80 protein-coding genes and 2 pseudogenes are annotated in these 95,463 nt (G+C 60.0%); 44 read left to right on the plus strand and 38 right to left on the minus strand.

Translation table 11 applies throughout. The features are described 5' to 3' along the window. Positions 1–732: crotonase/enoyl-CoA hydratase family protein (locus WCA85_RS07645; protein WP_424062568.1), on the minus strand; the 732-nt coding region annotated here is incomplete at its 3' end. 166 nt (positions 733–898) lie between these two features. Between WCA85_RS07645 and WCA85_RS07650 the strand changes: the two genes are divergently transcribed. Next, the gene (locus tag WCA85_RS07650; RefSeq protein ID WP_424062569.1) at positions 899–1,423 is read left to right on the plus strand and encodes a plasmid fertility inhibition factor family protein; all 525 of its coding nucleotides are present in this window, start codon (positions 899–901) and stop codon (positions 1,421–1,423) included. A 45-nt stretch (positions 1,424–1,468) separates the two neighbouring features. Here the strand turns inward: WCA85_RS07650 and WCA85_RS07655 are convergent, their stop codons facing one another. Further along, on the minus strand, positions 1,469–2,467 hold the full coding sequence (locus WCA85_RS07655; protein WP_424062571.1) for a 2-hydroxyacid dehydrogenase: 999 nt from the start codon (positions 2,465–2,467) through the stop codon (positions 1,469–1,471). 30 nt (positions 2,468–2,497) lie between these two features. Beyond that, positions 2,498–3,556, minus strand: coding sequence for a LysR family transcriptional regulator (locus WCA85_RS07660; protein WP_424062573.1), 1,059 nt, complete (start codon positions 3,554–3,556; stop codon positions 2,498–2,500). Between the two features lie 549 nt (positions 3,557–4,105). Between WCA85_RS07660 and aspT (WCA85_RS07665) the strand changes: the two genes are divergently transcribed. From aspT (WCA85_RS07665) to WCA85_RS07675, 3 genes are all read left to right on the plus strand, one after another. After that, positions 4,106–5,788 carry an aspartate-alanine antiporter gene (gene aspT, locus WCA85_RS07665; RefSeq protein ID WP_424062575.1) on the plus strand — a complete coding sequence of 561 codons (1,683 nt, stop codon included), beginning with the start codon at positions 4,106–4,108 and terminating at the stop codon, positions 5,786–5,788. Positions 5,789–5,943: 155 nt separating this feature from the next. After that, positions 5,944–7,626, plus strand: coding sequence for an aspartate-alanine antiporter (aspT, locus tag WCA85_RS07670; RefSeq protein WP_424062577.1), 1,683 nt, complete (start codon positions 5,944–5,946; stop codon positions 7,624–7,626). A gap of 101 nt (positions 7,627–7,727) precedes the next feature. Next, on the plus strand, positions 7,728–9,377 hold the full coding sequence (locus WCA85_RS07675) for a bifunctional aspartate transaminase/aspartate 4-decarboxylase (RefSeq protein ID WP_424062579.1): 1,650 nt from the start codon (positions 7,728–7,730) through the stop codon (positions 9,375–9,377). Positions 9,378–9,515: 138 nt separating this feature from the next. Here the strand turns inward: WCA85_RS07675 and WCA85_RS07680 are convergent, their stop codons facing one another. Further along, positions 9,516–10,214: a hypothetical protein gene (locus WCA85_RS07680; RefSeq protein WP_424062581.1), complete on the minus strand. Its 699-nt coding sequence runs from the start codon at positions 10,212–10,214 to the stop codon at positions 9,516–9,518. A gap of 609 nt (positions 10,215–10,823) precedes the next feature. Here WCA85_RS07680 and WCA85_RS07685 point away from each other — a divergent pair. From WCA85_RS07685 to WCA85_RS07695, 3 genes are all read left to right on the plus strand, one after another. Next, positions 10,824–10,994, plus strand: a complete 171-nt coding sequence (locus WCA85_RS07685; RefSeq protein ID WP_424062583.1) for a hypothetical protein — start codon at positions 10,824–10,826, stop codon at positions 10,992–10,994. A gap of 254 nt (positions 10,995–11,248) precedes the next feature. Then, the gene (locus WCA85_RS07690; protein ID WP_424062585.1) at positions 11,249–12,475 is read left to right on the plus strand and encodes a pyridoxal-phosphate-dependent aminotransferase family protein; all 1,227 of its coding nucleotides are present in this window, start codon (positions 11,249–11,251) and stop codon (positions 12,473–12,475) included. A gap of 497 nt (positions 12,476–12,972) precedes the next feature. Further along, entirely contained in the window at positions 12,973–13,212 is a 240-nt protein-coding gene (locus WCA85_RS07695) for a DUF6900 domain-containing protein (RefSeq protein ID WP_424062587.1), read from the plus strand. Between the two features lie 91 nt (positions 13,213–13,303). Here the strand turns inward: WCA85_RS07695 and WCA85_RS07700 are convergent, their stop codons facing one another. Continuing rightward, positions 13,304–14,515 (minus strand): MFS transporter, encoded by a 1,212-nt coding sequence (locus WCA85_RS07700; protein WP_424062588.1) that lies wholly within the window; start codon positions 14,513–14,515, stop codon positions 13,304–13,306. A 392-nt stretch (positions 14,516–14,907) separates the two neighbouring features. Between WCA85_RS07700 and xdhA the strand changes: the two genes are divergently transcribed. Genes xdhA through xdhC form a run of 3 tightly spaced genes read left to right on the plus strand, consistent with a single transcriptional unit; the run spans position 14,908 to position 19,443 of the window. Next, positions 14,908–16,425, plus strand: coding sequence for a xanthine dehydrogenase small subunit (gene xdhA, locus WCA85_RS07705; protein ID WP_424062590.1), 1,518 nt, complete (start codon positions 14,908–14,910; stop codon positions 16,423–16,425). Between the two features lie 31 nt (positions 16,426–16,456). Further along, a complete protein-coding gene (gene xdhB / locus WCA85_RS07710) occupies positions 16,457–18,829 on the plus strand; it encodes a xanthine dehydrogenase molybdopterin binding subunit (RefSeq protein WP_424062591.1) in 2,373 nt (790 codons plus the stop codon). 26 nt (positions 18,830–18,855) lie between these two features. Next, positions 18,856–19,443 carry a xanthine dehydrogenase accessory protein XdhC gene (gene xdhC, locus WCA85_RS07715; protein ID WP_424062593.1) on the plus strand — a complete coding sequence of 196 codons (588 nt, stop codon included), beginning with the start codon at positions 18,856–18,858 and terminating at the stop codon, positions 19,441–19,443. Between the two features lie 64 nt (positions 19,444–19,507). Here the strand turns inward: xdhC and WCA85_RS07720 are convergent, their stop codons facing one another. From WCA85_RS07720 to WCA85_RS07730, 3 genes are all read right to left on the minus strand, one after another. Continuing rightward, on the minus strand, positions 19,508–20,497 hold the full coding sequence (locus tag WCA85_RS07720) for a LysR substrate-binding domain-containing protein (RefSeq protein ID WP_424062594.1): 990 nt from the start codon (positions 20,495–20,497) through the stop codon (positions 19,508–19,510). Positions 20,498–20,704: 207 nt separating this feature from the next. Further along, positions 20,705–21,346, minus strand: coding sequence for a 2-hydroxychromene-2-carboxylate isomerase (locus WCA85_RS07725; RefSeq protein ID WP_424062596.1), 642 nt, complete (start codon positions 21,344–21,346; stop codon positions 20,705–20,707). A gap of 192 nt (positions 21,347–21,538) precedes the next feature. After that, a complete protein-coding gene (locus tag WCA85_RS07730; protein ID WP_424062598.1) occupies positions 21,539–22,966 on the minus strand; it encodes a TAXI family TRAP transporter solute-binding subunit in 1,428 nt (475 codons plus the stop codon). Between the two features lie 567 nt (positions 22,967–23,533). Here WCA85_RS07730 and WCA85_RS07735 point away from each other — a divergent pair. Together WCA85_RS07735 and WCA85_RS07740 are read left to right on the plus strand one after the other, a co-directional pair. Continuing rightward, positions 23,534–23,884 carry a BON domain-containing protein gene (locus tag WCA85_RS07735; RefSeq protein WP_424062600.1) on the plus strand — a complete coding sequence of 117 codons (351 nt, stop codon included), beginning with the start codon at positions 23,534–23,536 and terminating at the stop codon, positions 23,882–23,884. Positions 23,885–24,226: 342 nt separating this feature from the next. Further along, a complete protein-coding gene (locus tag WCA85_RS07740; protein WP_424062601.1) occupies positions 24,227–24,481 on the plus strand; it encodes a hypothetical protein in 255 nt (84 codons plus the stop codon). 7 nt (positions 24,482–24,488) lie between these two features. Here WCA85_RS07740 and WCA85_RS07745 read toward each other — a convergent pair whose 3' ends face one another. Then, positions 24,489–25,277, minus strand: a complete 789-nt coding sequence (locus WCA85_RS07745) for a sulfite exporter TauE/SafE family protein (protein WP_424062603.1) — start codon at positions 25,275–25,277, stop codon at positions 24,489–24,491. 2,226 nt (positions 25,278–27,503) lie between these two features. On the opposite strand from WCA85_RS07745, the gene WCA85_RS07750 reads away from it, so the two are divergent. Further along, positions 27,504–28,094 (plus strand): hypothetical protein, encoded by a 591-nt coding sequence (locus tag WCA85_RS07750; protein WP_424062605.1) that lies wholly within the window; start codon positions 27,504–27,506, stop codon positions 28,092–28,094. Positions 28,095–28,132: 38 nt separating this feature from the next. Here the strand turns inward: WCA85_RS07750 and WCA85_RS07755 are convergent, their stop codons facing one another. From WCA85_RS07755 to WCA85_RS07770, 4 genes are all read right to left on the minus strand, one after another. Then, the gene (locus WCA85_RS07755) at positions 28,133–28,318 is read right to left on the minus strand and encodes a hypothetical protein (protein WP_424062606.1); all 186 of its coding nucleotides are present in this window, start codon (positions 28,316–28,318) and stop codon (positions 28,133–28,135) included. 137 nt (positions 28,319–28,455) lie between these two features. Next, positions 28,456–28,884 carry a lytic transglycosylase domain-containing protein gene (locus WCA85_RS07760; RefSeq protein ID WP_424062697.1) on the minus strand — a complete coding sequence of 143 codons (429 nt, stop codon included), beginning with the start codon at positions 28,882–28,884 and terminating at the stop codon, positions 28,456–28,458. Positions 28,885–29,014: 130 nt separating this feature from the next. Next, on the minus strand, positions 29,015–29,368 hold the full coding sequence (locus WCA85_RS07765; RefSeq protein WP_424062608.1) for a hypothetical protein: 354 nt from the start codon (positions 29,366–29,368) through the stop codon (positions 29,015–29,017). A 13-nt stretch (positions 29,369–29,381) separates the two neighbouring features. After that, positions 29,382–29,750: a hypothetical protein gene (locus WCA85_RS07770; protein WP_424062609.1), complete on the minus strand. Its 369-nt coding sequence runs from the start codon at positions 29,748–29,750 to the stop codon at positions 29,382–29,384. Positions 29,751–30,024: 274 nt separating this feature from the next. On the opposite strand from WCA85_RS07770, the gene WCA85_RS07775 reads away from it, so the two are divergent. Together WCA85_RS07775 and WCA85_RS07780 are read left to right on the plus strand one after the other, a co-directional pair. Then, entirely contained in the window at positions 30,025–32,088 is a 2,064-nt protein-coding gene (locus tag WCA85_RS07775; RefSeq protein ID WP_424062611.1) for a M3 family metallopeptidase, read from the plus strand. A 710-nt stretch (positions 32,089–32,798) separates the two neighbouring features. Further along, positions 32,799–35,027 (plus strand): NADP-dependent isocitrate dehydrogenase, encoded by a 2,229-nt coding sequence (locus WCA85_RS07780; protein WP_424062613.1) that lies wholly within the window; start codon positions 32,799–32,801, stop codon positions 35,025–35,027. 156 nt (positions 35,028–35,183) lie between these two features. On the opposite strand, the gene WCA85_RS07785 is transcribed toward WCA85_RS07780, so the two are convergent. Both WCA85_RS07785 and WCA85_RS07790 read right to left on the minus strand, forming a co-directional pair. Next, positions 35,184–35,411, minus strand: a complete 228-nt coding sequence (locus WCA85_RS07785) for a hypothetical protein (RefSeq protein WP_424062614.1) — start codon at positions 35,409–35,411, stop codon at positions 35,184–35,186. A gap of 348 nt (positions 35,412–35,759) precedes the next feature. Next, positions 35,760–36,668: a LysR substrate-binding domain-containing protein gene (locus WCA85_RS07790; RefSeq protein ID WP_424062616.1), complete on the minus strand. Its 909-nt coding sequence runs from the start codon at positions 36,666–36,668 to the stop codon at positions 35,760–35,762. Between the two features lie 101 nt (positions 36,669–36,769). On the opposite strand from WCA85_RS07790, the gene WCA85_RS07795 reads away from it, so the two are divergent. Beyond that, a complete protein-coding gene (locus WCA85_RS07795) occupies positions 36,770–37,708 on the plus strand; it encodes a DMT family transporter (RefSeq protein ID WP_424062618.1) in 939 nt (312 codons plus the stop codon). 109 nt (positions 37,709–37,817) lie between these two features. On the opposite strand, the gene WCA85_RS07800 is transcribed toward WCA85_RS07795, so the two are convergent. Then, a complete protein-coding gene (locus tag WCA85_RS07800; RefSeq protein WP_424062620.1) occupies positions 37,818–39,038 on the minus strand; it encodes a lanthionine synthetase C family protein in 1,221 nt (406 codons plus the stop codon). 246 nt (positions 39,039–39,284) lie between these two features. Here WCA85_RS07800 and WCA85_RS07805 point away from each other — a divergent pair, with 246 nt between their 5' ends. Together WCA85_RS07805 and WCA85_RS07810 are read left to right on the plus strand one after the other, a co-directional pair. Further along, positions 39,285–39,932 carry a glutathione S-transferase family protein gene (locus WCA85_RS07805; protein ID WP_424062621.1) on the plus strand — a complete coding sequence of 216 codons (648 nt, stop codon included), beginning with the start codon at positions 39,285–39,287 and terminating at the stop codon, positions 39,930–39,932. 94 nt (positions 39,933–40,026) lie between these two features. After that, positions 40,027–42,213 (plus strand): prolyl oligopeptidase family serine peptidase, encoded by a 2,187-nt coding sequence (locus WCA85_RS07810; RefSeq protein WP_424062623.1) that lies wholly within the window; start codon positions 40,027–40,029, stop codon positions 42,211–42,213. Between the two features lie 86 nt (positions 42,214–42,299). Here the strand turns inward: WCA85_RS07810 and mctP are convergent, their stop codons facing one another. The 3 genes from mctP to WCA85_RS07825 form a co-directional block, all read right to left on the minus strand. Then, a complete protein-coding gene (mctP, locus tag WCA85_RS07815; protein ID WP_424062625.1) occupies positions 42,300–43,775 on the minus strand; it encodes a monocarboxylate uptake permease MctP in 1,476 nt (491 codons plus the stop codon). Then, on the minus strand, positions 43,772–43,969 hold the full coding sequence (locus WCA85_RS07820; protein WP_424062626.1) for a DUF3311 domain-containing protein: 198 nt from the start codon (positions 43,967–43,969) through the stop codon (positions 43,772–43,774). The genes mctP and WCA85_RS07820 overlap by 4 nt, the downstream gene beginning before the upstream one ends. A gap of 200 nt (positions 43,970–44,169) precedes the next feature. Further along, positions 44,170–45,180 (minus strand): Crp/Fnr family transcriptional regulator, encoded by a 1,011-nt coding sequence (locus WCA85_RS07825; RefSeq protein ID WP_424062628.1) that lies wholly within the window; start codon positions 45,178–45,180, stop codon positions 44,170–44,172. Between the two features lie 182 nt (positions 45,181–45,362). On the opposite strand from WCA85_RS07825, the gene WCA85_RS07830 reads away from it, so the two are divergent. The 4 genes from WCA85_RS07830 (at position 45,363) to WCA85_RS07845 (ending at position 48,745) form a co-directional block, all read left to right on the plus strand. Further along, positions 45,363–45,785: a hypothetical protein gene (locus tag WCA85_RS07830; RefSeq protein ID WP_424062630.1), complete on the plus strand. Its 423-nt coding sequence runs from the start codon at positions 45,363–45,365 to the stop codon at positions 45,783–45,785. A gap of 147 nt (positions 45,786–45,932) precedes the next feature. Beyond that, positions 45,933–46,148 carry a hypothetical protein gene (locus tag WCA85_RS07835; protein ID WP_424062632.1) on the plus strand — a complete coding sequence of 72 codons (216 nt, stop codon included), beginning with the start codon at positions 45,933–45,935 and terminating at the stop codon, positions 46,146–46,148. A gap of 249 nt (positions 46,149–46,397) precedes the next feature. Further along, entirely contained in the window at positions 46,398–47,294 is an 897-nt protein-coding gene (locus WCA85_RS07840) for a glycosyltransferase family 9 protein (RefSeq protein WP_424062633.1), read from the plus strand. Beyond that, positions 47,291–48,745 carry a hypothetical protein gene (locus WCA85_RS07845; RefSeq protein WP_424062635.1) on the plus strand — a complete coding sequence of 485 codons (1,455 nt, stop codon included), beginning with the start codon at positions 47,291–47,293 and terminating at the stop codon, positions 48,743–48,745. The genes WCA85_RS07840 and WCA85_RS07845 overlap by 4 nt, the downstream gene beginning before the upstream one ends. Before the next feature lie 167 nt (positions 48,746–48,912). Here WCA85_RS07845 and WCA85_RS07850 read toward each other — a convergent pair whose 3' ends face one another. The 5 genes from WCA85_RS07850 to WCA85_RS07870 form a co-directional block, all read right to left on the minus strand. Next, a complete protein-coding gene (locus WCA85_RS07850; protein WP_424062637.1) occupies positions 48,913–49,584 on the minus strand; it encodes an FMN-dependent NADH-azoreductase in 672 nt (223 codons plus the stop codon). 29 nt (positions 49,585–49,613) lie between these two features. After that, positions 49,614–50,147: an RrF2 family transcriptional regulator gene (locus tag WCA85_RS07855; RefSeq protein ID WP_424062638.1), complete on the minus strand. Its 534-nt coding sequence runs from the start codon at positions 50,145–50,147 to the stop codon at positions 49,614–49,616. A gap of 177 nt (positions 50,148–50,324) precedes the next feature. Continuing rightward, the gene (gene catC / locus WCA85_RS07860) at positions 50,325–50,615 is read right to left on the minus strand and encodes a muconolactone Delta-isomerase (protein ID WP_424062640.1); all 291 of its coding nucleotides are present in this window, start codon (positions 50,613–50,615) and stop codon (positions 50,325–50,327) included. A 78-nt stretch (positions 50,616–50,693) separates the two neighbouring features. Continuing rightward, a complete protein-coding gene (gene catA, locus WCA85_RS07865; RefSeq protein WP_424062642.1) occupies positions 50,694–51,602 on the minus strand; it encodes a catechol 1,2-dioxygenase in 909 nt (302 codons plus the stop codon). Between the two features lie 59 nt (positions 51,603–51,661). Then, positions 51,662–52,819, minus strand: a complete 1,158-nt coding sequence (locus WCA85_RS07870; protein ID WP_424062644.1) for a muconate/chloromuconate family cycloisomerase — start codon at positions 52,817–52,819, stop codon at positions 51,662–51,664. An 88-nt stretch (positions 52,820–52,907) separates the two neighbouring features. Here WCA85_RS07870 and WCA85_RS07875 point away from each other — a divergent pair, with 88 nt between their 5' ends. After that, positions 52,908–53,801 carry a LysR family transcriptional regulator gene (locus tag WCA85_RS07875; protein ID WP_424062646.1) on the plus strand — a complete coding sequence of 298 codons (894 nt, stop codon included), beginning with the start codon at positions 52,908–52,910 and terminating at the stop codon, positions 53,799–53,801. 36 nt (positions 53,802–53,837) lie between these two features. Here WCA85_RS07875 and WCA85_RS07880 read toward each other — a convergent pair whose 3' ends face one another. Beyond that, positions 53,838–54,416 carry a TetR/AcrR family transcriptional regulator gene (locus WCA85_RS07880; protein WP_424062648.1) on the minus strand — a complete coding sequence of 193 codons (579 nt, stop codon included), beginning with the start codon at positions 54,414–54,416 and terminating at the stop codon, positions 53,838–53,840. A gap of 204 nt (positions 54,417–54,620) precedes the next feature. On the opposite strand from WCA85_RS07880, the gene WCA85_RS07885 reads away from it, so the two are divergent. The 8 genes from WCA85_RS07885 to WCA85_RS07920 all read left to right on the plus strand — a co-directional run bounded on the left by WCA85_RS07885 (position 54,621) and on the right by WCA85_RS07920 (position 62,113). Further along, positions 54,621–55,397 (plus strand): SDR family NAD(P)-dependent oxidoreductase, encoded by a 777-nt coding sequence (locus WCA85_RS07885; RefSeq protein WP_424062649.1) that lies wholly within the window; start codon positions 54,621–54,623, stop codon positions 55,395–55,397. A gap of 367 nt (positions 55,398–55,764) precedes the next feature. After that, positions 55,765–56,598: a transporter substrate-binding domain-containing protein gene (locus WCA85_RS07890; protein WP_424062651.1), complete on the plus strand. Its 834-nt coding sequence runs from the start codon at positions 55,765–55,767 to the stop codon at positions 56,596–56,598. 40 nt (positions 56,599–56,638) lie between these two features. Then, positions 56,639–57,355, plus strand: coding sequence for an amino acid ABC transporter permease (locus WCA85_RS07895; protein ID WP_424062653.1), 717 nt, complete (start codon positions 56,639–56,641; stop codon positions 57,353–57,355). Between the two features lie 22 nt (positions 57,356–57,377). After that, entirely contained in the window at positions 57,378–58,028 is a 651-nt protein-coding gene (locus tag WCA85_RS07900) for an amino acid ABC transporter permease (RefSeq protein ID WP_424062655.1), read from the plus strand. Further along, a complete protein-coding gene (locus WCA85_RS07905; protein ID WP_424062657.1) occupies positions 58,025–58,783 on the plus strand; it encodes an amino acid ABC transporter ATP-binding protein in 759 nt (252 codons plus the stop codon). The genes WCA85_RS07900 and WCA85_RS07905 overlap by 4 nt, the downstream gene beginning before the upstream one ends. 120 nt (positions 58,784–58,903) lie before the next feature. Continuing rightward, positions 58,904–59,665 (plus strand): IclR family transcriptional regulator, encoded by a 762-nt coding sequence (locus WCA85_RS07910; protein WP_424062658.1) that lies wholly within the window; start codon positions 58,904–58,906, stop codon positions 59,663–59,665. A 21-nt stretch (positions 59,666–59,686) separates the two neighbouring features. Beyond that, positions 59,687–60,031, plus strand: coding sequence for a hypothetical protein (locus WCA85_RS07915; RefSeq protein ID WP_424062660.1), 345 nt, complete (start codon positions 59,687–59,689; stop codon positions 60,029–60,031). Between the two features lie 186 nt (positions 60,032–60,217). Continuing rightward, on the plus strand, positions 60,218–62,113 hold the full coding sequence (locus WCA85_RS07920) for a methyl-accepting chemotaxis protein (RefSeq protein WP_424062662.1): 1,896 nt from the start codon (positions 60,218–60,220) through the stop codon (positions 62,111–62,113). A 77-nt stretch (positions 62,114–62,190) separates the two neighbouring features. Here the strand turns inward: WCA85_RS07920 and WCA85_RS07925 are convergent, their stop codons facing one another. Next, the gene (locus tag WCA85_RS07925) at positions 62,191–62,841 is read right to left on the minus strand and encodes a peroxiredoxin-like family protein (protein WP_424062664.1); all 651 of its coding nucleotides are present in this window, start codon (positions 62,839–62,841) and stop codon (positions 62,191–62,193) included. A 221-nt stretch (positions 62,842–63,062) separates the two neighbouring features. Between WCA85_RS07925 and WCA85_RS07930 the strand changes: the two genes are divergently transcribed. After that, complete coding sequence (locus WCA85_RS07930) at positions 63,063–63,638, plus strand: TetR/AcrR family transcriptional regulator (RefSeq protein WP_424062666.1); 576 nt, start codon at positions 63,063–63,065, stop codon at positions 63,636–63,638. A gap of 1,409 nt (positions 63,639–65,047) precedes the next feature. On the opposite strand, the gene WCA85_RS07935 is transcribed toward WCA85_RS07930, so the two are convergent. After that, a complete protein-coding gene (locus WCA85_RS07935; protein WP_424062668.1) occupies positions 65,048–65,680 on the minus strand; it encodes a class I SAM-dependent methyltransferase in 633 nt (210 codons plus the stop codon). A 439-nt stretch (positions 65,681–66,119) separates the two neighbouring features. Continuing rightward, the gene (locus tag WCA85_RS07940; protein WP_424062670.1) at positions 66,120–67,253 is read right to left on the minus strand and encodes a rhomboid family intramembrane serine protease; all 1,134 of its coding nucleotides are present in this window, start codon (positions 67,251–67,253) and stop codon (positions 66,120–66,122) included. A gap of 261 nt (positions 67,254–67,514) precedes the next feature. Between WCA85_RS07940 and WCA85_RS07945 the strand changes: the two genes are divergently transcribed. Next, on the plus strand, positions 67,515–68,960 hold the full coding sequence (locus tag WCA85_RS07945) for an IS1182 family transposase (RefSeq protein WP_424062671.1): 1,446 nt from the start codon (positions 67,515–67,517) through the stop codon (positions 68,958–68,960). A gap of 198 nt (positions 68,961–69,158) precedes the next feature. Here WCA85_RS07945 and WCA85_RS07950 read toward each other — a convergent pair whose 3' ends face one another. Next, on the minus strand, positions 69,159–69,917 hold the full coding sequence (locus tag WCA85_RS07950; RefSeq protein ID WP_424062673.1) for an arylamine N-acetyltransferase family protein: 759 nt from the start codon (positions 69,915–69,917) through the stop codon (positions 69,159–69,161). Between the two features lie 227 nt (positions 69,918–70,144). Here WCA85_RS07950 and WCA85_RS07955 point away from each other — a divergent pair, with 227 nt between their 5' ends. Both WCA85_RS07955 and WCA85_RS07960 read left to right on the plus strand, forming a co-directional pair. Continuing rightward, positions 70,145–70,354, plus strand: coding sequence for a hypothetical protein (locus tag WCA85_RS07955; protein WP_424062675.1), 210 nt, complete (start codon positions 70,145–70,147; stop codon positions 70,352–70,354). A gap of 1,213 nt (positions 70,355–71,567) precedes the next feature. After that, complete coding sequence (locus WCA85_RS07960) at positions 71,568–72,677, plus strand: lactonase family protein (RefSeq protein ID WP_424062676.1); 1,110 nt, start codon at positions 71,568–71,570, stop codon at positions 72,675–72,677. A 333-nt stretch (positions 72,678–73,010) separates the two neighbouring features. Here WCA85_RS07960 and WCA85_RS07965 read toward each other — a convergent pair. Then, a pseudogene (locus tag WCA85_RS07965) lies at positions 73,011–73,238 on the minus strand (IS6 family transposase); the annotation flags it as partial. A 1,175-nt stretch (positions 73,239–74,413) separates the two neighbouring features. On the opposite strand from WCA85_RS07965, the gene WCA85_RS07970 reads away from it, so the two are divergent. Then, complete coding sequence (locus tag WCA85_RS07970; protein ID WP_424062678.1) at positions 74,414–74,713, plus strand: hypothetical protein; 300 nt, start codon at positions 74,414–74,416, stop codon at positions 74,711–74,713. A gap of 1,164 nt (positions 74,714–75,877) precedes the next feature. Here the strand turns inward: WCA85_RS07970 and WCA85_RS07975 are convergent. From WCA85_RS07975 to WCA85_RS07990, 4 genes and pseudogenes are all read right to left on the minus strand, one after another. Further along, a complete protein-coding gene (locus tag WCA85_RS07975; RefSeq protein ID WP_424062679.1) occupies positions 75,878–77,173 on the minus strand; it encodes a hypothetical protein in 1,296 nt (431 codons plus the stop codon). A gap of 39 nt (positions 77,174–77,212) precedes the next feature. Then, positions 77,213–78,868 (minus strand): CHAT domain-containing protein, encoded by a 1,656-nt coding sequence (locus tag WCA85_RS07980; RefSeq protein WP_424062681.1) that lies wholly within the window; start codon positions 78,866–78,868, stop codon positions 77,213–77,215. Positions 78,869–78,878: 10 nt separating this feature from the next. Continuing rightward, the gene (locus tag WCA85_RS07985; protein ID WP_424062701.1) at positions 78,879–80,831 is read right to left on the minus strand and encodes a hypothetical protein; all 1,953 of its coding nucleotides are present in this window, start codon (positions 80,829–80,831) and stop codon (positions 78,879–78,881) included. 213 nt (positions 80,832–81,044) lie between these two features. After that, positions 81,045–81,620, minus strand: a pseudogene (locus tag WCA85_RS07990) (PAS domain-containing protein); the annotation flags it as partial. On the opposite strand from WCA85_RS07990, the gene WCA85_RS07995 reads away from it, so the two are divergent. The 4 genes from WCA85_RS07995 to WCA85_RS08010 all read left to right on the plus strand — a co-directional run bounded on the left by WCA85_RS07995 (position 81,517) and on the right by WCA85_RS08010 (position 86,336). Continuing rightward, complete coding sequence (locus tag WCA85_RS07995; protein ID WP_424062703.1) at positions 81,517–81,771, plus strand: hypothetical protein; 255 nt, start codon at positions 81,517–81,519, stop codon at positions 81,769–81,771. The pseudogene WCA85_RS07990 and the gene WCA85_RS07995 sit on opposite strands and share 104 nt — an antisense overlap. An 857-nt stretch (positions 81,772–82,628) precedes the next feature. Next, positions 82,629–83,447 (plus strand): peptidoglycan-binding protein, encoded by an 819-nt coding sequence (locus WCA85_RS08000; RefSeq protein WP_424062682.1) that lies wholly within the window; start codon positions 82,629–82,631, stop codon positions 83,445–83,447. 21 nt (positions 83,448–83,468) lie between these two features. Further along, the gene (locus WCA85_RS08005; protein WP_424062684.1) at positions 83,469–84,944 is read left to right on the plus strand and encodes a hypothetical protein; all 1,476 of its coding nucleotides are present in this window, start codon (positions 83,469–83,471) and stop codon (positions 84,942–84,944) included. Between the two features lie 204 nt (positions 84,945–85,148). After that, positions 85,149–86,336: a DUF2235 domain-containing protein gene (locus tag WCA85_RS08010; RefSeq protein ID WP_424062686.1), complete on the plus strand. Its 1,188-nt coding sequence runs from the start codon at positions 85,149–85,151 to the stop codon at positions 86,334–86,336. Positions 86,337–86,528: 192 nt separating this feature from the next. Here WCA85_RS08010 and WCA85_RS08015 read toward each other — a convergent pair whose 3' ends face one another. Together WCA85_RS08015 and WCA85_RS08020 are read right to left on the minus strand one after the other, a co-directional pair. Then, positions 86,529–88,196, minus strand: coding sequence for a hypothetical protein (locus tag WCA85_RS08015; protein WP_424062688.1), 1,668 nt, complete (start codon positions 88,194–88,196; stop codon positions 86,529–86,531). A 220-nt stretch (positions 88,197–88,416) separates the two neighbouring features. Further along, positions 88,417–88,935, minus strand: a complete 519-nt coding sequence (locus WCA85_RS08020; protein WP_424062690.1) for a DUF1214 domain-containing protein — start codon at positions 88,933–88,935, stop codon at positions 88,417–88,419. A 521-nt stretch (positions 88,936–89,456) separates the two neighbouring features. On the opposite strand from WCA85_RS08020, the gene groES reads away from it, so the two are divergent. Together groES and groL are read left to right on the plus strand one after the other, a co-directional pair. Then, positions 89,457–89,747 carry a co-chaperone GroES gene (groES, locus tag WCA85_RS08025; protein WP_122152238.1) on the plus strand — a complete coding sequence of 97 codons (291 nt, stop codon included), beginning with the start codon at positions 89,457–89,459 and terminating at the stop codon, positions 89,745–89,747. A gap of 51 nt (positions 89,748–89,798) precedes the next feature. After that, on the plus strand, positions 89,799–91,439 hold the full coding sequence (gene groL / locus WCA85_RS08030; RefSeq protein ID WP_424062692.1) for a chaperonin GroEL: 1,641 nt from the start codon (positions 89,799–89,801) through the stop codon (positions 91,437–91,439). Positions 91,440–91,608: 169 nt separating this feature from the next. On the opposite strand, the gene cysC is transcribed toward groL, so the two are convergent. Beyond that, on the minus strand, positions 91,609–92,217 hold the full coding sequence (cysC, locus tag WCA85_RS08035) for an adenylyl-sulfate kinase (RefSeq protein ID WP_424062699.1): 609 nt from the start codon (positions 92,215–92,217) through the stop codon (positions 91,609–91,611). A gap of 647 nt (positions 92,218–92,864) precedes the next feature. After that, entirely contained in the window at positions 92,865–93,725 is an 861-nt protein-coding gene (locus tag WCA85_RS08040) for a hydroxymethylpyrimidine/phosphomethylpyrimidine kinase (RefSeq protein ID WP_424062694.1), read from the minus strand. A 272-nt stretch (positions 93,726–93,997) separates the two neighbouring features. On the opposite strand from WCA85_RS08040, the gene WCA85_RS08045 reads away from it, so the two are divergent. Both WCA85_RS08045 and WCA85_RS08050 read left to right on the plus strand, forming a co-directional pair. Further along, the gene (locus tag WCA85_RS08045) at positions 93,998–94,168 is read left to right on the plus strand and encodes a rubredoxin (protein ID WP_008342674.1); all 171 of its coding nucleotides are present in this window, start codon (positions 93,998–94,000) and stop codon (positions 94,166–94,168) included. A gap of 84 nt (positions 94,169–94,252) precedes the next feature. After that, a partial coding sequence (locus tag WCA85_RS08050; protein ID WP_424062696.1) for a hypothetical protein occupies positions 94,253–95,463 on the plus strand: 1,211 nt, incomplete at its 3' end.

The raw sequence follows: 95,463 nt of genomic DNA on the forward strand, positions 1-95,463 counted from the left end.
GGCGAAGATCGCCTGATGTCCGCCCGCGCCCTCCCGGCGCAACGCTTCCGGGAGATCGTCGAGCGCGCTGTTTTCGAGCGCTGAGCGGCGGTCAGCCAGCAGCGCCGCTTGCGGCAAGCTGGCCAGCTCCGCGGCCAGTTGTTCGGCTGCAGCGCGCGCCGCGCCTTTCGCCACGACACGGTTTGCGAGGCCGATGGCATGCGCTTCATGCGCGTCGAGCGCACGGCCGGTCAGGATCAGATCAAGCGCGCGAGAGAGTCCGATCAGGCGTGGCAGCCGGATCGTGCCGCCGTCGATGAGGGGGATGCCGACCCGTCGACAGAACACGCCCAGCACCGCGTCTTCCTCGACCACCCGCAAATCGCACATAGCGGCCAGTTCCAGACCGCCCGCGACGGCGTATCCTGAAATCGCGGCAATCACCGGTTTGTTGAGCCACATGCGGGTTGGGCCCATCGGTCCGGGGCCGCTGCCGTCGGCGTGCAGTTCGTTGCGGCGGGTTTCGTCGGCGAGCGCGCTCAGGTCAGCGCCCGCGCAAAAGGTGCCGCCCGCGCCGAACAGCACGGCGGTGTGCCACGCGGACTCGTTTTCGAAACGCCGGAAGGCGGCGCTGAGCGCGTCGGCAGTTGGCCGGTCTACTGCGTTGCGCCGGGCTGGCCGTTCCAGCACGATGGTGGCAACCGCGCCGCTTGCTTCGATTCGGACGTGGTTGCCGAATTGTTCGGTGATCATCGTCTTTTCCATGACTGTCCTGATGCGATGTGAGGACGCGTTATGCAGTCCGGTTAATACCCGTAGTTGTCACATATTTTTCACATATGAACCGTAGCGTTAGCGCTCTTTTTAACGTGTCGGCGACTCGTGTGCCGCCTCATCCAGCCTGTCCCTGCGATTGTCCATGTCATTGCTTACGCCGAGTGCCGAGCTGTTTAGCACAGAACCCGTCTGGATCGTGCCCCTGTCCGATCATCCGTGGTACGACCATGTGCGCCTCAAGCGCGTGTTCGTCGCCGACGGGACGCGTCACGAGGTCGTGCTGGTCGACGCGCACAAGCTGATTAGCTGCGCGGCGCGAGATGACACCGACTATGTGCTGAGACCCGTCAACGAATGGCACTCAGGCAAGGTACGCGGCATACGGGAATTTCTCGATCCGGCCAACCCACGCATTCCGCAGATGCCGTATGTGACGGTGTCGACACGGCGCGGTCCGGGCTTGCTGGGGTGGCTGGGCATTGAGCGCGAGGGGGTGGTGGCGTTTCGCAACGGCCAGCATCGCGCACGCTATCTCGCGGAGGCCGGGGCGCGCTGGTTTCCGGTCGAAGTGCATGAGCGTGAAGTGACGTTGCTGCGCCAGGTGTGCGGAGCCGCTGATGATGCCCGCACCGCGATTCGCACCAAAACGGACGACGCAACGCCGTGAGCGCCACGCACAGCTGATCCGACACGCGCCAGCCGCGCGCACGCGCTAGCCTTGCGCGGAGACGACGTTGCGCGGCGTGCCGCTTGACCATGCCGCGACGTTGCCGAGCGTGGTCTGGGCGATTTCGTTCATTGCCTCGCGGGTAAAGAAGGCCTGGTGGGCGGTGACGATCACGTTCGGGAACATCAGCAGACGTGCAAGAACATCGTCTTGCAACGGGTGGTTTGAGTGATCCTCAAAGAACAGACCGCCTTCTTCCTCGTACACATCGAGCCCCAGATTGCCGAGCTGGCCGCTCTTTAACGCGCCGATCAGCGCATTGCTTTCCACAAGGCCGCCACGGCCGGTATTGATCAGCATTGCGCCACGCTTCATCTTGGCGAGCGCGCTCTCGTCGATCAGGTGATAGGTGTCGGGCACCAGCGGACAATGCAGACTCACGACGTCCGATTCCGCCAGCAGGGTGTCGAGCGGCACGTAGCGCGCGCCGAGGGCGAGCAGGTCCTCGGCCGGCGTGCCGGGGTCATACGCCAGCACTCGCATGCCAAAGCCGGCCATGATTCGCCCAAACACGCGTCCGATCGTGCCAGTGCCGACTACGCCGGCGGTCTTGCCGTGCAGATCGAAACCGAGCAGTCCGTGCAACGAAAAGTCGCCTTCACGCGTGCGTGCGGCGGCGCGCGCGAGGCGCCGGTTGAGCGCGAGGATCAGGCCCACGGCGTGTTCAGCCACCGCATACGGCGAGTAGGCGGGAACGCGCATCACCGGAATGCCCAGACGCTGCGCGGCGTGCAGATCGACGTGATTAAAGCCCGCCGAGCGCAGCGCAATCAACCGGGTACCGCCTTGATGCAGGCGTTCTAGTGCGGCGGCGTCGACGTGGTCGTTGACGAACGGACACACCGCATCGAAGCCGTCCGCAAGAACGGCGGTTTCGGCATCCAGGTGCGATTCCTGGAAATGTAGTTCGTAGTGGTGGGCCGCGTTGGCTTCGGTAAAGGTGTCGATGTCGTACTGACGGCTGCTGAACAGGATCATGCGCATGGAGAACTCCCGGGACCGCGTGCGAATAGCTTACGCGTCGCGTGGCGCATGCAGACTGTTCCTGTTTTCGCCGCCAAGCGCTTGCGGTATCGCCGCTGCCGCTGGCGCGGCGGTTGTCGCGACGGTCTGCGCGCTTGCGCTTATCTGCGTGGCGAGCTCGCCCAGCGACTGCTCGGTGTGCTTTTGCACCAGGCCGAAGCGGAAATGTTCGAGCGCATGGTCGACGAACGCCCGCGTCTTCGCCGGCAGGAACTGGCGGTTAGGGTAGATGAGCGAGACGTTGAGGTCGGGATCGTCCACCCGGTGATCCTGCATGATGCGCCGCAAGGTTCCCGCTGCCAGATCGTCGGCAACCAGCTGACGCGGCAGAATTGCGACGCCCATGCCCGCGAGCGCACCGAGTCGTACCATCGAAACACTGTTGACGGTATAGACCGGCTTCAGCTTGATCTCGCCGGTGGATTCGTCCGGACCGGTGAAGCGTGAGCCGGGATTGTGCTCTTCGCCTGGCAGTGCGATCAAAGCGTGCTGCATGAGTTGGTCCGGCGTACGCGGCTCGCCGTGCTCGGCGAGATACGCGGCGCTTGCACAGACCACCAGCGAGTCCTCGCCAAGCGAGCGCTCCACCAGTTCGGGCCCTGACGCAGTGAAGCGGTTGACGATGCCCACGTCGTAGCCCTCTTCGAGCAGATTCACATATTGTTCGGTCAGCGTCAGGCGCACATTGACCTTCGGATACAGGCGCCGGAAGCTATCCAGCAAGGGCGTGAGCGACTGCAGCACAACCGCGCCGCAGGCGACTAGCCGCAACGTTCCGCCGGGTTCCGTTTGCGTATGAGCGAGGCCATTTTCCAGACGGTCCAGTTCTTCAAGCAGTCCGCGGCATCCTTCGAGATAACGCGTGCCGGCTTCGGTCAAGGCCAGATTGCGTGTGGTGCGATTGATTAAACGGGTCTTCAGGTGGGCTTCGAGCGTTGCGATGGACCGCGTGACGAGCGCGTTGGATACGGCGAGTTGCTGGGCGGCGCGACGAAAGCTCTCAGTTTCGGCCACTCGTACGAAAACGCGCATTGCGTGGATCTGGTTCATTTAAATATGCCCTCGTAACCGTGAAGCCGCGCGGCGTTTAGCTCTGGGCGGCATGCCACCAGATCAGCAATCCTCTGGACTGAAGGAGATGCCAACTCCTTGCGAAAATAATATTGACTAATACTTCAAATTACAATATCTATTGATGGCGTATCGTGAATACAGAATGCCGAGAAAATATCGCAGGTTGTCTAATGCAGTAATGCGCTTTGAGTGCAATCTACGCAATTTCACAAGAATTAAGTCGGCGACATTGGCCAGATGACCGCGGGGGCTCCGCCTTGCGGGTTGTTCGACAACTTACGAGGAAACGGATGCAAATCTTCAGTCCTTGGCAGAATGCTGCTACGCGCCAATTCAACGCATCGGGGTCCTAATTTGGTGTTCCGTCATCGGCATGCCATAAATTCATCATGGTGTGCCTTTGATCGAAGGCCGGCAAACACCGCCTCAGCGTTCACGGCTAATGCTGCGAATAGATTTTGAAAAAAATCAAGGCGATTTTTGTCAATACTTTTACTCAATTCAATGTAAGGCGGCCGCCTGAATATGATCGCTGAATTGCTGAGATCGCAACCAGAGATCGCGTTGTTTGCGAGTCTCGCACTTGGCTATTTCATTGGCTCATTCCGGCTGGGTCCAATCCAGCTTGGCGGCGTGTGCGGCACTTTGATCGTCGCGCTGCTGCTAGGACAGACAGGGGCGCGGCTCTCGCCCGACCTGAAGAACATCGCGTTCGCGCTCTTTATCTTTGCGCTCGGCTTCACGGGCGGCCCGCAGTTCTTCGCCAATATCGGGCGTGGCTGGCGCTATGGTTTGCTGTCGATTGTGGAAATCGTCGCGGTGCTGGTACTGGTGATGATCGTGGTGGTGGTGATGCGGCTCGACGTTGGCACGGCTGCCGGATTGCTGGCGGGCGCCGCAACTGAGTCGGCGGTGATCGGCACGGCGTCGGAGGCGATCGGCAAGCTGGGTTTGGGGGACGCGGAGACGGTGCGTTTGCAGGCCAATATCGTCACCGCCTACAGCGTCAGCTATCTGTTCGGCCTGATCACCATCGTGCTATTGACGAGCCAGTTCGCGCCACTCTTGCTGCGTGTCAATCTGCGTGATGAGGCGGAGCGCGTGTGGCGCACGCTCGGCGGCGGCGGTGCGCTCGAAGAAGGCCAGCGGATGGGTGCGCCCGCGCTGGTGAGCCGGGTGTTTCGGGTAGACGCAGCGATGGGTCTGTCGATTGCGGCGCTCGAGCAGCGCTACGGCGGCAATCTGACCGTCGAACAGGTCGAGCGCGATGGCGCCGATCTGCAAATCGAGCCGCAACTGATACTTGCAGCCGGCGATATCGCGCTGGTCGCCGGGCGGCGCGAGGCGATTGTCGAGGCCGCGCCCGCCATCGGCACGGAGGTCACCGACAACCACTTCGGCTCGCTGGTCGGCGAGCGCGTAGACGTTGTCCTCACGCGCGGCGACGTACATGGCATGACGGTGGCGCAATTGCGCGAGCAGGCGGACCCGCAGCAAGGGCGCGGTGTCTATATCGCCGCGGTGACACGTCTCGAAAGCACCATTCCCGCGCTTCCCGGCACCGAGCTCAATCGCGGCGACGTCTTGACGCTCGTAGGAGCAAAAGCCGACGTGGCGCGCGGCGCGAGCCGCCTCGGCTACGTGCTGCCCCCGACGCAGAAAACCGATTTCGTCTATCTCGGCCTTGGCGTGCTGCTCGGTATGGCAATCGGGCGTCTGGGCGGCCGCGTCGGTGGCGTCTCGATTGCGTTGGGCACGGGCGGCGGCTGCCTGCTGTCTGGGCTGTTGTTCGGGTGGATTCGCTCGCGCCATCCGCTGATCGGCTCGTTGCCATCGGCGGCGGCGCAGATTCTCAAGGATTTCGGACTCGCCACCTTCATCGCGGCGGTTGGGCTGTCGGCGGGGCCGGACGCTATCAAGCTCGTACGAGAATACGGCGTGGCGCTACCCTTCGTAGGTGTTCTGATGGTGCTGGTGCCGGGACTGCTGTCACTGTGGATCGGGCGTATGTTTCTCAAGCTGGATGCCCCGATGCTGCTCGGTGCCATTGCCGGCCAACAGTGCAGTACGCCGGCGATCAGCGCGCTCGTTGGCGTTGCCGGCAATTCGACACCGGTGATCGGCTACACGATCACTTACGCGGTGTCCAACATCCTTCTGCCGCTGATGGGGCCAGTGGTCGTGGGGCTGGCCGGGAAACTCGGTTAGGCGCAGCGCAACTTGCGCAAAGAGTGGCGCGCCGGTGCGCGCAACGTAGGGTGGGTGCAGGACAAGTGCAGGCAGGTCTGCGGACGGAAGTGCCACGACGTTCGCCGGCCACGATACCGGGCAGTACGGTCACCTTTCTTCACAGCGAGGGCACGATGGACTGGCTACACAGCATCTTTCACAAGTCTCCCGAGATTGCGCTGTTTCTCTCCCTGGCGGTTGGCTATTACATCGGCCAGATCAACTTTGGCAAGTTCCAGTTGGGCGGCGTGGGCGGGTCGCTGCTCGCTGCGGTCGTGATCAGCCAGTTCGGTGTGACGATTGACAATGGCGTGAAGTCCGTGATGTTCGCGGTTTTCATTTACGCGGTCGGCTACGACTCCGGCCCAGGCTTCTTCAATTCGTTGAATCGCAAAACGCTGCGTGAAATCGCCATGGCGATCTTTCTCGCGGCATCGGCGCTTGTCACCGTGGTGATCTGCGCGAAGCTGTTTCACCTCAACAAGGGGCTTGCGGCCGGGCTGGCCGGTGGCGCGTTGACGCAGTCGGCGATCATCGGCACGGCAGGTGACGCTATTGCGCGCCTCGGTCTGCCCGTCGATCAGATGAAGTCGATGCAGTCGGATGTGGCTATCGCGTATGCAGTGACCTATGTGTTCGGCTCGCTCGGCGCGATTATTGTCTGCGTGAACATCTTGCCGAAGTTCATGGGGCAGGGCTTGCGAGAGGCGGCGGTCGAAGCGGAACGTGAGCTGACAGCCGGTACGGCGTCACCCGCGCCGGGGCAGTTTTTTGCGCTGCCCGAGTTGGTGGGGCGCGCCTACAAGATTGATGTCAGTGCCGGGAAAACGGTAAAGGCCGTCGAAAACTTGCATCAGGACTCGTTGACGATTGAGCGGATCAAGCGTGACGGCCAGATGGTGGATCCCAAGCCCGATCTGGTGTTGCAGCCTAATGACATCGTCCTCGTGGTGGGTCGTCGCGAAGCGGTGGTGGCGTTTGGTGCCAACGGAAGCGAGGTCGCCAACGTCGAAGACGTTGGCATGGTCATGCAAACGCGCCAAGGCGTTTTTGCGCGCAAGGGCATGAACCACACGACGATCGCCTCCGCGCGGGAACTCGTGGATCGCGATATGCGCCATGGTGTCTACCTTCAAGGTGCGACGCGCGCCGGCCAGCCGCTGCCGATCCTGCCGGAAACCAAGCTGGAACACGGCGATGTACTCACCTTCTACGGCTCGCCGAAAGACACCAAGCGGGCGGTCGACGCCGCGGGCTACGAGTTGCCGTATTCGATCAAGACCGACTTCATCTACATGGGTGTGGGCATCGTGCTCGGCCTGCTGATTGGGCTGATCGTGCTCAACGTCGGTGGCATTCCGCTCACACTCGGCTCGGGCGGCGGCTGTCTGCTTGCGGGTTTGGTGTTCGGCTGGATGCGCGGCAAGCATCCCATGTATGGGGTGATGCCGTCGGCGGCCTCACGGCTGTTGCAAGACTTTGGTCTCGCTGCCTTTGTTGCCGTGGTGGGGCTCAATTCCGGCTTGCAGGCGGTGGTGACGGTCAAGCAACTTGGCTTGACGATATTCCTGCTCGGCGTATTCGTCACGTTGTTCCCGTTGTTGCTGACCATGCTGTTTGGCCGCTATGTGCTGGGTTACAAGAATGCCGCCCTTCTTGCCGGCGCGTTGTCGGGCTCGCGCAGTGCGAACCCGGCCTTCGGCGGCGTGCTCGACAAAGCGGAAAGTGCGGTGCCCACGGTACCGTTCGCCATTACCTATGCCATCGCGAATGTGGCGCTGACGCTGCTAGGTCCGCTTGTTGTGGGACTGGTTTAAAGCGGGTCGAACGCCCGCAATCCTGATTCTCTTACGCCGGCGCTGCCGCACAAGCGCGCTCTGCGCCGGCGTACTTCACCCTTCTAATGGAGAGACGCATCATGGCAAAAGGCAAAAGCGCATCGGAACAGGCCAAGCTCGCGGCACTTAGCCCTTTCGAACTGAAGGACGAACTCATCAAGGCGGCAGGCGGTAGCGCGGTCGAGCGCCCGGCGAATGCTGCAATGCTCAATGCTGGGCGTGGTAATCCGAACTTTCTGGCCACTATTCCGCGGCACGGTTTCTGGCAACTGGGCCTGTTCGCGATGCGCGAGTCGGAACGCTCGTTTGCGTTCATGCCGGAAGGCGTGGGCGGCTTCCCGCGCCGCGAGGGGCTCACCGAGCGCTTTGATCTGTTTCTGCGGGAAAGCAAAGGGGTGCCAGGTATCGACTTCCTGCGCGGCGCGGTGTCGTACGTGCGCGATCAACTAGGACTGTCTGCGGGCGACTTCCTGTATGAAATGTGCGAAGGCATTCTGGCTTCGAACTACCCCGTACCGGACCGCATGCTGAAACTATCGGAAATCATCGTCGGGCAGTACCTGCGCCGCGAGATGATCGGCAAGCATCCGTTTGTCGGCGAGTTCGATATTTTCGCGGTGGAAGGTGGCACCGCGGCCATGACGTATATCTTCAACACGATGCGCGAGAATCACCTGATCAAGGCTGGCGACACGATCGCGCTTGGCATGCCGATCTTCACGCCCTACATCGAGATTCCGCGTTTGAACGACTTCCAGCTCAACGTCGTGAATCTTGAGGCTGGTGTGGAAAACAACTGGCAGTACTCGAAGAAGGAACTCGACAAGCTGCGCGATCCGAAGGTGAAGGCGTTTTTCCTCGTCAATCCGAGCAATCCGCCTTCGGTGAAAATCAACGACGAGAGCCTTGAATATATCGCTGAGATCGTCAAGGAGCGTCCCGATCTGATCCTGCTGACAGACGATGTGTACGGCACCTTCGCCGATGACTTCGTCTCGCTGTTCGCGCTCGCACCGAAGAACACGATTCTCGTGTACTCCTATTCAAAATACTTCGGTGCGACTGGCTGGCGCCTCGGCACGATTGCGACGCATCGTGACAATGTGCTCGACAAACTGCTGGGCGAGTTGCCGAAGGACGTGAAGAAAGAGCTGCATACCCGCTATGAGTCAATCACCACGGAGCCGGACAAGCTGAAATTCATCGACCGCCTCGTGGCCGACAGCCGTACCGTGGCGCTGAATCACACCGCGGGCCTGTCGACGCCGCAGCAGGTGCAGATGGTGCTGTTTTCTCTGTTCGCGCTGATGGATACACCTGATGCGTACAAGAGCGCATTGAAGCGGCTGATTCGCAAGCGCAAGCAGGCGTTGTACGAAGAGGTGGGCATTTCGTTCGATGACGACGATCCTAATCAGGTGGACTACTACACGATTCTCGACATCGAGTTTCTGGGTGAACGGATGTTCGGACGCAAGTTTGTGGAGTGGCTGTACAAGAACACCGAGCCGTCGGAACTGCTGTTCCGTCTCGCACGCGAAGCGCGCGTCGTGTTACTGCCGGGGCGTGGCTTCGGCACGGCGCATCCGTCAGGGCGCGTGTCCTTGGCGAACCTCAACGAGTCGGACTACCGGCAGATCGGTCGCGCAGTGCGCAAGCTCATCGAAGAATATGTCGATCGTTTCAATGCCGCGACGGGCGGCAAGCTCGACAAGACGGCGGTCAAGTGAGGGCTTGATCGCAGCAACGCTTGATGGCGGGCGGCGGCCAGTTCTTCCCCCTCAGGCGTTTGCGGTGCCCGCAGGAACGTGAGTCGTTCCCGGTCTTGCGGGCACACGATATTTTGTACACCGCGTGCGCGACCGTGTTCACCCGCGGTACAGTGGGAGCGGGATACTGCCGATCCGCTCGACTTCGCCGAGCCCGTTGATCACACAGGTCTGGCCGACCAGCATGTCGCGCGTCAACCCCACCTCCTGCAATTGCTGCTCGGTGAGCCAACCGCTGGCCCAGCCGATCGACGCCCAGTACTGTGCCGAGAGACGGTCTATGCCGAGTCCGCCTACGGCCGAGATCAAGCCGAACCGTTTCTTCGCCCGATAGTCGGCGGGATGGGCGGCTTTATCGTCGTTGACTTTCCATTCTTCGATAAAGCGGTTGTAGTGGCCGACCTGCAGCGCGATGAAGCCGTAGGAGCCGGCCTCTTCGAACACGGATTCGAGGAAGGCTTTACGCGCGCCATCCGAGCCCATGGCTTTACACACAGTGCCGAGGGTGTCGGCGTTCAAATGACGCGCCGACTTGTTCAGGTAGTCGGAGAGGCCAATCGCGATCCAGTGCGCGGACTTGCCAGTGTCGGCTTCGGGTGAAACCAGTTCCATCCGGATTCCGCGCGCGTCCCAGGCGAAAAATTCGCGCATCAGTTTTTCCACGTCGTCAGCGAATAACCACTCGTCCGGCGCCAGAATCGGGCCGTGTTCGTCGCACGGGTCGCCGACACAGGTGATCGCAAACTGGGGTCGTCCGACGCGATTGACATACGCTTCGAACTGGGCGCCGTTGGTCAAAACACATCGGCATATTTTTATCGTACGCGAGCCGACATTAGGCATGGCGTCAACCTCCGTTGATCTTTTTCCCTTGCTAGCGGACTTATAGTTTTTTGAATCAACGAGATAAATTAGTAATGCTTACATCGTGCCTGGTTGTTAGTGAAATCGCCTATGTTGGAGATCGGCAAGTCACCTTGACACGTATTGAATCATAGCCAAGAATGACCGAAATGGGGTCGTGCTGGAAAAATTTTCCAATGCTCGCGCGCAATGGAAGCACCTATTGTTGCGGGGATGTTAACGAAGGATGAACGCTGACGGCGTGCTGACTTTGTGCTGACAATCGGATATCGGCAAATACATCCAATGGTGCCGCGCGTCGCATGGCAGTATGAAGGGACGGGCAATTTCGTGTGCGCGTACGAGGGCGCCTGACTGGTATGTATATTTCGGTGGATAATTATGGAAACCTAAATAATCACAGGCTGGTTTCCACCTGGGCCATGGCAATCAAGGCCGATGGCAGTGTTGCGGCAATTCCGAAGGCGTAGGGGGACCGGAGCGCTCTTGAGTTGAGGGCGTGAGCTGGCAGATTCCCACGGCTGAGACAGGAGATATACAGTCATGAACACCGAACAAACTGCAAGCGAAGCGCTGACGCTCTTGCGCGTACTGCGAGCGTGGGCCCATACGGCGGATGAAGATACGGACGATGGCCGCGCTCACCCCTCTACCCATGCAACGTTCCGTTACGTAATGGCCATTACGATGAGGAACCGCTATGGCACGCAATAGAAAAGCTGCTGGGGGATAACGGTTACGCCTGACGGCATGCGTGCATGCATGGCGTCGAGGCAAGGTGGATATCGCATCGCGTTGGCAACCGTGGCCCTGCGCCACGGTTCAGTTGCGGCGCGATCACGGCACCGTCAAAAAACTTGCACAATCGCGCGGATCGGTGAATGATCGGTGCAAGCGGCCTCGCCAGCGTTACTGTGGCGAGGCCGCTTGCACCTTGCGCTTGCACCTCGACTTCCTCCGTACCGATCATGCCAACCACTACCACACCTGTGCCTCGTCCCGACGTCGAATCGCTCGACGCTATCCTTCCTGAAGAGCCGTTGCTGATGATGGGCGCCGGCCCCGTGCCAATTCCGGCCGCCGTAGCCAAGGCCAATACAGTGGTGATCAATCACCTTGGCGGCACGATGGTGAAGGTGATCGGGCAAGTGAAGACGATGGCGCGCTACGTGTTTCAGACCCGTTCGAAATGGGTGCTCGGGGTGGCGGGTCCGGGTTCGGCGGCCATGGAGATGGCGATCTCCAATCTTGCGTGGACGGGCACGCGCGTGCTCAGCATCAAGAATGGCTTTTTCAGCGAACGGATGGCCGAGATGGGCCGCCGCGTGGGTGCGCAAGTGTCCATGCTCGACGTCGCGGATCGCACGGTGGCGAGTCTCGATCAGGTGGCCGAGGCGATCCGCCGCGAGCGGCCCGAGATTGTGACCATCGTGCAGGGCGAGACTTCCAATACGGTGTGGAATCATCATCTGAAGGACATTGCGGCGCTGGCGAAGGCGGCGGGCGCGCTGGTTATCGTCGACGCGGTGTGTACGTTGAGCACGATGCCGCTCGAAATGGACGCCTGGGGCATCGACGCGGTGATTACGGGCGGGCAAAAGGGGCTGTCGTCGATCCCCGGCGTGTCGCTGATTGCCTTCTCGGATGCCGCCTGGGAGCGGGTAAAGACGCGCACGGCGCCGAACGCCCACTGGTGTCTCGATGCGTCGCTGGCGGAGAATTTCTGGCACAACGCGGGCTATCACTACACGGCGCCGGTGTCGGGCGTGCTGGCGTTGCACGAGGCGTTGCGACTGGTGTGCGCGGAGACACTGGAAAAGCGCTTCGCTCGGCACCTGAAATGCTCGATGGCGCTGCAAGAGGGAATCTCCGCTTTGGGTTTGCAACTTTATACGCCAGCGGAGTGCCGGCTGAACTCGGTGATCGGGATCGAGGTCCCGGACGGCTTGAGCCCGGCCGATATCTGCGGCCATATTTCGCGCCATCACCAGGTGGAGATATCCGGCTCATTCGGCCTGCCGATTGTACGGATCGGACAAATGGGCGAGCAGTGCCGCGAACATAATCTTTTCCGCACCCTGCATGCGCTTGGCCGCACGGTGCTTGATCTGGGCGTGGCGGTCGATTTGCCGGCCGGTGTGGCCGCCTTGGAAAAATCGCTTTCCGGTGGTGCGCGCGGCGCGGCGACGCGCTAGCCAGAAAACGGCTGTACGTTTGAGGCGCGGTGCGTCGCGCCTCAAACGTGCCTGATTCTCCGGCCGTCTGTTTCACTGTCCAACTCTCCGTCTGGTCCTGTGCCCACTCGGGCAACTCACTTGCCGCCTGCGCTTTCGGCGCATCTCATTCGCTACGGCCTTTGGTTCCCGCGGCAGCCTCTCCAACGAAGCCGTTGCCCCTCGATACGCTCCGCTGAAGCAATCGGGGCAATTCGCGTCTCGTCATGTCACCGTTCGAGTCATTTCAGCGCCTCGGAACGCTCTCTTCAAAAAGTTGCTGGATTTTGCGCGTCGGATTGACGCAGATGCCCACATTAATTTTGGAATAGAGCCTCGAACTGCGACGGCACGTCACGCATCGAGGCTGTCATTTCTTACTATTATTACAACTAGACAATGATCTAGATCAAAGGCTAATTGGGCAACAGGGATTTCTTAACGAAGTCATCACGCCCCACCTTCATTAGGGGTACGAAATGAGCAACGCCATCCACGACGAACGTCTCGCTTTACTACGAACCATTGCCGCCGAGATTCTCGGCATCGACAGACTTGAACCGATCGGCAAGCCGACTGCGGATTTCCGCATCGTCGACGTCGAACAACTCACGCGCGCGCTAGAAGCTGCTTACGACGTAGGGCTGCTGGTGGGGCATCGGGTGGCGCGCGGCGCCGATGGAGCCTCGCAGTCGCAACACGACGTCTTCTTTCCGTGAACTCTCTAACCTGCGTCCGTAACGTGACGTAGGGCGGGGGCGCGCCAAGCCGGACGCGCACGGCATGTTGTGCCCTTCGGGCTGCTGTCGTTTACGTTGCGGCCGGTGCGTTGGGCACGCGGGCGTTGCGCAGATACAGCATGGTGGACAGGACGACGGCGGCTGCGGCGGCCACAGCGGCGAACAGGAACACGGACCCGTAGCCAAACGCCCCGGCGATGTATCCGGCAAGCGGCCCGGTAATGCCGAGCGACAAATCAAGAAACACCGAATACGCCGACAACGCCGCGCCGCGGCTAGCCGGCGGCACCAAACCGACCGCTTCCACGCCGAGCGCGGGGAATACCAGCGCAAAGCCAAACCCCGTCAGCGCGGCGCCGGCCAGCGCGAAGTGGGGCTCCGGTGAGAGCCAAAGCATCAACAGGCCCGCGCATTCAAACGAAAACGACGCAATCGCCACCCGAAAGCCGCCATACGTCTTGATGGTGTTGGCAAACAGCAAGCGCGCGCCGATAAACAGCGTGCCGAAGACCGTCAGCGACAACGCGGCGTTGGGCCAATGACGCGCCGCATAGAACAGCGTAATGAAGGTGGCGATCGAGCCGAAGCCGGCAGAGCCGAGTGCGAGGCCGATGCCGTGCGGCAGTACCCGCATGAACACGCTGCGATACGACATGCGTTCGCCATGCACGACCGGTACCGGCGCGATATGCCGCGCGAGGTAGTAACCGGCGGCAGCCAGCGCGATCACGACAATCCCGAGCGCGGCAAAACCGACCGAATGGGCAATTGCCACGCCGAGCGGGGCGCCGATGGCCAGCGCACCGTAGGTGGCAATGCCGTTCCACGAGATCACGCGCGCATTGTGCGAAACGCCGACCCGACCGATGCCCCACAAAATCGCGCCGGTTCCGCACAGGCTTTCACCAAAACCGAGCACCAGACGGCCCAACACGAGCAGCGGCAGGCTAATGGCCGGCCAGCGCCCGCATAGCACTGCGACCAGTAACATCACGCCGCTCACCCCGCAGCCGATCAAGCCAATTGCCACCGTCCGCTTGGGCCCGAGCGTGTCGGCTGAGCGGCCGGCCAGCGCACGTGAAGCGAGCGTTGCCAGGTATTGCACGCTGATCGCTGCGCCGGCCACCACCGCGCTGAATCCGAGGTCGTTATGGACGTAACCTGGGAGCACCGCGAGCGGAATTCCGATGGTCAGATAGCAAATAAACGTGAAAAAAACGACCGGAATGATCTGCAGGGTCGTCGCAAATTCACTGCGCTGCGTGGCTGTGTCGGCGGACATGGGGAAAACGAGACTTGAAAACGGCGGGAAGGCGTGATTTTCCCATGGAACCGATTCCCTTGCAGGAGTTGCTTAATATTTTTTCCACCAAAGAAACGGTGCCGGATGGCATCCGGGTGCGGTTCCAGTGCGGATTTCGGCGGATTCGTGTTTTGTGAGTTTCTCTGTTCTGGCGCGAAATGGCATAGATAGCGTATTTACATCAAAAATGCAGTTATATGAACAGACTCACATAAGCCCAGTCCGCGCCCGGTGTCTCAATTTATCGTCGCAACGATATGTCCCGCATGCGATCCGGGCTATGGGTTGCAAATATTGACGGTGATAGCTTTCGTACCGTCAGTGCAGCACGGTCCCAACGGACTCAGACAGAACAACCGAGAGTAAGAGACATGAGCCAGCCGATTCGCTTCTATCACCGCAACGCGATCCGTGAAGTCACGGGCGCGCCCGTCACCCGCACCGTGCTTCAATACCTGCGCGAGGACGCGCACTGCACCGGCACCAAGGAAGGGTGCGCCGAAGGCGACTGCGGCGCGTGCACGGTAGTCGTCGGGGAGCGCGACGAAGCGGGTGGCGTCAACTTCAAGGCCGTCAACGCCTGCATCCAGTTCCTGCCCACCCTCGACGGCAAAGCGCTCTTTACGGTCGAGGACCTGCGCCAGCCGGATGGCTCGCTGCATCCCGTGCAGGAGGCGATGGTGGAGTGCCACGGCTCGCAGTGCGGTTTCTGCACGCCAGGCTTCGTGATGTCGATGTGGTCGCTGTACGAGAAGCACGGCCACGAGCACAACTGTGCGAACCGTACGGTGCCGTCGCGCGACGACATCAGCAACGCGCTGACCGGCAACCTGTGCCGCTGCACCGGCTACCGGCCGATCGTCGATGCGGCAGTGCGCATGTTCGAAGCGCCTGCCCCGAAAGCGCCGGTCGACGTCCCCGCGCTCTCCGCGAAGCTCGCCACCCTCGCGCGGGGTGACACCTTCCACTACGAACACGCCGGCCAACGATTCGACGCACCCCGTACGGTTGAAGCGCTCGCGCAAATCAAGGCCGACGAGCCGGCCACGCGGATTCTCGCGGGCAGCACCGATATCGGTCTGTGGGTTACCAAGCAGATGCGCGAGCTGGGCAACATCGTCTACCTCGGCCAGATCAGCGCCTTGCAGCGACTCGAAACCTCGAACGAATGGATCAAGATCGGCGCGGGTGTGAGCGTCGAAACCGGGTACGCGGAACTGGCGAAGCACTACCCGGAACTCACCGAGATGTGGAAACGCTTCGCGTCCCTGCCAATCCGCAATGCCGGTACGATCGGCGGCAACATTGCAAACGGCTCGCCGATCGGCGATTCGATGCCTGGCCTGATCGCGCTCGGTGCGCGGGTCACTGTGCGCGGCGGCGAGATCGAACGGGAAATGGCGCTCGAAGACCTGTACCTCGCTTATCAGAAGAAAGACATGGCCGAGCATGAGTTCGTCGTCGGCCTGAAGGTGCCGACCCGTATTGGCGTGCGTAAGAATCTGCAATTCCGCACCTACAAGCTGTCCAAGCGCTTCGATTCGGATATCTCAGCAGTCTGCGCGGCGTTCTCGTTCATTGCGGACGGCGACGTGATCCGCGAGCCGCGCATTGCGTTCGGCGGCATGGCGGCGACGTCGAAGCGCGCAAGCCACGCCGAAGCAGTGTTGCGCGACGCACAGTGGCACGAAGCGACGGCCCAGGCGGCAATGCTCGCCTTGGGCAACGACTACGCGCCGTTGAGCGACATGCGCGCCACCAGCAACTACCGTCTCGAAACGGCGAAGAACACGCTGTACCGCTTCTGGCTCGAGACGCGCCCGAACAATCCGCTGCCGAAGGCCGCGCTCGATGTGCGCGCGGTGCTTGCCGCCGGCGCGAACGCCTGACGAAGTCACACGGATACGGAGAAATACTCGAATGAATCAGCAAGCAGAACCGTTCCTGAAAGACGCTCAGGACCTCGACGATTTCACGCAGGTGCATGTTTCGCGGCCGCACGAGTCCGCGCATCTGCACGTCAGCGGCCGCGCTACCTATACCGACGACATTCCGGTGCTCGCTGGTACGCTGCACGCTGCGCTAGGTCTGTCGACGAAAGCGCACGCGAAGATCGTTTCGATGTCGCTCGACAAGGTGCGCGCGACACCTGGCGTCGTCGCGGTCTTTACCGCTGACGACATTCCCGGCGTCAACGACGTAGGCCCGATCATCCATGGCGACGATCCGATTCTCGCCAGTAGCGTTGTGCAGTATGTCGGCCAGCCGGTGTTCATCGTGGCCGCGGTCTCGCATGAAACGGCGCGGCTCGCAGCGCGTCGCGCTGAAATCGTCTACGAAGAGCTGCCCGCGATTCTCACCGCGCAGCAGGCTCGCGCGGCCAATCAGCACGTGCTGCCGCCCATGAAACTTGCGCGCGGCGACGCCGATGCAAAGATCGCACGCGCCGCGCATCACGACGCGGGCGAGATGCTGCTCGGCGGCCAGGAGCAGTTCTATCTGGAAGGCCAGATTTCGTATGCAGTGCCGAAGGACGACGACGGCATGCATGTCTATTGCTCGACCCAGCACCCGACCGAAATGCAGCATCTGGTCGCGCATGCGCTGGGCGTGGCGTCGCACAACATTCTGGTCGAATGCCGCCGCATGGGTGGTGGCTTTGGCGGCAAGGAATCGCAATCGGCACTGTTCGCCTGCTGTGCTTCGATTGCCGCATGGAAGCTGCTGTGCCCGGTCAAGCTGCGTCCTGACCGCGACGACGACATGATGGTCACCGGTAAGCGGCACGACTTCCACTACACGTATGAAGTCGGCTACGACGACCAGGGCGTGATTGATGGCGTGACGGTGGATATGACTTCGCGCTGCGGCTTTTCCGCGGACCTGTCCGGCCCGGTTATGACGCGCGCACTGTGCCACTTCGATAACGCGTACTGGCTCTCGGACGTAACGATCGATGGCTTCTGCGGCAAGACCAATACGCAATCCAATACGGCTTTCCGCGGCTTTGGTGGTCCGCAAGGCGCGTTCGCGATCGAGTACATCATGGACAACGTCGCTCGCTCGCTGGGCGAGGATTCGCTGGACGTGCGGCGGCGCAATCTCTATGGCAAGACGGAACGCAATCAGACGCCGTATGGTCAGGTGGTCGAAGACAACGTGATTCACGAACTGATTGACGAACTCGAAGCGACCAGCGAATACCGTGCGCGCCGCGAAGCGATCCGCGAATTCAATGCGAACAACGAAGTGCTGAAGAAGGGGATGGCACTCACGCCCGTGAAGTTCGGCATTGCGTTCAACGTGACGCATTTCAACCAGGCAGGCGCGCTGGTACACATCTATACCGACGGCTCGATTTTGGTGAATCACGGCGGCACGGAGATGGGGCAGGGACTCAACACCAAGGTCGCGCAGGTGGTTGCGCATGAACTCGGCGTGAGCTTCAACCGGGTGCGCGTAACGGCTACGGACACCAGCAAGGTGGCTAACACATCGGCGACCGCGGCTTCGACCGGTTCCGATCTCAACGGCAAAGCCGCGCAGGACGCAGCCCGTCAGTTGCGCGAGCGTCTGTCTGTTTTTGCCGCCGAACGCTACGGCGCGGGTACGGTCAGCGCCGCGAGCGTGCGCTTCGCCCATGACGGCGTGAAGGTCGGTGACGCGCTGGTGCCGTTCGAAGAGATCATCGCCAAGGCGTATCTGGCTCGGGTGCAACTTTGGTCGGATGGTTTCTACGCCACGCCGAAGCTCTACTGGGATCAATCGAAACTGCAGGGCCGTCCGTTCTACTACTACTCGTATGGCGCAGCGGTTGCCGAAGTCGTCATCGACACGTTGACTGGCGAAATGCGCGTGCTGCGTGCCGATGCGCTGCATGACGTGGGCGCTTCGCTGAATCCTGCCCTTGATGTCGGTCAGGTGGAGGGCGCCTTCATCCAGGGCATGGGCTGGCTCACGACCGAAGAACTGTGGTGGAACCCGGGCGGCAAGCTGATGACGCATGCACCGTCCACTTACAAGATTCCGACCGTGAACGACACGCCGCCGGATTTCCGCGTGCGGCTGTTCAAAAACAGCAACGCGGAGGACAGCATTCACCGTTCGAAAGCCACAGGAGAGCCGCCGCTGTTGTTGCCGTTCTCGGTGTTTTTCGCGATTCGTGACGCCGTGGCGAGCGTGGGTGACTACAAGGTCAACCCGCCGCTCAATGCGCCCGCGACCAGCGAGGAAATTCTCAAGGCGGTCGGTGCCGTGCGCGCCGCGACTGTCAATGCCGCGCCCCGGCACTAACCTGAAGCGCTACGGGAATGCTTGCGATGATGAACACGCCTACCTTCGTTCAGATTGGCCGCCGCAGCAGCCATGCTTTATCGCGGCCGGCGCCGATGCATGTGGTGCTGTTCGGCGCCGGACACGTCGGCCACGCACTCATTGCGCTGCTGGGCAGCCTGCCGTGCGTCGTCCAGTGGGTTGATGAGCGCGACGAGCTGTTCCCCGATGAAGTGCCGGCGAACGTGCAGATCGAGGCCACCGATACGCCCGATGCGATTGTCGACAGCGCACCGGCCGGGGCATATTTCCTCGTCATGACGCACAATCACGCGCTCGATTTTTCGCTTGCCGCGCGCATCATGCGGCGGCGTGACTTCACCTACTTCGGGATGATCGGCTCGAAGACCAAGCGCGTGAAATTCGAACGACGCCTGATCGAGCGTGGGGTGGACCTGGATCGGCTGGTCGAGATGACCTGCCCGATTGGGGTGACGGGCATCGTCGACAAGGCGCCTCCGTCAATTGCAGTGGCCGTATGCGCCGAGCTGTTGCAGGTGCGTTCGCGAGCCTCTAGCGAACCTTTGCAGGTACAGAAGACGGCCGCACAAAGCGCGCTCTACGCCAGCGTTTAGGCAGCAAGCTGGCAAGAAGCAAACGGGCGCCACCATCGCGCTGACGTGACTGATCCTCGAGTCGTCAGCGTCCCTGAATAGCCATCCCACGCGGCGCATCCGGCGCCCGCTTCGCACGTCGCGTCTTCTGGGCCACCAGCAGATCGGACACCTCTGACATCAAGGTACGCAGCCAGCCAATATCGCCTGGTCGGTCGGGTTGCGGATGCCACAACTGATAACACTTGATGCGTGGAAACGGGATCGGCACGTCGACCACCGCGAGCGGCAGCATGTTCGCGTAGTGGATGGCGAAACGGCGCGTGGTCGTGAAGATCAGATCCGATTGCAGCAACACCTGCGGCACGAGGCCGAAGTATGGGAGTGTCGTCACGATACGGCGCTGCGCGCCAGCCCGTGCAAAGCCCGTATCCACTGCACCGCTGCTCGCCCCGCTGTAGGGCGTTGGCGCGAGGTGCGGGGCCGCCAGATAGGTCTCGCGCGTCATCGGCGCCTGCGCAAGCGGATGGTCCGCGCGCATCAGACAGACCACCGTGTCGGAGAACAGATCGCTCTTCTCGAAGCGCGTATCCGGCTTCGGCCAGTTGCCGATCACGAGATCCAGCTCGCCGGCATCGAGCGCGGCGGCGTGGTCGAGCGTCGGATTCAGCGAATCGATCTCGAGGCGCGCGTGCGGCGCCGCTTCGCGAAACTGCGCGATCACGGTCGGCATGAAAAAGTCGTTCAGATAGTCTGGCGCCGCAACCCGGAACGTGCGGCGCGTGCGGCCCGGATCGAAATCGCCGTGCGGCGTGGCGACAAAATCCACTTCGCGCAGAACGCGTTGCGCAGACGCCAGCAGCGATTCGCCGTATTCGGTCGGAACCATGCCAGCCTTGCCGCGCACGAGGATGGGATCGTTGAGCGTCTCGCGCAGCTTGCGCAGCGCCGTGCTGATGGCGGGCTGAGTCTGGTTCAGGCGCTGCGCCGTCTGCGTGACGCTGCGCTCGACGAGCAGCGTCCGCAGCACGCGGACGAGCCAGATATCGAGGGAGGCGGCGGTGTCGTCGTCCATGGATCAGGTGGGCGGATCAGACTTCAAGGATACGCATTACGGAGCCGCTTGCCAGACGGCTCACGCAGCGGTGCGCGAAGACCATAACCTTAGGCCTGTTTGCGCTGCGTCGGCCATAGCAGGCGCGGTATGGCCGGGATCACAGCGGGGAGCACGCACCGCGTCAAGCCAACAATTGCCTTTCGGCGTAACGAAGCGCCGGGCGCGTCAGACCTTCAGACCCGAGGGCAACGAACTGATGCGCTTCACTTCCCGCGACTCGAGCCAGTTCGGTGTGCGTGCACAGTACAGCACCATCGGCAGTGCGTCTTCACCCCAGAACAACTGGTCATTGAGCCAGAAAGTCGGCACGCCGAACACCCCTAGCTCGATGGCGTCCTTTGTATTGCGATTCAGTTGGGCCAAGGTTTCTTCGCGCTGGATCAGTTCGGGACCGTCCGGCAGACCGACTCGTTCGCACAGCGCCGCGAAGCCCTCATCGGTTGACGGGTCACGCCCTTCGCGCCAGATGAAGCGAAAGATCTCCCGTACGCATTGGACGTCAGCCTTGGCCGCTACGGCGAGCAACAGTGGCTTGATCGAATCGAACGGATGCGCCGGCGGCATCTTGAACGGAATGCCCAATTGCTCGGCGCGAAACAGCGCGTGCCGGTACGCATAGACGCGCTTGGCGGGCACGCCGTAGGCGGGGCGCTGGCCCCAGTGCTGCTGGAGCTCGTTGAGCAGCACTGGCGTAAAGACGAACGGAAAGCCCGGCCATTTGTCATGTTGCTCGAGCAACAGGTACGTGAACGGTGAGACAAAGTCGTAAAACCACAACGGTTGCGTGGCGTCGATGCCATCGGTCATAGATGTCTCCCGGATTGCTCGGAACTGGATGGCTCGCTGCGAATCACACGCGTCCGTTACACGCGTCTGCTACGCGCGTCTGCTAAACCATCCAGTCTGATGTGATCTTACGCGGAGCGGGACTCGCGTGCTGGGTCGGATTGAATTTCAGCGCCCGCTGAAAATATGCCGCCCGTAAGCCATCTGGGACCCTCACGCCGTTTGCGGCGGCGAGGCGGACGGCTTGCCAGCATCGTCCGATTCATTCTGCGCAACATGAGAATGCGCCGCATCATACGGATGGTCGCGCCCTTGCGTGAGCCGCGTGCGAACGAAGCCAATGTGCTCGCGCAAGACGTAGAACTGGTCAGCGTAGGCGAGCGGCATCTTAAGCCCGTTGACGGATTCCTCGATCGTGTCGAGCCGCTCGATCAGCGACTGGCGCTCCTCGGCGGAGGTCTCGCTGAGTGCGCCGCGTTCGATGGCGATCAACGCGCCATACCAGCGGTAGATGCGCGATTTCACCCGCCATGCGTACAGCGACGGCACCAGCCGCAACGCCGGGATCAGGATGACCACCAGCGGCACGACTACCACTAGCAGCCGGTCGGCGAGACTCGCGATCCAGAACGGCAGCATCCGGTACAGGAAGCTCTTGCCCGATTTGTAGTAGCGCGCGGCGTCGTCGCTGATGGGGAAGTCGTGGGCAAGCGGGGCGGGGAATTCACCGGCGTGCTGCAGCAGGTTGGCCTTGCCATGCACCTCCCGCGCGGCCTCGATCAGCAGATCGGAGAGCGCTGGGTGCAGCGAGTCGCGTGCAACCAGTTCCTCGGTGGGCGCCACCATCTGGATCGGCGCCGCGGGCAGATTCTTGCCGAAGTCGAAGGCACCCATCGGTATATGGATTTGCGTCAGATAAGGAAAGCGGCGGGCGTACGCTTCAGCTTGGGTAAAGTTGTAGAACTGGACGTTCGGCGTGCGCGTCAGCTTGTACATCACCGGCGGCTGGGCAGAATCGCCGGTCAGAAATGCCGCGTCGACCTTGCCCGAGACCAGCGCCTGGGCGGCTTCATCGCCGGAGAGCGGCAGCAGTTTGGTGGTGCCGTCCGGCTCGATCCCGTTTGCCTTGAGCAGTGCGAGGGCCAGCTCGCGTGTACCGCTGCCTTCAGCCCCAATGGCGAGCCGTTGCCCCTTGAATTCGGATAGCCGCGTGACGGTCGGACCGTGATAGAACAGCGCCAGCGGCACGTACGCCACGCTTCCCAGCGACATCAGGCCGTTTATGGGCTGGCCGGGCGTGATGCCGTCCTGGACGAAGCCCACGTCGACCTTGCTATGCGGATCGGACAGCCGCTGAAGATTTTCAGCCGAGCCTTTGGAGGTCAGCACATTGAGCGTGATGCCGTTGCGCGCGAGAATCGTCTTGTATTTCTGTGCCGCATTCCAGAACGAACTGCCTTGCGGGCCCGTCGTGATGGTCAGCGTGTTCGGCGGCGCGGGCTGGATCAGGCGCACCGCGAACCAGATCGCGGCGACGCTGATCAGCAGGATCGGACCGAACGATACCGCCAGATCGCGCCACGAAATCGCCACGAAGCGGGCGACAAGGCGAGGAGGTTTGCGGCCGTTGGAAGACTTCATGGGCTGGCGTGACGGCTCTGGCCGTTCAGTGAATTGATTGAACCTGGGCGCGCCGTGACCCGGGCAGCGCCGCCCCAAGCCCACATGGCAGGCCGGCCCGGAGGCGCCTGCACAGCGGCACACGGCCTGCGTCATGCGGGGCGCGCTCGCGCCGATGGTACATGAGATTGGCGCCGCGGCGGCCTGCCGCGCCGTGCCATGGTTTAACAAACCCGTAACAATTCGTGAACGCCACGCCACGCATGGGCCCCGCATCCTGCTAAACCCTTTGCGCTTCTGGCGCGTGTAGATTAAATTGTGCATCGTTGCTGCGATTCAACGTTTGCACAACGCGACCCGGCGCGACAAAGGAGAACCGGGCGCCTTGACGAACTTCGCAGCATGCCGGACTGTGTGTCACCCAGAAGGTGATCCAGGCCGGCCCCTCTCGCCTCTCGCACTCCGTGTTAAAGCCATAACTTGGCTGTTGCCAGGCCGCGCCTCGTCGCGTCCGGCGCAACGGCCGCCAGAAGTCGTAACGAAGCCGCTTTTTCGATGCGGTCATAACCGAAGTAAAAAGGAGAAGTCATGAAATCGGTCGATTTTCTGAAGGCGCTGGGTGGTGTAGTGGCGGTAGTTGTCGCTTGCAATGTGTACGCACAGTCAAGCGATGCAATGGCATCGGGTGCAATGGCTGCACCGAGCGCCAAGACCGTCAAGAAGGCGGACCGTGCGTTGGGCCGCAAAGTGCGCAGCGCGCTTGCCAAGGCTCAGGGTATCGACGTGTCGAACATCGCTGTGCGCTCACGCGGCGGCGCAGTGGCGCTGACTGGTTCGGTGCCTGACCAAAGCCAGATCGACAAAGCGACTCAGGTTGCGCAGGGTGTTGCTGGCGTAAGCTCGGTGACGAACAAGCTGACGGTAGTAATCCCGCACTAATCGCACCAGTCAGGGCGCGGGGCGGCCCGAAGCCGGGCCGGGACTGATAGCCTTCGCAGAGTTTGAAGGTGAATCCGGCTGGGTGTGCCGCGCGCCGTCCTGGTGTCCTGATCGTGCCCGCTGTCCGGGTGCGCCGCGTTTACGTATGCCCGAAACGGGTCTTGGCCATTGGCCAAGACCCGTTTTTTATTGGCGCTGAAAGGAGGCGCAACGTGACATTGCGAAACGGCTGGCAGCAGGCCCACCGGTGGTGCGCTATGACACACACTTTTCTTTGTTTGAGGCGTAGTGTGAAGCTTGTGGAGCCGGAGCCAACCCTGAGCGAACCCGGAGTGAGCCAAAATGGACACGACCCTTCAGCACTACACCGATCTGCCGATCGGCGAACGGGCAGCGTTCGAGCTGGTATGCGCGCGGCATGGCTTTGCGCCGGCGCACTTTGAGGTCACCGAGTCGCCCGATCCGGACGATCTCGCTCACCACCGGCGCCTCGTGACGATACGCCGTGGCGGCTGGGCGCAGTCGTATCGCGCCGACGAAGCCGGCTACTGGGTGCGGCAGTTTGAAACCGACCTGAACTGCCGCTTCTTCAAATAGCCGGGATTCAGGACATCACCAGCCTCACGCCGACGAGCGTCAGCGTGGCGGCGAGGACGTTGCGCAAGAGCGCGTCCGGCGCCCGTGAAGACAGGAAACTGCCGATCGCGATGCCTGGCAGCGACCCCACCAGCAGTGACAGCAGCATCGACCAGTCGATCGATCCCAGCAGCCAATGGCCGGCCCCTGCGAGCAGGGTGAGCGGCACGGCGTGCGCGATGTCCGAGCCTACGATGCGCGTGGTGGGCAGCCGCGGATACAGCAGCAACAGCACCGTCACACCAATCGCGCCCGCACCCACCGATGTCAGCGAGACCAGCACCCCAAGCACCGCGCCCGTCAGCACCGTCAGGGCCAGCGTGCGGCCCTGCGTCAGCGCACTCTCGCGGCCCGCGCCGAGCTTCGCGAGTTGCGGCCGGAACACGAGCGCCACGGACGTGATCAGCAAGGCTGCGCCGAGTACGATCTGAATCAGCCGGCTCGCGCCAGGCGAGTCCATGCCGTAGCGATGCAGCAGGATCAAGGTCACGGTGGCAGCGGGGACGCTCCCGGCGGCGAGTCGCGTGGTCACCTGCCAGTCCACCGAACCCTTAAGGCCATGGACCAGCGTACCGGTCGCCTTGGTGGCGGCGGCGTACAGCAGATCGGTGCCGACCGCCGTCGCGGGGTGGACCTTGAACAGGAGAACGAGGATCGGCGTCATTAACGAGCCGCCGCCGACGCCGGTTAATCCGACGAGAAAGCCGACAAACAGGCCGGACACGGAATACAGCAGTTCGATATGGGGAAGTGCCATTGAGCGGACCGCTACCGGTCTGATGGGGGTTGCGAAGCGCTTCCTCGACCTTGCCGCACGTCACGTCAGACGGCGCAGACGTGGGATGAGCGGCGCGGACAGGCGCGGCAAAGGCGCTATTGTCGCAAAACTGCGGCGCTAATGTATTCGACGCGGTCGCCGGGCCGGTTTCCTGCTCAAGCTGGCGCGCGGCGGCGCCTGTCAAGCAAAACGGCGCGCAACGGACTGAATCATCCGATGCGCGCCGCTCATCCGGCCTCGGCAGCGATAGCGGAATGCTCTCGCTGCCAGCGCGGATTTAATGCTTTTTCTGCGTGGCCGACGGTGCCGGCGTCACCCGGATCGGCGTTGCGCCCGAAGGCAAGGTGGTCGGGGTCGGCTTTTTTGACTGTTTCGGTTTCTTTACTTCGCGATTGCTGCGCATCTGACCTTTTGCCATGACTGGGCTCCCCATTAGCATGTGTGCTCGTCGAAATGTTCGAGCATCAAACGAAGTGTGCGCTGTTTTGTCAGTGCTGTCGCGCAACATTTGCGTGTGCTGGATAGTATCCGATTTAGACTGATTTACAGGCTGATTATCATCGATCCGCCAACTGTCCGAAATGGCCGATTGATCTTTATTCGCAAGCAGATCATATTGTTCTTAGTCCGGTTATTCATTAACGGACGCTTCCCAATTAGAAAAACCATTATTGATAACGCCAGTCGTGCCAGACGCCCTCGTCGTCGGTGGTGAGTATCGCGCTCCACCAGGCGGACATGTCTGTTCTCGCAACGTAAATGGCGGGTCGGCCAATGCTAAGTGATTTCGCTTCCGGTCAGGATGATTCGACACAATGCCGTCATTGCGGGGTGACGGTGGCCACCCATTTGCTGTCCTGTCCTTCGTGTGGAGCAAGCCGGTCAGATCCGCTCGGCTGGTATCCGCCGATGGCTGCGTCCGCAAGCGCCCGGCTCCCCGCGCCGCAAGCGTCGGTTCAGCCGCAACTGGCGGCCCCGGCGGCCTGGAACTCGGCTGCGGGTGTCGCCGATGACGAGTTTTACGCGAGGCACAACCCGTGGCGGGAGCCGAAATCATCCCACAAGCTTTGGTTCATGGTGGCGGGAGGCTTGCTGCTGGTCGCCGGCGTGGCAGGTGCGTATCTTTTGCTCAGACCAGAGCGGGTGGTTCCGAAAGCGGCATTCGGCTCGGTCACGACGCAGCAGGCAACGCCGCCTGTTGCGATGTCCTCAAAGAGTGCGGTGATGGCGGGGACGGCCCAACCGGCGGTTTCGATGCCTCCGGGTCCACAGGCAGGTGCCACGCCAAAAGTGGTGGCTCCGCCGAAACTGGTTGAGGCTGGGCCGGCCAATCATAAGCAGGGCGAACCGAAACAGGCGGAGCTGAAGTCGGCAGAAGCTGCGCCGGGTCTATCGGGTTCTGCAGCATCGAAGCCAGAGGTGCAGAGCCTGGCTGTGCAGACCGGCCCGCACGAGAGAGCGACTGCGCCTGCGCCGCTCGTGGCCAAGCCTGCTGCGGATACGGGAGGCGCTGTGGGCGGTCCGGCTGTGTCCGTTCAAGCTGGGGCTAAGTCTTCGGCGTCCGGTCAAACTGGTGTCACGACCGGGCCTCTGGTATCCAATCAATTGAGTTCCGTAGGCAAGCCGTCAGCGTCCAATCAAGCTGGCGTCGCAAACGGGCCATTGCTTTCTAGTCAATTGAGTGTTGTGGGCAAGCCCCCAGTTTCCGGCCAAACTGGCGTCGCAACCGGGGCTTCGGTTTCCAATCAAGCGAGCATCGCAGCCAAGCCGTTGGTGTCGACTCAAGCCAGCGTCGCAGTCAAACCGTCCGTGCCCACTCAAGCTAGCGTCGCGCCCGGCTCTTCGGTATCCGTTCAAGTGAGCGCAGCAGCGAAGCCGTCCGCGTCCACTCAAGTTGGCGTCGCAAACGGGACTTCGGTATCCAATCAAGCGAGCGTCGTAGCCAAGCCCTCAGTGTCCACTCAAACTGGCGTCGCAACCGCGACCTCGGGATCCAATCAAGTGAGTGCAGCAGCCAAGCCGTCGGTGACGACACAAGCAGCCGTCGCAACGAGGCCTTTGGGCTCTAATCAAACGAATGCCGTAGCCAGGCCCTCAGTGACGACGCAGGGAGCCGCCGCAACGGGTCCTTCGGTTTCCAATCAGGCGAGCGTCACGGCCAAACCGTCAGGGTCCAACCAGGTGAGCGTCGTGACTGGACCATCGGTGTCCAATCAAGTGAGCGCGGCAACGAAGCCGTCAGCGTCCAGGCAAGCTAGCGTTTCGTCCAACCCAATCGCGATCAACAAGCCGAGCGCTTTGCCCCTGCCGACCGCGCCGAAATCGCGCGAGGCCTCAACCACTGCGTCACGCGGTTCGGCATCCTCACCGCATCCCACGGTTGTCGCCAAACGTGATGCACAGAGTAGCGCCGAGCAAACCAGTCATGACGTCAACCGGAATCTGCAACTGGCCCGTGCGATGCTGGCTAAGGACGATGTCTCCGCAGCAAGGTCACACTTGACCGCAGCCTTTGCCGCGCAGCCCAAGAACCAGGACGCACAAAGTCTGGACGCGACAATGAGCGCGCGCGAGCAGGAGCGCGATGCCGTCCTGCAAGCCGCGCGCAATTGTGAACTCAGTGGTCGATGGATTTGCGCCTGGCACAACGCGGGCACCGCGATCGTGATCGATTCGGGTAGCGTGGATGCAAAGCGGATCCTCTCACATGCCATGCAAGAGGCTGAGGACGCCAGAGCGCCCGCCCCAGCGCCTGTCGTCCAGCCGCCGCGCAAACTACTGCCGTATCACCATTAACAGCAGGCGTCAGCGTTTACAACTGGCGTCAGCGTGCCTCATGGGGTTGCAGTGCCACTGTCGTCTACCTCGTCATTCTCAGGCTTCTTCTCGGGCAATGGCTCATTCAGACCGGGTTCGACCGGAGTCGGGATGGCGTCGCCAATCGGTTTTGAGATGTCGTTCGGCGGCTCGTCGGCAGGCTTGCCGGATTCCTCGTGCGCATCACTGGATGGGCTCGTCACGGTGTTCTCCTGTCAGGCATAGAGATACCACGTGAGCAGCAACGCCCATACCTGGCCTGCAAAACTAAAGGGTGAAACGCCGTAACACCGCACCCAAACACCGCACAGCAAGCCCGTGCGTCAGCAGCCCATCTTACCTACCGCGACGCTTGCAGTTCGCCCCACGTCACCAGGATCTTTTGAATGTTGAGCGCATAGGCGTCGCGCTCTTTGGGCGACTCCGAGTGGTACGCCCCGATGGCGCGCCATGTGTTGCCGTACTTCACCATCTTCTGCTTGAGCAGCCATGCGGCCACGTAGACGTTGACGCATGGATCGGTGAGCGCGCGATGCGGCACGCCCTGGCGCGCGAGATCGTTGAAGTGCACCGAGTTGATCTGCAGCTGGCCGACGTCGATCGAGCCGTTGGCGTTACGGTTGATGGCGCCCGGATCATCCTTCGATTCAAACCAGGCGACAGCGCGCAGCACGGAAGGATTCACGCCTTGATAGGCTGCAGCCTGATTGAAGCAATCTTCCGCGCGCAATGCGCCGCAGAACAGCGAGAGCGCGAGTGCTGCATAAATCGGGGCGCTGAAAACGCGCTTGCAGCGGGATACGCCTTGCGCTGCGAACAGGTTTCGGGTCAACACGAATCATGCCTCCGTGTGTCTGCGATACCGGATGGATCGCAGCCTTGCGTTGAACAACGACGGCTTATCTGGCCGAACCGGAATCGAGCGCAAGATCAAGCTGCTTTTCGATCCCGCCCAGATAAGCACGCGATGCGTCAGATACGACGAGGTGTGCTGGCGGGGCTGTAAGCCTACGCTCCGGCGCACGTGACTTCTTTTTTCGCGCGGCTGGTCGAGGCGCGATGTCCTCGTCGTCGCCCGTAGTGGGCGGCAGCATGGCTAAGGTCGGCAGCGGCGGGTACACCTTGTTGGGCGCCGCCGATACTGACGCGACGGTGACTGCTTGCGCACCGCTAGCCGGCTGGCTTGCAGGCTGGCCTGCAAGCGCGGACGTGGCGAGCAGCAGGCCCGAGGCGAGGACGATGAGGCGATTCATACGCGCGGCTTCCTTATGGCGTTGGCCTGATCGACACGGTGTACGGCTGGTTGGCGCCTGCCGTCAGGTTGTCGAGGCTCAGCTTCACCGTGTGTTGCGTCGGCACGCCTCTCCAGATGGCCTGGTTCAGATACGTCAGGTCCTGGCCCAATGCGGTCACGAGGATCGTGGTGGGCTGCTTTTGCGACGCAGCAAGTGCGCCGGCCTTGCCCAATACGGCAGTCAGTTGCGGATCGCGGGCGCCGAGCGCATCCGGGGGAATCGTAAACGTCAGGATGTCGGTCGAGACGGGCGGCTTTTCGGGTTGAGTGGCTGCCACCGGCGGCAGTTGCGCACATCCGCTCAGGGCGAAAAGCGCCCCCCAGAACCACAGCTGTTTCATGAGACGCGCCTCCCTTAAGTGTCCTCGAGCCTATGAACGCGTTTTCGGCACCTTGAGCGGTAACTTGATAGGCATTGCGCAAACGTTTGCCAAAAAAGAAAACGTCTCTCAAGAATGGGCGTTAGACGCGCGTCCTTGGCCTGGGGGAGCCCGTCGGGAGGCGAAGTCGCTCGATAGGCTGCGCCTTGATCCCGCTCGAACGGCGCCTCTAGGTCAATTCTGCAAGTAGGGTCACACGAGGACTAGAATGTGATCCCGCGTTAAGGAAACCACCATGTCCCTCTCGCAAGAAACCAACCCTCTACTCGAGGAATGGCAGACCCCCTACGGCTTACCGCCGTTCGACCGCATTCTGCCCGAGCATTTCCCCCCAGCATTTGACGCCGCGATGCGGGAGCACACCCGTGAGATCGAAGCGATCGCCACGGCCAGCGACACCCCGACCTTCGAAAACTCAGCAGCCGCTTTCGACGCATGCGGGCGCAGCTTGCGCCGCATCGAACATCTGTTCTGGAATCTCGTCATGAGCGAGACTTCGCCCGCGCTGCAGGCGATTGAGCGCGATCTGTCGCCGCGTCTCGCGGCGCATGAAAACGCGATTTACCAGAACGAGGCGCTGCTTGGTCGCCTTCACGCGCTCTACGAGAAGCCCGCCCCTCTTTCGCTGACCACTGAGCAGACGCGGCTGCTTGAACGCCTGCAACTGGATTTCGAACGGGCCGGCGCCACGCTCGCGAAAGCAGAGAAGGCGCGGTTTGCGGTCATCGTGCAGGAACTGGCCGGGCTTTACACCCAGTTCGGCCAGAACGTGCTCGCGGACGAAGCGGCTTTTTCGCTGAGGTTGACCATGCCGGAAGACCTGGCTGGTCTGCCGACGTTTGTCCGCGCGGCGGCACTGGAGGCGGGGCGTGCGCGGGGCTTGCCCGAGGGCACTCACGTCATCACGTTGTCGCCGTCATTGGCCGATCCGTTCCTGACATTCTCCGAGCGGCGCGAACTGCGCGAACGCGTCTGGCGTGCGCGCCGCGAGCGCGGGGCTCATGCCGGTGAGTACCACAACCTGCCGGTCGCCGAGCGCATTGTCGCTTTGCGCCAGGAGCAGGCTGCGTTGCTCGGGTACACGACGTATGCGGACTTCAAGCTGGCAGATCGCATGGCGCCTACGGTCGAGGCGGTGGACGAATTGCTGCAGCGCGCGTGGCAGCCGGCAATCGAGAAAGCGCTCCACGACCGCGAACGCCTGACGGCGCTTGCCAAGGAGCTCGGCCAGCCGACGCCGATCGCGGCATGGGACTGGCGCTATCTGTCGGAGAAGGTGCGTCAGGAAAGCTTTGCCATCGACGACGCCCAGGTCAAGCCGTACTTCTCGCTCGATGCGATGCAGGCGGCGATGTTCGATTGCGCGTCGCGTCTGTTTGGCGTGCGTTTCACGGAACGTCACGGCGTGCCGCTTTATCATCCCGATGCGCGTTTGTGGGAAGTAGCGGACTCGGAAGGACGAATGATTGGCGTGTTCATCGCCGATAACTTCGCGCGCCAGACCAAACGCAGCGGCGCATGGATGAGCATCCTGCGCTCGCAGTCGGGCATCGATGGCGGCACCTTGCCCATCGTGCTGAACAACAACAACTTCGCGAAGGGCTCACCTACACTGCTCGGCTTCGAAGATATCCGTACGCTCTTTCACGAGTTCGGCCACGGACTGCATGGGTTGATGTCGAACGTGCGCTACGAGCGGCTCGCAGGCACGAACGTCCTCGCGGATTTCGTTGAACTGCCGTCGCAGTTGTTCGAGAACTGGGGCGCGGAGCGCGAGGTTCTGCTGCGTCACGCGCGGCACGTCGAGACCGGCGAGCCGATTCCCGAGGCGCTGCTCGATCGATTGCAGGCGGCAAGCCGGTTCAACCAGGCCTTCACGACGGTGCAGTATGTCGGCCCCGCGTTGATCGATATGGCCTTGCACGCGCGCACCGATCGCGAACCGGTCGATCTCGCCCGCTTCGAAGCGGAGTATGCGGAAAAGCTTGGTATTCCTGAGGATATTGGCATGCGCCACTATCTGACGCATTTCCAGCATTTGTTCTCCGGCGATTCCTACGCGGCGGGCTACTACGTCTATATGTGGGCCGAGGTGCTGGAGGCAGACGGTTATGCTGCTTTCAAGGAGGCCGGTGATCCGTTCCATCGTGATACTGCTGAGCGCCTGCTGAAGTGGATTTACAGCGTGGGCAATTCGATTGATCCGGCTACCGCGTTCAAGACGTTCCGTGGACGCGGGCCTGCGGTCGAACCCATGCTGGAAAAACGCGGCTTGCTGGAAGCCGCGGCACAGGGCTAAGTCCCCGCAGCGGGCGTTCCATGCTATGGACTCGCCCGCGTTTCGCTCACGGCGTCGCCAGGCAGGCGATGCGGACGGCGATCAGGTCGCAGTGATGCTGATGTGCCTCGGTAGGTCCCAGGTCATGACGCATGGCTCCGGTTCGCCGTTTGCGCATTGGCATGCAGGAAACCGCCTCGTTAGCCAATTGCAAGCCGGTGCGGCGAATTTTGCCGTGGCCAACTCAGTCGCGGGCTGGCTTCGCGCCGCGCAAGTTTGGCGCAGCCTGTAACAGTCTCTTCCCGGATGCGATGAAATATCTTGCAGCGGGTCGTCGCCCGATATCCGGTAAGGCGTACCATAGGCTCGTCGAAGCTAGTTCCTCGCGCAAGCCTTGCAGAATGGGCGGTCCCGGGACGCTGGCAAGGCGCGTTCGAGTCGCTCCGGCGCTATGTAATGGGGTGGAGTTACACCGCAAATACACCGGAAACAGGCCGCTTCAGGCACCGAAAAACCGCCCATTCACCGTGCCCAATCCCGCCGGAACGCCCTTTCAGCTGTCAAGGTGGCGAAGCGAGTTATGGTAAACACGCCTATACTCACGGGCGCGCCGCAAATGTCGTTTCGTGGGTCGCGCCCGGCTCCGGGGGTGGATTCTTTTAACGGTGCAACCTCGCTGGCTCAGCGCTACCCACGCTCTGTCTATCTTTTCACCTAGCAACGCCTCAGATATGTCTACATCGCCGAAGATCATCTATACCCTTACCGACGAAGCGCCAGCTCTGGCGACTTACTCGCTGCTCCCGATCGTCAAGGCTTTCACGCGCTCGTCCGACGTCGCCGTTGAAACGCGGGACATCTCGCTGGCCGGCCGGATCATCGCCGCTTTCCCGGATTATCTGACTGCGGAGCAGAAGGGGGCGGACGACCTCGGCGAACTGGGTGCACTTACCACGCGCCCGGAAGCGAACGTCATCAAGCTGCCGAACATCAGTGCCTCGGTGCCGCAACTGAAGGCCGCCGTCGCTGAACTGCGCGATCAGGGCTTCAAGCTGCCGGCATATCCGGACGAAGCCACGACCGACGAAGAGAAAGACGTCAAGGCACGCTACGACAAGATCAAGGGCAGCGCGGTGAACCCCGTGCTGCGCGAAGGCAATTCGGATCGCCGCGCACCGCTGTCAGTCAAGAACTACGCACGCAAGCATCCGCACAAGATGGGTGCATGGAGCGCGGATTCGAAATCGCACGTGTCCCATATGACTGGCGGTGATTTCTACGGTAGCGAAAAGTCGGCGCTGATCGCCGACGCCGGCAACGTGAAGATCGAACTGACGGCAGCTGACGGCACGAAGACCGTGCTCAAAGAGAAAACGGCTGTTAAGGCAGGCGAGATCATCGACGCGTCGGTGCTGAGCAAGAACGCGTTGCGCAGCTTCATCGAAGCGCAGATCGCCGACGCCAAGGCCAACAACGTGCTGTTCTCGGTGCACCTGAAAGCAACCATGATGAAGGTCTCGGACCCAATCATCTTCGGTCAGGTGGTTTCGGTGTTCTACAAGGACGTGCTGACCAGGCACGCGGATGCGCTGGCCAAGGTCGGCTTCAATCCGAACAACGGTATCGGCGACCTGTACGCACGCCTGAAGGATCTGCCGGCGGAGACGCGTGCCGCGATCGAAGCGGACATCAAGGCACAGTACGAACAACGCCCGCATCTGGCGATGGTCAACTCGGACAAGGGCATCACGAGCCTGCACGTGCCGAGCGACGTGATCGTCGACGCTTCGATGCCTGCGATGATTCGCGAGTCCGGCAAGATGTGGGGCGCTGACGGCGCGCTGCACGACGCCAAGGCAGTGATCCCGGATCGTTGCTATGCAGACGTTTATCAGGCGGTGATCGAAGACTGCAAGAAGCACGGCGCATTTGACCCGGTCACGATGGGCAGCGTGCCCAACGTCGGCCTGATGGCGCAAGCTGCGGAAGAATACGGTTCACACGACAAGACGTTCCAGATCAAGTCGAATGGCGTGGTTCGCGTCACCGACGTTGCCGGCAAGGTGCTGCTGGAGCAAGCGGTCGAAGAAGGCGACATCTTCCGTATGTGCCAGACGAAGGACGCGCCGATCCAGGACTGGGTCAAGCTCGCCGTGAACCGCGCCCGCGCCAGCAACACGCCGGCCGTGTTCTGGCTGGACGCCGCTCGCGCGCACGATGCGCAGATCATCAAGAAAGTTGAGCAGTACCTGAAGGACCACGACACCAGCGGTCTGGATATCCGCATCTTGACGCCGGTCGAAGCGACGAAGTTTTCGATCGAACGCATCCGTGCCGGCAAGGACACGATTTCGGTCACCGGCAACGTGCTGCGCGATTACCTGACCGACCTGTTCCCGATCATGGAACTGGGCACGAGCGCGAAGATGCTGTCGATCGTTCCGCTGATGGCCGGTGGCGGCATGTTCGAAACCGGCGCCGGCGGTTCGGCACCGAAGCACGTTCAGCAACTGGTCGAAGAAGGCTTCCTGCGTTGGGACTCGCTGGGTGAATTCCTGGCACTGGCCGCTTCGCTCGAACACCTGAGCAACGCGTACCACAACCCGAAGGCGCAGATTCTGGCCAGGACGCTCGATCAGGCAACCGGCAAGTTCCTCGACAACGACAAGTCGCCGGCACGTAAGGTGGGTGGTATCGACAACCGTGGCAGCCACTTCTACCTGGCGATGTACTGGGCTGAAGCACTGGCCGCGCAAACGGAAGACGCGGCATTGCAGGCCCAGTTCGCGGGCGTCGCAAAGGCGATGGCTGAGAACGAAGCGAAGATCGTTGCTGAGTTGGGCGCAGCGCAAGGCAAGCCGGTGGACATCGGCGGTTATTACCGTCCGAATGTCGAACTGACGAGCAAGGCCATGCGTCCGAGTGGCACGCTCAACAAGATCGTGGACTCAGTCGCGTAAGACTTAAGACGCAGATACACGCATCAGGAAACGCCACGGGCGGGCTGTACGGTAGTGTCACTCAGCATGACTGAGCGCGCGAACCGTCGGCCCGCCCGTGGCATATCTGCGCAGTGGTGCCGCACAACGATGTGCTTTGGGCGTGACGTCACGTATTTAAACGTGAACGATTTCCCAGTCGGCGATTTTCTCGGGAATTTCAAGCGTGGACGTGTCCGCTTCAGAGAGATGCGGGCAGCACACGCCACGGGCGAGGTCGTCAGCCGCGTGTTGCGGGCTGGCGAAAGCGCCGAGTTTCTCGTTACCGAACGACGCTTCCCAGCCGTCCTTGCCGGGCATGATGTAGAACGATCCTTCCGTCGAGCCAAAGCGAAAGCCTTCCATTTTAGTCTCCCAGTTCTCAATGAAATAACACGGTTCCATGGCTGTCCCGCATACGAGGCGCGAAACAGCGAATCTCTGATCGTTGCGGACCGGGCGCCTTTGGGCTTCCGATCCCGCCGCATTACCGCCGGCTCATGTAAAAGAGTCTACGCCGGAGAGGCGCTGGGAGAGCGCGGGTCGTGGGTTGGTTGAGATAAAAATTACGTTTAAAAATCAATTATTTATGATGCTTATTTCGTATTGTGGAACGTCGGACGGCATTGCGAAACGGCCGATTTGTGCCATGCACCACGATTTTTTGTAGTGCAAGGGTTCATTCCGCATCGTGAAATTTTGGCGAATTTGGGGCTAATCGGTCCGCTCGGCTGTGCGGGACGCCGCCGCAGTCTCAAGGAACCAGGCCTTCAGCGTGTTCGCGCCTGCCCGCAGTTCCGTCGTGCGCGGGTGCACCAGATAGTAAGCAGTGGGTAACGGCAATGCCTCCTCAAACGGTTCGATCAGTGAGCCGTTCGCCATTTCGGCTTGCGTCAGCAACGCGCTCGTGAGCACTACACCCTGCGCCCGCACGGCGGATTCGATGGCGATCAGGGACTGGTCGACATGGAGTCCAGCAATCTTGTCGATCTGCGCGCTGGTGAGTTCGCCGAACTGCGTGAGCCATGCATTCCAGTGCGGATGCAAGGTGTTATGCAGCAGCGTGGCGCGCTGCAGATCGGCGGGGCGCTTGAGCTTCAGTTGCCTCGCGTAGCCGGGGCTGCAATAGACGCGCGCCTCGTCCGCATACAACAGATGCACCGACAGCCCGGCATCGACCCCGTTGAAGTATCGAATGGCAAGGTCCACCGCATCGAGATCGAAGTCGACGAAGGCCGTCGATGTGCTCAGGTCCAGCGGAATCCCCGGATGGGCGATCAGGAAGTCTGTCATGCGCGGGGCGAACCATTTGGCGGCAAGACTAGGCGGCATCGACAGTCGCACGCCCTGGTTGCGTCCTTCACGCACGCGTCGGCTGGCCTCGACGATCTGCGCGATGGCCGGTTGAATTTGCGCGAAATAGGCGCGGCCTTCCGCCGTGGGGGTCACCTGGCGAATTTGCCGGACGAACAGGGCGGTACCCAGCCAGTCTTCCAGCTTCTGGATTTGCTGGCCAACCGCGCCAGGCGTCACGCTGAGTTCGTTGGCGGCTAGAGTAAAACTGCCAAGGCGCATTGCAGAGTCTAGCGCCAGTAGGGCCTTCAGGGGTGGGATGGCGCGCATGGAATAGTTCTGCTATCTCATCGGGGAAATTTAATCGTTTGTACCGCAACGGGGGCGCCGACACAATCGGGGCATCGCAAGGTTGTACAAGGCTCCCTGACATGAATCCCGCCTATCTCGCCTTCGCTGCGCTCGGCCTTATCTGGGGAAGCAACTTCCTGTTCATGAGGTGGGCCAGCGAGTGGATCTCGCCGGCCCAGATCGTGTTTCTGCGCGTGCTATTCGGTTTCTTGCCGATCCTTGTGTACGCCCTGGCGACGCGCGCCCTCAAGTGGCGCCATCTGCGGCACGCGCATCACTTCATCGTAATGTCGCTGCTCGCTACCGCCGTCTATTACTACGCGTTCGCGAAGGGCGCGTCGTTGCTTCTGTCGAGCGTGGCTGGCATGTTGAGCGGGGCGATTCCGTTGTTCTCATTTGTTTGCGCGTGGGTACTGCTACGAGACGAACGTCCGACGGCCCGTATGATCGGCGGCGTGCTATGCGGTTTTCTTGGAGTCGTGCTGATCGCGCATCCGTGGACCGGCTTGGGGGCAGGTGTCGACCGGCACGGCGTGCTGTACATGGTGGCGGGATCGTTGAGCGTCGGATGCTCATTTGCCTATGCACGGCGCTTTCTAACCGTGCTGAATCTGTCGCCGCTCGCGCTTACCACCTGGCAGATCGGTTTCGCTTTACTCGTCATCAGTTGCGTGACCGATTTTCACGGCATCACCAGCATCACCGCCCATACCGGGGCGCTCGCTGGCCTGGTGCTTGGATTGGGGTTGCTGGGAACCGGGCTGGCTTACATGCTCTACTACTTCATCGTGCAAAGGCTCGGTGCGCTCGCCGCTTCTAGCGTGACGTACATTCCGCCGGTGGTCGCGTTGCTGATGGGGATGCTGTTTGCAGGGGAAGCCATCGGGCCGCTGCAACTGCTCGCCATGGCGTGCATACTCAGCGGCGTCTATCTGCTGCAGAGCGGGCGGCGGGGCAAGGCAAGTACCGCGTCTGAGCGGCCGCGCAATGAGAGTTTGAGCGCGGACGCGCGCGGGTGATTCTCTGAAATCGCATTTGCAACGGACAGCAGCGGCAGAACAAATAGCACCACGCTGCGCCGCGACCAGGACGGGCACCTCGATCCCCACGTGCCGTCCCGCACGCGCCTCATGTCCTCGCGGCGTAGAACACATCCATTGCTGGAAATGAAGCCGCGCCGCGCAGGCAGTCCCACAGGAAGATCGCGAAGCCAAGGTCGCCAGTCCATAGCGAATAGCGCAGGCTTCCGTAGGTCGCTTCATCAGCCTCAGTTTGCGCGATGCCGTGCATTGCGAATGCCCGCGCGCGGTTCAACCATTTGATATCGCCGGTGCGCTGATAGAGGCACAGAAACGCATAAGCGTTACCGCCCGTACCGTGACAAAGGTTGGAGCCTTTGATCAACGGCCCCGCTGCCCATGTCGCTTCCCCGCCCGCCAGCAACAGCGGGTCGAGTTCACGGCTCGGTAACTGCGCGAGGCAAACAATAAATCCCGGCGCACCATGGCATAGCTGCATGAGCATGCGCGGCGTGCGGCCTTCGGGTGGAATCAGAAACGCTCGCCAGTTCGCCTGATCGCCTTCCACCGTCGCCGTGCTGCGGATGGTATTGACGATGCAGCGCTCCCATTCGCGCCAACGATCTGCATCGAGCAGATGCCGGCCTCGGATCAATGGCAGCGCCGTTGCGACGAAACCGTGCACTCCGTCGAGAAACGTGGACTGCGTGCCGTACATGTCCTGCGTCCAGTAGTGGCAACCGTGTTCCTCCGACCACTTCAACTCGGACCACAGTTGGTCCGCTGTCATGCGGAACAACTCAGCCCAACGCTCGTCGTGCGTGCGCTCGTGCAGGAAGGCCGCCGCGAGGAGTGTGCCGGGCGAGCCCCACATGAGTTCGCGCGTGGGGTTATCCACGTTCTGCGCGATGAGTTCTGCGAGTCGGTCAGCCAGCGGCGCGGTCGGGGCGTGGCCGTATTCGAGCATCAGCCACGGCGTCTCGCCCATCAGCCATGATGAAAAATCGGTGCTGTCGTTGGCTTCGAGCCATGCGCGATTCGCGGCGCATAACGAATCGGCGTGCTCCAGCGGATTACGTTCGAGCTTGACCGCACCCACGGCCTCAAGGTAATCGAGCGCCCACGCCACGCCGCATGCGCCGTGGTAAAGCGGTGCAAGTGGGGTGAGCGCGTCCGCGTCCTCGTCGTCGCGCGGATCGACCGGCCAGCCTCCGTGCGCGGCGCGATGGGCTTCGGTGTTGCTGACGATTCGGGCGATCGTCTGTCTGACGCGGGACTCGTCCCATTCAAGCGCTTGCAGCGCTTCGTGGCGGGTTGGGTCGAAAAGCATGCATACCTCGTGTTTAGGTGAAGCGTTGTCTCGCGTGGTTGGCTGGCAAAGTCTTTACGATTTTCTTGCATGAGCGGAGACGCTATCCGATGATCTATCCGGCGCTGTCTCTCCACGTATTCAAACGGCATCGCAAACGCATGACGTCCAACCCGCGCACGTTAGATCAGAATGCATGCGTTGTCCAAGAGCGCCGGTACAAACAACGGCCAAACCGAAGCGGTCTTTCATTGACGGAGTCGATCCATGACCTACACGCTTTACTACTCGCCGGGTGCGGCCAGCATGGCAGTCCACTGGATGTTGATCGAAGCGGGCATACCGTTCGAGGCGCGGCTGATCGATATCGACACTGGCGCCCAGCGCGATCCCACATATCTGCGCCTGAACCCGGAGGGTCGAGTCCCGACGCTGGTGATCGACGGTGTGCCGCGTCATGAATCGGCCGCATTGTTGATGTTGCTGGCTGAGCGCCACGTCGACGCGGGTCTGGCGCCAGACCTCGAATCGCCTGATCGGGCCGAGTGGTATGAACTGATGGTGTTTCTTGCCAACACCGTGTTGCCCGCCATGCGCGACTGGTTTTATGCCGATAGCGACGGCGATCCCGCAGGCGCCGAGGCGGTCCAGGCACTGGCGCGGCGGCGTATCGAAGCGGCTTGGGATCGCCTTGATGCCCACCTCGCCGACGATCGCGCATGGCTGGTCGGCGACAAGCTCAGTACGGTGGACATGCTGGCGGTGATGCTGATGCGCTGGTCGCGCAACATGCCGCGCAAGGCAATAGCATGGCCGCACCTTGGGACCTATATCAACCGCTTGCGTGCCATGCCATCGTTTGTCGAATTGAACGCGCGGGAAGGGCTGACGGACTGGAGCAATCCGGCAAGCTAGACGTAAGCGATGTCACCCTTGGTATTTTGACCCCCTAGTCGAACGGACAGGAGTGGGAGTAATCTTTCGGCGCCTCGTTACTTTGGAAGCCCGAATGAAATCAACAAAGCCTCTCCTGGCTGTAGCGTTTGCAAGCAGCTTACTTGCTGCCACCGGTAGCGTATGCGCAGCGGATAGTCCGCCGGTCGCGCCCGTGCGGCCGGTAACGGATACCTACTTCGGTACGCCCGTCGTCGACAATTACCGCTACATGGAGAATCTGAAGGACCCAGAAGTCCAGAGCTGGATGAAGGCGCAGGCCAGCTATACCCGCAACGTGCTCGACCGCATTCCCGGCCGCGCGGCCATGGCGAAGAACATCGAAGCGTTGATGGGCGACGACCTGCAGCGCAGCGAGTTCATGCGTCGCGGCGATCGCATCTTTTACGAGGTCATGGAGCCGGGCGCCACATTGCCCAAGCTCGCGTATCGCGACGGGGTTCAAGGCGAGGAGCACGTCCTCGTCGACCCGGCGAAGCTCGCCAAGGATAGTGCTCATCACTACGCGCTCGACTGGTACTCGCCGTCGTGGGATGGCCGCTATGTGGCCTATGGTGTTTCGGAAGGCGGCTCGGAAAAGAGCGTGCTGCACGTGATGGACTTGCAGACCGGCAACGATCTGGCCGAATCCATTGATCGCACGAGCGACTGTGTCGTCTCCTGGCGCAACGACAACCAGTCGTTCTTCTATCTGCGTTATCCGAAGGCCGGTCCTGATACGCCGCCCGCGCTCAGCGAATACAACGCGGTGACGTACGTGCACATGCTCGGTCAGAACACGAACGGCGATGGCGACGAGGCGGTGTTTGGGCGCGGCGTGTCGGCAAAGCTCGATGTGGCCGAAGGTCAGGGCACTTACGTCCTGCTGTCACCCGACTCGCCGTATGCGGTGGCGGTTGTGAATCACAACATGGACAACAACCCCAACATCTTCTACGTCGTGCCGCTCGACAAGATCCATGGTGCCGATACGCCCTGGAAGAAAATCGCCGACACGGCAGATGGCGTGACGGATGTGCATTTGCGTGGCGACCGACTTTATCTTCTGTCGGAGAAGAATGCGCCGCGCTTCCAGATTCTCTCCATGCCGCTCGCAAAACCAGATCTTGCGCTTGCGGATGTGGTGGTGCCTCAAGGGCCGAACGTACTCGACGCGTTTGACCTCGCGAGCGATGCGATGTACGTCGGCGAGCGTGCAGGCGCGAGTTTCCAGTTGCAACGCGTGTCGTTCGACGGCAAGGATAGCCAGACCATCACGCTGCCGTTTACCGGCACCGTCAGGGACTTGAGCACCGATCCGCGCGCGCCCGGCGTGATGTTCAACCTGCAGGGCTGGACCAAGGCGCCGCGCGAAATTGCCTACGATCCCAAGACGAGTAGCGCGAGCGATACGGGGCTGATTCCGGCCTCGAAGACCGAGTCTGACGATGTCGAAGCACACGATGAATTCGCAACCAGCTATGACGGCACGCTCATTCCGGTTTCGATCATCGCGCAGAAGGGCGTGAAGCGTGACGGCTCGCATCCGACTATCGTGTTCGGTTACGGCAGCTACGGCCTGTCCATGGATCCGGTTTACCGTCCGCAGTGGCAAGCGTGGATCAAGCATGGCGGCATCATCGCCGTGTCGCATATGCGCGGCGGTGGCGAGTATGGCGATGCGTGGCACCGTGCAGGTCAGAAGCTCACGAAGATCAACACCATGCTCGACTTCACGTCGTCGGCTCAGTACATGATCGACCAGCACTACACGCAGTCGAAGTACCTGGCTGCGAATAGCGCGAGTGCGGGCGGCATCGTGATGGGCGGCGCCATGGAGATCAACCCGGGTCTGTTCCGTGTGGTGCTGGACGACGTGGGTCTGTCCGATGCACTGCGATTCGAAACGGAACCCAATGGACCGCCGAATGTGCCCGAGATGGGCTCATCGTCGACCGAGCCGGGTTTCCATGGTCTGTACGCAATGAGCGCGTATGCACACGTCCACGATGGCACGCCGTATCCGGCGATCTTGTTCACGACGGGCGCGAACGATCCGCGCGTGGCGCCATGGCACATGCTGAAGATGACAGCGCGCATGCAGGCAGCGACGAGCAGCGGTCGTCCGGTACTACTGCGGATCGACTATGACGCGGGCCACGGGATGGGGTCCAGTATGACGCAACGGGCGAACCAGCTTGCCGATGAGTGGTCGTTCGCGCTGTGGCAGATGGGTGAGCCTGGGTTCCAGCCGAAGCACTAGGCTAGCGGGTGAATGACTGGGCGCCGCAGAAAAGGGCGCCCAGTCAAAGCGGTCTGTGAAAGACCTTAGGCGGGTTGCAAGCGGTGTTAGACGCTAGCCCGTTTAGGTGTCACCAACGACACCACAAACGTCACAACGATATTCGCCGCCAGTGCGATCAGTCCGATATACAGCGGATACGTTGATTCACCCAGATGAAGCGCGAACACCGGCTTCAGACCTTGTGAGATCGCGAGGCCAGTACCGAGCACGATGCCCACCAGCCAGCCGAGGAACAGGCCCGGCGTGTTAAGCCGGCGTGTGTACAGCGAGAACACGATAGCCGGGAAAATCTGCAGGATCCACACGCCGCCGAGCAACTGCAGATCGATCGCATACTGGGTCGGCAGGAACACGATAAACAGCAGTGCACCAAACTTCACCACCAGCGAGACGATCTTCGCCGTCGATGCTTCGGCACCCGGCGCCATGTTCGGCGACACGATCGGGCGCCACAGGTTGCGCGTAAACAGATTCGCCGCGCCAATCGACATGATCGCTGCGGGTACCAGTGCGCTGATCGCAATCGCCGCGGCAGCAAAGCCCACGAACCACGACGGGAACAGCGTGCCGAACAGTGTCGGTACGACATCCGAGGCCGACTTCACGTGAATGCCGGCGGCAATCGCCATGTAGCCCAGCAATGCAATCAAACCGAGCAGTAGCGTATAGGCCGGCAGGAAGATCGCATTCTTGCGCACGGTGCCAGCGGACGACGAAGACAGCACCGCGGTCATCGTATGCGGATACATGAACGCAGCGAGCGCCGAGCCAAGTGCAAGCGACGCATAGGCCGTGAACTGGGTCGGCTTGAGGATGATGCCGGTGGCCCCGCCCTTCGCCTTGAAGTAATGATCAGCCGCATCGAACACCTGGCCGTAGCCACCCAGCTTCGACGGAATCAGCCAGATTGCCGCGATCACGACAATGTAGATCATGATGTCCTTGACGAAGGCGATCATCGCGGGCGCGCGCAGGCCGCTGGTGTACGTGTACAGCGCGAGGATCACGAAGGCCACGATCAGCGGCATTTCGCCGTTCACACCGAGCCCCTTGATCACCACCTGCATGCCCACCAGTTGCAGCGCGATATAAGGCATGGTCGCAACGATGCCGGTCAGCGCCACCGCAGCCGGAAACCACTTGCCGCCGTACTCGCCGTGCACGTAGTCCGCCGCGGTAATGTGATTTTTGGCGTGCGCGATTTTCCACAGCTTCGGCATGACCGCGAATACGAACGGGTACACGATGATCGTGTACGGCAGCGCAAAGAAGCCGTACGCCCCTACCGAATACACGAGTGCGGGCACGGCGATCACGGTATACGCCGTATAGAAATCGCCGCCGACGAGGAACCACGAAATAACTACGCCGAACTGGCGGCCGCCGAGCCCCCACTCATGCAATTGCGTCAGGTCACCTGCCTTCCAGCGCGCGGCAAAGAAACCAACCACCGTGACCAGCAGGAAAAAGAAAATGAATACGCCCATCGCGACCGGGTTGACTGGAATCACGTCGCTCATTTGAAACCTCGATACACGACGTAGATCAGCAGTGAAGTAAGCGGCACCCACAGAAACTGGTACCAGTAAAAGAAGGGGAAGCCGGCGAACGACGGGCGCGTGTCGTTATAGAACGGCAGCCATAACAACGCGATATACGGGATGAGCAGGATGAGCCATAGCCAGGAGCGGCCGGCTGGAGAGTTTGGTTCCACAAGATCCCCTAGATTTTGTGTGTCGTTAAACGGATTACCTGGCAGGTGCCGTGTCGGCGCGGGACCTCAGACGGGCCCTCTACGGCGATGGTAGCGCGCATTATCCAGGAATTTTGGGGGGATTGCTTGTAGCAGGACAGATGCTGCGCCCGCACAATTCGCCATCGGCGTTCAACAGGGCATCGCTGTGATTGAGTCGTTCAGGGGCCGGCGAACAACCGGTCGCATTCCTGTTTGACGACCCCGTAGCATTCGCAGGCATGGCTCTCCAGCGCGGGTCGATCGAGCACCTCGATCACGCCGTGCCGGTAACGGATGACGGCATCGTGCTGCAGCTTGCTGGCCACTTCTGCAACGCCCGCTCGGCGCACGCCCAGCATGTTCGCGATCAGTTCCTGGGTCATGCGGATCTCGTTGGATTCAAGCCGGTCGAGCGTCAGCAGGAGCCAGCGGCAGAATTGCTGTGCAACCGAATGATGTCGGTTGCAGACGGCGGTCTGCGCCATCTGCGTGATCAGCGCCTGGGTGTAGCGCAGAAACAGGCGTTGTACCGCGCCACCGAGCGCGAATTCCTTGCGGACCACTTCGCCACTGAGCCGATAGGCGCCACCCGCGCTTTGCACGATGGCGCGGCTCGGCATGGTCTCGCCGCCCATGAAGAGGGCAACCCCAAGCAGTCCGTCCTTGCCGACCACCGCAATTTCCGCCGAAGCGCCGTTCTCCATAACATGCAGCATCGACACCACGGCCGTGGTGGGCAGATAGATGTGGCTCAGCCGCTCTCCAGTCTCGTAGAGCGTATGCCCCAGCGGCAATGTGACGGGGGTAAGGTGAGGCGTGAGACGCTCCCGCTCTTCCACGGGCAAAGCCGCGAGCAACTGGTTTTGCTGTATCGGATCCGGGAACGCCTCGGGTTCCGTCGGCTGATACGGCATCGCTCCCCGGGCTACGCGTTCGGCGAGCGCCAGGTGCTGTGCGATCAACTGTTCGCGGTTTTTCTCGGGCATCAGGCTGAGTACCGCGACGCGCAGGTCGGTGTGGCCCAGCACGTCGAGCAACTTGAGCTTGGTGAGTGTGCCCAGGTCGCTTTTGCCGGTTCGCCAAGCCGAGATCTGAGCGCGGGTCAGGCCAAGACTGTCCGCCAGTTGGGCATCGCTACCGAACTGGCCTTTCGCTTTTACATCGTCGAATAGGGTGGTCCAATCGTTCATCGTGTCCGATAGCTATAAAGGTGTCAAATTGATTTGACGCGACCTTGGGTGAATGAAAAATTTATAAAATCATGATATGCGTTAAATTAATTCTACATTCATAGCATAGCTGCGCATCTCGTACGATCCATGGGCAGGCCAATTCCCAGAGAAGTGGGCTCCTGCGTTTTCAAGGGCTGCCCATGAATCAATTTTCCTCCGTTCGGTTGCCCGTTGCGCTGAATTCTTACGGGTTGGAAGCGGACGCTGCCAAAGCGCTGGACACCGCGCAGTTCGATGCTCGCCAGGTCGAGTTCATCCAGGCGGTGTTCGGCTACGCGGCTTATCTAAGCCGGAACGATCGCGAGACGCCTGTTGTCGATGCGTTCCTCGCTACCTTCGTCAATCTGCTGGAAACAATGCCGGCCAATGCGCCTGGCGAGGCGTCGGCGTGCGCGCTGCGCTTGCAACGAATCATCGACGTGATTTTTCCGACCGCCGGGTCCGACACGTTTCCGCCCATCACAGGTATGGGCGACATGGACGGCGCCGGGACGATTGATGGAGCCGACGGGGTAGCCGCGTCCCGGCGCGCGATTGATGATGCGGCAGGACCCTCGTGCTAAAGGGGTGCCTTCACGGGCGAAGACTGCACGACTCAGCCCCGGATGGCTCGCGCCCGCTGTACGGTAGCGTGCAGCACCTGGCCGCACCGATCAATACACTCACTGCGAACTGGCTCATGTCCGTCAGTGCACGAGGAGGGCGAGGGCATGAGCAATTGCCAGCTGGAGAAAGAACTGGCGCATCTTGAGCGGGTCATCTCGGGCATCCGCAATTTCGAGGCTTTGCCGGCATCGTATTGGCGCCAGCGTTTGCAGGCAGCAGCGCAGGCCGAAGGGCTCACACGTTCGCAGTGCCAGCATGTACGTCGGTTGCAGGCGCAACTCGCCAGCCTCGAACGCAGGTTGGGGGAAGAGCAAGCCTGATTGGTCGATTTGCCGAGAGTCAGCGCACTCATTGCGGAACATCGAGCGTGACTTCTTTAACGATCTCTTTGACCTGATCGAGCACGCCGTTGCGCCGCCCACGTAAACGTTAGTAAACGATCCTGTAATCCGATTAATATGTTCCGGTTCTAGACTGCTCGGGGTTCAGACGGCGGCATGCCGGTTCTGGGCGGGCAAGCGTTCCCCCACCCGTGGGCGCGTTCTTCGGACGTCTCTATGCGGCCGCCTGTGCAGTCAGTCTCTCGCGTCGCGTTACTTCTTTCGCCAGCCATCGGTGATTCGCTGCTGATGATGACGATTGCGCGCAATCTTCGGCAAAACGGTGTCTGCGTCACGGTTTTCGGGCGACAGATGCAGTCTCTGCGTGCCTGGTTTCCGGATGTCAGCACCGAGGACGATCTGGACGCCGAGCATCTCACGCAGAGCCTGGCGCCTTTCGACACGGTGATCCAGATGCATTGCAACAAGCCCTTCGCTGGGCTCGAGCAACGCCATCCCCACGTGATCCTGCTCGACCACATTTGCCGGGTTCGTTCGCCGGAACCCATGGCTGACCGTCTGACGCGGTTTTGCCGTGACGAACTGGGTCTGTCGAACGTCCATAAAAGCAACGGCATGACGGCTCCCGCCAGCCTGCAGCACAGGAAGTATCCGTTGCGGGTAGCGATCCACCCCACTGCAAGCACGACGGACAAATGCTGGCTGCCATCGCGCTTCATCCGCCTTGCCGTCAAGCTGCGCGAACTCGGTTTCACGCCCGAATTCGTCGTGGCTCCGCAAGAGCGCGCTGAGTGGATACACGTCGAACGGTATGGTTTATCGCTGCCCGATCTGGGCTCGCTCGATAACGTCGCCACCTGGATCTTCGAATCCGGCTGGTTCATCGGCAACGACTCAGGCATCGGCCACCTCGCATCGAGCCTGCATATCCCTACGCTGTCGCTTTTTATGCGGCGCGGCATCGCGCACACCTGGCGGCCTGGCTGGGGGGCGGGGCAAGTGCTGATCGGCAGCACCTACCTGCCCACCGGATTTCTCAAAGAGCGCTACTGGAAGTACATGTTGTCCGTGCGGCGCGTCTCGCGCGCGTTCGAGCAACTGCGCACCAACCCTCACTTCGCATGAATTCAACGCACCAACGTACGGGATCACCAGCAACCGGCGGTTCCATCCAGGCAGGGTCTCACGCTGTATTTCTCCACACCGGTTATCGCACCGCCGGGACCTGGCTGTGGTCGTGCTTTCGCAAGCTCGACACGGTGACCGGCTACTACGAGCCGCTGCACGAAATGCTGGCCACGATCGATGCCGAGAAGCTCGCGAGCAGCACGGCCGATAGCTGGCACTCCGGCCATCCATCGCTTGATATGCCGTACTTCCAGGAGTTCGCTCATCTGCTTCAGCCGGATGGATGCGCGGGTTCGGCTGCGGGCGTCACGGGAATTGCTGCGGGTGTTCCAGGTTACGAACGCCGCTTTGCCATCGATCGTTTCGACGGGAATGTCCCCGATGGGGCCGAGCACATGGTGGAATACCTGCGTGGTCTGATTCGTGCCGCTCATCAGCAGGGCCGCGTGCCGGTGTTCAAATTTTGTCGTTCACTGGGCCGGCTTCGATGGTTTCGCGCCGCGTTTCCCGGGGCCGCGCATATCGTGGTCGAAAAGAATCCGATCTCGCAGTGGCAGTCGTGCTGGCAACTTTATGCTGCACACCGGAATCCGCATTTCGTTGCGGTCCCGCTGGCGGTGTTGGCGTTGAACCGGGACGTGCCGGTGGTGCAGCAGACCATGGAGGCATTGCGGATCGATTTGCCGCTCGCTTCGAAGGCGCCGCCAGGCTCAAGAGGATCACGAGGCTCGCCCGACGAATCGTTGCAGACCTTTGAGTCGTACATCGATTTCTACAAGGAGCATGTGCAGTCGATTGCACCGGCGCAGGCATATCGCGGCTTTCTCGCGCATTGGCTGCTGACCTTGCGGGATGCCGCGACTCAGGCCGATGCGATTTTCGATTGCGACCTGGCGGCCCGTTCACCGGCATACCTCGAAAGTGCGGAGCGTTGGCTCGAGGAACTCACGGGCCTTACGCCCTCATTGGGTAGCGTGCGCCGGGAGGTATCACCCGAGCGTGGCTGCGGGTTCGACGCGATCGAAGGACTGCGGATCCATCTCGACGCATCGCGCCTCGGGGGAGACCTGGTGAGAAACGGCAGCGTCGAGGCCGACGCGCTTTCGCTCTGGACCAGCAAGCTGGCGCAGGCCACCCAGGTGATGGCCTTTGGACCGGCCGCGAACTGGCCGCGCGCGGAGATGCGGGACGGACGCGCCACGCGCGTGGTGGATGTTGCGCTGATCGACGGTGCAGGCATCGACACGGTCCTGCACAGCGAACTGGCTGCGACTCAGGCCGCGCTGGCCGACGTGAAATGCCAGTTGGCGCGCGTGCAGAATTCCCCGCTGTGGCGGGTATGGGGGCCGTTGCGCAAGCTGTATGGCAAGAAACGCCGTCGCAGTGCACGACATGCGGTGCAGCCGCGAGCCGGCAACGAGGCCCACGAGGGCAAGTCGGCAGCGTAAACGGCTGTGCAGACTACGCCGGGTGGCGGCGCAAAGAGCCACGGCGGTGAGGTTCGCCGCCATGGCTGATTCGGTGAGGTCGAGGCTATTTTCAGTGATTCAATGACGCATCATCTGTACTGCGAATCAAATGATGCGTTGGTCTGCACGTCGCGAGTACGACTCGGTTAGAGCGCCTCCGCGGTTTCGGCTTCCGCGATTGACATCTTGGGATTCGCCCACTCAGCCGCAACTGCCTCGATTTCAGCGTGTGCCCGCTTCAGCGCCTCGATGCGGGATGCCTGGTCCGAGAACTGCAACGGTTGCGCGTCCACGAACGTGGGATGCGCGACACCAATGAATCCGAATGCGGCCTTGAGCGCGGGCGTGAGTGCATCCATTGAAGCGTAGGGGCTGCCGGGCCGCAGGTCCACACCGCGACTGGTGATGAAGAGTGCCTTTTGCCGGGCCAGCAACCCTTCGATACGGCCATCCTCCGTAAACTTGTAAGTCAGATTGGTGCGGATGATATTGTCGACAAACGCCTTGAACGCAGAGGGCATCGACCAGTTGTACATCGGCATGGCGAAGACGAACGCGTCGGCTTCCATCAGGCGCCTGCACAGTTCGTCGGAAGCGGCTAGCGTGGCCTTCATCTCCGGGGTGCGCTCGTCGGGTGCAGTGTACGTTGCAATCGCAAACGCTTCCGTGACGTGCGCGGGAGTGTCGACGGTGACGTCCAGATAGTCGAGTTCGACATCGACGCCTTCGTGACGCAGACGTTCAATGAAAAATTGGCTTAACGCGCGCGAGTTGGATCGTTCCCGCTTTGCGCTGGCGTCGACGTGCATGATTTTCATGATTTCGTTCCTGTATAGGGTTTGGGGTTTCAATTAGAGGAGCCGCTGTCACCGCGGCGGTTTGCCGAGCGATGCGCCAGCCATTTCACGACCTGATGTCCGAAAGCGGCCGGCGCCTTTTCGGCGGTGCGCGTGGCCAGATCGACGAGTGAATGTGCAGCCAGCGCTTCGTTCATGCGCTTTTCGGCGTCCAGCATCACGGCATGGATCGAGCACACGCCCCGCGTCGCCCATGCGGGCGGTTTGTCATCAAAGACGGCACAGTTCCCGCGGATCTCGCGGCAGTCAAACAGCGCTTTCTCACCGTCGATTGCATTCACGATATCGAGCACACTAATGTTGGCGGCTGGCCGGGCTAGTCTGAACCCACCGCGCACGCCTTCTGTGGCGGCGACGATACCCGCGCGGGAGAGCTTGGTGAACAGCTTGGCCACATATTCGACGGGCACGCCCTGCAATTCAGCGAGATCCTTGGCGCTCGCCTCGCGCGCACCGGCACCGGGCTCACTGAGATAGAGCAGGCAGTGCAAGCCGTATTCGACCCCAGTACTGATGTGTGCCATTCTCTTAACTCCGACTCAATGTATCGTAGTTGTGAATGTAAGCGATTTCTGGGTTGAACGCAACCGTTCCCGAGCGGAACACACTGTTCACGCGGGCAAAAAAAATCCCTTCTACGTCGAGAAGGGATGGTTTTCGCCTGACGTGCCAGCACGAGCTAGCACCCGCTGCAACAGCACTTAACTATCATCGTCCCGCACCGAAGACGAATGCCGGCACAGCGCGCGCACCGTGAGCGTCATATAGGGAAACAGCGGCAGCTGCATGAGCAGATCGTTCAGTTGGGCTGGACTTTCGACGTCGAAAATACTGATGTTCGCGTACTGTCCAGCGATGCGCCAGAGGTGCCGCCACACCCCGTCCTTCTGCAATTGTTGCGAAAGCGCCTTTTCGTCGGCTTTCAAACGCGCGGCTTTTTCGGCGTCCATATCCGGCGGTAGATTGACCGACATTTCGACGTGAAACAGCATGAATAGCTCCTGTAATAAGACGGTTCTGGAGCACCGCAAGGCGTGTGCTCCGGCGCGGACAATTAGACTTCGCCCGACTCAGGCTGCGGCCCGCGGTCGCTCAACCTCAGTGTCCTGCAGATCGTCGCGCTGTTTGAACAGCGTGAAATCGAAATCGATCAAGGTGAACTCACCGCTCACGCCATACTGCTTGCCGTCGCCCGCGCCGCCCTTCTTCAGTTCCGGCACGAGGCCGTCGCGGGTAGCGAACGCGAAGTCGTCCCACAGGTACGGATCGCCGTCGATATTGATCTGCGTGGTCAGCTTGCGATGGTCCGGCGCCGAAACGAAGAAGTGAATGTGCGCGGGCCGGTGCCCGTGACGGCCGAGCGAATCCAGCAGTTGCTGGGTTTTGCCTTGTGGCGGCACCGAGTAGCCCACCGGCACCACGCTGGTGAAGCTATAACGGCCATCTGCATCGGTGCGGATCGAGCGGCGCAGGTTGAACGCAGGTTGCGACTTGTCGAAATAAGAGTAGTTGCCCAGATGATTCGCGTGCCACACCTCGACCAGCGCATTCGCGAGGGGTTGGCCCGCTTCGTCGAGCACCCGGCCGCGCATCACCAGCGGACCGCCTGGTTCGCCATCCTGATCAAGTCGGGCATGACCTGGCGTTTCGGGCGCGCCGGCGACATATAGCGGACCTTCGATGGTGCGTGGCGTGCCGCCGCTGATGCCGGCCTGCGCTTCCGCTTCATCAATGCGCAGATCCAGGAAGTGCTCGAATCCGAGCCCTGCAGCCAGCAGACCCAACTCACCCGACTGGCCCGCTTCGGCGAGGTAGTTGAGCGCAGTCCAGAACTCGTCAGGCTGAACGTCGAGGTCTTCAATCGTATGGAACAGGTCGCGGACAATCCGGTTCACCACCGTTTTAACGCGCGCATTGCCTTCGTTGATGGCGCTGTCGTTGATTGTTTGCAGCACTTTGTCGATGTCTTGCTTATCCATCAGTTGTCTCCGTGGATTGGTGTAGTGGGGAAGCGGTGTCGTGTTTGCGCGGTTCGTCCTCAGGACGCAAGCACAGTGGCGCCGCGACGGGTGTCACGTCGCAGACGATCTACGAGATCCCAGTTCAGCGTAATGCCGAGGCCTGGTCCCTGAGGCAGATGCAAGGCGAAATTCTCGTAACGAAGTGGCTCGGTGAGAATTTCCTGGGTCAACAGCAGCGGTCCGAAGAGCTCGGTGCCCCACTGCAATGAATCGAAGGTGCTGAACAACTGTGCCGACGCGATGGTGCCGACCGCACCTTCCAGCATCGTGCCGCCATACAGTTCGACGCCTGCGGCCTGCGCGATCGAGGCCACGGCAGCTGCGCCGCTCAGGCCGCCGGATTGCGCGATCTTGATGGCGAACACGTCGGCGGCGCGGGCGCTGGCAAGCGCGAACGCATCGGTCGGACCATGCAGGGCTTCGTCGGCCATGATCGCGACGCGCGAAAGTTCGGTCAGGCGTTTCAGGCTGTGATGTTGAGTCGCTGGCACCGGTTGCTCGACGAGGCTCACGCCTGCGTCCGCAAGACGCGGACAGGCCCACACGGCCTCCGACTCGCTCCACGCCTGGTTGACGTCGACCCGCACTTCACCACGCTCGCCCACGGCCTGCCTGATGGCGATCACATGTGCGACGTCGTCGGCAACCGGACGACCGCCGATCTTCAGCTTGAACACGCGATGCCGACGCGTTTCCAGCATCTGATGGGCCTCGTCGATATCGCGTTGCGTGTCGCCGCTTGCAAGCGTCCACGCCACCTGCACCGAATCCGTCAGGCGGCCGCCAAACAGCTCGGACAAGGGCACGCCCAGACGCTGAGCCTGTGCGTCGAACAATGCCGTTTCAATTGCACATTTCGCGAAGCGGTTGCCCTGAAAATGCGAACGCAAGCGCTGCATCAAGGTGCCAGGCCGCGTGGCCGACTGGCCTTTAAGCATCGGTGCGAAGTAGGTGTCGATATTGATCTTGATACTTTCCGGACTTTCCTCGCCATAAGCGAGACCGCCAATCGTCGTGCCTTCGCCGAGTCCAACTATGCCGTCCGAGCAACGTATGCGCACCAGCACGAGCGTCTGGCAGTTCATGGTCGCCACCGACAGCCGGTGCGGACGAATTGTGGGAACATCCACCAGAATCGTTTCGACGGATTCGATCTTTACCTGTTCAGCGCTCATCGTGCATTTCTCCTTGAACCCATACTACGAACTGTGGCGGGCGCTGTCCAAGTCCGATTCCAACTACTTTCATACTCCAGGGGTATAGATGGAACTGCGCCAGTTTCGGTACTTCGTGGCGGTGGCCGAAGAGCAGAACTTCACGCGCGCGGCGGAGCGGCTGAACATGACGCAACCGCCACTGAGCCGGCAAATTCAGCAGATCGAAGAAGACGTGGGCCTGCCGCTGTTTGAACGGGGCGCGCGGCCGCTGCGCCTGACCGAAGCGGGGCGGATCTTTTACACGCATGCCAAGCGTCTGGTTGACGAAGCAGACGAGGTGGCGCAATTGACGCGGCGCCTCGCGCAACTGGCCGAGCGGATCGTGATCGGCTTCGTGCCCTCCACGCTGTACGGGGCGTTGCCTGCCGTTATTCGTGCGTTTCGTGAGGCGGCGCCTAAGGTGGAGTTGTCGCTGATCGAAATGTTCACGGTCGAGCAACTGGGCGCGCTCAAGGGCGCCCGTATTGATGTCGGCTTCGGACGTCTACGTTTTGACGACGCCCAGGTGACCCGCGAGGTGCTGACCGATGAGCCGTTGATTGCAGCGCTGCCTGAAGGCCATCCCTTGGCGTCGGACCACGCGCCCGTCGAACTGGCGGCGCTGGCACGTGAGACCTTGATCGTTTATCCGAGCACGCCGCGGCCGAGCTTTGCGGATCAACAACTGTCCGCGTTTCGCGATCAGGCGCTGGAGCCGCAAGCGATCCACGAAGTGCGGGAATTACAGACGGCGCTGGGGCTGGTCGCCGCTCAGGTGGGTGTGACCTTGGTGCCGCGCAGTGTGGAGGGTCTTCGGCCGCATGGCGTGGAGTACCGGCCGCTGTCGAAAGCGACGGCGTCGTCGCCGATCATCATGAGCCGTCGTCTGCAGGACAACGCGCCGTCCACGAACCTGCTGTGCGAGATTGCGCGCGAACTCTTTGCGCGAGACCGGACGTAGCAGCGGCGCGCGTGTGCCGCTAACGTCTGGGCCTCTTTACTGAACAGCGAGGTCCTGACTCATGACCAGCGCCAGCGACGAGGCAAGAATCGATTTCGCGAGGTCGTCGTCATCCACGGTGCGAGCCAAGGTAATAGCCCCGACGATTGTCGCGACAATCCCCAGTCCTGCCGTCTCGCCTTCGTGGCCCACAGCCTTCGCGATGCGCGATGCCAGTTGTTGCACGTACCGCGTAAGCAGCGCTCTGACTTCATCATTCGCATGCCGCGCTTCGCCGGCCAAGGCGCATAACGCGCATCCGTTGCCCGGATTTTTTGCGTGAACCTCGCTCAGAAACGGTTCAGCAATCGCCCCTAACGGTGTTTGTGCCGAGTCTTCATCGGGCGTCCTCGACGCCATGCGCTTCTCGCTTTGACCGAGCGCATGTTCCAGCGCTTCGACAATCAAGGCATCACGCGACGCGAAGTGCCCGTAGAACGCGCCATGCGTGAGCCCGGCGCTGCGCATGCAATCGGCTACGCCAAGCGCCTCAATGCCGTTCTCACGGATTTGCCGCGACGCCACTTCAAGAACGCGGCGCTTGCTCTCGGCCTTCTGTGCTTGCGAATAACCCATTTGATTCCTCGGAACGCTTGACAATCTGCATGATGACAATAATACTGAAAATGTGCATGATGATCAACATGCAGATGGTTGACATGGAAGATCCTCATGGCGATTGCCGCGCGGTCGCAATCCTGCACCGCGTAACAGGTTCTCGCGCCTTACTGGGCGCGGCTTTCGCCGCCTCATGGCGGTTTAGTGCGAAAGGAGATGGAAATGCGTTTTTCAGGCAAAACGGCCCTCGTGACGGGCGGCAACAGTGGAATTGGCTTTGCGGCGGCGCGACTATTGATCGCGGAAGGCGCCCGGGTGGCGATCACGGGACGCGATCGCGCCAAACTCGATGCGGCGGCCGCGGAACTTGGCGAAAACGCCCTGGCCATTCAAGCCGATCTGGACAATCCGGATGTGATCGAACCGTTGTTCAAGCAGATTGGCGAGGCCTTCGGCTCACTCGATATCGTGTTTGCCAACGCCGGCATCTCGGGCCCGACACCGCTCGGGGGCACCACGGCTGCAGCCTTTGAAGCGATTTTGCGTACCAATCTCACTGCCGTGTTTCTGACGGTGCAAGGGGCGTTGCCGCTGATGAAGGAGGGCGGTGCGATCGTCCTGAACGGCTCCGTGATGCGTGAACTAGGCTCGCCCGGTTCTTCCGCGTATTCCGCCACGAAGGCGGGCGTGACCGGCATGGCGAAGGTGTTTGCGTCAGAACTGGCGCCGCGCGGTATTCGCGTGAACACGGTGATTCCAGGCGGCACTCGCACGCCGATCTGGACGCGTGGGGCACGCGCGGGCGCGACCATCGAGCAGACCGAATCGGCGTTTGCGCCGCGCATTCCGTTGGGTCGTCTCGCGACGCCCGAAGAGGTGGCAGGCGCTGCGGTGTTCCTCGCCTCGGACGACGCTGCGGGCATTACGGCTGCGGAGATCGTCGTTGATGGCGGAATGACAGGCGCACCGGCCGGCGCGCCGATGTTCCGGAAGCCCTAACCCAAACCTGGTCGTGCGACTCGCTGCATGAGTCGTCCGACGTTGTAGTTGGGTGCAGAGGAGTGAAGGCGGTTGACGCCTTCACTCTTTTTTTTGACCTGTCCTAACGAGCCTACTGATCCTCACAACCCGCAAGCGCGTTCGTCGGAACCAGCCTGAACTCACCGGTGTATACCCCATTGCAATCATTTTTTTCCCGTGAAACACTGCGTTTCATCTGCTGTGTTGGACATCAGTCCGGTATATCAGATAAACGATGGCCAACGCTTTGAGCGCTTTGAACCCGTCAGCGGGCGTATTTGCGCAAGCCATCCTGATTGCCGTTTTGTCCACGCACCGACTTCTCACTCCAGACCGGGAACCCAAAATGAGATTTGTCAGAGGAAGCGCAAGATTCGCTGGTTTGTTCGCTGTTGCCGGTCTGCTCGTACTGACTGCTTGCACGAAAGTCGCGCCGCCCGAGGCGGGCGGTCTGGCCGACTCGGCGCTCAAGCAGGTCTTGCAGCGCGGTACGTTGCGGGTCGGCGATTGCCTGACTTTCGCGCCCTTTGGTTTCTACAACAAGGACGGTCAGCCCGACGGCTATGACGTTGACCTCGCAAAAGAACTTGCCAAGGAAATGGGCGTCAAGCTCGAAGTGGTGAATACGACGAGCGCCAACCGCATCCCGAACCTGCAAACCGACAAGGTCGATGTGGTGTTCTGTAACTTCACGCGCAATCTCGAGCGCGCGAAGGAAATCGCTTTCACGAGTCCGTACGTGGTGGCCAGTGAAGCACTGCTGGTGAAGAAAAGCAGCGGCGTCAAGTCCATCAATGACATGGCGGGTAAAACGATCGCAACGGTCAAAGGTTCGACCAACGGTGACGAAGTGCGCGCCCTGAACATGCAGGTGAAAATTCAGGAATTCGACAGCTCGCAGGCCGCGATTCTTGCTGTGAAGCAAGGACAGGCAGACGCGATGATCGAAGACAACAACTTCCTCGCGTATCAGGCCTCACTCGATCCGGATCTGACCGTGACCAACGAAGCGCTCGTACCGCTCGAATACAACGCGTTCGGCGTCAAGGCTGGCGATCAGGTCTGGTTGAACTACCTGAATCTGTTCCTCTTCAACATCAATGCATCGAAGATGAACGCCCAGCTTTACAAGAAGTGGTTCGGCGCCGATCCGCGCTTCCCGCTCAATCCGCAGTACTGAACCTGCGTGTGCTCAACGTCGGCTGAAAGACGGAGGAATCATGAGCTATGAATGGCTGACCCTTGCGGGCTACTGGAACGACTTCGTGCGCGCGGCGTGGCTCACGCTGCAGATCACGCTGCTGTCCTTCATTCTCGCGATGCTGCTCGGCTTGCTGACGGCACTCGCGAGCGCCTCGCGCTCCACGTTGCTGCGAGGTGTGGCGAGCGTCTATATCGAGGCGATCCGAAACACGCCGGTGCTGCTGCAGATCTTCATCGTGTTCTTTGGTCTGCCGTCGATGGGCATCACGCTCAATGCCTACGCGGCGGGTGTGATTGCATTGGGCGTGAACGTGGGTGCCTACCTTGCGGAGGTGTTTCGTGCCGGCATCCAGTCCGTCCCGCGCGGGCAACTGGAAGCGGCATCGATCCTCGGTCTTGGGCGCCGGCAGATTTTCGTCGAAGTGGTTCTGCCGCAAGCCGCACGCGCGGTCTATCCGGCCATCGTCAATAACCTGATTCAGCTATTGCTCGGTACGTCGCTCCTCTCCGCAATTGCATTGCCCGAACTGAGCGGAACCGCGACGGTCATCAATGCGCGCACGCTGCTGTATATCCAGACTTTCGCGATCACCCTGGTGGCTTATCTGGTGCTGAGCAATTTCCTGTCGTGGGTGGCGGGTCTGATTGGCGCGCGGGTGTTTCACCCACCGCTGGTGATCAAGAAGCCGACGCGCCGCACGTTGTTCCTGGCGCGCCAGGCTGACCGTACGTGAGCACTCAAGGCGGAGACTGAACATGTCAACTGAATTGCTTACGACGAGCCTCTCGATCCTGCTGCAGGGTTTGGTGGCCACGCTTCTTCTGTCCGCGGCATCGATTGTCGGCGGCACGCTTATCGGTCTGCTCGCGGCCGTGCTGCGCTCATTTGGGCCGTGGGGCACGGCGCGCATTGCGCGCCTTTATACCGAGCTGTTTCGCGGTACGCCGGTGCTGATTACGCTGATGTTCATTTATTTCGGCGTGTCGTACTTCGGTTATGCGATCGATGTGTTCGCAGCCGGTGTCGTGGGCCTGAGCGTTTATCAAGGCGCCTACATCGCCGAGGTATTCCGCTCGGGTATTGAATCCGTGCCGAAAGGACAGTGGGAAGTTTCGCAGATTCTCGGCCTTAGCAAGACCCAGGCGTTCTTTTCGGTGGTGCTGCCGCAGACCGGCAGGATCGTACTGCCGCCGCTGATTGGCCAGTATCTCTCGCTGATCAAGGACACTTCGATTGTCAGCATGATCGGCATGTCGGAGTTGATGCATGGGGGACAGGCCATCGTCGACCGGGTGGGACAACCCGTGGAGATTTATGGCCTCGTTGCCGTGCTTTATTTCATTGTGTGTTTCCCGCTCTCGCAGTGGGTGCGCCACCATGATCGTAGAAGGAGCCTGATGTCATGAGCACTGCCAACATTACCGATCCCAAGCCCGTCATCGATCTGAGCGGCGTAAGCAAATCCTTCGGCACGACCAAGGTCTTGAAGGAGATCAACCTCGAAGTCCGGCCGGGCGAGGTGCTCGTGCTGATTGGCGCATCAGGTTCAGGCAAAAGCACGGTGCTGCGTATCATGGCCGGTCTTGAAACTGCGGATTCCGGCGAGGTTTGGGTCAACGAAGTGCCGTTGCACGACGCCCGCCGCGCGAAGGAAATTCGCGGCCATGTGGGCATGGTGTTTCAACAGTTCAATCTGTTTCCACACAAGACTGCGCTCGGCAATGTGACGCTGGCACTGATCAAGGCCCGCAAGATGAGCGTGGCGGACGCGCGCAAGCGCGGCATGGAAGCGCTCGAACGCGTGGGACTCGCCGACCGCGCCGAACACTATCCGAGCCAGCTCTCCGGTGGTCAGCAGCAGCGCGTGGCGATTGCCCGCGCGTTGGCGGTGGAGCCCGGCATCATGTTCTTCGACGAAGCTACCTCGGCGCTCGATCCCGAACTGGTCGGCGAAGTGACGGAAGTGATGCGCGGTCTCGCACGTGACGGGATGACGATGGTCGTCGTCACGCATGAGATGGGTTTCGCACGTAAGACGGCCGATCGCGTCGTGTTTATGGACAAAGGCGTGATTGCCGAGCAGGGCGCACCCGAGCAGATCTTCGTGAACCCGCAGAACGAGCGCACGCGTCAGTTCCTGCACCGGGTGCTCGACCACTGAAACTGCCCTCGCACGCACGCCGTCGTAGCGGGCAGCCAGACGGCGAAGCGTCGCGTGTGATGCGCTAGACTCGCGTCACACAAAAACAGCAGCGAACCTATCGCCGACGGAGTAGAACGAATGTCCGCACCAGAATCATCGAGGGCCAGAGGTGTTGATCGGGTCATCGGCATCTTCAAACAGTTGCACATTGCGCGCCGTCCCATGACGATGCGCGAACTGATCGAAGCAACCGGCGCGCCGCGCTCGAGCATTTACGAACTGGTCACCATTCTCGCGGAAGCCGGCTGGCTTGAGACGGGCGCGGACGGTAGCGTGTTTTTTGGCCGCGAGATGCATTATTACGGCGCCGACTACGCGGAGCATAACGATCTGATCAGCCGCGCACATCAGGCCATTCTGGGTCTCGTCAGGAAGCACGACGAGACCGCGCAGCTTTGCATGCTCGAAGGCAACAAGTACACCGTATTCCTGTCGGAGAACAGTTCGCGCCCGTTCAACATCAGTTCGGATATCGGCGTGAAGGTGCCGATTCCCTGGACGGCGACGGGGCGCTTGTTGCTCGCGCATCTGCGGCCGGACGAGATCCGCGCGCTGATCCCGGATGAAGATTTCATTCTCGACAATGGCCGGCGCCTTGCATTCGATGACTTTCTGCACGATGTCGAACGCGCCGCGGAGCAAGGTTATTGCTGCACCGAAGGACTCTCGCATACGTTCCGGTATTGCATGGCCGCACCGATTCGCGACCGAAACGGCCTCCCCGTGGCGGCGCTGTGCTTCATGACGAGCCGCGACACCCATGCCGACAAGCGGGCCACGATGCTGGAAGATCTCATCAGCTCGGCCAAGTCGCTGTCGCAGCCCCATGTGCGGATGTAAGAGCCGGGAGTCTCCATCGTCATGACAGTGAACACGCTGCCAGACCCGGTTGCCGCATTAGCGGTAGGCGTCTTTCGTATCGATGTCGCCCGTGTCGGCGGCGATCCCGAAGCAGCGGCGTTGGCCGCCGAACTGCAGGCGACCAGCCCGGAGTTCCGTGAACTGTGGGCGGAAAACGAAGCGCACAGCCATTGGCTGGGAACCAAACGGCTACATCTTTCGCTGGCGGGCACGCTTACGCTTGAATATTCGGGCTTTGCGGTTGGCGGTGCGGACGGACTCAGCATGATCGTTTTGCCGCCCGCGATGCCCGCCGATTCAAACGCCATTGAAGTGCTCGTTTCGAGGAAAGCTCGGGCAGCGTGAATGTGGATTCTCGACCCGCGAGGTTTCAGTTCGCCGACGACCGTGCAATTGTGAAAATTGACTCGCCTAAAAAACCCACTCGGGTTGCCGTAATAGACGGGTGCCGGTGCGATTGCTAACCGTATTGACGGTAGACATGCCCCAGTTCAATTGCACCTTCAACACTTTACGGACAGAGCCACGCGAGTGAACCTACAATCCATTGCAGTCAAACTAAGCCTTATTTTTGGCGCAGCACTCGCGGCCACGATTCTTGCCATCACAGTCTTCGCGACGCTCAACGTGCGCCGCGAGGCGGTCGATAGCTTCAACGACGCAAGCAACGGCCAGATTCATCAGATCGATGCGAGTCTGAGGGACACATTTCAACGCATCCACGACAACGTCACCTTTCTGGCGGAAACGCCGGTGGCTCAATCGGCCAATGAATCGCTGACGAACTATCTGACGCACGGCGGTCAGATGACGCCCGACACCAACGGCGGCGTCGAAACTGACATCTTCCATGAGCTACAGCGTTTCGGCGATAGTCATCCAGATCTGCAATACGTCTACGTCGGCACCAAATGGGGTGGCTATGTGCAGTGGCCGAAAGGCAAGTTCACGAGCGATCACTACGATCCGCGCGAACGTCCGTGGTTCACGCAGGGCATGCAGGCCGCGGGCGACGTTCGCCGCACGGCAGCGTATGCCAACTCAGGTGGCGACAAGAACGTCATCATCAGCTTTGTGCGTACCGTTCAGGATGCCCAGGGCAAGCCGCTCGGCGTGCTTGGGATGGATATCTCGCTGGATGGCTTTGCGAAAACCATCGCACAGGTGCGCTTTGGCGAGACCGGCTATCTGATGGTCGTTGAAGATAGCGGCACCGTGCTGGTCGATCCGAGCGAACCTGCTCACAATTTCAAGGCGCTCAAGGATCTCGGCGATGGTTACGCCGATCTCGCGGGGTTCGACAACGGAACACACTCGGTTGTCATCGACGGCAAGCGCTACGACAGTGTGATCTATACGTCACCCCAACTCGGATGGAAATACATCGGGTTGATTCCGCATGCGGAGATGATGGCGTCGGCCAATCGCCTCAGCGCGATTCTCATCGGCGCCGGCCTGCTTGCGCTCGTCGTCGCGCTGACGTTGACGACGGCGCTCGGCCGACGGCTGACCGCGCCGCTTCGTCAGGTATCAACGGGCATGCAGGACATCGCTTCCGGCGACGGTGATTTGACGCAGCGTTTGCCCGTCACGAGCGAGGACGAAGTAGGCATGCTGGCCGTGCAGTTCAACGCCTTTGTCGAAAAGCTCAACGGCGTACTGCTGGATGTGCGTGCCAATAGCGAAACGCTGCGCGTGGCCACCGGCGAGATTTCGGCGGGTAATGCTGATCTGTCCGCACGTACCGAACAACAGGCGGCAGCGCTGCAGGAAACAGCGGCCAGCATGGAAGAGCTGACCGCCGCCGTCAAACAGAACGCCGAAAGCGCCCGGCATGCGAGCTCGCTGGCGGCCAACGCCTCCGCGGTGGCGCGGCGCAGTAGCGACGTGGTGGAACGGGTGGTCGATACGATGAGCGACATCAGCCAGAGTTCGAATCGAATCGCGGATATCACGGGCATCATCGAGGGCATTGCGTTTCAGACCAACATTCTCGCGCTCAACGCGGCGGTTGAATCGGCTCGGGCCGGTGAGCACGGCCGTGGCTTTGCGGTGGTGGCGAGCGAAGTGCGCAGTCTCGCGCAACGCTCGTCGAGCGCGGCAAAGGAGATCAAGGATCTGATCGGCGCTTCGGTCGGCAAGATCCAGCAGGGCTCGGTGCTGGCGACTGAGGCGGGACAGACCATGTCGGAAGTAACCAACGCTGTCGGGCAGGTCACGGCCATCATGGGCGAAATCGCGGCTGCATCGGATGAGCAGAGCCGCGGAATTGAACAGGTGAATCTGGCGATCACGCAGATGGATGATGTTACGCAGCAAAACGCTGCGCTGGTCGAAGAGGCGGCAGCGGCTTCGCGGTCGCTGGAGGACCAGGGGCGGCAATTGAATGAGACGGTTGCCGCGTTCAGGTTGCGTGAGCCAAGCTGAGTTTGAGTTGGAGGGGGGCGACGGACTAGCAAGGACGCACCTGGAAGATTGATAACCAGGCGCGCCCTTGCGGTCTGCTAGACAATCGCCTTAAGCGCGGCAATCACCGCCTCGGGTTCCGCCCGGCCTGTCATGTAGTCGACGTCGACATGCGCGAAGCGAACAACACCCATCTTGTCGAGAACATAGGTCGCGGGAACCGGTAGCTCGTACGAATCCTCGCCGTTACGCAGCGCAATGTCGTTCTTGAATAGGTTCCTCGATAACTCCTTCACTTCCTGTCCGATCTGGAACACGATCCCGAACTGCCGTGCCACTTTGTTGCCAAAGTCGCTGAGCACCGGAAAGGTCAGCATGTTTTTCTCGGCCAAAATGATCCCGTGGTCCGGTTTTTCAGGAGAGATGGCGATCAAGGTCGCCCCGAGTTCCTTCATTTGCGGCAGGACTTCCTGCAGACTCCGCAGTTCGAGGTTGCAAAACGGGCACCACTCGCCGCGGTAGAAACTGATCACCACGGGGCCACTCGCCCGCAAGGTCTTGAGCGAAACTTCGCGACCCAACGCGTCGGGTAGTGTGAATTCCGGCGCGGTCTGCCCCGCCTGCAATGCGCCCTCGATCGTGCCCGCCGCCCGGACCCGATCCAGATCGCCTGTGAGGATGCTGAACTTCTCACCCAGCTTTTCCTGGGCTTTTGCCTTGTGCTCCGCCGCTACCTGGTTCAAAGACATCGCATGCTCCAAAGGATTGTAGATTCAAGGAACAGCCCGGTTGGCTATCCCGAGTGCAAAACAGACGACATCGGCCCGCGCGGCGCCCGACACCACGCGAACGGCCATGTCGATGCAATTTTGTATCGACCGCTACAAACTCTATGGTGATGCCACGCCTTTGTCAATTGAATATTTAGCGACTGCTACAGATATGCTAGGATGCCTGGATGGCACGCACCTTGGAATTCGATTACACGACCGCTCTCGAACGGGCGACGCGTCTCTTCTGGGAGACCGGTTACGCGAGCACGTCTCTGCGCGACCTGCTCAAGCAGATGGGAATCGGCGAGGGCTCGTTCTACAACACGCTCAAAAGTAAAAAGAACGCCTACCTGGAGTGTTTGAAGCACTACAACGCGACCGTCAATCGCCATCGCGGCGAGGCTTTCTTTTCCGCGCCCACGGCGGCATTGGGGGTGCGAGCGCTTTTCGAGTCCGTGCTCGATTGTCTTGACGACCCGACCACGCCCTCGCCAGTCTGCCTGATGGCGGGTAGTGTGACCCCCGAGGTATTAGATGAGCCTGATTTGCGCGACTATGTGCAGCAGCAGTTTTCGATGCTTGCTGAGCGGATCACTGCGCGCCTGAACGTTGACAAGGAAGCAGGGCTCTTACCGGCGGAGTTTGAACCCGAGCTTGTTGCGCCGATCGTCATTACCTATTTGCACGGTCTGTGGCGAATGGCGTTGGTTTCCTACAGTCGCTCCCAATTCGAACGACAGATCGATACGTTTCTGAACGGCCTGGGGCTCTGAGAGCAGATCTGCCAGGCATGGCTGAATCTTCCGTGATCGACATCCACAATTCGAATTCGAAGCTCCTGGCTAATTTCGTTCTCCGAAAATGCCAGTTGGCTGGCGGCTAATGTCGTGCAAAAACTCGCATAAGGAAGTCCATGCTGTTTGCACGAGGTAGTGATCGGCCCAAAGCGGTCGACCGACTTTCCCGATTTCGGCCGTTCATACGAAGGAGCGCGTCACTTGATTGACGCCGAGCATAACTGTTCTTGCCGCCATATGCTCACTGTTAGACCTAAAGCGACATTTAATAAAATGAAGGCTCCCAGCACCAGTGGCCAGACCATCGGAGGTTGTTCCCAACGAGTGACGATTGCGGTAGTCGGTAATGACTTTACTAATCGGACTTGCAGCTTGAGCTTCAACAACGCGTCCCGGTTGTAACGGCCGTCCTTGTCTCGGATTAATCGTTCGTACTGCTGCCCAGCGTAAGAATATTCGACGAGAGGACTTAGATTCCCGTTTGAACCTGGCTCCAACCTTAGGACGCGGCCTTCGACGACGGTCGAATCATTCTCGAACGCCTGTGATGTCAAATAGGCGTTCACTGCCCCATAGGTCCACCCCGCCACAATGACGCATGTGACAGCGGCCTTGAAGCAGCGCGCACCTATCGAGTCAGGTCTTTCAGCCCACATTGTTCACTCTCTTATGCTAGTCATGGCGTGCCGGCAGTCGTTAGCTCGAACCGCGAAGACAGGCGCGATTCCCCGTGATGTATGAAGAGGGTTCCCAACTCGAGCATTGGAGAGTGGTCGTTCCCAAGTTATTAACGATTCAGGAGCCACCGTCGAGCGGCCGAAAGTGACCGTTCGCGGCTAATTGGGTGAAGTTGTCGCGTATCGATGCTGGGTCTTTCGGTTCCCAGTACCCACCGCTACCGTGATGCGCTTCCGCGCGCAACCAAAAAAGCTTCATTGCAATGTAGGCAGCGAAAATGGTACTCGACGTAGTCGTCCCATGCGCTTCTCTGTCTCGGGTAGCATTTGCGTCGCGTAAAAATTTTATTGGGTACGAACGTTGTCGGGTGACGATCCTAACTCAAGGGCCGCGACGTAGCCCGGCAGCAATGCCGTCGTAGGTTTCAACAGTTCGATTGCGCTCATTTTGTTCGGTAGGTGTCCGAGAGCAATTATTGTCAACAGTTTAAGCGGTTCCGTAGAGTGTCCCAAAGTGGCCGCACTCTGCTTGTCTCGGCCGACGACAGGCGTCCCCGGTTCTGCCGATTGTTCGGGATCCACGACTGGCCGTTTCTCTGCGCGATGGACCCTGTTGCAAATCGGCTGCTTTGCGCTGCATTAAAGCGGCTTGAACGCAAGCATCTGCCAAGCCCAACGCGGGCATATGGCGACGGCCCCCTGGCGTTCTCAGGCAACCGGCTTGCGCCACACGCTGGCTAGCCACGGCTGCCGCTCACGCGGCAAGCCGGCGGGCCGGTAATAGTGCTCAATTTCGATGAAGCCCGCGCCCGCCATATATCGGCGCCATGCTTCGAGATCATGGAAGACGCCGTAGCGGTCGTGGCTCCAGCCTTCCTGATTCGTGCCGCGCGGGTTGGAGCTGAACAGCACGCCGCCGAGCTTCAGTGTCGCGTGCAATTGCCGCAATACGCGCGGCAACGCCTGACTCGGGACATGGAAAAGCGCGGCGTTGGCGAAAATGCCGTCAAAGTGCGCGGCCGGCAAATCGAGATGCAGGAAATCCTGCTGCCAAACGTCGCAGCCAGTCGCGTCACGCGCCATTGCAACGAAGCGCTCGGCGCCATCGAGGCCGACCGCGCAATGGCCGAGTGTAGTGAAGGCCTTGAGATCTCGCCCCGGCCCGCAACCGAAATCCAGGATCGTAAGAGGCGGCTCGACTTCGATATGGTGCAGCAGCGCCGCGATGTTCTGCGTGACGTCGTGGTCGTACGTGCCGTTGCGGAAATCTTCCGCGTGCGCGTCGTAGTGCTGCAACGTGAGGGCACTGATTTTATCGAGGTCGCGGGAGTCGAGTTCCATGCGGGAAGTATATCTCGGGGCATTTCCCGCACGACTACGTCGTACTTCCTGTGCCATCGGTCGTGGTCGGTTGCGTGCCGAACAGGATGACCGGCGCGATTCCGTGTGCGCAACTGATTCCTCTTGGGTTTCCGAGGAAAGCGCACGATATCAGGCGAACGGCTGGAGATGACCGTACCTCGCCCATCGTCGTGCGATCGACCCGTGCGTGCCGCGAGCAGCAGCACGCGACCCGGAAGAGACTGTCGCGTCTACGCGAAGCGGCCATTCGATCTAGCCGCGCACGTCTTCTGTTGCGAAGAGAAAGCGTGATGGGAAATTCCTCAATATATGTGAACACCATTTCACCTCCGTATCGCCCGTGCCGTGGGAACGCTTGTTAGCTTAGCTTAGCTTTGCGAAACCGCGCTTAGCGGTCGAGTGCCGGGTGCATCGCCATCTACCGCCGCTGCGCCGGGTTCGTAAGCAATTTTTGCACGCGCAGCGAAAATGCCGCGTCTGCGACTTTTTTGTCTGTGGCGATATCTGCCATCAGAGATACTGCTCGCCGCATATCATCGAAGTAGCGCATTTCTGCATTGCGGGCGGCCATGAGCGAAGAGCCCTCTGGCAACGGAGCATTGGCGAACATGTTAAATAGCTCATTCCATTCCGGCCACACGCTGTTGTGTACGAGTGTCGAGAATTCGTTCCGGCGGCCAGGTACGTCTGTCATGGACTTGAGCAACTTCATTTCTGCGTTGAGACGCGTGTCGATTACTGAAGCCCGCTCCTCCATTCGGGCGAACGCGAGCAGCTTCTGTGCGTCGAGCGAGGCCGTTTCGTGTAGCGCCTGCAATCCAAGTCCGAAAATCGTGATCGCCGCGATGGCCCACGCGAAAGCCGGCGTGTGAAACATGGATGGTCGCGTGTACACCCCTGAACGGGGCCGTCCCAGAATCCAACCCATTACAAAGCCACCGAGCAGGCCACCGAGATGCCCTGCCGCATCAACCCGAGGCTGGCTGTGTCCTGCGCATAAGCAATAGATTACAAGCCATACACCGATGTTGAAATATTTTGCGCGCGCCATTTTGTCCATTGTGGACAGAAAGCGTGCTACATACGCAAGTAATGCGCCGATTACGCCAAATATGGCACCTGACGCACCTTCGCTGCAGACCCAATAGTGCAGGCACAGGCTTGTGAGATTACCTGTAAGCGCCGCGAATAAGTACAAAGCCGAGAAGCGTGCGCTGCCATATTCCCGTTCTACGACAGCGCCCGCAAACCCGAGTACCACCATGTTCCAGAAAATGTGTTTAAGATTTTGATGGACAAAAGACGCAATGACCAGTCGCCATACCTCGCCATTTAGCGTATCCGGTCCGAAGTTACCGCCGAAAACAATCAGTGTGTGAAGATCAATATGTCGGAAGTCCGCGCCTTTGCCAATCATGAGCACGTAGACGAGTACATTCAAGGCAACGATGGTCCAGGTCACCCAAATGCGTTTGGCAGATGTTCCGGATTCGACATCCAGCCGTTCGGATTCTGCCCGGCTAAGATCGGGCAGAGGTTCAATCAGACTCATGCGCCATCCCCGTTCATTTGAATTTTGATCTAGCTACAGGCTGAAAGATTTTTCCGTACGCGAGCGCACGCACTCCACTTTAGCGAGCCAGATCGTCAGGCGCGCGGACTTGGTAGATCATTATTGTTGCGTTGTGCCATGCAAGCTCTAGCCTATTGTCAACGATTTAGGGCGGGACGTCGACCGTCCCTTTCTGGCCGAGGGCGTGTGAAAACGCAATGATCGCCTAAACTGAATCAACGCACTGAGACCGGGTGACTCATGAAGCGATTCGTTGAAGGCGATGACCGCAAGCAGGTCGCACTACTTCCCGAATGCGTCGACGACTACATCGGACAGGACAATCCGGTCAGGGTCAGCGATGCCTTCGTCGACGAACTGGACCTTGCGGAACTTGGTTTCAACGGCACCACGCCGGCGCTCACGGGCCGCCCGTCCTATCATCCTGGCGTGATGCTCAAGATCTATATCTACGGGTTTCTGAACCGCGTACCTTCGAGCCGACGTCTTGAGCGCGAATGCCAGCGTAATGTCGAACTGATGTGGCTGACAGGACGTCTGGCACCAGACTTCAAGACGATCGCCGACTTTCGTCGCGACAACGGCCCAGCCATTCGCAACGTATGCCGTCGTTTCGTCGAACTGTGTCGCGGGTTGAAGCTGCTATCCAGTGACATGGTGGCCATCGACGGCAGCAAGTTCAAGGCGGTGAACAGCCGTGACAGGAACTACACGGTAGGCAAGATCGACAAGCGTCAGCAGCAGATTGAGGAAAGCGTTCAGCGATATCTCGACATGATTGAAACTGCAGACCGGACCGGTCCGACAGGTTTCGATGTGAAGACCGTCCGCCTGTACGAGAAGATCGCTCTGTTGCGCCAGCGGATGCGTGAGCTCGAGCAGATCAAAGCGCAGTTGAAGAAAAAGCCGGACGGACAGCTGTCGCTTACCGACCCGGATTCCCGTTCCATGACCAGCGGTGGCAAAAGAACCGGAACGGTCGGCTACAACGTTCAGGCCGCCGTGGACACGAAACATCACCTGATTGTTGAGCATGAGGTGACGAATATCGGAAGCGATCACGGACAACTCAGCAGGATGGCTTTATCGACGAAGAACACGATGGGTAAGGCGAAGCTGAAAGTACTGGCTGACCGTGGTTACTACAGCGGTCCGGATATCCGCGCGTGCGAGCTGGCCGGGATCAAAACGTATGTCCCGAAACCGCTCACCTCAGCATCAAGGAAGAAGGGGCTCTTTACCAAGCGAGACTTCGTCTACGTTGCGAGGAGAGATGAATATCAATGCCCCGCAGGCGAGCGTGCAATTCGTCGATTCACGACCGTTGAGCATGACATGACCCTGCAGGTCTACTGGCCCAGTGCCTGCCCGCGTTGCCATCTCAAGGAGAGATGTTCTCCCAGCGACTATCGTCGAATCCGACGATGGGAACACGAGCACGTGCTGGAAGCCATGCAGCGTCGGCTTGAGCGGAAGCCAGATGCAATGACCATCCGCAGAAGTACCGTTGAGCACGTATTCGGTACGCTCAAGCACTGGATGGGCGCCACGCACTTCCTGACGCGGACGCTCGGAAGGGTGAGCACTGAAATGAGTCTTCAGGTACTGGCCTACAATCTGAAGCGCGTCATGAATATACTTGGGGTTGCCGGGGCGATAAAGGCGATGAGGATGGCTGAAAGCTAAGGCCCCGAGGGGCTTTGTTGCGCTCAATACGTTACGTTAGCGTGCGCCCGATATATCAAACTCGATCGATCAGGCCGGTGGGCTTGTGTTGAGCGATAAGAAAACAGTTTCCACACGCCCTCGGCCGAGCAGCGCCTCAGGCGATGGGCATGTGCGGCACTTGCTTCGAAATACTACGGGCGCCTGGCGCGGCAATTTTCACAGAGCGATTCCAAAATATTCGATGAGCGCACGCTGTCTCTCCTCGCTCGAGGCGAGATCCACGACATTACGCGACCCGGCGTCGGTCTCGATTAGTTGGGTCCCGCTCAGCGTAATACGCCCGGTTGACGTAGCGCGCGAACAGACTTCTTTCCGTGTGAAATGGGACTGGTCAGAGGTCTGGTGAAACGTGCACATTTCATTGAAATCCGAGAGCTGACGCGGTTTCGTCGGGAACTTGAATGATGGCTTCATGGCATCGTTCGATGCGCCACTTCCGACCATTACCGTGAATGTGCTGGCGTCTCTTTGGACGCGATATACGCGGCGGTCCCGCAGTTGATCGTCGGTATCGGACAGCCGCAAAGGGGCGGTAAATGAATCGCCAAAACCAACATCGGCAAGATACCGGTCTCCGTCAAAATCGACGACAAGAGCCATGTGATCGAATAGCGGACCCGTTGTGCCGTCCTCTCTAAATACCTCCGCTGCGACCATCGTCACTTCGAAACCGATATCCGTCAATAAACGCGCGAACAGTCCGTTCAGTTCATAGCAGATTCCGCCACGTCGTCGCTCCACAATCTTCGCAAATAGATGATCCTCTTCAAGCACGATCTTTTGGCCGAGATGAATATCAAGGTTCTCGAAGGGAATCATCTGCATGTGCGCACGATGCAGATTCCGGAGCGTCACTACGTCGGGCTCGAGTGCCGAGTGAACGTCAAGTCGAGCCAAGTATCTTTCTATATGCATGCCGAATTCGCGTGTCGATGTTAATTAACCATCTTGGCACAGATTGTCGTCGATGTTCGCCCCGTGCCCGACGCCCTGCTCCTGGCCGAACCTGGAAGTCCGACGATTTGCCGATGCGTCATTCAGCGTGGCTCTCGATGATCCGCCGACCGGCTTCCACATCCTTGCTGCGACTGCGCATCTGTATCAAGATCAAGTCGGCTGATCAGGAATAAGCGACGCCCACCATGACAGACGATCCCAATCTCGATCCTGCATCTGATCCCGACAAACTGACGGGCCCCGGCGGCATGACGTTGCGGCAGATCCACGAACAGGTGCAGAAGAGTGTCGAGCGCGACAGCGCAGTACAGGCTGTGCACAAGTCACAAGCTTCTTCGCAAAGCCGGTGGCAGCGGTGGGTGCGCTACGTGTGGGGCCGCAGCGGACGTCGCTAGCGACGGTCTGATAACAGATGCGCCGGTCGCAAGCACTTTCTCAGGAGTTGAGCCGTCTCGCCATTCAACCGCCGTTTCTCTCCGTCCAACCCGAAATTTGAACTCCCGTAGGTCAGTAATGTTACTAGCGGTCGGCCGTAGCCCGACCCGAAGGCGACGTACAAGCTGCTCGAAAGCGGGCACTCAAGCGCAACAAAGTTCGGATCTCACTTCACACCCGTGACCTTGATCGGGGAGCGCACGTCGGTGCACGGCCGTGCGCGTCGATGTTCCTGAAGCCTCCCTGAATACCGGTCGCGCGCGCCGCGACGAGCTAGGGTAGTGGCGAATGGTCGAACGATTGTTGCTTTCGGTGTGGACCTGGCGTGTGCGAACTACGTGGCTGAACCACTGGCCGCCCGGCCCGTTTTAGCGCTTATCTATCGCTGCCCGCACGGCCGTGTGGCCCTCCAAAATAGCGTTTTGGCAAGGAAACTGTCGAACTCCGGTGACCTGCTTTGAGTCTGGCTTTGTACGGCATCCGCTTTGATCCATGCGGCCCTTGATCTTACAATTTTATAACAATCGCACCCCCTTCCGAACAAAGCCACAGCCGATCACGTCGGGCGGAAATCGGTAGCCGGCATAAGAAATGGCGTCGGTGGCAGGTGTCGTGTGTTGCAGGGCGGTTCGTTTCATACACGAAATTCTCGCCGCAATCCCGTCAACATGCCAGCAACGTGACAGTACCAACGACATGCCTGACGACCGCGTCGGTCATCTCAGCATCGCCGGATGCGGGTGCGTGGCTCATCGCACCGGCGCTCACGTTCATGCCGGACATTTCATCGGCAAAGGCCGTGCCGATTGCCGCAGTGGAGGAGACGAGTGGTGTTGACCTCGCAAACGCAGAAAAAAATTTCTCTGCACGCGTCATATCCGCGCCACCAGCCCGACAAACGGGTGACCGCTGTCCACACTCGGGACCTCACATGCAACTGCTTTTATATCGATCCACCGGTAAAAGGCTGGCGCGCAATCTGGACTCAGCATTTGGAAGTCGGTCAGTTGTCGAACCGAATCGCTGCCAATTGCGTAAAGCGCCTGTCAGCGTTTGCGTACGACGTACGTGCCTGACCATCAACGCGTTGCTGGTAGCGCACGATGCATTAAAAGTCCAACGGACTGTCCTGCGTTACGCAGATTAATAGTCCACCTACATACGGAGCTGTCAATGAAATTAGACCGTGTTTTTCCACGTGCAGCGCGCAAGCAGTTCTTCTTTGCCATCACCGCCGCGCTCGCTTTACCTTCGATTTCGTGGGCTGATTCGAATATCGACTCAGCCGGCGCTGTCTTTGTTCTGTCGAACCAGTCCTCCGGGAATGCCGTGCTAGCGTACTCCCGGGACGCGGACGGTCATCTTACGTACCAGGCGACCTATCCAACAGGCGGCAAAGGTGTAGGTACCGGAGCCGATCCCTTGGGCTCGCAAGGCTCATTGGTTCTGTCGTCCGGATTCCTGTTTGCGGTAAACGCCGGAAGCAACGAAGTCTCTATGTTCAAGGTGGAAGGCACGAAGCTTACGCTGCTTGATAAAGAGCCATCGGGCGGCCAAATGCCGGTCAGTGTTGCGGTAAAAGGATTTGTCGCTTATGTGCTCAACGCAGGGGGGACTCCGAACATAAGCGGATTTCTCGTCGACGGCGTTGGCAAGCGCTTGATCCCGTTAGCGAATTCGCTGCGTCCCGTCGCCGGCGGCACATCGGCTCAACCTGCTCAAATCGGTTTCGCGCCGGAAAGCGACGAACTGATTGTCACTGAGAAAGGGACGCAACTCATCGATACATATCACCTGGACCCAGCCGGATACGCGACTGGCCCCGTGCGGCACGCGTCAATCGGCGTCACGCCCTTCGGTTTTTCGGTTACGCGTGGCGGCTACGCAGTCGTTTCGGCGGCAGGCTCGGGCTCCGTTGCTTCTTACGACATCGAACGCAATCAAGACCTGACGCCGATCAGCAACGTACCCCTCGGACAAACGGCGTCGTGCTGGCTCGTCACCACAGGTGACGGGCGCTACGCGTATACGGCGAACGCGGGTAGCAGCACGATCAGCAGCCTGCGAGTGACCGCCGACGGCCAAACGCAACTGATCAATCCCATCGCTGCGGCCGTAAGCGCCCCGCTCGACCTCGCACTGACCGCGAACAGCAAGTTTTTATACGTCCGCGAAGGGGACGGCGCCGTCAGTGGCTTCCGCATCTCGCCCGATGGCAGTCTGAGTTCGATCGGAGCGGTGACCGGCCTGCCCCCGAGCGCGCAAGGCATCGCCGCTCGCTAACCGACATCTGCCGACGAAAATTCGTGCAGAGCGCTGAAAGCATTCTAACCCCATGTAGTCACTAAAGCGGTCCGGAGGCGAGCTGCCTCGGTTGTCCGCCCCGCGTTCTGGTCGACACGAACGCTGGGCGGATCTTTTTACGAATCGCCGCTTTCATCGACATATCAATGGTTGCGCTTGAAGTGCTGCCATCGCGGATCGGCTTTGCTCGCGTTTGTTGCGCAATCAAGGGAGTACGCGTGATCGTCATTGCTTCGCTTCTTCGGCTCGTGGATCGGCTCTGGTGCAAATAGTTGAAATTGTGCCGAAGGCTGCGTGGCCATAAAGCTGCTTTCATGGGGTAAGCACGGCGTTCCAGATCGAGGACGGAGTCCGGTCTTTGAGGCGCAGCTGGCCGAGGGCAAACTGTGCCTTGCGGATGCGATGCAGTAACTCGACGCCTGTTAGGGTGATGGCCGCGCAATCGAAATTCTTGAAGCCGAGCATGGGTCCTGTTCTGGACTTGATGCCCCGATGATCCTGGTCGGGTAGCCGTACCGCATTGCTGAGGTACGGCCCACTAAGAACCGTACGTGCGCCTTTAGGAGCATACGGCTCAAGCCTCTGCAAAGGCATCTGTCGACACCCGGTGGTGCAAGTGCTTTTTCAGGCGTATTGCGGATATCTACGGCAATTGAGATGGTGTACCTGAAGGTTGCTTGCTGCATCCGTCCCGCCGTCAGTTCGCTTCACAAGATGCTTGACATCCCAGCGGGTGTCCATTGTGATGGGCTGCTGACAGTTGGAACACATGTCAGCTTGCCTTGGCCAGACACGGTACAGCTTACCGCGACCTCGCGCTGAGTTCAGCATCTTCTGGCCCCATCGGGATTCGAAGTACCGCGCCCATTGCTGATCGTGCGGATTGGCGCCGGCGTCGACGACAAGGCCTCCAGGAAAGCGTCTCCGCTCGGGAAGGACGCCGCCGTTATTCCAACGGAGCGCAACTGACGGCAGATCGCCCGGCTCACCGATTCATCGTCATCAACGACGACAACAACAATTGTTTTGGCATTTGCCATTTTGGAATGCCGAATGTCTCAGGTGGCAGGTGCATGCACGGGAACGCAAGCTTCACGGATCAGGCTACGCCACGCGACGCGCTGGCAGCATCGGACTTTGGACATAGATGCCGGCGATGAAAATCAGGCTCTCCGCACGTTCGACAATCTTGTCGCCGTCGTGCCCGCACTCAACGACCCACAGGGGCCCAGCGGGCAGAGGATGGCTAGCCGATTGTCGACAATCTAGGCATCCATGTCGAACGACCGGATCTGGCCGATTGGGTGAGGTCGCCAACGGCCGCTTATTGGCACTCCAGTTTGCAAAACCTGAATCTGGCTAACTGACAGGTTTGGAGCAAGCTGTCTGACCGCAGTGGGTGGCGGCAGCTATGCGCCCTGCCGAGGCAAAAACGCCAGTGAAGTATTGGCCCAGGAGAAGGCACCGAGAGGGCGCATGTGTCGCTGAGCGCACGATGACAGCTTCAGGCTTGCGGCATTCTTTCTTGATCGCAATGATCATGGCCCCACGCTGGAACATTCAATTCTATTCGCTTTACAACGTACAGCAACCCCACCGTTGTTTCGAACCCAACACCCAATACCGTCGCCGTGCAAGGTTGCTTTGGATGTGCAACGATAGCCGTGCAACTCGCACCTGTCTGAAGACACTAGACAACTCAACGGGGAAGATCGATGAGAGAAAATGCCGAGACGCTATTCGTTGCTTCAGAGGACATCGCAACAGCGTTAAATCTGCTTGAGAGCATTGAGGTTGAGGTCGGGTTCGATAGCGATGATCCGGAGAGCGTCGAGCAGGCGATTCTCGCCGTCGAGGAGGCGATCAATACTCGCCTGAGCTCCCATCGCGGCGATTCACGCATCGAATCTGCCATCCTTCGCGTCAAATTTGACTTCCGGTGCGCGATCCTTGACCAAGCCTCGTCCGATGAGGACGATAATGAGGTGATAAGCAGCGTCCACACCCTGCAATGATATTTCCGTGCCCGCCCGATCGCCAACTGGGATCGGGCGGGCACCGTAACGAAGCACTGAACTGGAATGCTGTCGGCCAAGCGCTGAAGTCAGCTTTGCACGGCGAAGCTGAGCGCCGTTCGTGATTCGCAGGATTTGATTGTAACGATGTTAATCCAGGACAGGGCTGAGATGTGGACCGGTTAGCCTGACATGGTGAACGACCGCTTTCGGCGAAACCGGAGCTCGCCTATGGATCGCGCCATGCCTGTCGCACGAGACGTTGTCAGGCGACGAGCGAACTAGGGCGACTGAGGATAGTGAGGAATTGCCTGACTAAGGCAAACCCATGGTTGTGCACTGGATGTCCAGATATCCAGCATCGGCTGAAACTCCGACGGATTGTCCAGCGTAGGGAAACGGATGGACATAACTTCTGGAGCAGTCTCGCCAAGCGTGTATGGGCAGTCTCAACGACATCGTTCTCCCACGAAGCGGCGGCAGCGGGGCGACAGTACGGGCCGATGCCATCGACAATGAACGTTTCGAAAAGCTTCGGAGCGAAATTTATATTCTGGCAATGAAGCTCAAATCCGAAGAGTATTAATCTGGATCGAGCAATGCAAGTCCGAACACCTCAGCAAATGAACTTCACCTTCCAAACTCGGTGGAAAGAGGAATTGGTGTGCTCCTGCCCGCTTGGAAAAGTGGTGCTTGAAATGCCAATGGGCGTTGCGTCCGTCTACATCCTCACCGAACTGGCATGGCAAAGCTCCGCTCCGGCATGGGCACGGCCACACTGGAGAACGTTATACACGCAGTTGTTAGCTTGGTGCATTGAATACGAGTTTCCTCTTTACGTCGACAATACGGCAAGTGTATTCGCTGGGTAGGACGGTGAAGGCCAGAAAATCATCGCCGAAAGGCGATGACCGCGACAGCACGAATCAAGTCCTCAACTCGATCTAGCTCAGTGTCGGAAATGTCGGCTCGACAGTCCGGTTGCAGTGCCCGTAGAGCTTCGTGAAGTGCGCCCCAATCGTCGGCCACCGTCAGCCTTTCGATATCTCTGCCCGGATCGCCAACAATCCGACTATTAGCGGGCGGCGCGCACGATATTTCACCCACCAGCCAGGTTTATGATCTGCGCAAACTGAATCTGCCGTCGAAGGCCGGCCGAGCCGCTCAACTTTTGAAAGCCGCGCTCAGAAGCTGCGCGGACGTGCGTGCGAACGATTTCGGGTCGGCCTTCTTCGACTGAAACGCGGCGCCCACTAGAGCCATCTTCTTGACAACGGCATCATCTGACAACGCCTCTTCGGCAACGGTCCAGCTTTCGTCGAGAACATTTACATATTTCGAAGCGGATCGAAGCAGCATCGCGGCCGTTTCCATCTGGTTATCTTCTAGCCGATCCGCGCAGTCGCTGAGTTCGGTGCTCAGCGTTTGCTCGCCGGCTCTGACAACGTTCGCTCCAATCTTCGCGTGCCGCCAACTCTCCATCTGCGAAATGTATGTCGTTAACAGGCCAAGCCGGTCAGCCTCGGTCACATCCGGTGACGTGACGATCTCCGCCGCCAGTTGTTTGAACTGGTCGTCCGCACCGGCGTCATCGCCGACTATAAGCTTCCTGGTCAGTTCAGTCCATTTAGCATGAAAGGGCAAATGCGCCAGCGCCCCAAACTGCTGATCAAGAAGCGTCTCTCGGTACTCCAGCGCGATCACGAGATAGTCAACATCGTCCACTGTGACCTCTTTGCCCTGGTCGTCGACCCTGCAGAGTTCGCCCTTTTTCATCTGGACGCCTGCTGTCTGCGGTCCCGCGCCCGCAAGTACACGATAGCCGCTATTGCCGAGGACGTCGCCGTTGTAAAGGCCGAAGCGCGTTTCCACGCCGTCCGCGCCAAGCAGAGCGCCCAGGCGCTTAGTCATGTTGATGCCGGTCGTCGCTGCTAGTGCGACTGCTGGCCCTCCAATCGCCGCGACGGTGTCGCCGATCAGGTCGAGCATGCCGCGCGCGAACGAACTATCTTTGATCTGGCAAAGCGCTGCATACATGGTTACACCGCCAGCTTTGACCGGGACATCCCGCACGACATAGATATCTTTGAACGCGACGTGAGATGCGCCTTGCTTCGCCGCGTTCGGCCCTAGCAGATTTCGAATCAGGTCGTAACCGATGATGAAGGGCACCTCGCGCACCGACGCCCCATACGGATAGCGCACAAAGCAACTGCACATGGGAAGGAACGTCGAGATGTAGTTGCCCGCTTGAGCCATGCGCATTTCGACGACGCGAATGCTGAAATAGCTTTGTTCCGGCCGGAACGGGTTTCCTCTGAGTCTGTCGGCGCGTGGGTCACTGCTGTCGGCCTCTGCGATGAACGACGCATCGAAATTGCGCCGGTTTGGAATTGAAAAGACACCGTTTGCCTGCCCTGCAGCACCGGTGTCGAAAAGATTGGCGACGAACGAAAACATGGCGGATCTCCAAAGGATGATCAATCGAACCAGGCAAGGTCAGTCACGAAGAACGGCGAGCGCCGACGCCCATGCGGGGGAGCCGTCCTTCGCCGCTTGAAGCTGACTGCAAGCGGATCGGTACGATTCGCAGAACGGTTGACCCATGGTCAAGTAGGATTCGTAAAAGCGCTTGAAGTATTCGACGCAGAGCTTTTCTTCGACCATCCATCGAAAGCCAAGCATGCATTCCACGCCACGGCGCATCGTCTCGATTGCGGTCAACGCAGAGGCGCCTTCACACGAAGACAGTACGAGCATCCTGCAATGACCGGCTCGCAGCCAGTCCGCAATCTCGCTGATTGGAATTGCGAGTGGCTGGTCTGGCGGCCCCGGGAAAATCAGGTATGTCAAGCCGTCGTCGAGTGTGATCGAGTGCCCACAGAAATGAACGATGTCGTATCGGCTCTTTGTCAATGTGAGGCGGACCGCCTCGCGCAAGTTGTCGCCCACTAACCCCTGCTCAGCCTGCCCGATGACATCGACCGGGGCCATTCGGTCAGGCCCGAGTGTGTCAACCTGTTTTTGCAGAATGGCCAGTTCTTCCTGCCCGGTGCGCAGCGTCGCGAACGAGTAACTCTTGGTCATCACCGGACTTTTGTACTTTTGCAGACGAACGTTGCCGCTTACGTTCGCGTCGATGAACAGGACGCGCAGGGGTCCACCTGCGGTACTGGTAGCGGTAACGATATCGTCGTCGAGTTGACGTTTCTCCATCCGTATGCGTCGTGCCATCGGAATGCGCGAACAGAGGACGCCGTCGAAGTCTTCATGATTGACGAACTCGAAGGGCAACTTGAAGAGCTTCTCGTAGTCGGAGACGCCCATGTCAATTTCGAATCGGAGGTCGAGTTTCGGCGGCTCTTTCAGTTGGGTGGCGGCCGGTTGCTTCAACATTTCGATGAGATGCGATCCGACCGTGTTCTTGATCAGGACATCGAATAGCTTCTGGCCGTGCGTAATCGCGTCACCGTACCAACGGTCCTCGAGCATACGCGGACCTGAATTGCGCCAGGGCGAGAAGGTCTCGATGTTCGCCATGAGTTTGTCCAGCGCGGTGCGCCGTTCATACGGAATCGCGCTGGAGGACAGAAATTCATAGCGCCCATTGCTCACTCTGTAGCTTGCCGATTCTCGTCCCACGTTAATCGTGATGCGTCGCGTGTCCGTTATCGGCGGGCCCTTCCGATTCGACGGTGCGATGCCAGCGAGAGCTTCCGCGAGTATGTTCTGATCGGCCGTGATGTTAAGCCGCCAGAGTGATGCGTTGCGGCGTGCCAGGACGCGCCGCTCGATCTCCTCGGTCGAATGCACAGCGACCACTAGCACAGGAATATTCGGGTGCCATGTGTCTAGCCACTTCATGAAGCTCACGGCGGCATCGGTTTCACTCGCTTCCGGCGTATCCGAATGTAGCACCAGCGCATCAAGGATGACGACAACCGGAATGACCAGATCGGCCGCCTTCGGATTTAGCGCTTTCTTTGCTGCTTCGACATTTCCGATGCGCATCTCATCGTGCCGATTGAGAAAATAGCTCAGTTCAGGATACCGGCGCTTTGCCGATTTCAACGAGTTGAGTGATTTCCGAATGATGGGGTACGTCTCTTCGTCGCCGCAAAGAATGAGAATGGGCCGCTCTACAGGTGTTTTCATGGCAAGCTCCTCAGGCGCGCGGGAAGACCAAGGTAAACTCTCTCCACCGAGGCGATCCATCGCAATTGGTGACTGCGTCGGACTCGCGTCTGAGCGTTCCACGGTGCGCTCTGACGATCTTCCTGATCGAATGAAGTGCGAGGCTCGCCGCTTCGCGCGCTTCCCGCGCCGCGAGCGTCAGCGCGTCGGTCGCGTCCGATCCCAACGATGCCGCGACCGCGGGCAGGCGGGGCAGCTTTAGATCGAGCAGGACGTTTTGATCGGTGCAGCGCAGCGTGACCGTGACGGTGACCGAGTCGTCCCGTCGCATGCGAACAAGATAAGACAGCAGCGACCTCACCACGAAGGTCAGCCGTCCGGGATCACCGGTTACCAGCAAACTCTCTTCGGGCAGCGGGGCAGCGATGCCTTTGCGGTCACGCACAGGCAGACATTCGAGCACATCGGCGACGCAGTGGGTCAGATTGACCGTTTCGGTAAAGCGGATCGGCGTCTTGCGAATCGCAAGCGCGTCTGCCAGGCGCTCGAACGTCAGATCGGCTTTGCCAATCTCCGCGAGCAACTCTTCGCTGATCGAATGCAGCCTTTCAAATCTTGTCGCGGGGGCATTGCTTCGGGCGTTTGCGCGGAACATCGCAGGCAATTCCCTCACGATCAGGGACGCCAGTGTGAGCGGAGCGCGCGTTTGTTGCGCGACATCCGAGACTGTCTCGTGAAGAAAGCGCAGATTCTGGTTCCACTTGACACCTTCCACGTCAGTCAGAAACCAAAGGGCGGTGTCGAAGCTCGAGTCGAGTTCCACGCGCGTGGCCAGCACCACCGTGTTACGGTCATTGGCTCCCCGCAATTCGATGCGGCGCCTGGAGGTATTGATAACACCTTCGAGCACATCGCGCGAATGATCGTTCGCGGCAAAGTCGCTCAGGCGCAGGCTGTCCTGCGGGCTCTGTTTTTCGTCCCAGTTGAGCAGTGTAGCGGCGGTCTCGTTCAACTCCATGATCAGACCTTCAGTTCCAACGACGACGACGCCACGGTCGGTTTCCTTCAGAAGGCACGCCTTTGTCTCGCTCAGCATGCGGTTCTTCAAGCCTTCTTCGATACTTTTGATTACTTCCCTGAGCGTGGCCTCATCGGGGCCGCGAAAAGCGTGCGATGTCTCGCACTCGACATTGAAAATCCATCGCGGCCGGCCATTGAGATGGATTGGAATCGTCATGGCCGATTTGAGTGTTCTACTCCCTGGCGCAGCGCGGTCGACGCCCACATAGCCGAACTGCTCGACACCAACTTCGCCGATCTCGTCGACGATGCGAGCGCAATCGTCCTTGAGGCTCGAAGCGAGCATGCCGTCGCTTATCGGTTGAAGATAATTTTTCGGCATCAGAAAGTCTTGATGCGATGCCTTTTGGTGAAAGAGTTCGAAGCGTTGCTTGTGGCGATTGACGCGAAAGAGCGCTGCGTAATCCCATTCGAAGTGACGCGCGATTTCGTCGACCGTATCCGTGGTGGCGTCGCGCAGTGGTCCAGGCGCATCGAGAATCTGTTTGATACTGGAACAGAACCGCTGCCGGTCAGCCGAAATGTTCTCCTCGTATTGGAGGAGGATTGGTTCGAGATCGAGTTCTCGCAAAATATCGAGATCGGCTTTGCCGTATTTTCCTGGCTCCTTCGAACAAAGCGTTAGTGCCGAAGTAGCCTTGTCGCCCCGGCATGCGAGTAGCGTGATCGACGATCTGATTCCGTACTCCCGGTAGCATCGCACGACTTCGCTTCTCAGCAGGTTCGGGTCTCTCGCCACGAACGCCTCTACGTCACGAATCCACGTCTCGCCGGATGCGATCCATTGAGGCACAACATCTTCGGGCAAGTCCAACCAACGTGCGGGCCATTCGGGGCTATCTTCCGGGAAGAGCGCAACGGCTCGAAACAACGTGTTGCTGTTCGCATAGACACCGAAATTCACGTGATCGAAATCAACCAGTTGGCGAACGCACTCGACGACGCGATTGAATTGCTGCTGCCAGAAGGGGACTGTCGAGGCGGTCTTCTTTATGTCCGGCACCGGGGAGAAACTCGGCCCAGGCTGCAGCGCGAGCATTCGAATCCGATCGCGGATGGTTTGCGTCGCGGCCTGAATGACCACGAGCGCGCCAAGTGGCTGGCCGTCTGGCCCGAGGTCGGGGGTCAGAACCAGGCGCACGGGGCGGCCACTTCGAACCCTGTCGTCGGAGGTTGTCACGTCAAGCGTGCGCGCGATTTGCAAATGAGTGCACCGGACGACATCTTCGGCAACCCGCGATTCAAACTGTGCGTCGAACAGCGAGGCGAGCGGGCGGCCAATCAGATCCTGCTGTTTGAAGGAGAACGTAGATCGCGCGTCGGAGTTTGCATAGGTGATGCGGCCATCGACGGTGATGCGTAAGATCGGACACGGCGTCGATTCGAAGCGTTTGCTTTCGGATTTGCGGAACAGCGCGCCGTCCGTCACAACGATCAGCGTACGGAGGGCATCCTGGCGTTCGAGAGGGACCGACTGGATTATCGCCGGAACGCGCTCGCCATTTTCGCGCTGATAAAACAAATGGAGCGTGTTTTGGGATCCGTCTATCAATGAGGTGACTGCAGTGCCACATTGAAGACAATCCGCGATGGATATGCCAGTTGCTTCCGGAAAAAGCGCCTCGAAGGAAGCATTCGCTTCCCCTATCACTCCCGATCCGTCGACAAGGGCGCAGGGTATCCGCGTTCGCATGATCGCCGTGCTGGAGACCGGTTCGCTCGCGGGGACGCCAATCTCAATCGTGGCGTCGGTTTCTGACCTTGTTTGCATGGTGATGTTCTACTCCTCGGAAGTGAAGAGCGAAGGCGGGATAGGCTGTTGTCGTGGCTTTATGCGTCCATGACGCTTTTGTTCTGCAATGCACGCAACGACTACGCTCCTGGTCCAAAATGCATCGGAGGACTCATGAAAATCTATTCCGAACACGTACGCTCACGCTCGACATTCAGATGCCTGGACCTTCGCCTCCAAACATGGACACGTCGATAGCGTGTGGCTAAGCAAATGCATAAATGCCCTTTTTCGCTTCGTCTATAGAGAGGAGCAAAATCTGAGACTTCAGGTGACCACAAGAAGACTCGTAAGGGTGCTCCGGATGTCAGGCCCGGACTTCCCGTCGACCATTGTTCCAGCCTTCATTGGTTGAATTATCGAAACGATTACTGGACGGTAATCGAATGGGCTGGGAACTGGTTTTGTAAAAGTGCGACCTGCAAACGAAGCTTGCGGCGACGAGCGAAGATCTTCCGGCCTCGTCTGAACTCTCCTTTTCTCGTAAAGCGGGATTATCGATAGGACGAGATGAGGCCTGAAAATCTGAAACCTGACGTGCCGCATCCGTAGCAATTCGTGTGGTAGACGCAGATGAGGCGAGTTCGCATATGAAGCCGGTCGGCCAGGAAACAAAAAAGTACCGTAGTCTTCGCAGTATTCAAGTTCCATATTGTTAGATTTCTACATAGTTGCGCTCTCAGTTTTGCGTGCGGGCGCATGATTGAGGCCACCTGCCGCCGAGCTTCCTACTGCGGGCGATTGTTAACGCCCAACCCGTCGAAACAACATTCGTCCCGCCAATGTGCGGCAACGCACATAAAGAGTCCGCTTGTTCTGATGACGCCGGAACTATCACCTATTGTCTGCTTAACCGAATCCGACGATTTGACAGTCAACGCAAGACGACCGTGAGAACGAGGAACAGCCATGCAAAACGGCATGCTTCAGCAAGGCGATAACGGCGGAGACATTGAGACATTGCAACAAGCGCTTACGAAACATGGCTTCAGTCCAGGCGCGATCGACGGCATGTACGGGCAGGGAACCGTTGCAGCGGTAATCGCCTTTCAGAAGAGCGAGGGGTTGCTGCCTGACGGGGTGGCAGGACCGCGTACGTTGTCTGCTCTAGGCATTGTCGATTCGAATGAGTTGCCGTCGGCGATTCCTGCGGTATCCGTCGAGATCGTTAGCCAGATGTTTCCGATCACGCCAATTGGTAATATCAAAACCAATTTGCCGTCGATGCTTTCGGCACTGGTGACGAATAAGGTTGATGACAAGTCCATGGTCCTGATGGCGCTTTCAACCGTGCGCGCTGAAGTGGAGTGCTTCGAGCCAATCAGCGAAGGACAATCCCGGTTCAACACGTCGCCCTCAGGCCGTCCGTTCGACCTTTACGACAATCGCAAAGATCTGGGTAACCAGGGCGCACCGGACGGTGCGCAGTTCAAGGGCAGGGGATTCATCCAGCTCACTGGGCGGTTGAACTACGCCAAGTACGGACCCAAGCTCACGCCGCCTGTCGATCTGATTAAGAATCCGGACCTGGCTGGCGACCCGGCGATCGCTGCGAATCTGCTGGCACTGTTTCTCGCGGACAAGGAGCTTGCGATCAAAAACGCCTTGCTCGTCGGGAACATGGCAACGGCAAGACAACTGGTGAACGGCGGCTCAAATGGTCTGGATCGTTTCGAAGACGCGTACAAGCGCGGAGCGGCTTTAATACCCGACTCGCTCGACACGTGAGAACCGCTAAAGGTGAATGCCATGAGTTCTCCCACTCTCGACCTTGGGCAACCTCCATTGCCCGATCCGGCTGCCACGCCAGATCCTGTTTCGCGGGGCGCCGGTGCAAATGCGGCTCCGTCTGCGACAGGGGAAAAACCAGCGGCTGAACAATCGCCCGAATCTCCGCCGTCACCCGATCCGAATCCCACTGCGTCTAAACCGGCAGGGTCCCCTGCCGAACAGTTGATCCTTCAGCGAGACCTTAATGAAGCCCTCTTGCTTATGGATTTCATTTCTGGGCGACCGGATGTCCATATATGGGATATCGGCGACATCAAGTATCCAGTCCGGGCAGATAGTCCCACTCGTGGAGACAATGCGGACCGCGGCGGTAACGACGCATCTACACTGCCGCCTATTGAGGTAATCAGGCGAATCTGTGCAATGCGCTATCCACCGGAGACGAATCAATGTCTTGCGGAGAGGGCGGATAATTCTGCGTTGCTGCTCTGTGTGAAGGACAAGTTAAATTCAATCGCGTATCCGGCCAACGGACTCACGATCGCATACACCTACATGTTCCTGGAGGAAGCAGTTCAGTCAGAACCTGACCAATCGGTTGAGCAGCAAGCGACTGTCATTGTCGAAAAAGGGACTCGAGCCATCGTCGCGAAGCAAGCCTACCCGGGACTTATTCCTAGTGCGAAGCGCTTCCGACGTTTTCACAGAAACGTGGCTCGCGTTGGGGCTGCGATCACCGTATTTTCCGCGATTCTTTTGTGGCTGGTCGTGTACGGCGTTCAATTAACTTCCCGCTTCGAGAAGGACCAAAAAAGCGCAACCGATATTACCAGTGAGATATACGCCTTAGTCGACAAGGAAAATTCGGCAATCGCCTTGGATCAGCAAAGGCACGATAGTGTGCCGACCCGTTGCAAAGCGAAGATCGATGAACAGAGCAATCAGATCAGGCTCCTTTGTAACCAGTGGTCGTACAATCAGGCGCGTTACGAAAAGTCGATCAACGATGTCGCGACGTTCGCTAACAAATGGCCCTCTGACTGGTTGACGATTCCGTTTCCCACGTCACCAACGATGCAATTAAACAAGGCTGGCGACTCCATCGCAAAACAAGAGGACGTTCAGTCCATAACCTTGGTCCTATCAGCGTACGCAAGTTATGTATTACCGGTTTTGTTCGGGCTGGTCGGAACAATTGCTTCGTTCTTGCGCGATATAAGCAATCGGGTAACCGTGACTATTTTGTCACCCCGCGACGAGACGCTTGCCATCATCCGAATCATCCTTGGAGCCATCGCGGGGCTTGCGGTCGGATTGTTTATCACACCAACCACTGTGGCTGCGCAAATAAGTTCCGGCGCCGGCGTGTTGACGCTTTCGGCGTCGGGAATAGCGTTCCTGGCTGGTTATGGCGCGGACGGGTTCTTTCGCATGATCGACTCAATGATTACCCGCGTGTTTAGCCTTGACCAGAAGCCGGCGCAAACGAAATGATTTGTCCGGTGATTCAACCGCGGCTTGCGCATCGAACGGGAGAAAAGGGAAATTAAAGCGTTGGACGCAAACCCGCACGCAGGGACGACAAGGTAACCCGGAATACTCCGATGGGTGGTCGGACCTGCCAATCTTCATGCTTTCGCCATATTGCTGGCGTCGCGTAAGAGCGGGGAATGCCTCTACTGACCAAAGGAGGATTCGATGTCGAAGACTATTGTCTTTTGTGCCGATGGCACATGGAACGGGCCGGACGAGCAACCGGCAGCGAGCGACGGCAACACGCCTGACAGCACGGCAGGCTGCGAACCTCAACTGACCAACGTCTGCAAGTTCTTCGCGTGGCTTGACGGCGACGCTCAGCCAGCCGGAAGCGGTTGGGGCGGCGTGGAGATGGAGAAGTCGCTTCAGAACGCGAGTGGCACACCGACCCAGGTCGCAAAGTACATCCACGGGGTAGGCAATTCACAACAGCTGGTGGACAAGGTGGCCGGTGGTGCATTTGGCGTAGGCGTTGTAGCCCGCATTGCTCGCGGCTATACCTACATCCCGCGTAACTTCGTGCCAGGTGACAGCATCGTGATCGTCGGCTTTAGCCGGGGCGCATATACCGCGCGCGCGCTTGCGGGCCTGATCGCGGGAGAGGGTCTATTGCGACCAGACTTCGCTGCCGTTGACGACGACACGCGTTACGACACCGCGGTAGCGGCCTGGTACCGCTGGCGACACGGCCACGATACGACGTTTCAAAAGATAGCGGACGGCCTGATCGAGTTGCTGGAGATCCACAGCGCCTTCTCCAACGCGAAGGATCTGGATGCCAGTTCCTTTGTCCCGGCGAAAGTCGCCGCAGTTGCGGTCTGGGATACGGTGGGGTCGTTGGGCATCCCGATTTACCACGCTGGCGCGGCGATTGATCTATTCCGCTTCTGCGATACGGCCTTGAGTCCCAACATCAACCTGGGCGTGCACGCGGTATCGCTTGACGAGCAACGCAAGCCATTCGAACCAACGTTATGGGACGCCAACGCCAAGGTGACGCAGGCGGTTTTTCCGGGAGGGCATTGCGACATCGGCGGAGGCTACCCCGAACACGGCCTGTCCGATGGTCCCTTGCTCTGGATGATTGATAGGCTGCAACATTCCGATGTGGGATTAGCGTTCAAGCTCCATCCTCCCGTTGAAGTTAAGTCCGAACCTCTGGCCCCGCGACATCGAGCATGGGCGGGAAGCCCTATTTGGCTGGCGGCCGGCGTTTCCCCGCGAACCTTCCCGGCGGGGATGCTGTTCGTTAATGACTCCGTTCGCCAGCGTATGAACGGCGAACCCGAGGACCTGTTCGACACCGAGGGCCCACAGCCACCTTACTCACCGGGTAATTTGCCCGCATAGGCATGGGTACATTGCGCTGAACCAGTTGTTGGGCGCAGCTTGGTCCGGTTCATTCATGTGTCGAAGTTACCCGGGCACCGCCGGACAAATGGAGCGACGGATTTTCTCCACTCAGACGAATGGATAGGATATCTCATCAAACGACGTCCGCCACCGGAGACGGCGGCGGGCGCGACTGAGCAATGACACAGGTCAGCCCGGTTCCAGGTTTGCGGTTCCACCTTCCAGCAAGACCTCCGTCACCGCCTCGGAAAATCGTCTGGGCCGGCCTTCGATGAGCAGCCGTTCCGGGTTTGACGGATCCCGCTCCACTTTGGGAAGTCCGTGAGCCGTGAGTGCGCGGGCACAACCGGTCCAGTCGCGATTGTCTGCCCCTGTTGGCTCGTTGACGGAGGCCCAGGACAGCGTACCGAGGACATCGTCTCCGAAGCCTTGCTTCTCACGCCAGCTCGCTCCGTGAGAGAGCAGGAAAGCCGTCAGCAGCGCGTCGCCACGAAAGACGGCGTGGTTTAGCGCCGTGGCCTCCCAGTCTCCGCCGCGTGCGGCGATGGGCCAGTCAAGTTCGACCATGAGCTTGACTGCATCGCCGGATCCCCATGCTGCGGCATCGGGCAGTAGCCTAAGCTGGCCCTCCGGCAGCGAGCGTGGCAGGTCTGGACGTCGCGCCTGAATGCGGCGTGCCTCGATTGCATCAGAGCGAGTACAGGCCGCCACGAACTCATCTCCCTCAGTGAGATTCTCCTGCACGCCGTACGCGCGCAAAAGGTCCACGACTTCAGGCAGACCAATCTGCGTTGCCAGCCGCCAGACGCTGAGGCCGTCGGGCGTGCGTGCGTTGGGATCAGCACCGGCTGTAAGCAGTGCGGCAATATGGCGAGGCGATCTGCGCAGCGCGATTGCGCGCAGCAGCGGCGTCCCCCACGCTTGCGTGATTCCTGCTGCGGCCGGCTCGTTAGCGTCGCCGCCGTGAGCCAGCAGCAGTTCGAGGGCGACCGGGTCTGACATGTCAAGCGCGCGCCACAACGCATTCGTACCGGCAACGCGCGCGCCATGCCCGAGCAGCAAGCGCGTACAGTCCGGGTTCTCCAGCGAGTGATACAGCGATTCGCCGTCATTGGGATCGGCACCGGCATTCAGGAGCATCTCCGTGAGAGCTGGGTCGCGGATCACTCCAGCCGCGCCGTAAAGGGCAGACAGCGGAGCCGTCTCGTCGGGTATTGCCAGGGAAGCGGGTGGAAGCCGGTTGGCGATACGCTGGTTTGGATCGGCGCCGGCCTGAAGCAGATGCTGCGCGCATTCGCGTAGCCGTGCAGTACACTCCGGTAGTTGTCCCAGGCATGAGTGTGTCACTGCGACAAGCGGCGGGAGGTTCAACGTTCCGCCTGCGCGGTTGATCCAGGCTGGATCGGCCGTCATTGTCCGCGACACGACATCGAGATTCCCCGCTGCGCAGGCGACGTAAGGGTCGGTTGCGAGAAGGCCGACGTGGTCCTGCAGGAGTTGGACTGCGACGCGCGGTCGTGCCGGGTCATAGGTGCCGGTGACGTCGCCGCCATACGCAAGGTTAAGCCAGCGCTGTACCAGGGCTGCATGTTCGTGACGGGCGAAGGCGCTTGCCTCGACGTACAGGGCGAGGTCCGGCCAGGAAGAAAAGCCGTACTCGCGAGCAATGCAGGACTGCGCATCGTGCAGACGAAGTTCAAGCGCGGTCACTTCACTATCTGTGCGACGTGCGGCGGCGGGGAGATGTTGGGCGAAGCGCGCGATGGCTGTTGCATTGCCGTTGCGGTAGAAACGCAACAACTCCTTCGCCTGCTTCTTCAGATGATCAAGATTGGCCTTGGGTGGCAGCTTCTTCATGACGGATCCTCGTGCATTTGATGGCCGAAGGTCCGCAATACCGCCAGCACAAAGGATGGTGAGATTTCTGACGTGCTGCTACAGGTGGGTTCAACCCTTTCCGCGGACCGGGAAGCGGCCTGCACCGCTACCCAGGATGCTATGCGATGGCGTCTAACGGCGTCAACCCGGGTGCGGGCGGGTTGGCGCGCGCGTTACGCGGCTGCTTCGCGGCTACCGGTTATTTGACGCGCCGTACCGCAGGAGGCTCCCAGGTTCCGGCGAGCATTTCAGGGCGCGGCCAATAAACGCGCAAGGTCAGTGCGAAGGTGCCGGATCTCGGAGAAGGAAGCCAGTTCGATTGGCTGCTGTTACCCGGTGAATTTGACTGGACATAAATATCCAGCGACCCATCCAGATTGAATTTAAGGTGATCGCGGTCGCCAATCGCAAACCGGTTGATCGGATTCGGCACCTGGAATCCCTTGTCGTCATACATCGTGATCGACCAGAAAGCATTCGCGGGCGGAAGGTTTCCTTTTGCAAAGTGCAACACGTACCTGCTGGCTCCATCTAGCGGCTTGCCATTACTGTCGTTGAACGCGGTTGGATAGACCGCGTCGGCTGGGAGATTGGCTCCAAGACCGGAGAGCGCAATCACGGCACGTTGACGATATGTCGTACCGTAAGTACCGATGTTGTCCGTCAGCAATGACCAGTCGCTTACCCTGAAGCCGAACATCTTGACGGTCTTGATCATGTCGGACTGGGCGTCTTTCGGCGCGTCTTTTTACCCAGTTTGTGAACGTTCGCGTTCATCTCGATGTCTGACTGCCTCGGGTCGATTTTCGGCGGATAGCGTATCCGTCGCGCTGACCAGCCGTTCGGTCCTCGCGCCCGGAGTTCGAGGTCGAAATGTGCCTGCCCCCTGCATGCTTAGGGAATTCCCTGGCATGGTGATCACGCTGACTGCGCGGGCATATTCCGCGACTGAGCGGCTGCGCGCGGGTCAGCGTGGCCCCGTGGCGGCGAAGGGGTTTAGATGGTTGTTTTTAAAGAATATTATTTTGATTCGACTCGGGGCGCTGCTGCAGTGCAAGGTTCAAAGTTAAGTGAATCTTGACCCATGCGGACAATTCCTACCCCCATCCTTCTTGAATTTGTCACCACCCGTCCATATAATTAGCACTCGCTGCACGAGAGTGCTAACAACATCGCCGGTTGGCTCAGCCAGCCGGGTTTTCTCAGCGTTCGTCAGTCTTAATCAAGAGAGGAGTATGTATGAACCTTCGTCCTTTGCATGATCGCGTGATCGTCAAACGTCTGGATCAAGAAACCAAGACCGCGTCGGGCATCGTGATCCCCGAAGCCGCAGCAGAAAAGCCGGATCAAGGCGAAATTCTGGCAGTCGGCCCGGGCAAGCGCGACGACAAGGGCGCACAAATCGCCCTGGACGTGAAGATCGGTGACCGCGTCCTGTTCGGCAAGTACGCTGGTCAGACCGTCAAGGTCGACGGCAACGAACTGCTCGTCATGCGCGAAGAAGACATCATGGCCGTGGTGCAGAAGTAAGCGCTGGTCGCTACTTCCCCGGTTATTCCAGAGAATTCAAGGAGTTAGAAGATGGCAGCTAAAGACGTCGTATTCGGTGATTCCGCCCGTGCCAAGATGGTTGAAGGCGTGAACATCCTCGCCAACGCTGTGAAGGTCACGCTGGGCCCCAAGGGTCGCAACGTTGTACTCGAGCGCAGCTTCGGCGGCCCGACGGTCACCAAGGACGGTGTGTCGGTCGCCAAGGAAATCGAGCTGAAAGACAAGCTCCAGAACATGGGCGCACAAATGGTCAAGGAAGTCGCTTCCAAGACCAGCGACAACGCAGGTGACGGCACGACGACGGCAACCGTCCTCGCGCAATCCATCGTTCGCGAAGGCATGAAGTACGTTGCATCGGGCATGAACCCGATGGACCTGAAGCGCGGTATCGACAAGGCTGTTACGGCTGCAATCGAAGAACTGCGCAAGATCAGCAAGCCGTGCACGACCAACAAGGAAATCGCTCAAGTCGGCGCGATCTCGGCGAACAGCGATTCGTCGATCGGCGACCGTATCGCTGAAGCGATGGACAAGGTTGGCAAGGAAGGCGTCATCACGGTGGAAGACGGCAAGTCGCTGCAAGACGAGCTGGACGTCGTGGAAGGTATGCAGTTCGACCGCGGCTACCTGTCGCCGTACTTCATCAACAACCCGGACAAGCAAGTTGCTGTGCTCGAAAACCCGTTCGTGCTGCTGCACGACAAGAAGGTGTCGAACATTCGTGACCTCCTCCCGGTTCTGGAACAAGTCGCCAAGGCTGGCCGTCCGCTGCTGATCATCGCAGAAGACGTCGAAGGCGAAGCACTGGCAACGCTGGTGGTCAACAACATCCGCGGCATCCTGAAGACTGTTGCTGTCAAGGCTCCGGGCTTCGGCGATCGTCGTAAGGCCATGCTGGAAGACATCGCGATCCTGACCGGCGGTCAAGTTATCGCTGAAGAAACCGGCCTGACGCTCGAAAAGGCAACGCTGGCTGAACTGGGTCAAGCGAAGCGTATCGAAGTGGGCAAGGAAAACACGACGATCATCGACGGCGCTGGCGAAGGTGCCACCATCGAAGCACGTGTGAAGCAAGTTCGCACGCAAATCGAAGAAGCAACGTCGGACTACGACCGTGAAAAGCTGCAAGAACGCGTGGCCAAGCTGGCCGGCGGTGTTGCAGTGATCAAGGTTGGCGCTGCGACCGAAGTCGAAATGAAGGAAAAGAAGGCACGTGTCGAAGACGCACTGCACGCAACGCGCGCAGCTGTGGAAGAAGGCATTGTGGCTGGCGGCGGTGTTGCACTGATCCGCGCTCGCACGGCAATCGCTGGCCTGAAGGGCTTGAACGCTGATCAGGACGCTGGTATCAAGATCGTTCTGCGCGCAATGGAAGAACCGCTGCGCCAGATCGTCACGAACGGCGGCGAAGAAGCCAGCGTCGTGGTGGCAGCAGTTGCAGCAGGCACGGGCAACTACGGCTACAACGCAGCAACGGGCGAGTATGTCGACCTGGTCGACGCAGGTGTTGTGGACCCGACCAAGGTCACGCGCACGGCACTGCAAAACGCAGCATCGGTGGCAGGTCTCCTGCTGACGACCGACGCAGCTGTTTGCGAACTGCCGAAGGACGATGCTCCGATGGGCGGCGGTATGCCCGGCGGCATGGGCGGCATGGGCATGGACATGTAATTTCCACCGGACCTCGTCAGAGGTCTGTTTGGAAACACATGGGGGAGCGCGTCGCAAGGCGTGCTTCCCAAAAGAAAAACCCGCAGAGATGCGGGTTTTTTTATTGTTTCAGCGAATCAACGAGGGAGTGGCGAACACGCTTGCCCCCGGATCGCAGTGCAAGCCGCAATTAGTGCGTCGTCAAAAACGAATTGCTCAAGTAATTGAAGATTCCTGCCACGCTTGCCTCTTTACTCTCGCTTGCGGTTTCCACGCGTAGATCGGGGTGGACGGGTGCTTCATAGGGCGCAGAGACGCCTGTAAAGGACGGGATCTTCCCTGCCCGGGCCTTGGCATACAGACCCTTCGGATCGCGCCGCGCGCATTCATCCACCGAGGCCGAAAGAAAGGTTTCGACGAATCGGTCGGGCCCGATGATATCGCGCGCCATGGCTCGATCTTCGTGCATGGGTGAAATGAGCGCGGTAATCACGATCAGGCCGGCGTCGTTCATCAGTTGAGCGACGTGCGCGACCCGGCGGATGTTTTCGTGCCGGTCCTCCGGCGTGAAGCTGAGGTCGCCGCCAAGACCGTGGCGGATATTGTCGCCATCGAGGACGTAGCAGGGGTGACCCTGCGACATCAAAAGACGTTCGAGTTCATAGGCGATCGTGGATTTGCCTGAGCCGGATAGACCTGTCAGCCAGATCGTCACAGCCTTTTGATAAAACATGCGCGCGCGATCATCAACGGAGATCACACCGTCTACGCGTTGCAGGAACGGCTGGGCTCGTCCCAGGGTGAGGCCTTCATGGCGTTCGGGCTCGCTGCATCGGTCGTCCTGGTTGCCACGGTGGGTCTCGTGATCGTCCGGGAAGGAGCGGGTGGCTGGATTGTCCAATTCGACGATTTCCCCTTAGCCAAGCGTCGGTTGTAGGACCGGTGAACTGCTGCCTCTGATGAGACGTGCGATATGACCCAGCGATAGTGTCATGGGCCGTTTTTGCGCCCGTTTCGACAAGGTGAATGGAGTCATGGAACCGGCGTATGCGACATTACAAGCCGTAAATATACAACGGATAAAAATTCGGGTTGTAACGTTTAATTACGTTCGTAATACAGCGGTGACAAATTTCTGGATTGGTGAGAAGAATAGTCCTGATGGGAAGGCCCGCGAAGGCTGTTCTACACAGAGTACGAGCAATTGCGTCAGTTAAACGTTTGCGAGTCGAGGTAGCGCTCGCCGGTCGTTGTTTTAGCGGACCGCGAACGTGGGCACACGATGAGAAAGAGGCGGACGCAGCGGGCGATTACAGCTCAACCCGCGATCGATGCGTTTGACGCGTTGCATAGCAGTGCAAAACGTTGATAGTAAAATGAAAGAAATTCGTCGGGAATGCGTTGGCAGGGGTGGCGCTCCGCGGGCTGGCCCGGAAGCGCCGCTGCTCAATGCCGGGCCTCGCCCGGCGGAGCATCTTTACCGGTCGCGAGCGGCGTTTCCTCGTCGCTGCTGCGCGCCCAGAAAAACCGATCGGGCATATAGACACCCATGCCGGGGCGAAACGCGTTGCGCATGGCCTGGTACACATATTCCTGCGCTTCTCGCACCGCTTCGGCGGGGTCCTGCCCGTTAGCCAGTAGCGCGGCAATTGCGGCGCCGAGCGTATCGGTCAAGCCCATAATGCGGTGCGGGCCGCGGTCCCACATATCCTGACGCAGTTGGCCGTCCTCGCTAAAGAGCGTATTGACGAGCCGGTGTGAGCCGGTTTCCGTGGACAGGATGTATTCACAACCTTGCGAGAGCAAATGCGAAATCGCCGCGTCGAGGCTCGGCGCCTCGGCGTCGCCGTCCGGTTGGGCAAGCGCGAGCAGCGTCGCGTGATCGGCCACCAGCAACGTGGTCTGCGGTGCCAGCAAATCGGCGATGGCCTCGCGCAGTTCGTCCGCGGCAAGCACATGCTCGTCGTCGAGAGTGAAGTCCGGCGCGAGGATTAACGGAATGTCGTCGTAGTCCGCCACGACTTCGGCAATTGCGCTCACCACTTCCGCACGGGTCGCCGCGCCTACCTTGAAGGCGGCGATCGGCATGTCTTCAAGCAGCATGCGCGCCTGAGTAGCGACGATTTCGGGGTCGAGTCCGGTCACTTCGTCGCAGCTTGCCGAGTCGCGCACGGTGTAGCCCGTGAGTACGCTGACGCCATGACAACCCATGCTGGCAAGCGTCATCAGGTCTGCTTGCAAGCCTGAGCCGCCCGTTGGGTCGGAGAGGCCGAAGGTGAGTACGATCGGAGGAGTGTCGCTGGGCATGAAGATGGTTGGGAGGAAATGAGCGGATGTAAGCGCGCACTGGGCGCGTAGTCGGCTCAATTATGCGGCCTAAAGCGCTGCGGGGGCGTTTTTTCGCATCCAGGAGCGACTTCTCGCACAGATCGGACATTATCCCGTCGGGCCTTGTCCAGATTGACGGACAGCGCGCCGGCAACGCGCTACGATCGCGACTTTCGACTGCTAGGCATTAGGGCGGCAACACGGTACCATCATGGCTCTCGTTTGAACGCTCTTTTTGACGCGACAGAAGAATGGAATATAGAAGCTGGATGTGCCTGATCTGCGGCTGGATCTACGATGAAGAAGCCGGTTTGCCAGACGAAGGTATCGCGCCGGGCACCCGTTGGGAGGATGTTCCCATTAACTGGACTTGCCCCGAATGCGGCGCGCGCAAGGAAGACTTCGAGATGGTCCAGATCTGACCATCCGGCGTCGTGCGCGCTGCACGGCGCGCATGGCCGTGCGTCGGCCTGTCAGCAGCCTGTTCGTACCCATGCCGCTAGCCCATGACCTCTCAAAACGTGCGTTCCGCCCCCGCTGACTATCTGGACGCCTTGCCCAATGCCCGTGGCGGCGCAGTCCGTCCGGCTGAACTTGCGCTCGCTGAAGCGCAACTGGCGTTCGAGCAGCGTGGTGACCTGGCCGCGCCGCTGCTGCGCGCGGTGCGGGCATTGCGTGAAGCGGGTTGGCCAAGCGCGCAGCGGTTCGCAGACGCCTTGGTGCTGGTCTCGCCACTCACCTCGGTCGAGCCTGCTGATGAAGCCAACGCTCGTGAGCTGTTCGGCGCCGCCCTGCACGATTTCCGTGCGGCCATCGCACGTCACAATCTGCGCGAGCTGTCGTGCTCGCCCGCCCTCTTCGCGCATTACCACGCGCTTAACGCACTGATTTCGCAACGCACGCCGGGTTTTAGCGTCACCTTCGAAGATCTCGCGCTGGCGGCGCGGCCCGTGCCGCCGGTGACCTTCAGTGCGCAACCGGCGCAGCGTCTCGCCCATTTGCGTGCGCGCTACGAGCGTGCGTTGCTGCCGGTTTTGAGGGCGCATTCGAGCGATGGCGCCGCAAGTGCGGCAGCGAGTGCCGCGATGCGCGCCGCGCTCGATGAACTTGACGCGTGTCTCGCCGAACTTGCCGGTCCAGATCCCTACGACTTCTGGCGGCTTGCATCGGCGTGCGCCCGTGCGCTGCGTGTGAGCGGTCACCTGGCTGGCGACGCAGACGCACGGCGTTTCCATGCGCGTTGCAATCTGGCCTTCGCGGACCACGCTCGCGGCATTCCGCTGGCGTCGCGTTCGCTGGTGCGGGCCACGCTGGCGTTGCTGTGGCGTGAGTACGCGTTGTATGGCGCAGCCGCGGAAGATGCCGATCACGTTGAATTGCTGCACGACTATGGTCTGACGGTCGACTGGCACGTGGCTGGCACGCAGGATTCCGAGGCGCTATGGGAAGCCGGCGCCGCAAAGACGCAGTCCGGGGCCACCGACTTGCTGGTGGCTCGCACGCGCGAACTCGGCGTCCTTACCGTGAACGCCCACGCCTACGAAGATTTTCTACAGACGGCGGATGCATCGATTGCCGCGTTGGCGGAGCACGCCCGCGCGGCGGGTCATCCTGAGAAGGCCGATCCGAGCGAGGCCCTGCAGGCCAGCGATGCGGCTTTCCGCCTCGGCTCGGCGGCTTGCGCGCTTGGGCTGGGGCACGTCGCGCAACTCGCGGA

Origin of the sequence: Paraburkholderia sp. (assembly GCF_049581445.1) — a bacterium.
GTDB lineage: Bacteria > Pseudomonadota > Gammaproteobacteria > Burkholderiales > Burkholderiaceae > Paraburkholderia.

Coding starts and splice junctions, on each gene's coding strand:
- WCA85_RS07935 (WP_424062668.1), bottom strand. CDS start 65,680: ATGGAACTCGACTCCCGCGACCTCGATAAAATCAGTGCCCTCACGTTG.
- catA (WP_424062642.1), bottom strand. CDS start 51,602: ATGGATAAGCAAGACATCGACAAAGTGCTGCAAACAATCAACGACAGC.
- WCA85_RS07975 (WP_424062679.1), bottom strand. CDS start 77,173: ATGTTTTCGTTCGTCGCCAATCTTTTCGACACCGGTGCTGCAGGGCAG.
- WCA85_RS07735 (WP_424062600.1), top strand. CDS start 23,534: ATGAAATCGGTCGATTTTCTGAAGGCGCTGGGTGGTGTAGTGGCGGTA.
- WCA85_RS08010 (WP_424062686.1), top strand. CDS start 85,149: ATGTCGAAGACTATTGTCTTTTGTGCCGATGGCACATGGAACGGGCCG.
- WCA85_RS08015 (WP_424062688.1), bottom strand. CDS start 88,196: ATGAAGAAGCTGCCACCCAAGGCCAATCTTGATCATCTGAAGAAGCAG.
- WCA85_RS07995 (WP_424062703.1), top strand. CDS start 81,517: ATGGATATGCCAGTTGCTTCCGGAAAAAGCGCCTCGAAGGAAGCATTC.
- WCA85_RS07870 (WP_424062644.1), bottom strand. CDS start 52,819: ATGAGCGCTGAACAGGTAAAGATCGAATCCGTCGAAACGATTCTGGTG.
- WCA85_RS07765 (WP_424062608.1), bottom strand. CDS start 29,368: ATGAATCGCCTCATCGTCCTCGCCTCGGGCCTGCTGCTCGCCACGTCC.
- WCA85_RS07950 (WP_424062673.1), bottom strand. CDS start 69,917: ATGCATATAGAAAGATACTTGGCTCGACTTGACGTTCACTCGGCACTC.
- WCA85_RS07855 (WP_424062638.1), bottom strand. CDS start 50,147: ATGGCACACATCAGTACTGGGGTCGAATACGGCTTGCACTGCCTGCTC.
- WCA85_RS07695 (WP_424062587.1), top strand. CDS start 12,973: ATGAGCAACGCCATCCACGACGAACGTCTCGCTTTACTACGAACCATT.
- WCA85_RS07875 (WP_424062646.1), top strand. CDS start 52,908: ATGGAACTGCGCCAGTTTCGGTACTTCGTGGCGGTGGCCGAAGAGCAG.
- WCA85_RS07885 (WP_424062649.1), top strand. CDS start 54,621: ATGCGTTTTTCAGGCAAAACGGCCCTCGTGACGGGCGGCAACAGTGGA.
- WCA85_RS08040 (WP_424062694.1), bottom strand. CDS start 93,725: ATGCCCAGCGACACTCCTCCGATCGTACTCACCTTCGGCCTCTCCGAC.
- WCA85_RS08020 (WP_424062690.1), bottom strand. CDS start 88,935: ATGATCAAGACCGTCAAGATGTTCGGCTTCAGGGTAAGCGACTGGTCA.
- WCA85_RS07835 (WP_424062632.1), top strand. CDS start 45,933: ATGAGCAATTGCCAGCTGGAGAAAGAACTGGCGCATCTTGAGCGGGTC.
- WCA85_RS07660 (WP_424062573.1), bottom strand. CDS start 3,556: ATGAACCAGATCCACGCAATGCGCGTTTTCGTACGAGTGGCCGAAACT.
- WCA85_RS07805 (WP_424062621.1), top strand. CDS start 39,285: ATGACCTACACGCTTTACTACTCGCCGGGTGCGGCCAGCATGGCAGTC.
- WCA85_RS07770 (WP_424062609.1), bottom strand. CDS start 29,750: ATGAAACAGCTGTGGTTCTGGGGGGCGCTTTTCGCCCTGAGCGGATGT.
- WCA85_RS07780 (WP_424062613.1), top strand. CDS start 32,799: ATGTCTACATCGCCGAAGATCATCTATACCCTTACCGACGAAGCGCCA.
- WCA85_RS07685 (WP_424062583.1), top strand. CDS start 10,824: ATGAACACCGAACAAACTGCAAGCGAAGCGCTGACGCTCTTGCGCGTA.
- WCA85_RS07895 (WP_424062653.1), top strand. CDS start 56,639: ATGAGCTATGAATGGCTGACCCTTGCGGGCTACTGGAACGACTTCGTG.
- WCA85_RS07795 (WP_424062618.1), top strand. CDS start 36,770: ATGAATCCCGCCTATCTCGCCTTCGCTGCGCTCGGCCTTATCTGGGGA.
- WCA85_RS07850 (WP_424062637.1), bottom strand. CDS start 49,584: ATGAAAATCATGCACGTCGACGCCAGCGCAAAGCGGGAACGATCCAAC.
- WCA85_RS07775 (WP_424062611.1), top strand. CDS start 30,025: ATGTCCCTCTCGCAAGAAACCAACCCTCTACTCGAGGAATGGCAGACC.
- catC (WP_424062640.1), bottom strand. CDS start 50,615: ATGCTGTTTCACGTCGAAATGTCGGTCAATCTACCGCCGGATATGGAC.
- WCA85_RS07890 (WP_424062651.1), top strand. CDS start 55,765: ATGAGATTTGTCAGAGGAAGCGCAAGATTCGCTGGTTTGTTCGCTGTT.
- aspT (WP_424062577.1), top strand. CDS start 5,944: ATGGACTGGCTACACAGCATCTTTCACAAGTCTCCCGAGATTGCGCTG.
- WCA85_RS07970 (WP_424062678.1), top strand. CDS start 74,414: ATGAGAGAAAATGCCGAGACGCTATTCGTTGCTTCAGAGGACATCGCA.
- xdhC (WP_424062593.1), top strand. CDS start 18,856: ATGATGAACACGCCTACCTTCGTTCAGATTGGCCGCCGCAGCAGCCAT.
- WCA85_RS07940 (WP_424062670.1), bottom strand. CDS start 67,253: ATGAGTCTGATTGAACCTCTGCCCGATCTTAGCCGGGCAGAATCCGAA.
- WCA85_RS07740 (WP_424062601.1), top strand. CDS start 24,227: ATGGACACGACCCTTCAGCACTACACCGATCTGCCGATCGGCGAACGG.
- WCA85_RS08045 (WP_008342674.1), top strand. CDS start 93,998: ATGGAATATAGAAGCTGGATGTGCCTGATCTGCGGCTGGATCTACGAT.
- WCA85_RS07925 (WP_424062664.1), bottom strand. CDS start 62,841: ATGTCTTTGAACCAGGTAGCGGCGGAGCACAAGGCAAAAGCCCAGGAA.
- WCA85_RS07845 (WP_424062635.1), top strand. CDS start 47,291: ATGAATTCAACGCACCAACGTACGGGATCACCAGCAACCGGCGGTTCC.
- WCA85_RS07675 (WP_424062579.1), top strand. CDS start 7,728: ATGGCAAAAGGCAAAAGCGCATCGGAACAGGCCAAGCTCGCGGCACTT.
- WCA85_RS07785 (WP_424062614.1), bottom strand. CDS start 35,411: ATGGAAGGCTTTCGCTTTGGCTCGACGGAAGGATCGTTCTACATCATG.
- WCA85_RS07655 (WP_424062571.1), bottom strand. CDS start 2,467: ATGCGCATGATCCTGTTCAGCAGCCGTCAGTACGACATCGACACCTTT.
- WCA85_RS07945 (WP_424062671.1), top strand. CDS start 67,515: ATGAAGCGATTCGTTGAAGGCGATGACCGCAAGCAGGTCGCACTACTT.
- WCA85_RS07905 (WP_424062657.1), top strand. CDS start 58,025: ATGAGCACTGCCAACATTACCGATCCCAAGCCCGTCATCGATCTGAGC.
- WCA85_RS07825 (WP_424062628.1), bottom strand. CDS start 45,180: ATGAACGATTGGACCACCCTATTCGACGATGTAAAAGCGAAAGGCCAG.
- WCA85_RS07810 (WP_424062623.1), top strand. CDS start 40,027: ATGAAATCAACAAAGCCTCTCCTGGCTGTAGCGTTTGCAAGCAGCTTA.
- WCA85_RS07830 (WP_424062630.1), top strand. CDS start 45,363: ATGAATCAATTTTCCTCCGTTCGGTTGCCCGTTGCGCTGAATTCTTAC.
- mctP (WP_424062625.1), bottom strand. CDS start 43,775: ATGAGCGACGTGATTCCAGTCAACCCGGTCGCGATGGGCGTATTCATT.
- groES (WP_122152238.1), top strand. CDS start 89,457: ATGAACCTTCGTCCTTTGCATGATCGCGTGATCGTCAAACGTCTGGAT.
- groL (WP_424062692.1), top strand. CDS start 89,799: ATGGCAGCTAAAGACGTCGTATTCGGTGATTCCGCCCGTGCCAAGATG.
- aspT (WP_424062575.1), top strand. CDS start 4,106: ATGATCGCTGAATTGCTGAGATCGCAACCAGAGATCGCGTTGTTTGCG.
- WCA85_RS07980 (WP_424062681.1), bottom strand. CDS start 78,868: ATGAAAACACCTGTAGAGCGGCCCATTCTCATTCTTTGCGGCGACGAA.
- WCA85_RS07790 (WP_424062616.1), bottom strand. CDS start 36,668: ATGCGCGCCATCCCACCCCTGAAGGCCCTACTGGCGCTAGACTCTGCA.
- WCA85_RS07650 (WP_424062569.1), top strand. CDS start 899: ATGTCATTGCTTACGCCGAGTGCCGAGCTGTTTAGCACAGAACCCGTC.
- xdhA (WP_424062590.1), top strand. CDS start 14,908: ATGAGCCAGCCGATTCGCTTCTATCACCGCAACGCGATCCGTGAAGTC.
- WCA85_RS07900 (WP_424062655.1), top strand. CDS start 57,378: ATGTCAACTGAATTGCTTACGACGAGCCTCTCGATCCTGCTGCAGGGT.
- WCA85_RS07915 (WP_424062660.1), top strand. CDS start 59,687: ATGACAGTGAACACGCTGCCAGACCCGGTTGCCGCATTAGCGGTAGGC.
- WCA85_RS07690 (WP_424062585.1), top strand. CDS start 11,249: ATGCCAACCACTACCACACCTGTGCCTCGTCCCGACGTCGAATCGCTC.
- WCA85_RS07730 (WP_424062598.1), bottom strand. CDS start 22,966: ATGAAGTCTTCCAACGGCCGCAAACCTCCTCGCCTTGTCGCCCGCTTC.
- WCA85_RS07800 (WP_424062620.1), bottom strand. CDS start 39,038: ATGCTTTTCGACCCAACCCGCCACGAAGCGCTGCAAGCGCTTGAATGG.
- WCA85_RS07880 (WP_424062648.1), bottom strand. CDS start 54,416: ATGGGTTATTCGCAAGCACAGAAGGCCGAGAGCAAGCGCCGCGTTCTT.
- WCA85_RS07725 (WP_424062596.1), bottom strand. CDS start 21,346: ATGACCGATGGCATCGACGCCACGCAACCGTTGTGGTTTTACGACTTT.
- WCA85_RS07955 (WP_424062675.1), top strand. CDS start 70,145: ATGACAGACGATCCCAATCTCGATCCTGCATCTGATCCCGACAAACTG.
- WCA85_RS07910 (WP_424062658.1), top strand. CDS start 58,904: ATGTCCGCACCAGAATCATCGAGGGCCAGAGGTGTTGATCGGGTCATC.
- WCA85_RS07960 (WP_424062676.1), top strand. CDS start 71,568: ATGAAATTAGACCGTGTTTTTCCACGTGCAGCGCGCAAGCAGTTCTTC.
- WCA85_RS08000 (WP_424062682.1), top strand. CDS start 82,629: ATGCAAAACGGCATGCTTCAGCAAGGCGATAACGGCGGAGACATTGAG.
- WCA85_RS07720 (WP_424062594.1), bottom strand. CDS start 20,497: ATGGACGACGACACCGCCGCCTCCCTCGATATCTGGCTCGTCCGCGTG.
- WCA85_RS08005 (WP_424062684.1), top strand. CDS start 83,469: ATGAGTTCTCCCACTCTCGACCTTGGGCAACCTCCATTGCCCGATCCG.
- WCA85_RS07700 (WP_424062588.1), bottom strand. CDS start 14,515: ATGTCCGCCGACACAGCCACGCAGCGCAGTGAATTTGCGACGACCCTG.
- xdhB (WP_424062591.1), top strand. CDS start 16,457: ATGAATCAGCAAGCAGAACCGTTCCTGAAAGACGCTCAGGACCTCGAC.
- WCA85_RS07745 (WP_424062603.1), bottom strand. CDS start 25,277: ATGGCACTTCCCCATATCGAACTGCTGTATTCCGTGTCCGGCCTGTTT.